This window comes from Arthrobacter sp. yr096 (assembly GCF_900108925.1).
In the GTDB taxonomy this organism is placed as follows: domain Bacteria; phylum Actinomycetota; class Actinomycetes; order Actinomycetales; family Micrococcaceae; genus Arthrobacter.
Genome location: NZ_FNYI01000014.1, coordinates 1 through 90,349 on the forward strand (window position 1 = coordinate 1; position 90,349 = coordinate 90,349).

Genomic DNA, 90,349 nt, shown 5'->3' on the forward strand with positions numbered 1-90,349 from the left:
CCAAAACCGACAACCTCAAAGTCACCACCACCTTCCCCACCACCGCCGGAGACACCTTCCAAGGCGCCACCTCCACCATCGGGTTCTCCTTCACCGGCACCCAACGCACCGAAACCACCAAATAAACACCACCCAAACTTCGCCGGGTCTGATCGGATTCACTACCCCAGCCCGATCAGCCCCGGCGGCACATCTTCAAAGAACCACACCAGGAACCAAGGCAGTAAAGGAGGGCGATCATCATGACCACGCGGAACAGTTTCCTTCGCGCCCTGGTGATCGCCGCCGTCGTGCTTCTTGGCCTCATCGCAGCACCCACCGCAGCGTTGGCCGCATTTACTGACACCGAACGCGCCACCCCGCAGTTCACTGCCGCGAGCCTCGCGGCCCCTGCCGCCGCCAACGTGTCCATGGCCTGCTCGTTCGGCATCCGCGCCACGGTCACCGTCAATTCCTTCAGCACCGTGGCCAACGCCAACTACCACGACATCAAAATCTTCGACCGCTCCGGCAATCTGGAATTCACCGGCGACCTCAGCAAGGCTGCCGGCAAGACGTACACGTCCGGCTACGAGGTCATCGGCACCTGGAGCTACGAAATCCGCGGCTACTACAAGGTTCCCGGCACCTCCAACACCTGGACCGGCAAAGTCCTCAAAGGCACGCTCAGCTGCTGACGTCAGCGGACGGCGGCCAGGGCGTCGTCGTAAATCGCCAGGGCCTGGCGTACTTCTTCGGGGGTCACGACGGCGGGAGGAACCACGTGCACGCGGTTGTCGGCGATGAAGGGCAACAGTCCGCGGTGGAGCAGTTCCGCCTTGAGCTTGCCCATGAACGCGGCAGTGACGGGCGCGCGGGTTTCGCGGTCTTCCACCAGTTCGAGGGCCCAGAAAACGCCACGTCCGCGGACTTCACCGATGGCGTTGTGCTTGGCGCCGAGGGCATTCAAGCCTGGCTCAAGGTGGTCGGCACCGATGCGTGCGGCGTTCTCAACGATGTTCTCTTCCTCGAAGGCTTCGATGGAGGCAACGATGGAGGCTGCAGCCAAGGGATGCCCGGAGTAGGTCAGGCCGCCGGGGAAGACGCGGTCATCGAAAGTCCGGGAGATCTCTTCCGAAATGATGACACCGCCCACGGGAACGTAGCCGGAGTTGACGCCTTTGGCGAAGGTAATGAGGTCCGGGCGGACATTGAAGGCATCCAGGGCGAACCAGTCCCCGGTGCGTCCAAAGCCAGCCATGACTTCGTCCAGGATGAGCACGATTCCATGCTGATCGCAAAGTTCGCGGACTCCTTCCAGGTAGCCCGGCGGCGGCAACAGAATCCCGGCCGTACCTGGGACCGTCTCCAAGAGAACCCCGGCAACGGATTGAGGCCCTTCGAGTTCGATGGTCCGGCGCAGGTGCTGCAACGCGCGCTCGGCTTCCTGCTGCGGGGTCTCCGCCCAGAACTCGGAGCGGTAAAGGTACGGCCCGAAGACATGGACGTGTCCCCGGGAGTACTCGTTGGGGATACGGCGCCAGTCTCCCGTGGCCACGATCGCGGCGCCAGTGTTGCCGTGATACGAGCGGTAGCGGGAGATGATTTTGTCCCGACCGGTGTGGAGCCGGGCCATGCGAATGGCATTCTCGTTGGCGTCCGCACCACCGTTGGTGAAGAACACCTTGTCCATGGTGGACGGAGCGTGGGACAGGATCTTTTCCGCTGCCGTTGCCCTGGTCAGGTTGGCGTGCGCAGGAGCCACTGTGGTGAGGGTATCCAACTGCTGCTTGATGGCTTCGATGAGGCGGGGGTGCTGGTGGCCAATGTTGGTGTTGACCAACTGGCTGGAAAAGTCAAGGTACGTCCTGCCATCGTGATCCCACACTGTGCTGCCGGATCCACCGGCAATCGCCAAAGGTTTCAATGCTTTCTGGGCTGACCATGAGTGGAAAACACTGGCGGTGTCCAGCGAGGCGACGTCGGCGCTGGAAGCAGCCGTGGCGGTCCGGGTGGGAGACATTGGAGGGTCCTCTCGAAAGGGTGGGGCTTTCCTCCATCATGGGATTCACCGCCCACGAACACCTCTCGACATTTGTATAGTTAGCCGGGTGTGGAACTACGTTTTTCCAAGGAGCCCCTGACCATGCCGCCCACCATTAGCGCGATCCTGCACAACAGTTCGCTCAACCTGAGGTTGGTTGAGCCCGGAGCGGCGGATCCCACTCTGCAAGCCCCCGTCTCCTGGGTGCATAGCTCTGATTTGGATGACCCCACGCCCTTCCTGGACCCCGGGCAACTGCTGCTGACGGACGGCACGCAGTTTTCCGTCAGCGACTCCACGGATTCCCAGTACAGCGACTACGTGCAGCGGCTCGTCAACCACGGGATCAGCGGGCTGGGTTTTGCCACCCAGGTAATCCATGGTGTCCTGCCGCAGGGCTTGAAGGACGCGTGCAGCCACCATGGCCTGCCCCTGCTGGAAGTGCCCGACCGGACTCCCTTCATTGCGATCATCCGCTTCGTAGCGGATTGGCTCGCCAAGGAACAGCACGCGCGGTCCGAGTGGTCCCTCCAAGCACAACGGGCCATCGCCAGGGCCGCGCTCAGGCCCGACGGGCTCCGATCGATTCTGGCCGAACTGGAACGCCAGCTGCATGGGTGGGTGGCGTTGTTCGACGCCGCCGGAAACCACATCCTGATGCCCAACAACCGCCCCATACCCTCGGCGTTGATGCCTGGCGTGCAGGAGGCGGTCACCAAGGCGCTGGGTCAGGGTTCGCGGTCGGTAACCCAGTTGACGGTCGACGGCGAACAGGTCACCTTGCAAACGCTGGGGCGGCGGCACTACCTGCGGGGTGTCCTTGTTCTCGGGGCGATTGAGCCCTTGGATCCGGCCCGCACAGACATCATCAACAGCGTTATCGCGTTGGCCAGCCTGGCGCTCGAGCAAACACGCACCCTGGATACCGCCCGCCGCCACCTTCGGGCAGGCGTCTTCGAGCAATTGCTGGCTGGAGGCATCGACGTCGCGGAACGAACCGCCCGCCAGGTCTGGGGAAGGCTGCCGGCAGAGCCCCTGGTAGTGACGGTGGCTCATCAACCGGGACAGGGACAGAACCTGCTCGAAGCCCTTGAATTGTTGTCAGACGATCACCGCGGAGCGGTCTTCTATGCCCAACGGAACCAGAATGTGGTGATCCTGGCGGGCGCCACCCTTCAGGACAAAGTGACCCAGCTCTTGGCGAGGTACGGGGCCACAGCGGGGGCCTCCGGCACCACCACCTTCGCCAATCTGGCCCAGGGGCTGAAGGAAGGGGAACGCTCCCTTCAGCGGGCCGTGGAGTTATCCCGCGCCTTCGTGGCCTTCGACGAGATTTCGGAAGGCGGCATGTTGGGCTTGCTGCGCCGCGACGAAGCCGGCTCCGTGGCAACGCGGCTGATCGAACCACTGGCAAAGCACGACGAATCGGAGCAGACACAGCTTCTACCGACAGTGACCGCCTGGCTGGCAAACAACTGTGTTTGGGACCGCACGGCCAAAGAGCTGGGGATCCACCGGCACACGCTCCGCAACAGGATCGACGCCGCCGGCACCGTCCTGGGCCTCAACCTGGACAGTCTGCGCGACCGGCTGGAACTGTTCGCCGCCGTCGAGTTTTTGGAAAAGCGTTAGCCAAAAACCGACGAAAGGTGAGAGAGCGTCCGGTGGAACCCGACGAAAGGTGAGAGAGCGTCCGGTAGATCCGACGCTCTCTCACCTATCGGCGCCAAACTACCGACGCTCTCTCACCTATCGTTAGTTCTGGGGGAACCCCAGGTTGATGCCGCCGTGGCTGGGGTCGAGCCAGCGTGAGGTGATGGCTTTCTCGCGGGTGAAGAACTGGAAGCCCTGCATCCCGTAGGCCTTGGAACTGCCGAAGATGGAGTCCTTGAAACCGCCGAATGAGTAGTAGGCCACCGGCACAGGGATTGGCACGTTGATGCCCACCATCCCCACTTCAACCTCGGCCTGGAAGCGACGGGCAGCGCCGCCGTCGTTCGTGAAGATCGCTGTCCCGTTGCCGAAGGCGCCGGAGTTGATCAGGTGCAGTCCCTCTTCGTAGCTCTTCACGCGGACCACGGCCAGGACTGGGCCGAAGATCTCCTCGGTGTAGACGCGGGAGGTAACCGGGACGTCGTCGATCAGTGTGGGGCCGAGCCAGAAGCCGTTCTGGTCGCCGTCCACTTCGATGCCGCGGCCATCCACCACAACGTTGGCGCCGTCTTCGATGGCGACGTCGATGTACGAGGCCACTTTGTCTCGGTGCTGCCGGGTGACCAACGGGCCCATATCGCAATTGCGGCGGCCATCGCCGATCTTCAGCGTGGACATGCGGGCGGTGATCTTCTCGATCAGCGCATCGGCAACCGGCTCGACGGCAACCACCACGCTGATGGCCATGCAGCGCTCACCTGCGGAACCGAAACCGGCGTTGATGGCGGCGTCGGCGGTCAGTTCGAGGTCGGCGTCGGGCAGGACCAGCATGTGGTTCTTCGCCCCACCCAGGGCCTGGACGCGCTTGCCCTTGCGGGCCGCGGTCTCGTAGATGTACTGGGCGATCGGTGTGGAGCCGACGAACGAAATCGCCTTCACGTCCGGGTGCTCCAGGAGCCCGTCCACTGCTTCTTTATCGCCGTGCAGGACGTTGAAGACGCCGTCCGGAAGTCCAGCCTCGGTGAAGAGTGCAGCGAGCCAGTTGGCCGCCGTCGGGTCCTTTTCGCTCGGCTTCAGGACAACAGTGTTGCCGGCGGCGATGGCGATCGGCAGGAACCACAGAGGCACCATGGCGGGGAAGTTGAACGGGCTGATGATGCCCACGACGCCCAGCGGCGCCTTGGTGGAGTAAACGTCGACGCCGGTGGAGACGTTCTCTGAATGCTCGCCCTTGATGAGGTGCGGGAAGCCTGTGGCCAGTTCCACGACCTCCTGGCCTCTGGTGATTTCACCGAGGGCATCGGAGACTACCTTGCCGTGCTCCGAGGTGATGATCTCTGCCAGTTCGCCTTTGCGCTGGTTCAGCAGCTCCCGGAAGCGGAAGATGATCTGCTGGCGCTTGGTGATGGACATATCGCGCCAGGCGGGGAACGCCTTGTGCGCGGAGGCGATGGCCGACTCGATATCCTCGGCGTTCCCGAGATTCACAAGTTTTGTTTCCCTGCCCAAGGCGGGATCGAAGACGGGGGCCGTCCGATCCCCGGCCGACGGCGACTCAGCGCCTCCGATCCAGTGCGGGACCACCTGAAGCTGGTTGATTTCAGTCACTGCATTCTCTTTTCTGACGGCGGATCGATGTGCGAAGCATCTGTCCCCACCGTAGGGAAAGGACCGACAGCAGCTGGCACTACATTGAGCGAAAAATGAGTAGCTGAGTAGACATATGTCCACGCCCGCGGAGAGGGTCAGCATCCCTGGCTATACAACTCGGGTGCCAGAATCCCGGCCACCAGGTGCCGCAGGTAGCCACCCCCATCACCAAACGGACAACCTGTCATGACAAGTTGTCCATGGTCCATTTGCCCGTCATTCATCAGGCGTCCCTACATTCTGAGGGTCATCACACCCCTTTGAGTGAAAGGTTCCATCATGTCTTCCCCCAGTCGCCGCTCTGCAATCGCGGCATCCCTCGCAGGACTGGCCACAATCGGCGCCACCGCCGCCGTCGCATCTCCGGCACAGGCCACCGGGAACGGGCACGGCAGCAACCGTCCCTCCGGAAAGGCGACAGTTTTCACCGTTATCAGCGATATCCAGGGAGATTTGGGCGACTTTGACCTGGCGCTCAAGGACATCGAAAAGACCAACCCCAGCAAGCGAAGCGCCGGTTTGGTGGTGAATGGAGACATCACCCCGCGGGGATACGACTTTGAGTACCAGGCCGTGCGCAAAGTACTGGACGCCAATACTCATGCTGCCAACGTCCATTGGGCAATCGGCAACCACGAGTTCTATGTTCCCAAGTACTCCAACCCCGCCACGCTTGCCCAAGCCACCTGGCCCAATGGCACCACCGAAGCGTCCCTCTTCCAGAGCTTCTTCACGTTCACGGGCCGGGACAAGGTGTACACCGAAATCGACCTCGGCGGCGTTCCCGGCCTGATCCTGGGCACTGAAAAGTACATGCATTACCACGACACAACACTCTGGGACGAGGTGTGGCTCAGCGAGGAACAGCTCAGCTGGTTTGAGCAGCGGCTGGCCTACTGGGACCGCAAAGGCCAGCCCGTCATGGTCTTCACCCACCACCCGTTCCCGGACACCGTTTCCGGAACCCGCAACAACCTCTACAAGAAGGATTACCTGCAGGTTGACCGGCTGCTGGGCATTCTTGGCAAGTACAAGAACGTCTTCGTCTTCACCGCCCACACGCATTGGGCACTTCAGCTGGCTGACTGGGAAGTGCGCCGGACAGTTCCCGGCACCGGCAACCTCCAGGGCTTCCAGGTCATCAATACCGGTGCTGTTCAGACGCTTTGGGAGGACAACGGCGCGGGCGGCGAGCGCGCCCTCGACGGCCGTGAAGCCAGCGGACTGCAAGTGGAGGTCTACAACGACTGCGTTGTGATTAAGGCCCGCGACTACCGCCGGGGCGAATGGATCAAGGAAGTCCAGATACCGCTGTTCTAGCTGCTACAGCCCATGGGCGGACACCTGGTTCTACGCCAACCCGGTGTTCATCGACGTCACCGGATGATGCCCAGTTCCTCGAGCCGGGCCGACATCCCGGCACCGTCCGGAGCGTAGATCCAAGGCACGCCGGGGGTGGGCTGGCCCCCGGTCTTGGACCGTCCACCTGCGAGCACGGCTTCTCCGGCGGAGAGTTGGCGGATGGCGATGGCCCTGACGTTTTCCGGGTGGCGCTGGGCAAATTCGGAGTAGATGGCTTCGTCGTGTTGCCCGTCGTCGCCCACCAGCAGCCACTTGATGTGGGGGAACTCCTCCGCGAGGCGTTCCAGCGATTTCCTCTTGTGTTCCTGGCCGCTCCTGAACCAGCGGTCGGGAGTGGGGCCCCAATCAGTGAGCAGCTTGGGACCGGCGGGGTACAGATTGCGGGACAGGAAACGCGACAGGGTTGGGGCTACGTTCCAGGCGCCGGTGGACAGGTACAGCACGGGGGCAGAGGGTGCTGTCCGGGCGATCCGCTCGTACAGCACGGCCATGCCCGGCGTCGGCGTCCTTGCGTGCTCATTGAGCACAAAGGTGTTCCAGGCGGCGAGGAAAGGACGCGGCAGGGCCGTCACCATGACGGTGTCGTCAATATCGGACACCACGCCGAAGTCCGCGTCGTCCGCCACGACCTCCACCGGAGCTTCCACCACGGAGGACTCCCCTGACTGCAGGGTGATGGTGTGCCACCCGGCGTCGAGGGCCACTGGGACCCGAACGTCCACCACGCCTCCGCGGTCGGCAACCACATCATGAACGACGCCGGCAATGGTCACCTTCACGGCTGCATGCGCCACGGGGGCACTGGTGAAGTTGCGCCAACCGCGCATGCTTTCCTGCAGCGGTTTGGCGTGGCCTGCGGCGTCGCGGGGATCGCTGCGGACCACGCGCGCCAGGACCCGGACCCAGGAGGTGGAGCCGTAGCCGGTGTAAGGAATCACGGTCTCCACCCGGCCACGCCGGATGGCCAGGCGGGTCTGGAAACCCAGCCACGCGTCGTCGAGCCTCATGGCGAGGTGGCGGCGTCCGTTGGCCGCGGGTTTGGGGCCGCCACTTTCAACGGCGTCGGACTGGGGGCGCGGTTTCATGGGACGGGGAGACATGGGTCCAGTCTTCCACGGTCAACCCGCTACAGCAGAGCGCCCATCCACTTCATCAGGTACGGCATGGCCTCCAGCGCCACTGTCGCATGGGTGGCGTCAGGCAGGACATGGGATTCGACGGCGGTCCCGCCTTGCGTCTGGGCCGCGACGTACGCGGCGGTAATTTCCGGCCGGACCAGGGTGTCCTTTGCGCCCTGGGCTACAAAGAGCGGGACGGGCACGGGAACCTGGGCCGGAGTGTTCTCCGCCAAGAGTTGGCTCCAGCCGGGTTTCGTGGTGGGATCACCCGTGACGAATGCCCCGATCAGGGGATTCGCCATGGTGTGCAGCTCGCTGTTCTGGCCAAGGAGACAGAGCTCCGCCATCCTGGGAGCAGCCGCAGCGCCGGCCGCCGTGAGGACGGAGGCGAGTGGATTACCCGGCAATCGTGACGCGTAGGCCTCGGCGTACGAGGTAAAGGCGTAAGCACCGATGGTGACTCCTGAAACGTCCCCGATGTCTGCGCTGAGGAGGGCACCCAGGTTGGTGGCGGGGGCGGCCACCGCAACCCCGGCGATGGTCAATTCCGGGGCGTAGCTTGCTGCCCGCTGGGCGGCGAAGAGCGAGGCGTGCCCGCCCTGGGAGTGACCCCACAGCACCACGCGGTCGCTGGCGCCGGCTCCCTCAATCAGCCGGGCTGCGCGGGCAATGTCCAGGACGTTGGCGGCTTCCGTGGCACCGATGAGGAACGACGGCGGACCGGCGATGCCCATCCCGGCATAGTCGGTGGCCACCACCACGTGGCCTGCGGCAAGGAGATCAGACAGGCCCTCAATGAAGACGAACGGCGCTATTCCGCTGGAGGGAGCGCACCTCGGGGCCGTTCCCGTGGTGGGATGCGCCCACGACACCACGGTGCGGGTACCGTCGGCGGCAGGAGCGCTGGGGGCGATGACGAGTCCCGACACCAGGGTGTCCGAGCCGTTGACGTCGGTGGAGTGATACAGGATGCGCCAGGCGGTGGCTCCTTCCGGTGCGCCCACCACCACTTCCTGACGGAGGATCGTCCCGGGAGCAGCCGGGCCCGGAGCGGGGGTCGGTGCGATGTAGAACGGAGCTACCGCGGGTTGAACGGCAGCGCCCTCCCCGACGCGGACACCGAAGTCGATCAAACGTGCGGCTCCCGGCGCCACCCCGATTCCCACAACGATGAGCGCGGCCAGGAGAACCCTCCGGAAGATGGTGCGTCGGCGGGAGCGCTTGTGATGTTCCGGGGATGGTGCCCGCCCTTCAGCCATGGTGGCCCTCAATCCGGTGTAGGGAGCTGTACCGAGAAATATAGAGCTCGGACCAGAGCGAGGCCAGAGGCCGTGTGGCGTCTACGCCTTAGCCGCAGCCTTCCGTCGTTCGCGCGTTGACGTAGCGCGGGTCACGTCCTATGCTTTATGAATCGATTCAAGATGTAACCTTCCTCACGCTGAATGAGCATCACTTTGTTCAGTCTTGGATGGGAAGAGCACTTGTTCCTTGCCAACGACGACATAGGAGTTCAGCCGCAATGACCGTGATGCACGGGAGGGATGTTCCCTCCACCCAGGACGAAGCGACCGGCCACAAGGACCCGAGGAAAGCCGCCATGAGCGGCTGGATCGGCAGCGCGCTGGAATACTACGACTTCGCCTTGTACTCGCTGGCCGCAACACTCCTCTTCCCCACCATCTTCTTCCCCACCGAGAACGCCACTGTTGGCATCATCGCGTCGCTGGCCACGTACGCCGTCGGGTACGTTTCCCGCCCGCTCGGCGCCGTGGTCCTGGGCGCCTACGGTGACCGGCACGGGCGCAAAAAGGTGCTCGTCTTCGCGATGCTCCTCATGGGCTTCGCTACCTTCGCCGTGGGGCTCCTGCCCACCTACGGCCAAGTGGGGCTGCTTGCTCCCGTCCTCCTGGTGATCCTTCGCTTGATCCAGGGTTTCGCCGTCGCAGGCGAACTCGGTGGTGCCAGCGCCATGATCGTGGAGCACTCCCCCGACGCCAAGCGCGGCTTCTTCGCGAGTTTCAGCCTGCAGGGCACGCAGGTGGGCTCTATCCTCGCAACAGCCGTCCTGATTCCGCTGGCGGCACTCCTTCCGGATGAGCAGTTCCACTCGTGGGGATGGCGGTTGCCGTTCCTGCTCAGCGCCGTGGTGATTATTGCCGGCTACGTCATCCGCAGGCGAGTGCAGGAACCGCCCGCGTACCTGGCCCAGTCCGACGTCGCCGGCACCAAACGCCGCTTCCCGCTGGTAGACCTCCTGCGCACCCACCCGTGGGTCCTGGTCCGCTGCGTCGTGATGACCTTCACCAATGTCATCGGCATGGCCACGCTCATTTTCGGCGTATCTTTCGCCACGCAGAAGGGCTACGGGATCGGCTTCTCGAGCAGCGAATTCCTCTGGGTAACCATGGCCGCCAACGTGGCCGCCGTGGTGACCATCCCGGTTTTCGGCGCTTTGTCCGATCGGATCGGAAGGCGCGCGCTCATGGTGGCCGGCGGGATCGCCGGCGGATTGCTGACCATCGGGTACTTGTGGGCCATCGAACAGCGGAGCCTGCCCCTGGTGTTCGTCTGCGTCGTGATCGTGCAGGGCATCCTCTTCCAGATGTGGAACGCCACCTTTGCCACGTTCTTCCAGGAGCAATTCCCCATGCGCATGCGGGTGACTGGTTTCGCGGTCTCCCAGAACATCGGCCTCATGATCGCCTCGTTCTTCCCCAGCCTGTTCACCGCAATCGCCCCGCCGGGTTCAGCGAACATCCCCCTGGTCATCGGCCTGACGACGCTCGGCATCTGCCTCGTCTCGGCAGTAGCCACCCTCCTGTCGTCCGACACCAAAGGCAAATCGCTGGAGGACCTGGAAACCCGCTAGACGCGAACCGGCCCTGCCACATGCGTTTCCCTGAGACTGGCCTGACACGCCGCCGTGCGCGCTTCCACGTCACCGTGAACAACCGCGGCTACGGCCTCGACGACGGCTATTTGCCCGGTGGTGTCCGGAACGCCAGGGAACTGGACCTGCGGCTCTTCGGCCATCACCGCGGGGGACTGCTCCGACGCACGCATCCGCAGGAGTGCGACGGCTGAGATCAGGAACCATGCAATGTTGGTGACCACCGAAGGCCAGGCCTCATGCAGCGCCCCGTTGGCGATGAAGGTGCAGGCGCCAATCAGATTGGCAATCTGGAAGCGTCTTCCTGCTTTAAGCCAGCCCATGGAGACCGCCAGATAGGCACTGAGAATCAGGGCCGCTCCCGTCCAGCCAGCGATTTCCCACAGCAATTCCATGGTGTCCTTTCAAGGCAGCCCCGTCATGCTTTTGCTGTGCGGGATGGTGGATGACCAGAGAATCTTACGTGCCGCTGCGGCGCACGCAAAAGCGGACGACGGCGGGAGGTTTCCGCCGTCGTCCGCTCGCGTTTAAAGGGTCCTCAGGACGCTTGCGTTGCCCGCCTTCGGTGCCACGCTCTGCGCACTTGCTCGCGGAGGGTGCGCTGGCTGCGCCGGCTGACCAGGATCACCGATGCGACGCCGGTGGCAAGGACCACTGCGCCTCCGACGGCCACGGCCCATCGGGCGCCGAACTCCGTGCCGATCCAGCCCATGAGCGGAGCACCAATAGCCGTGCCGCCCTGCAGGATGGCCAGGTACAACGCCAGCACCCGGCCCCGGAACTGAGGTTCAACGGATAGCTGGATGGTGGTGTTGCAGCTGTTCAGGAACGTGATCGAGGCAAGGCCCACCGGGATAAGAACGGCGGCATAGATCCAGAACGTTGGCGAGATGCTGGCGAGGAGGGTAAACGCGCCCAGGCTCAGCGCGCCGCCCAGCATGAAGCGGAGCCTTGGCCCCGAACGGCGGGCAGCAAGCAGGGCGCCGGCAAGCGTGCCCACCGCCATGATGGAGCCCAGAAGACCGAACTCTTCGGGCCCCATGCCAAACTCGGCGGTGGACATCAGCGAGTTGGTGACAGGGAAGTTCATGCCAAAGGCTCCGAGCATTCCCACCATGACCAGGATGAGGACCAGGTCCGGGCGCTGGCGCACGTAACGCAGGCCCTCCGCTACCTGGTGTTTGCCGCGCACCACGGGAGTGGCCGGCTCAAGCTGGGAGATCTTCACCCGGAAGAGGGAAATGATCACGGCTGCAAAGCTCGCAGCGTTCAGGAGAAACACCGGCCCCGTACCGATCCACGCAATAAGTACGCCAGCAATGGCCGGCCCGGTGAGCCGGGCACTGTTGAAGGAAGCGGAGTTGAGGGCCACGGCATTGGAGACTTTGTCCGGTCCCACCAGTTCGGAGACGAATGCCTGCCGTGCCGGACCGTCGATCGCTGCTGCAATTCCGAGTGCAAGAGCCGCGAGGTAGACGTGCCACAGCTGCGCCACACCGGTCACCACCAGGAGGCCAACCAACAGTCCGCAGATCCCCATGGCGGTCTGGGTCCACAGCAGAATCACGCGCTTTCGGTAGCGATCGGCCAGCACACCCGCGTAGGGGCCCAGCAGCAGCATGGGAAGGAATTGAAGTGACGTGGTGATGCCAACGGCCGTACCCGAGTGGTTGGTGAGGACCGTCAGGACCAGCCAGTCCTGGGCTACCCGCTGCATCCAGGTGCCAATGTTGGAGACCAGTGCACCGCCCGCCCAGAGCCGGTAGTTGGGGTTCTCCAACGCACGGAACATGGCACTCATTTGGCGCTCATTTCCTGCATGATGTGCGCGGCGCGGCTGAGCGTCAGTCGGTCCTCCTCGCTGAGTCCTGCAACGCGCTGGGCCAACCAGGCAGTCCGTTGGCTGCGTGCTTCAGCCAGGACTTCCTGGCCTGCTGCTGTGATGCTGATCCGGACCTGGCGCCCGTCTCCGGGATGCGCCTGCCGGTTGGCGAACCCTTGCTCCGTCAAGGCGTTCACTATGCGGGTCATGGAGGGGGCCTGGACGTGCTCACGTTCCGCCAGCTCCCTGAGTGTTTGCGAACCGGCGTTAAGGTGGGCCAGCACCGTGTACTGGCCGGGGGTAATGACATCGCCCGTTGCTTCGATACGCAGCCTGCGCGATGTGCGCATCACGGCTGTTCGAAGATCGATGGCCAGGGCATCCGCCCGGATGGCTTGGGGTTCGTGGTCCGTGGTGTTGAATGCTGCGTTGGTTGCCGTCACTGCGTCTTTTGCCGTCACTGCGAGGCGCCTCCTGGGGGGTAATAGTTAGCAATGCTAATTAGCTCCGCTAACTATTATGCTCCTCGCCAGGTCCGGCTGTCGAATGGCGGCTGTGTTCTATGGCCTGGCGGCTGTGTCCTGCGTCGACGTCCGCAGTCGATACAGGCTGGTAGTGGCAGTGATGTAAAGGTCCCTGCCATCCGGGCCGCCGAAGCAGAGATTGGAGACTCGTTCCGGAACGTCGACGGCGGTCAGCAGCTCACCGTCGGCAGAGTAGACGCGCACGGCCGACCCCGCGGAGGTCCACACGCGCCCCTCCACATCCACGCGGAATCCGTCCGAAACTGCGTCGTCTTCGAGTTCAACGAAGGTCCTGCCTTCCCCACACATGCCGCCCTCTACCGGATAGACGGCGATCCGGAACGGGGATCCCAGGCCCGGACCCGCCGTATCCGCCACGTAGAGAAGCGACTCATCCGGAGAAAACGCCAAGCCGTTGGGATGAATCAGGTCAGTAACCACCGGTGTCAGAACTTCGCCCACGGGGTCGAAGCGAAACACGAAGCAGCCGCCATATTCCTGATCGCCCTCGTACCCCTCAGTTGTCCCCGGCAGGATTCCATACGGCGGATCCGTAAACCAGATGGTGCCATCGCCAGCAACCACAACGTCGTTGGGCGAGTTGAGCCGCCGGCCACCGAACGAGTCCACGATTGCCGTCACCACGCCGTCGTGATCCCGTTCAACGCGCCTGCGGCCGTGGCTGCACTGCACCACGCTCCCGTCGCGGTCGAGGGTCCGCCCGTTGGTGAACTCGACGGCGGTGGCATACTCCCGCGTCTGGCCGGTGGCGGGGTTGAACTCGAGGATCCTGTTGTTGGGGATGTCGCTCCAGCGAACCGTCTGCGACTCCGGAACCCAGAGGGGTCCCTCCGCCCAGACTGTTCCTTCAAACAACTTCTCCAGGGTGCCGGTGATCAGTTCTTCCATGCGTTCGAGACTAGTCGTTAGCAGGTTCCGAGCTGGGCTTCCTGGCCGGTTCGGGGCTGCTGCGCTTGCCCTCCGCCGGCATCGCCAGCACCGCCGCAACGGTCAGGACAGCACTCACAAGAACCGCCAGGAAAACGGCCGTGGACGCCGCCACGGTGGTGCCCTGATCGGGTCCGCCGCCGGGGCCATTCGCATAAATGGCGTTGGCCACCGCCCCGAATACCGCCACGCCAATGGCACTGCCGATGGAGCGGGCAAACAGGTTGGTACCGGTGACGACGCCGCGCTCGTTCCATTCCACACTCGTCTGGGCGGCAATGAGGCTCGGAGTCGCTACCAGTCCCAGTCCGAGACCCACGATGAAGCACGCCATGGCCACCAGGAGAACACTGGGCGACGACGCAGTCAGAGCCAACACGGCGGTGCCGATGACGGTGATCAGGATGCCGATGATTGCTGTTCTGCGGAAGCCGATCCGGAGGTAGAACCGGCCGGCCTGTGATGCACTGATGGGCCAGCCCAGCGTCAAGGCCGCCAAAGCGAGCCCAGCAAGGAGCGGGGATGTGTTCAGGGCTCCCTCCAGGAACGTCGGCACGTAGCTGGTGAGCCCCAGCATCACTGCGCCCACCCCGAAAGCGATCATGGCCGTCGTCGCCAGCAGCCTGCGGGAAACCACCCAAGGCGGCAGGACAGGCTCCGCGGCCTTCCTCTCCACCAGCAAGAACACACCGAACAACAACGCGCCCACTGCGAAGACCGTGATGCTGATGGCCGAGTTCCAGGCCCATGCCTGGCCACCCTCCAGGGCTCCGAGAATAAGCAGACTCAAGGAAATGGTCAGCAGAGTCGCACCCAGGTAGTCGATGCGGTGCTTGGTGCGTTCAATGTTCTCGTGGAACGCACGGAGGAGCATCCACGCGGCCAGGAGACAGAGCGGGATGTTGATGAGGAAGATCCACCGCCAGATTCCCAGCGATGCGAAGAGGCCTCCCAAAGTTGGTCCCACCACCGAAGAAACAGCCCACACACTGGCCAGGTAACCCTGTACTTTCGCCCGCTCTGCAAGCGTATAAATGTCACCCGCAATGGTGATTGCCACCGGTTGGACGGCTCCGGCGCCAAGTCCTTGGAGTACCCGGAAGGCGATGAGTGCCGGCATGCTCCACGCCACTCCGCAGAGGATCGATCCAAGCAGGAAGAGGCCGATGCCGAGGAGGATCACGGGCTTACGGCCCAGGACGTCGGAGAGCTTGGCATAAACGGGAACCGAGACGGCCTGCGCCAACAGGTAGGCGGAAAACAACCAAGGGAAGGAGGCGAAACCGCCAATGTCCTCCACGATCGATGGCACGGCCGTGGCAACAATGGTGGCGTCGATCGCCACCAGGCCCGTCGCTAGCATCAGGGCAATCAGAATCGGCCCGCGCCGGGAGCGGAACCCGACTCCTTCTTCAGTTGCTGTCGTCATGCCTCAGGTCCCGTCGTCATCACCGGTTTCGTTCCACATGGCGTAACCGCGCCCGTTGGTGAATTAGTCCCGCATCGAGGATGCGATCGACTGCGCCGAGTGACATGAGGGCTCACATCGGCCAAACATCAGGCTACAGATTGGCCGGAAATCCGGCTAAGTGGAACAACAACGGCGGGCCGCCTACGGTTCCGTGAGGAACCAGGGCGACCCGCCGTCGTCGTAAATTCAGTCCGCCGCAGTCGCGGCGCCAACAAAGGCTAGTCGTTGATCAGGTCGTGGACGACGATGGTCTGATCGCGGTCCGGGCCGACGCCGATGGCCGAGAAGCGCGTGCCGGAGAGCTTTTCCAGCGCCAGCACGTAGTTGCGCGCATTCTCGGGGAGGTCTTCCAAGGTGCGGGCCGTGGTGATGTCCTCGGTCCAGCCGTCGAAGTACTCGAAGATCGGCACCGCGTGGTGGAACTCGGTCTGCGTCATGGGCATTTCGTCGTGGCGGACGCCGTCAACGTCGTACGCCACGCACACGGGGATCTGCTCAATGCCTGTGAGGACGTCCAGCTTGGTGACGAAGTAGTCCGTGAAGCCGTTGACGCGGGAAGCGTGGCGGGCCAGGACGGCGTCGTACCAACCGCAGCGACGCGGACGGCCGGTGTTCACACCGAACTCGCCACCGGTCTTCTGCAGGTAAACGCCCATGTCGTCGAACAGTTCCGTGGGGAACGGGCCAGCGCCAACACGGGTGGTGTAGGCCTTGATGATGCCGATGGAGCGGGAGATGCGGGTGGGTCCGATGCCCGAGCCAACCGAAGCGCCGCCGGCCGTCGGGTTGGACGAGGTGACGAACGGGTAGGTGCCGTGGTCGACGTCCAGGAAGGTTGCCTGGCCGCCTTCCATGAGCACAACCTTGCCCTCATCCAGCGCGTTGTTGAGCTCCAGGGTGCTGTCGATGACCAGCGGCCGCAGGCGCTCGGCGAAGGACAGGAAGTACTCCACGATCTCATCCGCAATAATGTCGCGGCGGTTGTACACCTTGACCAGGAGTTCGTTCTTCTGGCGCAGCGAGCCTTCCACCTTCTGGCGGAGGATGGACTCATCAAAGACGTCCTGGACGCGGATACCCAAGCGGGCCACCTTGTCCATGTACGCCGGCCCGATGCCGCGGCCCGTGGTGCCGATGGCGCGGCTGCCGAGGAAGCGTTCGGTGACCTTGTCCAGAACCTGGTGGTACGGGGCAACCAGGTGGGCGTTGGCCGAGACGCGCAGGCGGGAAGTGTCCGCGCCGCGGGCTTCAAGGCCATCGATTTCCTGGAACAGTGCCTCGAGGTTTACCACGCAGCCGTTGCCAATAATGGGAATTGCGTTGGGGCTCAGGATGCCCGCGGGAAGGAGCTTCAGCTCATACTTCTCACCGCCAACAACCACGGTGTGCCCGGCGTTGTTGCCGCCGTTGGGCTTGACCACGTAGTCAACGCGGCCACCGAGCAGATCGGTTGCTTTGCCTTTGCCTTCGTCGCCCCACTGGGCTCCGACGATCACGATAGCGGGCATGGGATCCTCCCCCATTCTTTCGGGCTGACCCCAGCGGGATAGCTGGGACCTGTGCGCCGTACATGAGAATGCCCCGACGATACCGGTGCAGCCTGCCACAGGGGCGGGCGTACGCAAGAGTTCGGGGCTCTTACCAGCCAAGTTTAGCCGATGGCACCGCTTTCTCTGGTGTCAAGGTGTGTTGAGAGACGGCCTGATGAAGTTTTCTCCTGCGAAACCAGCACAGCAGGGAACTACGCGGCAGGCAGGTTCCGGCAGTTGCCACCCAAACCGGCGATGAGACCCGCGTTCGTCGCCACGGAGGCCGGCTTGGAGATCCATAGGTTGACCGGGTCCTTGATCACGATGGCCAGCTGGAGTTCAGTGCCGAGACCCAACAGGCCGCCAAGGAGGTTGACCGGAACATCGGTAACGTAGCCGGCAGCGGCCGAGCCTGTGGTGTTGGACGTGATGGAGAAGCCGGTCAGCGGAGCAAGCAAGGATCCCAAACCACTGGTGGACGCCTGCATCTCTGAGTTGGCCAGGGTGTAGCCCGCGGGAGGCTTCCAAAAGATCCTCACGTAAGCGCCCAGACCGATGATGCCCGGGTTATAGGTGCATGCCCCGTTCAACGTGGGCGGTGGGATGGTGATCGTGCCAAAACTCCCCGAAGAATACTCACCGCGCTCCCACGATGCTTCCGTCACTGCCGGCGGATTCGACGCCGGGAACACCAGGGCGAGCGGCAGCGCAACCATCAGGGCCGCACGCTTCCGACGCAGCAACCTCATCTGGCACCACTCCGCAGCCGCGCCATTCCGAACCCGGCCGCGACCGCCAGGAGGCCGAGGAGCGCGAAGCCGCCCAGACGGGCACCGGTATCGGCCAGAAGGCCCGACGACGGCCCTGTGGGGTTCCCGGGGAATGCCCCGCTTCCAGCGTTGCCACCTGGGCCGGCCCCGCCGTCCCCGTCATCCCCTCCGCCGCCGTTTCCTGCTCCGCCGGCACCGTCACCGGAGCCATGGACACCCACCACGATCTGCGTGCGGCTGCCTTGCACTTCGCGGGGCGCATCCACGGCCAAGGTGGCGGTCAGTAACACATGCGCAGTCGTGGCCGACGAGGTGCCGGGCTCCAGCAGGTCCACCCGCACGCCTTCCGCGCTGGCCAGGGCAGTGGGATCCATCAATGTGCGTTGACCGCCGGGGCAGGAACCGCCATTCCACGGTTGGGAGCACGCCCGGAGTTCCACGCTCAGGAAGTCCCGGAGCACCTCCGAGGCCGCCGGCTCTGGCCGCAGCCCCACCTCCAGGGAACTGGCGGGCTCACCGTGGACAGTGACGTCCACTGCCCAATCCGCACTCCCACCGGGGGTGAGCCGATGTACCTCGCCGGCTGGACCGGCGTCGAGCTCCAACCAGCCGGATGGTTCCCCGTCAGCAGCTACCGCCGGAGCTGCTCCCAACGGCAGGACCACCGCGAAGGCCGCCAGCAAGAACCAGCTACGCCGCGGCATGCTGCCCACTCCTGCGTCGTCGCGTGTGCCGGGGCCACAGCACCCACGTCACCAGTCCGGACACAGCCACCGTGGTGGCACCCAGGACCACTGGATTGGCGGCTGCTGCCAGCGGTTGCGCGAGTCCGGGCACGGACCAGAGGACCAGGCGGACCCGCTCCACCACGTAGGGCGCAGGATCAGCGTCGGAGTTGGCATCGCCTTTCATGGTGATGGTCCGGGCCTGCCCTTCGGCTGGAACCACTGTTTGGACACGGTGCGTGATGGGCAGCTTTCCGGGCCTGTCCACAGTCACAACATCGCCAACCTTGATTTCATCCGCAGGAATCTCACGGACCACGGCCAGTGACCCAGCTGGAATGGTGGGTGACATGGACCCGGTCTTGAACATGATCAGGGTGATGTTGAACAGGAGCGCACAGACCACGGCAAGGATGCACACCGCACCCCCAGCGGCAGCGATGTTCAACAGGATTTCCCGCAGCCGGCCGCGGAATGGGCGGCTCATGAGCTGGAGGTGGCAGTGAACTGCCAGGTCGCTGTGGCCGTTTGGCCCTGCAGCGCGGTGTTTGCCCCCGCCGGAAGTGTCACCTCGAAGCAGAATTGCGTGGGCGACCCCGGCAGCGTAGCCGTGGCCGCTGCCAGTGGATTGACGACGCCGGCCGCCTGGCCTGAGGTGAACGGCTTGGCACCGTCGCTGCCCACCACCCAGGTGGGCGATCCTGTGAAGGACGACGCCTGGCAGGTGGCCGAGCGGACCACGCGGTACCGGAGTGCCGCGCCAAGGTCTGCATTTCCGGTGCCGCTGCTGGTTACTACTGGAACTCCCAGAACCACTTCGCCGGCTACTGAGGTTGCCTTGGTCCTGATGGCGAACGGGGCGTAGGCCACCGTACCGGGGCTCATCGCGGCAGCGTTGAACACCAGCGTGCCGCCGGGGGCCACATCATTGGTGCTCCACGCACCTTGAACGTCGTAGGGTTTGGTGACGTTCGATTCGGTCTGGAAGACGCTGGCACCAAAGGATCCCGCTGCAAAGTCGCTGTCAGTCCACGACGCCAGGGTCACGGAGCTGCCGAGTCCCAGCACCAACGCCCCTGCGAGGATCGCACGGGCGCGGAGGAAGGCTGCGCCGGGCTTGGTCTTGGCTTGTCGTCGACCCATGGATCACTGCGATTGCGCGGCGAATTCCCAGGTGGTGCTCCCGGTTTGGGATTGGACGAGGTCATCGTCCGCCGTGATCCGGAAGCAAAGGTTTACTGGAGCGCCAGGATCGGCGCCAGCTCCTTGCGTCAACGCAAAGGTGACACTGCCCGGCGTCGTGCCCAGCTCTTGCCCGGCCGCCACCAAAGTGGCCGTGACTGCTTCGCCGCATCCAAAAGCCGTCGACTGCGTGAGTGAGTAGGTGAGGCCGGTCAGGGCGCCCGTGGATGCTTCAGTGGAGACGGTCACCGTGGCGTCGTTGGTGGACGCGTCGTCCAGCCTGACGGCGAAAGGGGCCGTGACGACGTCGCCGGGTGAAAGGTTGGACGGAGTGGCGGTGAAGCCCAACGTTGCCGGAGCAGTGACGGGGTTTTCTCCGAACGTGGTGCCGTCGGTGCTGCCCTCAAGGTTGAACGCGCCTGCCGTGAAGGTTCCCTGCGCAAATTCGGAATCGTTCCAGGCTGCCAGGGTGATGGCTGCACCTACGCCCAGAACCAGGCCGCCCGCCAGAATGGCCCGGACCTTGGGTGCTTTGCCTTGACGCTGGGGTGTTTCCGGTGAAGCTTCATTGTTTGCAACCATTTTCTCCCCCGAGATGGATGTTGGTTCGCGTGAGGGGACGCCAAATGACTCCCTTCCCACCCATCATCTCCTCGGGTCGCGGGCAGAGACGCAGACCTGCACTTAAGGGTTAATCACTCACCGGCCACAAACTGCAATGCGGCCTCGGCGAACGCTGGCCAGTCCGCATGCGAGGAGAAGGGCACTTCCACCCAGTCCTTGAAGGGGCGCTTCAAGCCCGACGGATCAAACAACACAGCATCCGGAAGGGCAAGTGCCCGGGCGTGCTCCGGGGTGTCCCGGCCGAGTTTGAACACCACTTTGTCGCCGTTCAGACAAGCCAGCGCCTTCTTGTTCAGCATGAGCGAGCTCGCCCCGAACATCTTCCCCATCACCACGCCGGCTTGCGCCAAATCGGCCCCCAGATCCACGAAGGCGGAGATGGCGGCAGCGGACGATTCTTGTTTCTCCATACGCCGCATCATGCCCCACGCTGCGGACCGTCGTCGAGCTTCAGCCGGCCGCCGTCGAGACCCCCGCCACGTTTCCCGGGCAACACGCCGCGTCGCATTCGGGGGCGCGCCGACGCAGCACCCGTTCACCCCCATAGTCCGGTAAGGTTAGTTAGCCCCCAACAGCACCCTTTGAGGTTTCGGCTGCGGCATGCCCGCGGCCCCTTGGAACGGTGCGCTGTAACACCTAGGAGACCTAACCCCTGATGCAAGAACTGGCGACTGAATCACCCGAAGAAATCCTCTGGAACCGCCGCTACGAACCGCACATTGCCGAGGTCAACGAGCTGTGCGACTCCATCAAGGAGCAGAAGCCGGGCAGCGAGGTCCTCTACATCGACCCCGCCCACAGCATGGATGACTGCCGCATCGTCAGCCTTTTCTCCAATCAGCGCACCAACACCGGCGAGGGTTTCATCACCCCGGGCGACGACGAAGCCGCTACCCGCATGCTCGGCATGCAGTGGCAGCTGGGCCTCCGTCCCGAGCTCATGATGCCGTGGAACGCGTACCCGTGGATCGAACCCACCGAGGAACCGGGCAAGCTCACGCCGGCCAACATCACCGAGGGCCTCAAGCCCTTGCTGCGTCTCCTCCAGCTCCTGCCGCGCACCTCGGCCCTGGTGGCACACGGCAACGAGGCACACCGCCTTGCCGATCAGCTCATGAAGGCTGCTCCGGCCAGCATCGCCCGCCGCGGCTTCAAGACCTTCAAGGTCCGCTCGCTCGGTGGCCGCTCCTTCGCCGGAACCCCGGTCCGCCAGCAGGAATACCTGGACGCCATCCACGGCGCCTACGCCGAGGCCATGGCCCGCACGGGTATCCCCCGCAAGGCCTGATTACCCCTGCGCTTACGACGGCGGCCCTCACCTTCTGGTGAGGGCCGCCGTCGTCGTTGGGGCTGCTTGTAGTGGGGTTGAGGCTGTTAGCCGACCAGCATGCTGCGGAGGTCCTTCAGGATCAGCTGCGCACCTGTGGGGCCGAGGCCGAGGAACCAGACGTCGTCGCTGACGGCCTTGGCCTGGCCGGCTTTGACTGCACCAAGCTTGGGCCAGACGGCGCCTTCAACAACCGACTTTTCGCCGGTGGCTGCGGGATCGCCGTAACTGCTGTAGAAGATCCAGTCGGCGTCGCCCTGCTCGATGTTCTCGGCCGAGATCTCAGCTGCGAGTTCATCGATGTTCTGGTTCTCCGGACGGGCCAAGCCAGCGTCCTTGAGGATGACGCCGATCAGCGACTTGTTCGCGTACAGGCGGATCTTGCCAGGCAGGAAGCGGACCAGCGAGATCTTGGGATCGCCCTTGACGTCCGCCTTGAGGGCGTCAGCTTCGGCCTGGTAGTCGTTCAGGGCCTTCACGGCCTTGTCTTCCTCGCCCAAGGTCTTGCCCACCAGGAGGAAGTTCTCCTTCCACGGGAACCCGGGGCGGATGCTGAACACCGTGGGAGCGATGGTGGACAACTGCTTGTACAGCTTGTCGGCGCGGAGCTGGCTGCCAAGGATGAGGTCCGGCTTCAGCGCTGCGATGGCTTCAAGATTGAGATCCTGGATGGTTCCAATCGAAGCCACATCCTTGACTTTGTCAGCCAAATACGAGGGAACAGGGTTGGCACCTTCGGTGGTGGCCATGCCTACCGGCGTGATGCCGAGGCTCACGACGTCGTCCAGCTCGCCGGTGTCGAGCACCACCACGCGGGTGGGCTTCTTCTCCAGGGTGGTCTCGCCGTTGGCGTGCTTGAGGGTGCGAGGGAAGACGCCGGGAGCTGCGTCCGTGCCGAGCTTGGCCGTTTCCTGGTCCGCGGTGGTGAACTTGGATCCGCCCGTGGCAACATCGGCGTTGCCTGCGGTGGAGCCGGAGCCGCCGCTGGTGCCGCAGCCCGCAAGGAGGCCCACCACGACGGCGGCACCGGCCACCTTCATGGCAAGTTTGCGTACTGCAGTCCGGCGCAAGGGGGAAGCCGTGCGCGACGGTACTTCAAAATCGTCATTTTTCACTGGGTAAGGCTAACCTAATTAAGGCACACTTCTGTGACGTTGTGACAACAGTCACGGAATCGCCCCCACGAATGCCCACCTCTCCGGAATGGTCCCCTGCTGTGTCCCACCTGACGGCGCTATGTCCCAAGTAGCCGCTCCCGCCCGATCAGCTGCAAGCGCAGTGGCCAGTTCCGGCGTCGTCAATAAATCCCGCTGGCGGATCGCTTTCCTGGTACTTGCGGCGGCAGTCCTCCTGGGCGCTGCGATCCTCAGTCTCGGCGTGGGAGCCAAATTCATCCCTGCCTCCGCCGTCCTGGAAGCATTCACCAACCCGCAGGACACCGCCGATCACGCGATCATTCTTGAAAGCCGCTTGCCCCGCACCTTGATGGGGATCGCCGTCGGCGTTGCCCTGGGCGTGGCCGGCGCGCTCATCCAGGCCATCACGCGGAACCCGCTGGCCGATCCGGGCATCCTGGGCGTCAACGCCGGCGCATCTTTCGCGATCGTGCTGGCGATTGGCGTCTTTGGCATTGGTTCGCTGAGCGGCTACATCTGGTTTGCGTTCGCGGGCGCCATCCTCACCACCGCGGCCGTGTACCTGATCGGGACCTCCGGCAGGAACGTGGTGAATCCCATCCGGCTGACGCTGGCGGGCGTTGCTTTGGGCGCGGTCCTCACCGGGATCGGCTCCGGGCTCACCCTCTTGAACCCCAAGGCCTTCGACCACCTGCGCTCGTGGAGCATCGGCTCGCTGGACACCCGCAGCATGGAGTCCGTCCTGACCGTGGCACCGTTCATGGGTGTGGGGCTCCTGGTGGCCTTGTTCTGCGTCCGTGGACTCAACGCCGTGGCACTGGGTGATGACCTGGCCACCTCCCTCGGCGCCAACGTCAACCGCACACGCATCCTGGGAATTATCGCCATCACACTCCTCAGCGGCGCAGCCACCGCCGGGGCCGGTGCCATCGGATTCGTGGGGCTCATGATTCCGCATGTGGCCCGGTGGATCGTAGGCCCGGACCAGCGTTGGATCCTGGCCACCACCGTGGTCCTGTCCCCCATCCTGCTGTTGGTCTCCGACGTCGTTGGCAGGGTTGCCGCGCCCGGTGAGCTGCAGGTAGGCGTGGTGACGGCGTTCATTGGCGCGCCGGTGCTCATTGCGCTGGCCCGCCGTCGGAAAGTGAGCGGGCTATGAGTCGCCTGGAACCCGCCCGCTTGGAACCTGGGACCCGCATCGACTTCGGCCGGCCTGTTGCGGTGCTCCGCAACCGTTCGCTGAGCACCCGGTTGGATGTCCGCAGCATCCTCGTCTGCATCCCGCTTGTTCTGGCCGCGCTTGCCGTTGCCGTGGTCTCGCTGGCCACCGGCGACTACGACGTCTCCGTGCCGGAGGTCCTCCAGGCCTTCACCGGCGATGCCCCGGGGCTCGCGCAAACCGTCGTTATGGAGTGGCGTCTCCCCCGTGTACTTGCGGCGCTGGTGCTCGGCGCGGCCTTGGGAATGAGCGGCGGAATTTTCCAGTCCATGACCCGCAACCCGCTGGGCAGCCCTGACATCATCGGGTTCAACACGGGCGCCTACACCGGTGCACTGATCGTGATGCTGACCGTTGGCGGCGGCTACCTCGGCATCGCAGCCGGCGCCCTGGTGGGTGGCATCCTCACCGCTCTGGCCGTTTACTTACTGGCTTACCGCCGCGGCTCCCAGGGCTTCCGGCTCATCATTGTAGGCATCGGCATCAGTGCGATGCTCGCCGCCTTGAACCACTGGCTGATCCTGCAGGCCGAGCTTGAGGCCGCCCTGGCGGCAGCCGTCTGGGGTGCCGGGTCCCTCAACGGCATCACGTGGGAGCAAGCGGCGCCTGCCGCCGTCGTGGTGGTTGTGGTTGGCGTGGCCACGCTGGCAGTGGCGCGTCGGATGCAGCTTCTGGAAATGGGCGACGACGCCGCACGCGCCTTGGGCGTCCGGGCGGAACCCACCCGTTTGCTGCTGCTGATTCTGGGCGTCGCGCTGACGGCGGCCGTGACTGCGGTGGCCGGGCCCATCGCGTTTGTGGCCCTTGCCGCGCCGCAACTCGCCCGCCGCCTGACCCGTAGCGCCGGCATCAGCCTGGTTCCCTCCTCAGTGATGGGCGCCTTCCTGCTGGTTTCCAGCGACCTCGCCGCGCAAAGGCTGTTCGCTCCGATCCAGTTGCCCGTTGGTGTTGTGACGGTGTGCATCGGCGGCATCTACCTCGTCTGGCTGCTGGCCAGGGAAGCAAGGAAATCATGAGCCTGACTACTGTTGCCCCGCAGCTCCACGCTGAAGCGCTGACCATCGGCTACGAGCAACGCATCATCTCCGAGAACCTCAATGTACGCATCCCCGAGGGTAAGTTCACGGTGATCGTTGGGCCCAACGCCTGCGGCAAGTCCACGCTGCTCCGCGCCCTGGCCCGGCTCATCAAGCCACGCAGTGGACAGGTGCTGCTGGACGGGAAGTCCGTCACATCCCTGCCGGCAAAGGAACTCGCCCGGCGCCTGGGACTCCTGCCCCAAGCCTCCATCGCCCCCGACGGCATCACCGTGGCGGACCTCGTGGCGCGGGGCCGGTACCCGCACCAGAAACTCCTGCGGCAGTGGAGCGTGGAGGACGAGTCCGCAGTGGTGGAGGCTATGGAGGCCACGGGCGTCTCGGCCTTGTCCGGGCGGCTGGTGGATGAACTGTCCGGCGGCCAGCGGCAGCGCGTGTGGGTGGCCATGGTCCTGGCCCAGCAAACACCGCTGATGCTCCTGGACGAGCCCACCACCTTCTTGGACATCGCCCACCAGATCGAGTTGCTGGAACTCTTCCGCGAGCTCAACCTGGACAAGGGCCACACGTTGGTTGCGGTGCTGCACGATCTCAACCACGCCAGCCGATACGCGGACCACATCATTGCCATGAAGGACGGCGTGGTGGTGGCCGAAGGTCCTCCGGTTGACGTAATCACCGAATCCTTGGTGGAAGAAGTGTTCGGCATGACCTGCCGGATTATCGATGACCCCGTGACGCACACGCCGCTGGTGGTGCCGCTCGGACGGCCGAGGCACGCAGCGGTCACGGACTAACGTGATTAACGACGACGGCGACCCCCACTTTTTGGTGAGGGTCGCCGTCGTTGTTTGCTGTGATGCCTTAGCGGGCTTCGAGCGCTGCCTTGGCCTTCGGGTCCGAGTCGTTAAGGAACTTCTCAATCCGCTCCGGCTCTTCAGCTTCGCCGATTGCAGAAGCGGCCCGGCCCAATGCGTAGAGCGCACGCAGGAAGCCTTGGTTGGGCTCGTGCTCCCATGGGATGGGTCCCACTCCGCGCCAGCCGTTGCGGCGCAGGGAATCCAGGCCGCGGTGGTAGCCAACGCGGGCGTAGGCGTAGGACTCGATGGTCCGGCCTTCCGCCCAGGCTTCCTCTGCGAGGATGGCCCACAGGAGGGACGACGTGGGGTTCTTCTCCACGAGATCCAGTGCTTCCTTGCCGAGAGCCAGGTGCTGGTAGATCTCGGTTTCAGCGGGCAGGAGCGTGGGCTCCGGCCCCATGAGGTTTCTGCGGAATTCGTCAGACATTAGAAGGTCTTGCCAACCGATCCGAGCTGCTGGGCGGCTTCGACGATGCGCGCTGCCATGCCGGCCTCGGCCGAAGCACCCCAAACGCGGGGGTCATAGGTCTTCTTGTTGCCCATTTCGCCGTCGATCTTCAGGACGCCGTCGTAGTTGGAGAGCATGTGACCGGCCACCGGACGGGTGAACGCGTACTGGGTGTCCGTGTCGATGTTCATCTTGATCACACCATAGGAAACAGCATCAGCGATTTCCTGCTCCGTGGAACCCGAACCACCATGGAAGACCAGATCAAAGGGGTTTTCCTTGCCGATCTTCGCGCCAACCTCGGCCTGGATCTGCTTGAGCAGTTCCGGGCGGAGCTTCACGTTGCCCGGCTTGTACACACCGTGCACGTTCCCGAAGGTCAACGCGGTCAGGTAGCGGCCGTTCTCGCCAGCACCCAACGCCTCGATCGTGGCGAGGGCGTCTTCGGTGGTGGTGTACAGCTTCTCGTTGATCTCGTTCTCAACACCGTCTTCCTCGCCACCCACAGTGCCGATTTCAACTTCCAGGATGATCTTCGCAGCACCAGCACGCTCCAACAGCTCACGGCCGATCCGAAGGTTCTCCGACAGGGTCTCGTGCGAGCCGTCCCACATGTGCGAGTTAAAGATCGGGTCCTTGCCGGCCTTCACCGCTTCCTCGGAAGCGGCCAGCAACGGCAGGACGAAGTCCGCCAGCTTGTCCTGCGGGCAGTGATCCGTGTGCAGGGCGATGTTGACGTTGTAATTCTTGGCGACTTCGCGGGCGAACGCGGCGAAGCCGAGGGAACCGGCCACCATGTCCTTGACCGAAGCGCCGGACCAGTACGCAGCACCACCGGTGGAAACCTGGATGATGCCATCGGATTCTGCCTCGGCGAAACCGCGGATCGCAGCATTCAGAGTCTGCGACGACGTCACGTTGACCGCGGGGAAAGCGAAACCGCCAGCCTTCGCACGGTCGATCATCTCGGAGTAAATCTCTGGGGTTGCAATGGGCATGGTGACTCCTATGCTGAATTCGTCTGTGGGTTGGTAACCCTGGAGTAGACCGCTTACGGCTAGCACCATCCTAGCGATATCCGCCGGGACGCCGTGTTTCGGGTCACTGGGGGTTCTTAACACTTCCGCCGGGAAGGGCTACGGAATCGGCTGCTGGAACACGTGGCGGCGGACCCACGCGTGCATGGCGATGGCCGCGGCAGACGCTGCGTTCATGGACCGTGTGGAGCCGAACTGCTCGATGGACAGCGTTGCGACCGCGGCGTCGTGTACTTCCGGTGTGAGTCCCGGACCTTCCTGGCCAAACACCAGCACGCAGTTCTTCGGGAGATCGTAGGTCTCCAGGGGCACGGAATCCGGGAAGATGTCGATGCCGATCACCGCCAGCCCCTCCCCCTCAGCCCATTGGACAAAGTCCTCAACTGTGGGGTGGTGGCGGACGTGTTGGTAGCGGTCGGTGACCATTGCCCCGCGGCGATTCCACCGGCGTCGACCAATAATGTGGACCTCTTTGGCGAGGAACGCGTTGGCGGTGCGCACCACGGTGCCGATGTTGAGGTCGTGCTGCCAGTTCTCAATGGCAATGTGGAAATCGTGCCGCTTGGAATCCAGGTCCGCCACAATGGCCTCGTGCTTCCAGTACCGGTACTGGTCCACCACGTTGCGGCGGTCACCATCCCTCAACAAGTCCGGATCCCAATGGTCACCCAGCGGCAAGTCACCTTCCCAAGGCCCGACGCCGACCTCGGGTTTCGCTTCTGCCTCGCCCTCCGCTGTGGTTTCGGCAGGGGCGGGCAGGGCTGTGGAGGGGGGAAGGTCAGTCACCCCTCAACTTTAGCCCTGCCCTGTTGCCCGTTTGAGCTGGCCTGGATCAGCCCATCTTCCACTTGTTGATGCGGTACGAGTTGCCCAGTTGCTCAAAAAGCCCGGGGTGGGCATCCCAGTATTCCTTGTGTCCGCTGACGCCCAGCATCTGCGGCGTGCCCCACGGGGTCACGGAAAACAGGTTCACGGCCTGAATCGCTTCGCCGCGGGCGTTGTTGCAGGTGAAGCTGACCACCACGGCCGCGCCGCGACGGAACTCGCGTACTTCCGGCATGCTGGTCTTGAAGTCGGACGTGCACTTGTGGCCCACCAGGTTCTGCGGAAGCTCAGTGGCGGTCATTTCCTTATAGCGCGCCTCAATGTCCTGGATGGCGGCCTTGACCTCGGCGGGGTCCTTGCCAAACTTGCCTTCCTCGGACTCAGCGAAGAAGGCGTAGGCGAGCGCGATCCCGTCGCCGTCGGTCTCCACGGTCCCTTGGGCTTTCTTCTGGATTTCTTCGCCCGTGCTCGGATCCTTGGTGATGCCGAACGATTCGTCGTGGGTCCACTCGGCAAGGTACTGGAAGGACGATTCGCCCGTGACCCATTTGCTGAACAGGGGATCACCGTCGGCCGGGACGTTGGTGGGGCCGGCGAAACCTTCCCATACGGCGGGCAGCGGGATGGCGCCGGCGGGAAGGTCAGTGGATGCCGATGCATCTCCCGACGGCTCGGCAGAAGGCTCGGCGGCTGCATCCGATGCTTCTTCGGAGGACGTCACCGACGGCGTTTCAACGGCCACAGGCTTGGTCATCGCGGGAATGAGCCACGTGAATGCCACCACCAGGGCAATAATCACGACGACGGCCACTCCACCCAGGATGAAGAACAGCGACTTCCTGTTGTGGTCGCCCGGGTTCTGGTTGGGGCCAACAGGGTAGCCGGGCTGGCCTGGTGCGCCGGGGTACCCGGAGCCAGGTGCGCCCGGGTAGCCGGGCTGGCCTGGTGCGCCCGGGTAGCCGGGCTGGTTGGGGTCCGCCTGCGGGTGGCGGTGAACCGTCTCGGCGTACACGCCGTCGGGGTGTACGTGCGGTGACTGGTTCCCCTGTGCAGGAAATGCCTGAGTGGGCGGTTGTTGCGTGGGGAAAGCCTCGGTACGGCCCTCCTGCGGCTGGGCCGGCTGTTGGGCCTCCGGCTGGTACATGGGCTGGGTCTGCCCCGGCTGGTACTGACGGTACTGTTCCTTGCCGGTGTCATATCGCGGCTGTGGCACGCCGTCCGGGTTGTAGGGAGGTTGCGGTGCTCCATTGTTATTGCTCATGACAGGCCCTTTCGAGTGCAGTGCTGGCACCGTGCCTCTGGGGACACTGGTGGACAATCCGGAAAAGGGGACCTGCTGAAGCGTGGCAGGCACTGAGTGTTCACCGTGAAGATCCCCCGACCCACGGCGTGGCCTGTTCCGCGCAGCCACCAGCGTAGTTCAGGCCACCGTGCATCGCACAAGTCATAAGGGCTATTCGCATGGGTAGAACTACCCACATAAGCGCGGACTCAGGATGTTTAGGCAACAGATTGATGGAAGACTGGGTGGCAGTGCATGAACAACCCACGCCGGAGGCAAATATGGCAGAAGAATCCACGCCCCACACGTCCACCTCGGTTTACCGCAATGGCCACGAAATCGAATGCTGGCTCACGGACATGGACGGCGTCCTGGTCCACGAAAACCAGGCGATCCCCGGCGCAGCTGAACTGATCCAGCGCTGGGTGGATACCTCCAAACGCTTCCTGGTGCTGACCAACAACTCCATCTTCACCCCGCGGGACCTCGCCGCCCGCCTGCGTGCATCCGGCCTGGAAGTACCGGAAGAGAACATCTGGACGTCGGCGCTGGCAACGGCACAGTTCCTCAAGGACCAGGTGCAGTCCTCGGACTCAGGCAACCGCGCATACACCATCGGCGAGGCCGGCCTCACCACCGCGCTGCACGAGGCCGGTTTTATTCTCACGGACACGGACCCCGATTTCGTGGTCCTCGGCGAAACCCGCACTTACTCTTTCGAAGCGATCACCATGGCCGTCCGCCACATCCTGGCAGGCGCCCGCTTCATCGCCACCAACCCTGACGCCACCGGCCCCTCCAAGGACGGCCCCATGCCGGCTACCGGCGCCATCGCGGCCATGATCACCAAGGCAACCGGCCGCGAGCCCTATATTGTGGGCAAGCCGAACCCCATGATGTTCCGCTCGGCGATGAACCAGATCGATGCCCACTCCGAGACCACTGCCATGATCGGGGACCGCATGGACACGGACATCGTGGCCGGTATGGAAGCGGGCCTGCACACGGTCCTGGTGCTCAGCGGCATCACACAGCGTGAGGAAATCGTGTCCTTCCCGTTCCGGCCCAACCAGATCCTGAACTCCGTGGCCGACCTCAAGAGCCAGATCTAGGGGACGCACCATGGCTGTGCTCAATCTGCGTGCTTTGGCCGGCGGCCGGATACTCAGGGGGAGCCAGCCGTTCGGTTTGGATGCCGCTGCAACGTCGGGTTTCCTGGCGGAGCACGGCATCCAGGCGATCGTGGATTTACGGAGTGAACTGGAGCGCTCCTTGGTTCCGTGGTTGGTTCACGACGCCGACGCACCTGCCGCCGTCGTCCCGCCCGCCGTCGAACTCATCAACAATCCACTGGACCCCAACGCGGTGGCGGGGTCGCTCCAAGCAGTCGAAACGGCTGAGGACCTCGGGGAGCTGTACCTTGGCTGGATCCGGATCCGGCCCGAGTGGGTGGCGGATGCACTGCGTCCCGTGGCGAGCGGCAAGCGCACGTTGATTCATTGTTCGTTGGGTAAGGACCGGACAGGCGTGGTGTCGGCTGTTGGGCTGCTGGCAGCCGGCGGGACCGAGGACCAAGTGGTGTCGGATTACATTGCAACCACAGCAAACCTGCCGGACGTCCTGAAGGTCATGGCCGAGACGTGGCGCCTCAGCGTTCCCTCAACGCCGGCAGAGTATTTCAGCCCGGACCTCATGATCCTGCAAAGCCCCGAGGCCGCGATCCGGCATTTCCTTGCTGGTTTCGCACAGGAGTTCGGGGACGTACGCGGCTTCCTGCGCGAGGCAGGCCTCACCGCCGTCGAGGTTGAATCGCTGGGGAACGGTACCTGAGAGCTACGCCGGCCGGATGACCTTGCCGTTGGGCTCTTGATACGACGGCTCTACGGGCTCTGGCGGCAGCGGCTGCAGTTCATCCTGGACCCGCTCCAGCAGCGGCCTGTACACGCCACCGTTCCATTGGGGGCTGGCATGCGCGGGGCGGGCGCCGTCGGTACTGAGCGTGGGCAGGGCCATGTTTGCTCCGAACACTTTGCTCCAACCGGCACGAGCCGACTCGTAATTGACGGTCCCGTCCTTGGAATTGCCCAGGAACGCCATCTTGGCCCCACCGATCTTGCCGGCAAAACGCAGGCCATCAAAGTGATAGATGTAGGCCGACTCCGTCTGGATCAGCACACTGGACGGGGCGATCGGCGAGAGTTGCTCCAGGCTCTGGTCAAGGATCTGCCGCCACGTCCGCTCGTCCTTGTGCACCACGCGCTCCCCCAGCTCATAGCTTCCGCGGAGCACCGAAGGGATGCGGAACCCATTCTCGTAGAGGAACACCACGCCGTCGAACCAACTTTGGTCAAGGACGTCGGCGCGGCTGAACGGGCTCGAGTCCAGAACGATTAATTGCGTCTCAACGCCGTGCAGCTCCAGCAGGCGGGCAGCGACCTGTGTGGCGAGCATCCCGCCGAAACTGTGGCCGTAGAAGTACAACTTCTCAAGTTCCAGTTCGCGCACGTGCAGGATGATTTCGCGGACGATCTCGTCCACGTCCAGCCCCAGATTGGAATATCCGACGGCGGCAAGGCGGCCGCGCTGGTGCAGGGCGGGACGCAGTGAGTTGAGAATCCACTGCCCCTCTTCCCAACTGGTCTTGTACCCGGGAAAGAGAATCCAGCTGGCTTTGGGGAAGTACAAGTCCGAGTAGGGATCGGGGACGCGAAGTATCTTGGTGGCCCGACGCTCGGCCTGCACCCGCCGGGTGAAGAGCATGTCCCCGGCCAGCGCCGCGGATGCGCCAGCGGTGATGAGGAAGTTGCGGCGGGACGTCTTTTTGAGCCGGGCAGCGTAAGGCAGGATCCGGGCCCACGAGCCCGGATCCTCGGCCTTCTCCGTTTCCGGAGTCACCGGCGCGGGGAGGTTTTCGTTCACCTCCGGCGGCGCCGGGAGCTTCCCTACTTGAACGTCCACGCAGCAAGCATAGGCTCGCCGGGCACTGCCTTACAGCCCCGGTGGTTCTTAGTCGAGGCCCAGCTCATCCTTACCGAAAGCGAAGAGGTACGGCACGCCGGTTTCGGCTTCGATCTTCTCTTTTGCACCAGTGTTGCGGTCAACGATCACGGCCACAGCCACCACATTGCCGCCGGCCTTGCGGACACCCTCGACGGCGGTCAGTGCGGATCCGCCGGTAGTGGACGTGTCCTCCAGAACCACCACGTTGCGGCCTTCAACCGAGGGGCCTTCAACCTGGCGGCCCATGCCGTAGGACTTCTGGGCCTTGCGCACCACAAAAGCGTCAACGGGGCGGCCGGCGTCGGCGGCAGCGTGCATCACGGCGGTGCCCACGGGATCGGCACCCATGGTGAGCCCGCCGGCGCACTCAACTGACACACCGGCGTCGTCGATCATTGCCAACATGACCTGGCCCACCAGCTTGGAGGCCTCGTGATGCAAGGTGATGCGGCGGAGGTCGATGTAGTAGTCCGCTTCCTTGCCGCTGGAGAGGATCACCTTGCCGCGGACCACCGCCAGTTCTTTGATGAGTTCAAGAAGGCGGGCGCGGGCAGCAGCAGTGTCAGGCGTGGAAGTCATGGCTCCTAGTTTAGTGGGAACGGAGCTTTGTGAAGGGCAGGGGCCGCCGTGGTGGAGCGGACCACCAGGCGGGGGCTGACAATCTGGTCCCCGGTTCCGCCGTCACCGTCAAGCTGCTGCAGCACTGCCTCCATGCACCGGCGGCCGAGCTCTTCGAAGTCCTGCCTGACGGTGGTCAGCGGTGGCATGAAGAATTCCGCTTCGGGTTGATCGTCATATCCCACCACGCTGATCTCGCCCGGCACGCGAAGTCCTGCCTCCTGGACTGCCCGGAGCACGCCGACGGCCATTTGGTCGTTCGCGACGAACACGGCAGTAACGCCATGGTGTTTGAGGAGTTCCAGGCCTGCCCGGTAGCCCGATGCCGCGTCCCAGGCACCTTGGAGCAGGACGTCAGGTTCAAGGCCGGCGCTGCCCAGCGCTTCCTGCCATCCCTTGATGCGCTCTGCGGCATCGATCCAATGCGTCGGTCCGGAAATATGGGCAATGTGACGATGCCCCAGGGCGATCAGATGCTCCACCGCCAGGCGGGCACCCAGCCTTTGATCCAGGGAGGCACCCTGCAACTGGTTTCCCGCGCCCGCACCGACTGCCACGATCGGCACAGGAACCTCGACGTCGCGGAGCGCAGCAAGGACATCCGGATGCGGAACCAAGATCACGATGCCGTCCACGGACTGGTTCCGGAAATGCGCAATGGCATCATTGACGCTCGCGCTGGTCACCTCACGGAGATTGGCGATGCTGACAAAGTAGCCTGCCTCCCGGCCCGCCTGCTCAACGCCCAAGAGGGTGTTTGCAGGCCCGAACTGCCCGGTCTCGCACGCCAGGACACCGATGGTCCGGGACCGCCGGGTGACCAGGCTGCGGGCGGCGGTATTGCGCCGGTACCCCAGGGATGCAATGGCCTCTTCCACGCGCTCCTTGGTCTTGCCGCTGACGTTCGGATGGTTGTTCAGGACGCGCGAGACGGTTTGATGCGAGACGCCGGCCAACTTGGCCACGTCTCCCATCACCGGTGGTCTGAACGCTGTGTCAGTCCTGGCTGCTGTGTCCGACCCGGCCCCAGGCCTTTCCTGGGACCGGGCCGCTCCCCCGGGTGACATCAGCAACTATTTCGCGTCGACGCCGACAGGCTCAGCCTTGACTGCCGGAGCCGCCTCAGTGGCCGGAGGCGTGGTCTTCCACTTGAAGCGGCGTCCCATGGAAGAACCTCCACCTGCGCCCGTCCGGTTTTTGTTGAAGATGTCGAAGCCAACGGCAAGGAGGAGTACCAGGCCCTTGATGAGCTGCTGATAGTCCGTGCCCAGGCCAAGGATGGACATGCCGTTGTTCAGGACGCCCATGATCAGGCCACCGATCATGGCTCCAGCCACGGTGCCAATGCCGCCTTGGACCGCCGCGCCTCCGATGAAGGCCGCGGCAATGGAGTCGAGTTCAAAGCCTGTACCACCGGCGGGTTGGGCGGAGTTAAGACGAGCGGTGAACACGAGGCCGGCCAACGCGGCGAGAACGCCCATGTTGACGAAGAGGCGGAAGGTGACCTTCTTGGTCTTGATGCCGGAGAGCTCGGCCGCGTGGAGGTTGCCACCGATTGCGTACGTGTGCCGGCCGAAGATGCTGTTGTTCATCAGTGCCGAATAAACGATCACCAGGACAGCCAGCACAATCAGGACGATCGGAGTTCCGCGGTAGCTGGCCAGCAGGAAGGTGATGATGAGCATCAGGACAGCGATGAACCCGTTCTTGACGGCAAACCATGCCATCGGTTCGTTCTCCAGGTTGAACTTGCGGCGGACCCGGCGTTCCTTCAGGGCCTGGAAGAGGATGGCCGCCGTACCGCCGACGCCCAGGATGACCGTCAGCCACTCAAGGACGGAGGTGCCACCGGAAATATCCGGCAGGAAGCCGCCACCCAGGGCGCGCAGTTCGTTCGGGAACGGGGTGATCTGCTGATTCTTGAGGGTGATGAGGGTCAGCCCGCGGAAGATCAACATGCCTGCAAGGGTGACGATGAAGGCCGGGATGCCTACATAGGCGATCCAGTAGCCTTGCCACGCTCCCACCAACGCGCCAACCAGGAGGCAGGCGGGGATGGCGAGCCACCAAGCCCAGCCCCAGTGCACAATCATCACGCCGGCCACCGCGCCGATGAAGCCCGCAATGGAGCCCACGGAGAGGTCAATGTGTCCGGCGATGATCACCATCACCATGCCGATGGCCAGGATCAGGATGTAGCTGTTTTGGACCACCAGGTTGGTGACGTTCTGCGGCTCCAGCAGGATGCCGTCTGTCAGGACCTGGAAGAGGATGACGATCAGGATCAGGGCAACAAAGATGCCAACCTGGCGGAGGCGGCTTGTGAGGAAGCCAAGGGATTCTCGTAGGGCGGACATGGTGGTTATTCCTTCTCTTGGGTCATGAAGTGCATGAGGGTTTCCTGGGTGGCTTCGGCGATGGGAACCTCGCCGGTGATGTGGCCTGCTGACAGCGTGTAGATCCTGTCGCAAATGCCCAGGAGTTCCGGGAGCTCAGAGGAGATCACAATGACGGCTTTCCCGGCAGCAGCGAGCTCAGCGATGATCGTATAGATCTCAAACTTGGCACCGACGTCGATTCCGCGGGTGGGTTCATCCAGGATCAGGACGTCAGGATCTGAGAACATCCATTTACTCAGCACCACCTTTTGCTGGTTTCCGCCCGAGAGCTTGCCCGTAATGGCCGCTACCGACGGTGCCTTGATATTCATGCTCTTGCGGTACTGGTTGGCTACGGTGGTCTCTTTGTTGCCGTCCACCCAGCCGCGTTTGGCCAGCTTGTTCAGAGCTGCCATGGAAATGTTCCGCTTGATGTCTTCGATCAGGTTCAGGCCGTAGTGCTTCCGGTCTTCGGTGGCATAGGCGATCCCGTGCTCGATTGCATCGGAGACAGTGGAAGTGTTGATCTCCTGGCCGTATTTGTAGACCTTGCCTGATACGGCACGGCCATACGTCCGGCCGAAAACACTCATGGCCAGTTCTGTCCGGCCAGCGCCCATCAGCCCGGCCAGGCCCACTACCTCGCCCTTGCGCACGTTGAGGCTGGCATTGTTAACCACCGTCCGTGCATGGTCCTGCGGATGCTGCACGGTCCAGTCCTCGATGCGGAGGACTTCTTCGCCGATGTTGGATGTGCGGTCCGGGTAGAGGCTTTCAAGGTCGCGTCCCACCATGCCTCGGATGATGCGTTCCTGGGTGATCTGGCCTTGATCAAGCCGCAGGGTCTCAATGGACTTTCCGTCGCGGATGATGGTGACAGCATCGGCCACTTTACGGATCTCGTTGAGCTTGTGGCTGATGATGATGCTGGTGACGCCTTGGCCCTTGAGGTGCAATATGAGGTCCAGCAAGTGGTCTGAATCTTCATCATTCAGCGCCGCGGTAGGTTCGTCCAGAATCAGGAGTTTCACCTCTTTGGACAGGGCCTTGGCAATCTCCACCAGCTGCTGCTTGCCAACACTGATGTGCTGGATGGGCGTAACAGGGTTTTCGCTGAGTCCCACGCGGGCCAGCAGCTTGGCAGCTTCCAGGTTGGTCTTGCGCCAGTCCACCCAACCTTTATTGGCCAGCTCGTTGCCGAGGTAGATGTTCTCAGCGATGGACAGGTACGGGCTGAGGGCCAGTTCCTGGTGGATGATCACGATGCCACGCTTCTCGCTGTCCGTGATGCTGGAAAATTCGCAGGGTTCGTTCTCGAAGAGAATGTCGCCGTCGAAGGTGTTGTGCGCGTAGACGCCGGAGAGAACCTTCATGAGGGTGGATTTGCCGGCTCCGTTCTCACCGCAAATGGCGTGGACCTCACCGCGGTTGACGTCCAGGGTGACGTCCTGAAGGGCTTTAACCCCGGGGAAGGTCTTGGTGATTCCTCGCATTTGAAGAATGGGTACGTTCATCGTCAATTCCCGCTGACTGGTTGGAACTTCGCCGGACCGAGGACTCGGGGGCTATGAGGGGAGGCTGTGGGCCCACCGCACTGCGGTAAAGAACAGTGCGATGGGGCCACAGGGGGTGCTACTTGACGTCGGATTCCTTGTAGTAACCCGAATCGATGAGTTCCTTCTGGAAGTTGTCCTTGGTGATGATGACGGACTTCAGGAGGAATGCCGGGACAACCTTGACCTTGTTGTTGTAGGTCTTGGTGTCGTTGGTTTCGGGCTCAGTGCCCTTGAGGACGGCGTCCACCATCTTCACGGCCTGCGCGCCCAGCTGGCGGGTGTCCTTGAAGATGGTGGAGTACTGCTCGCCGGCCACGATCGACTTCACGGAGCCCTTCTCTGCGTCCTGGCCGGTGACAACGGGCAGGCTTCCGGTGGAGTAGCCGCCGGTGCTGGTCAGTGCGGAGATGATGCCGATGGAGAGGCCGTCATACGGGGAAAGTACGCCGTCCAGCTTGGTGCCGGAGCTGTAGGCCGAGGTGAGGATATCTTCCATGCGCTTCTGGGCTACGGGCGCCTGCCAGCGCAGGATGGCTGCCTGCTCAAACTTGGTCTGGCCGCTGGGGACCTTCAGGGTGCCCGCGTCCATGTACGGCTTGAGGGTGTCCATGGCGCCGGTCCAGAAGAAGTTGGCGTTGTTGTCGTCCGGGCTGCCCGCGAACAGCTCAACGTTGAAGGGGCCCTTGCCCTCAACCTTCTTGCCGCTTGCGTCCACCAGGCCCAGGCCGGTCAGCAGCGAGGTGGCCTGCTGGACGCCCACGGTGTAGTTGTCGAACGTGGTGTAGTAGTCCACGTTGGGGGTTCCGTTGATGAGGCGGTCGTAGGCGATGACCTTGACGTTTTGTTCCTTGGCTTTGGCCAGGACATCGGTCAACGTAGTGCCATCGATAGCGGCGATGATCAGTGCCTTGGCACCCTTCGTCAGCATGTTCTCGATCTGGGAGACCTGCGTGGGGATGTCATCGTTGGCGAATTGAAGGTCTGTCTTGTAGCCAAGGTCCTTCAGGGACTTCTCAACGTTGGCGCCATCGGCGATCCAACGTTCGGAAGTCTGGGTGGGCATGGAAATGCCTACCAGTGAATCGCTGGGGTTCGCAGTGCTGCTGGATTCGGCAGCTCCACCGCGACTGCCGCAGCCTGTTGCTCCGACGGTCAAGGTTAGGACAACCGCTACGGCGCCCAGGAGTTTCTTCAATCTCACGTTGCTCTCCTTCCGCGGCAGCATTGCCGCGAACTCTGATGCAGCCGGAGCATCTGCGCGTCCGGCACGGTAACGCTTTGCGGGCCTGTGGGCTTAGGGGCGGCACATGCCAACGTCAAGGTGGTGCGAATGCCATTGTGAACGCTAACAATACCGCCGGTCAAGTGCCGTGGATCACGAAAGGGTTGCGGCTGGGAAGCGCCGCGAAACCCCTTGACTTGAAACGTTGTTAGCGTTCACAATTTGCGCCATGCCCCCTCGACCCCGCGGCACGCTGCCCACGGAGCAAGAAAAACCCGGCACCGCCTTGTGGGCGGTGCCGGGTTCCAGTGGTTCGTCCCTGATGGCGGGGAGGAACTCTTTCCCCGTGGGAAGCGGGGAATCAGAGGCGGGTGTCGAACGAATCGCAGAACACGTTCTGGTTGAACGTCCCCTGGAATTCGGACTTGCCCTGGATCTTCTCAACGGTGGCGTGAATGGCCTCGCGCGATCCCGCGTGGGCGTGGATGGCCGTCTTGACCATGGGCACGTCGATCAGGTGGTTGGGCTGGTTCAGGGAAACGAACACGGTGGGAACTTCCGTGGCGTACCAAGGTATTTCAGCGGCCATCGGTGAGGACCATTTGATCCGGATGGCCGCTTCCTGGGCGAATCCCTTCACATTGGCGAACACCAAGGCAGCGTCGTAGCGCTCCGCGTAATCACCGGTAGCTTCCTCCGAAAGGACGCGCATGAAGTTCATGCCGGCCTCCCCCGCGGCTTCGCGTTGCTCGGCGGTTTTGAACACATCCACCACAAAGCCGGCGGCCTCGAGCTCTTCCCGCACAGTGTCCAGGTAGGCCAGCGGATCGGCACGGGTGAAGTCGGCTCCGCCTGAGATCCCGTACAGGCGGATGCGTTTGTGTGTCTCCGGCGTGATGGGCAGGTTGTTGGCCGTGTCCTTCACCAGCGTGACCGTCTTGTCAGCCACCTCGGCGGCGATTGCACGGTGGGCTTCGCTGCCGATGACCGCCAAGGCCTCGGCCGCCGGAACCAACGACTCCCGGGAGGCGAGGTGCAGCCCGAGGCTCGCCTTCAAGCCCAGGATCCGGCGCAGGGCATCATGCAGCCGGGTTTCGGTGATGACGCCGGACTTGTAGCCGTCCAGCATGTACTGGAAGTCCTCCCCGGGGTTTCGGAAGAACAGGAACATGTCACAGCCGGCTGCGATGGTGGCAGGCACCAGATCGCGGCGCTTCATGGCCTGCGTCAGGCCCACCATCAAAGAAGCATCCGTAAGAACCAACCCGTTGAAGCCAAGCTCACCGCGCAACAGGTCCTGCAGCAGCTCCGGAGCCAGCGTCGCCGGGAGCACCTCGGAATCCGCCAGACCGGGACGGAAATGCCGGGACACCTCCGGCGCACCGATGTGCCCCACCATGATCGACTGCACTCCGTGCCCGATCATTTCGCGGTACACGTGCCCGTAGCTCTTGTTCCACTCGTCATACCCCAGCGTGTTGTAGGACGTGACCACATGCTGGTCGCGTTCATCAATGCCGTCTCCGGGGAAGTGCTTCATGGCGCAGACAGTGGGTGATTCGCTGATGCCGTCGAAGTACTCCTTGGCCCGTTCCACCACGATCTCCGGCGTGTTGCCGAAGGACCGCGTGGAGATGACCGTGTTCCGCCAGTTGTAGTGGATGTCCACGATCGGAGCGAAGGCCCAGTTACAGCCAAGGGCTGCGGTTTCGACGCCGGCCACCTGGCCCATCTGCCGGGCGATGTTCTTGTCGGGATGCGAGCCCGCCTGCAGGTGCGTGGACACGAACGTGCCGTCATCGCAGCTGCCGGCGCCACCCATTTCCGGGTTGGAGGCTATGAGCAGCGGAATCCGGGTCTTGGACTGCGCGTACCGGATGTGCTCCTGAACCGCCGCGGACGGACCGGGCCGGTAGCGCATGCCACCCACGTGGAAGTTCTCCAGCACACCATCGAGGTACTCCGGCGAGTAGTCGTTGTTGTGGTTGATGAACAGCTGGCCGATCTTCTCTTCGAGCGTCATGGAGCTGATGGTGGACTCAACCCATTCCACAGCAGCATCGTCCAGGGTGAACGGAGCCGCCTTCAGGTCCACCAGGAACGGCCCGGTGGCAGCCGCGGAAAGGCCCGTCAGCTCGTCATGTACCTCGCCCACAATGTCCTCCACGGAGTGGGCAATGTCCACAACCACCCCGGCTTCGTCGGCCTGCAAAGGTTCCAGTGTTGCCAGTTGCGAGTCCAGCAACGATGCCGGCATGAAGTGTCCCGGCCGCGCGTTCATGCGCTCGTTCAGCAGTTCCCGCGTACCGTGCAGGTGCACGAACACCACCGAGGAATTCCCGCTGCGGATCATGTCCCGGTAGCTGCGCTTGAGCGCGCTGCACGCGATGACAAGAGCAGTGTTCGACGCCGTGAATCGCCTGCCGATTTCGGCCAGCCACGGTGCGCGGTCGTCGTCGTTCAGCGGAGTACCCGAGGCCATCTTGTCGATGTTCGCCTGGGGGTGCAGCGAATCGCCGTCGAGAAATTCAGCGCCGAGACGCTCGGCGAGGGCGGCACCTATGGTGCTTTTGCCGCAGCCGGCCACCCCCATGACCACGATGTGGTGGCCGCTTGCAAGGGACAGAGGTTTACCAATCATGAACAGTGCCGTCCACGAGGCGGTTGTACGGCAGGTACGCCTGCTGGTAGGGGAAGGCCGCGGCGGCTTCCTCGTTGAATTCGACGCCGATGCCGGGCTTGTCGCCGGGGTGCAGGTAGCCGTCCTTGAAGGTCATGGACTGCTGGAAGACCTCGTTGGTCTTGTCCGAGTGCTGCATGTACTCCTGGATGCCGTAGTTGTGGATCGCAAGACCCACGTGGAGCTGGGCGGCGAAGCCCACCGGGGAGATGTCCGTGGGACCGTGGAAGCCGGACTTGATCTGGTACTGGGCGGCGAAATCCATGACCTTTTTCAGCGGCGAAATGCCCCCGAAGTGGGTGGATGCAGCACGGACGTAGTCGATCAACTGCTCCTTGATGAGGGTCTGGAAGTCGAACACCGTGTTGAAGATTTCGCCGATGGCCAGCGGGGTGGTGGTGTGCTGGCGGACCAGGCGCAGGCCCTCCTGGTTCTCGGCCGGGGTGCAGTCCTCCAGCCAGAAGAGGTCGTACGGCTCCAGGGCCTTGCCGAGCTTGGCGGCCTGGATGGGCGTCATGCGGTGGTGACCGTCGTGCAGCAGCGGGATTTCCGGGCCGAATTCGTTCCGCACGGCTTCAAACACGGTGGGCAGGTGGCGCAGGTAGGCGCGGGTGTCCCAGTCCTCTTCCTGCGGGAACGCGCCACGGCCGGCGGGTTCGTAGTCATAACGCTCGCCGGAGGCCTGTGCCTGCGCGGCCACACCGTACACGGCTTTGATGCCGGGGATGGCGGTCTGGATGCGGATGGACTTGTAGCCCAGTTCCAGGTGCTCACGGACGGAGTCGAACAAGGACGGAATGTCCGCACCCGAGGCGTGGCCGTAAGCCCGCAAACCGTTGCGCGAGGCACCGCCCAGCAGTTGGTACACCGGCATCCCGGCGATCTTGCCCTTGATGTCCCACAACGCCATGTCGACGGCGGCAATCGCGGCCATGGTCACGGGGCCGCGGCGCCAGTAGGAGCTGCGGTAAAGGAACTGCCACGTGTCCTCGATCCGGTGCGGATCCTTGCCGATGAGCAACTGGGCGACGTGTTCCTTCAGGTACGCAGCCACGGCGAGTTCACGGCCGTTGAGCGTCGCGTCACCAATACCCGTCACACCATCCTCCGTGGTGATGCGCAGGGTGACGAAGTTACGGGACGGGCTGGTCACGAAGACTTCAGCGGCAATGATTTTCACAGCTTTTCCTTTCGGGATTCTGCTGGTTGGGGCATGTGCACTCGCTTCGATGCGATGGGCACCACAAGTGGATAGATTTGATTTTAGGTTGGATTGCCATGCTTGGCAACCGGTTGCCGCCGTGTGGATACGCCGGTCGGGTTCTGTGTGCCGGAGTCCCCCGCAGAGCGGCGGGCCTTGATCTCGCCCACAATCTGCGCGTGCAAAACATCCGTGAGCTTGTACTTGGCCATCACCCCGATGGCCAGGATGGTCATGATGGCCGGCAGCGCTCCGGCGGCAAATTGAATGCCCTGCAAAGCATCGGCACTCTGGGCGACGCCGGACTTGTACCCGCCGACGGCGAGGCAATAGGCGGCCAGTGCGCCACCAACGGCCTGGCCGGTCTTCCGGGTGAAGGAGAACAACGCGTACGTGATTCCTTCGGTCCGCACGCCCGTCTTCCATTCGCCATACTCCACCGTGTCAGCCTCCAGGGCCCACACCACGATGTTCACGGCCATGACGCCCATCAGGCTGACAACAAGACCGGAGAATCCAACCCAGACCATGGAGGAAGGCGCCAGGCAAACGATGATTCCGCCCACCATGGACAGGGCTCCCGCCACGATATAGACGTTCTTTTTACCCAGCTTGCGGACCAACCGCGGCATCAGGGGCGCCAAGGCCAACGTCATGACCAGCTGGACGATTGCCAGCACGGGATAGAGGTCCAAGCGGCCCAATACGTCGCGCAGGTAGTACAGCTGCACGGAGGACAATGCCATGTAGCCGGTCAGGAAGAGGAAGCTGCTCAAGCACAGCATGAGCAAAGGGCGGTTGGTTTTCAGCGTATCCATGCTCTGCTTGAAGGAAACATTGGGCACCGATCGGTGTACGCGCTCCTTTGCGGTCAGAACCGTAAAGAAGTACAGCGCCGCGCCGATCACCACAAAGGCCAAAGTGATGGTGGTGAAGGTGGACTGGAGGTCCGCACCCGGCTTGATCAGGGGAGCCACGAAGATTCCCAAGGCAGAACCAACCAGCAACGCTCCCACCATGCGGGCCGAGCCAAGCTTGGCACGGTCCCCCGGATCCTGGGTCATCGCTCCAGCCAGGGAACCATAGGGAATGTTGACCAAAGAGTAAGCCAAACCCAGGGCCGCGTAGGTCACGTAGGCGTAGAGCAGAGTCCCGGTTTCGCCCAGTTGCGGCACGGAGAACGTGGCCACACTGAGGAGCAACAACGGGATGGAGCCGAACATGATGAAGGGCCGGAACTTGCCGAAGCGCTTGCTGTACGTGCGGTCCACCAGGCGTCCGGCAAAAACGTCGGCAAAGGCATCGAAGATCCTGACCACCAAGAGCAAGGTGCCGGCCGCGGCGGCTGAGATTCCTGCGACATCCGTGTAGTAGACCAACAGGAACATGGTGGCTGTTGTGAAGGCCAAATTGTTGGCGGCGTCGCCGGCACCATAGCCGGCGATGCTGAGTTTGCTGAGCTTTTTCAATGCGGGCTCCTTTACCCTTCGCGTCATTGCGGTCCGGTCCGGCTCGACAGTGTGTGGATCACTGGAATCCGGTACCGGCTGTGCAGCTGTTGTAATTCTAGTCACTTTGGCAAACGATTGGCAATCGGTTGCCGAAAGATTTCCTTGAAAGTTTGTCCAACTGCTTCCACGTTGTGAGGCCCGGTTTGCGCCCTAAAATCACGCCAGGGCACGCACACCGGGCCCCACAACGCAGGGGAACCCCGCCTTAAACGCCGGCGGCCCAGGTTGCCTGCCAATCCGGGCAGCCTGGGCCAACAACGGGGCGGTGAATCAGGAAGGAGCCCTACGCGGCAGTACCTGAGTTCGCCGGAACCGCGGGAACAAAGTCCGCGCTGAGCTCATGGACAAGCTCCACCGCTGCCGGTTCTCCGGCAAGTTCCGAATCAAGCAACGCCATAAGCGCAGCAGTTCGCTCCAGCCCGGAAAGCCGGTTTGCCTCACCCACGGCCTTGGACTGAGGATCCTGCAGCCCGGGATTCGATGCCACGAAGGCGGACCACACCGCAATCATCCGCGCTGCTCCTTGGCCTTGCAGCCCTTCCGCACGCTCAGCCCGGAGGACAGGTATGGCCCGCATCCTCAGTTTGGTGCTGGCGTCCATGGCGATCTGGGCCAAGTGGTGTGCGATCCGTGAGTTGCCAAAGCGCTCCAGCAACGCAGCCCGGTATTCGGGAATCCCCAGCTCGTTGCCCTGGAGGTGGCGGGACGCTTCATCCCAGAACTCCTCCACAGCACCCCGGCACACGGGATCCGAGAGCGCCTCCGCAACAGTTGCGTGCCCCCGCAACTGGCCGGCATAGGCCAGAATCGAGTGCGCGCCGTTCAGGAGCCACAGCTTGCGGTTCTCGTAGGGCTCGATGTGGTCCACAAAGACCGCACCTGCGTCTTCCCAGCGCGGACGGCCTGCAGGGAAATCGCCACTCAGGACCCAGTTGCGGAAAGGCTCGGTGACCACCGGCGCAAGATCCCGGTATCCGCACGAGGCCGCAACGGCGTCGAGGTCTAAGTCCGTGGTGCGGGGCGTAATCCGGTCCACGGAGGTACTGACAAAGCTGACGTTCGCCTCAATCCAGGCTGCAAGCCCAGCGTCGTATGCGCCGGCGATACCCACCACGGCGTTGCGGGCGACGTTCCCGTTGTCCGAAAGATTGTCACAGGAGACGACGGCGAGTGGACCGCCGTCGGCGTCCCTGCGTGCGGCGAGTCCAAGGACCAGGCGGCCCAACGGCGTCGTGGGTGTCCCGCCGGAAGCCAGCAGCGGTACGTCGTCTGCACCGAATCCGTAGGCCGCTTCGGTGATGGTCAGGGTAACCACAGCGGTTTGGGGCGCCGCTACCAGTTCAACCAAACGCTGCACATCGGCGCCATCCACGGCTTCCACAATGCTGCCCACAACTTCAAAGGAATCGCCCGCATCCGAGCGCTCCACCACAGTGAACAGACCGTCCTGCGCGGCGAGAACCACGGCGGCGTCCGGGCGACGACCGGTGAACGAGGCGATGCCCCACTCCCCCGCGTCGCCGGCGTGCTGCGTGTACCAGGCTTGATGAGAACGGTGGAAGGCGCCCAGGCCAAGGTGCACCATCCGGATGGGCGCTTTGGCCGCGGGCGCAATCGAACGGCCCAGACGCGGAAGATTCCCGGCGGTCACAGCTTGAACACCCTGCGGGGCGAGGAATCGACGACGTCGAGGATTAACTCGTGCGCGCGGTCTTCCGTGACGCGGTGCTCGGCAACAAGACGCGCGAGGAAGGACGCTTCGATCCTTCGCGAGGCGTCGTGCCGTGCGGGGATGGAGCAGAACGCGCGGGTGTCGTCAATGAAGCCGGAGGACCGCGAGAAACCGGCAGTCTCAGTCACGGCGGAGCGGAAGCGCAGCATGGCATCCGGCGCATCGAGGAACCACCAGGGTGCGCCGATGTACACGGACGGGTAGAAGCCTGCAAGCGGCGCCAGTTCGCGGGAGAAGACTGTCTCGTCCAGCGTGAAAAGCACCAGGTGGAAGTCCTTGGCCGTACCGAAATCCTGCAGCAGCGGGCGGATGGCCTCCGTGTAGTTCACCGCGAAGGGAATGTCGTGACCAGTGTCGGCACCAAAGGACTCGAATGTGGGGCCGTGGTGGTTGCGGTACGAACCCGGGTGGATGGTCATGACCAGCCCGTCCTGCACGGACATGCGGGCCATCTGGTACATCATGTGGGCCTCGAACGCGTCGCGGTCGGCAGCCGTGGCTTTGCCCGCCCGAGCCTTTTCGAAGAGGGCTTGCGCATCCGCGGCATCCAGTTTGAGGGTGGCCGGCGTGCGAACGCCATGGTCCGCCGATACCGCACCATGCTCCACAAAATAACGACGGCGGTTCTCAAGCGCCGCAATATAGCCCGCGTAGCCTGTGGCACCGTCAGCAGCCGTCTCCACCAAGCGGTCAACATTGTTGCTCCACTGCGGATGCGCCACGTTCAGGTAGGCGTCGGGACGGAATGTTGGAAGGACACGGCCGTTGAAGCTCGGGTCTTCGGTCAGGGCCTTGTGGCTGGCCAGGTTGTCCAGGGGATCGTCCGTGGTGGCCAGAACTTCGATATTGAAGTCCTTGAAGAGCTGCCGCGGACGGAAGTCGGGCTCCACCAACTTTGCGGCGATCGCGTCATAGCTGGCATCGGAAGCCATCTCGCTGAGGTCAGCGCCAAGTTTGAAGACGTCATCAAACTGGGTGCGCAGCCAATACCCGGAGGCTGTGCCCTCGAACAGCGGCCAGGCTTCAACGAATTGCCGCCAGATCTCCCGGGATTCGGGCGCGGAGGCTGCGCCGGCCAGCAACTGGTCCATCGGAACACCATTGGCGTGGATCAGGCGGGTGACGTAGTGGTCCGGACTGACCAGGAGGGCCGCGGGATCGGGGAACGGAGTGTTCTGCTCAATGACGGCTGCGTCAACGTGACCGTGCGGAGAAATGATGGGCAGGTCCTGGACGCGCTCCAGCAAGGACCGCGCGATGCTGCGCGTCCCGGGATCTGCGGGCAGGAGCCTGTCAGGGTGTGCGGCAATGGACTGTGACATAGGTCAATCTTGCGGCCCACTTGCCACCCTTGTCAACCGGTTGCCAAAAATTGCCAACTAGTTGCTGCCAGTACTTCCTGGAGCTCCAGGCTAGGCCAGAAGCCTGCCACTGGAGCCGCGCACCACAAGTTCGGTTTCCACGCTCACGGCTTCATCCGGAGCATCGTGGCCCTGCAGCACGTCCAACAGGATGGTCACGGCGCGGGTTCCGCACTCCCCCAAGGGTGAACGCACGGTGGTCAGGGCTGGAGTGGTGAAGTCTGCCCCGAAGATGTCGTCGAAACCAACAATGCTGATCTGGTCCGGAACGCGCATCCCGCCGGCCTGCAATTCCTGCATCAAGCCGATGGCCAGGAGGTCGTTGTAGGTGATGACGGCCGTCGCCCCGCTGTCCAGGACATCGCGCGCAACCTGCCGGCCGCCGTCGACCGTTGGCTTGGACGATTCCAGCCGGACGGCGCCCAACTTGGACCACTCACAAGCAGCTTTGACACCTTCCCAACGGCGGCCTGTCATCCACGACTGCGCAGGTCCGGCGACATACGCGAGGTTGGTGTGGCCGTTGGCGGCCAAGCTGCGGACAGCCTCACTGATGCCCTTGTTGACGTCGGGCACAACGCACGGCACGCCATCGATTTGCCGGTTGATGACCACCACTGGCTTGTCTGCTGAAAGAGCGCGGATATGGTCGTCATCCACACGGGGACTGGCCAGAATGAGGCCATCAACAGTGCTCAGCAGGCGTCGCGCGGCCGTGACCTCAGTCTCCGGTGACTCGGCGGATTCAGCCAGGACCAGAGTGTAGTCACGGGCTGAGCCCGTGGTTTCCGCGCCGCGGATGATGTCGAAGAAGGTGGGGTTGGTGATGTCCGCGACGATCAATCCGATGGTTTGCGTGCGTCCGGTGGGGAGAGCGCGTGCGAACGGGTTCACCTGGTAGTTCAGTTGCTCCGCCGCGTCCTCGATGATTTTCTGCGTCTTGGCGCTGACCCTGCCCGGCTTGCTCAGGGCGCGTGAAACCGTGGATGGGTTCACGCCGGCGAGCCTGGCGATGTCGTAGATGGTGGCAGAGGACTTCTCCCCCCGGCCACGCTTGCTGGGGGCGGTTGCTGCTCCGGGGCTGGTCACGTCAGTCACCGCTCCATCGTAGACCTCATGGCAACAAAACAAGCCGGTTGCCAAAGAATGGTGACAACCGGCCTGTTCCGAAAGGGCTAAGAGCGCTCGGGGAACTTCCCTTCCCCTGCGATGCGTTTGTTCAACTCCTGCAGGAATTCATCTTCATCAAAGTCCAGGGAGACTTCCTTGCCCGTCCAGCTGGAGAGGTGGATCGCGTTGGCCAGACGGACGCCGTTGATTCCGTCGGAGCCGGGGGCAAGGAGCGGCGTCCCATCCAGGATGTTGGCGGCAAAGTTTTCCAGGACACCCGCGTGCTGACCTCCCCAGACGGACTCGAACTCGATGACCTCGGTGGAGTAGAACTCGTCCCGGTTCAGCTGGCCCATGAAAAGCTTGCGGACATCGTCCATGTCCATGGAATCGCTGAGCTCACGCTCGGGTTTAACCAGGCGGGTGACGGTTGCAACCTTGCTGTCCTCCACCACGATCTTGCCTTGGTCGCCCAGGATTTCGAACCTGTCCGTTCCCACGATGTCGTGGGTGGCCGTCACGAAAACGCCAGTGGCGCCGTCGCCATAATCCACCACTGCCGTGACCTCATCCTCGACGGCGATATCGCGGCGGAAGCCGTAGGCCACCTTCGAATACACGGACTTGGGTGCGCCACAGATCCACTGCCACAGGTCCAACTGGTGCGGTGCCTGGTTCACCAGGACGCCGCCGCCTTCACCGCCCCACGTGGCGCGCCATTCGCTGGAATTGTAGTAACCCTGCGGACGCCACCAGTTGGTGATGATCCAGTTGGTGCGGCGGATGCTGCCAATGTCCCCGTTGTCTACGATTTCCTTGAGCTTCTTGTACAGGGGGTTGTTGCGCTGATTGAACATGATGCCGAAGGAGAGCTCAGGCTTGGAGGCCGCAAACTCATTGAGTTCCTTGACCTGCTTGGTGTAAACGCCGGCCGGCTTCTCCACCAGCGCGTGGATGTTCCGTTTGAGGGATTCGATGCCCATTTCCGGGTGCAGGAAGTGCGGAACGCAAGTGACGATCGCGTCCACGGAGCCGCTCTCCAGCATGGCGATGTAATTGTCATGGAACGGGACACCGGGGTACAGGGAGCTGGCGAGCTTCTTCTTGGTGGGATCGACGTCGCAGATAGCTCCGATCTCCATGTTCGGGACCAGCCCGTCCTTGATGAACTTGGCATAGGCGCCGCCCTGCTGGCCCAGGCCGATGATGCCGAGGCGTACTTTGTTGCTCATGAATGTGATCTCCTGTCGAAAATTCTAGAAAAGGTCGCCGTGGCCCATGGCCATCAGGTTGTCGTATGAGGTCTGCAGCGCATCCCAAACAGTTCGTCCGTAGAGTTCGTCCTGTTCCACCAGCAGGTACTGGGCTCCGGCGGCCACAGCTGCGGGCACGATTGATGGGAAGTCCAGGTTTCCCTCGCCCACCTCGGCGAACTGGACAACATTCTTGAACTCGGCCATGAACCCCGGGAAGTCGCCCTTCTCCAGGAGCCCGAAGGACGCTTCCGGCATCTGTCCGATCCTGTAGTCCTTCAGATGCACCATGGCGGTCCTGCCCGCGTATTTTTCCAAGGTGCGCACAGGATCCAGTCCGCCGCGCTGTACCCAGTGCACGTCTATTTCCATGCCCATTGCCGGGGAGTTGTCCGCGATGATGTCCAGCATGTACTTGCCATCGAACTTGGCGAACTCGATGTGGTGGTTGTGATAGTAAAGTCCAATGCCGTGCTCCTGGAGCCGCTCGGCGTAGCCGTTGGCCTGCTTGGCAAACTCCACCACGGCGTCCAGCGACTTCATGGCCGGGAACGGCAGCATACCGATGCGCAGCAGAGAAGCATCGAGGCGCTTGGCATCATCAACAATCTTGTCGAAATTGTCCGCGAGTGATTCCACGGGCATTCCCTTGCGGCCTTCCACATTGACGGAGAGAGCCGCAATATCCATGCCCAACTCGGTGCGGGAGCGGTCCAGCTCGTCAACGTTTTCCGGTGTCATGGGGATCTGGGAAATCTCCACCGCGTTGTACCCGATTGCGTTGACTTTCCGCAGGGTTTCAAACGCTCCAACTTCGGCGAAGCTGTCCTTCAACATCATCGCCTGTACGCCTATTGTGGCCACTTTTTCCTCCGAAAGTTCCGGCCACAATTAAGGGGCCGCATGGGTTCTGCTGGGTGCCGCCGGCCGTCAGGCAACGGCACCCGCTTGTTCAATCTGGTTGCGTTGGTTGGCCATCAGCCGGTGCCTGTCCGCCCGGCGTTGTTCCTGCCGGTCAGGATCGGGCACGGGTGAGGCGAGAAGAAGCCGCTGCGTGTAGGGGTGCTCGGGATCGCGGGTGACGATCTCCGCAGGGCCCTGCTCCACGATTTCGCCGTGATACATGACGGCGACGCGGTGGCTGATGTGCCGCACGACGTCGAGGTCGTGGGACACGAACAGGTAGGAAACACCGGTGTCCTTCTGGATCTGCAGGAACAGGTCCAGCACGCGCGCCTGGGTGGAAAGGTCCAGGGCGCTGACGGGTTCGTCGCACACGATCAGCTTGGGGGACAACGCCAGGGCCCGTGCAATGGCAACGCGCTGGCGTTGTCCGCCGCTGAACTCGCGGGGCAGGCGGTGGATAGCGTCGGAGGGAAGTCCAACCTGGTCCAGCAACTCCTGGACCCGTTTCTTGGCTGCGGCGGGTTCCATGCCCTGGACACCCAGCGGTTCTGCAAGGATGTCGCCGATTTCAAGGGCTGGGTTCAGTGAGGTGTAGGGGTCCTGGAAGACCACTTGCAGGTCCCGGCTCAGTGTCCGCCGCTCCTTGCGGGAAGCGTTGCTGATGTCGTTGCCCTCGAAGATGACCTTCCCTGCGGTGACCGGCGCGAGTCCCAACACGGCGCGGCCCAGGGTGGTTTTGCCCGAGCCGGACTCCCCCACCAGCCCCAGGGTTTCTCCTTGGCCAATAGTGATGTTGATATCAGTCAGCGCTCGGAACGGCTTGGCCCGGAACCGCTTGCTCGGGTACTCCACCACCAGGTTCTCCACCGCCAGGAGCGGGGACTTCTGCGATGAGTCAAGAGAGACGCTCATGCCACCGGCTCCTTCTGTGCTGCTGACCCAGGCCTCGATACAAGCATGGTCATGGGAGTCTTTCCTTCAAGCATGGACCCCAGCAGGGTCTGCGTGTACTGCTCTTTCGGGTTCCGGAGAATGTCCCGGACGGTGCCTTCTTCCACGAGCCTGCCGTTCTGCATGACGGCCACGCGGTCGCACAGGTCGGCAACGACGCCGAAGTTGTGGGTCACCAGGATGACGCCGATGTTCAGGCGCTGCTGGAGCTCACGCAGCAGGTCCAACACATCCGCTTGGACGGTGACATCCAGGGCGGTGGTAGGTTCGTCAGCGATCACCAGGTCAGGTTCGCAGCTGATGGCGCCCGCGATCAGCACGCGCTGTGCCATGCCACCGGAAACCTCGTGCGGGTAAGCCTCGAACGTGCGTTCCGGGTTGACGATTCCGACGTCGGTGAGCAGCTTGAGTGCCCGCTTCCGGGCTTCTGCCTTGGAAATTCCAAGGACACGCACCATGGGGGTCACCAGTTGGTATCCGATGGTGAAGGCCGGGTCCAGGTTGCTCATGGGTTCCTGCGGAATGTAGGAGATCCGTTTGCCGCGCAGCTTGGACAACCGCTCCTGGCTGACGCGGTCATCACCGGGGGCAACGGTGTAGTTCCCGTCGAACTGGATGGAACCGCCCACGATCCTGGCGTTGTCCGGCAGCAGGCCGAGAATGGAGAATGCGGTCTGGGACTTGCCCGAACCCGATTCGCCCACGATCCCCAGGATCTCGCCGCGGTCCACATGGAACGAGACGTCGTCCACCACCTTCTTGACCGAACCGTCAGCCTGCGGATATCCAACGCCCAGGTTGGTCACCTTGATGAGGTGGTGCTCGGTTCCAACCTCGACGGCGGCCACGGACTTCCGTGACTGGCCCGCCTTGGCGGGGTCCGTCGTCGTGCTTTCCGCCGGAACGGTCTTCTTTTTACGGTGCTTGATCTTCTCGCCGTCTTCCAAGGCATCGCGGATGGCGTTGCCCAGCAGGACCAGGCCGCCGATGGTGAGCGCCATGGCCAATGCCGGCCACAGCAGCAACGTTGGCGTCATGTAGACGTTCTTGAAACCTTCGGAGAGCATGACGCCCCATGTTGCCTTGGTGGGATCGCCCAGGCCCAGGAACTCAAGCCCCGACTGGATGGCGATGGCAACTCCCGCGATGGCCGCGGTCTGGATGATGATGGGTGCGCGGACCACGGAGAAGATGTGGCGGGCGATGATGCTCAGGTCAGACAGGCCTGAGACGCGCGCTGCATCGACGTAGAGCTCGTTGCGGACCGACTGGACAGCGGTCCGGGTCAGGCGGAAGTAGGACGGGCTGATCAGGACGCCGAAAGCAATCATCGAAATCCAGACTGAGGGCCCAAAAGCCGCGCGGATGGTGAGGAGCACAATCAGGCCGGGCAGGCTCATGAGGATGCTGACCACCCAGTTGGAGACGGCCTCGAACTTCCCGGCGTAGTATCCCGCAATCAGGCCCGCGGGTAGGCCGATTGCGATGGCAACCCCTGCACAGAGCAGGGCGGACAACAGGGTGAGCTGCGCACCGAAGAGCAGGCGGCTCCAGGTGTCGCGGCCTGCGCTGTCGGTGCCAAGGATGTTCACGGAATCTGCCGGTGCCAGGGTCTTGGTGATGTTCGCGAAGTTTTCCTCGAACGGCGCCAGGACAGGGGCGAAGATGGCCAGCAGGGCGATGGATCCCAGGATCACCAAGGAGGCGATGCCCAATGGGTTCCTGAGGAGTCGACGCATCACGGTGGAACGGACCACGGTGCCGCTTTGGCCTGTAGGGACGGGGGCGGCGACAGCCGCTGTATCTATGGAGTCACTCATGAGACACGCACTTTCGGGTTGAGCCAACCATTGAGGATGTCCACCAGGAGGTTCACCACGATGACCACCACCACGGTGTACATGACCACTCCCATCACCACGGGAAGGTCGGACTGGCCGGTGGCGGTAACCGCGAGGGGTCCCATTCCCGGCAGGGCGAAGATCTGCTCGATGATCACCACGCCGCCCAGCATGCCGATCAACTGCAGGCTCAACACCGTCAAGCCTGCGGGAGCGGCGCTGCGCAACACGTGCTTGAAGAGGATTTCGCGCTCCCCAACGCCGCGGCTGCGCAGCGTCCGGACGTAGTCACGCTCCAGCTGCTTGATCACTGCGCTGCGGATCTGCTGGGCCCCGCCGGTCACACCGTTGATGAGCAGTGCGATCACGGGGAGGGTCATGGAGTAGACCCAGGCCTCCGGCCCCACCTCGGGAGAGATGGTGCTGGTGGCCGGGAAGAGGCCCAGCTGGATGGCCAGGATGGTTACCAGGAACACGCCGATCACATACCCGGGGATGGAGTCCCCAACGATCGCGCCAATCTGGACCACCCTGTCCACCCAGCCGCGCTTGACGGCCGCGGCGACACCGATCAGTGCTGCGCAGATGGCGATCAGGATCATTGCGGTGAACACCATGGTCATGGTGACGGGGATACGGGTGGCCAGGGAGTTGGCCACCGGCTCCGAGGTGAACCAGGAAGCACCGAGGTTTCCGCTGACGGCATCGCCCAGCCAGGCGAAGTAACGGGTCACCAAGGGCTGGTCCAGGCCCAGCTCCTGTTCCTTCAACGCAACCTGCTCTGGTGTGGCCTGGTCTCCCAGGATGTTCCGGGCAATGCTGCCGCTGGAGGTGTACAGCAGGGTGAAGGTGAGCGCTGAGACGACGAACAGCACCACCAACCCGCTGCCCAGCCTTTTCGCAATGAACTTGATCATGGGTTCCTACTTGGCGGGCGAGTAGTTGTAGATGGACGGAACGGCCTGCTGTGCCTGCGGGGTGACGTTCACTTTGTCGTTGTGGTAATACATCTGGTTCACGCGGAACAACGGGGCGAACCACGCCTGTTCCACCACATATTTGTTGACTTCCTGGGCCAGGGTGCCAGCGTCCTGGCCACCGCCACGTACGGCCGCAATCTTGGCTTCGAGCTCAGGAGTGGTGTTTTTGAACGGGTTGTACAGCGCCTTGGTTGAAACGATCTGATCGATCGCAACCGTGGGCTCACCTTGGAAGAGATTGAAGAACAGTGCGTGATACTTCTGCGCCGCAACATCGGCGGTGAAGGTGTTGGTGATCGCTGCACCGGGCTTCAGCGTGATTCCGACGTCGGCCAGTTGCTGCTGGAGCACCGAAATGAGTGTTTCGGCTCCCGGAAGGGTGGGAACGTCAATGGTCACTTTGCCTTCGAAACCGGATTCTTTCAGGAGCTGCTTGGCCTTGGTGGGATCGTAGCTGTAGTAGTTCTCCAGCTCTTCGGTCCATGCACCGCTGTCCTTGCCGAAAGGCTGCGAAGTGGGGGTGCCTTGGCCGAGCATGACCTGTTCCAGGATGGTCTTGCGGTCGAAGGCGTAGTTGATGGCCTGGCGGACCTTGACGTTGGCCAACGCCGGGTTCTTGGCACCGTCGCGGTCCAGCAGAAGCAAACCGGACCAGTCAACCTGGTTGGTTTCAAGCTTCATCTTGGCGCCTTCGGCCTGCTTGCCGTTCTTGGGATCCAGGAGCGTGGCGTCGATCTGCCCGGAAACCAAGGCGTTGGTGCGCGCTGTGGGGTCGATGAGAATCTTGAGGGTCAGCTTCTTGTACTTCTGGAGGTCCTTGTTCCAGTAGCCTTCGCGGGCGGTGAAAACCGTCTGCGAATCCTTCACTGAGGCAGCCTTATCCATGACGTACGGCCCCGAACCCACGGGTACAGTCTTGATTCCGTCTGTGCCCAAAGCTGCCGGGCTACCCATCAGGCCGGCCGCCTGGCTCAGGAAGTACTCCAGGGCAGGCTCAGCGGCGCTGAGGTTGATGTCGATAGTGTCCTCATCCACCACTGCAATGTCCGATACCGAGCTCAGCTGGGCCATCTGCGGACCGTTCGCCTTCTTGAAGTGGTCCAGGTTGGCCTTGGCCGCCGTAGCGTCGAACTTGGCGCCATCGCTGAACGTGACGTCGGTCCGGAGGTCCACCGTGAGCTTGGTGTTGGTCTCGTTGTACTTCCACGCGGTGGCCAGCATGGGGCTGAGCTTGCCATCCGGCTCCCGCAGGATCAGGGAATCATAGGCCGCCTGGTAGGGCTGGAGCGCGTGGCCGACGTGGGCTTGGGCGGGATCCCAGGACGTGATGTCCCGGAGGGTGCCCAGCGTCAGGGCCGTGACGGCTGTTCCGCCGCCGGCGTTGGAGCCTGCTCCGGCGCCGCCACCACATGCGGTGAGCGCCAGGGAGGCGCTAAGTACGATGGCGGCTGCTGCCGCCTTGGGACCTAACTTCATTGTCGGCTCCTACTGAGTCTTTTGCCTGATGCGAGTCAGAACGAAGGGGTGTGGCCTGGACCACATATTTCCGGGTGTGGGATTTACAGTACGGACTTTGGAGACGCTTGGCAACCGATTGTCAAAAGTTTCTCATGTTGTTGCCAAGTTGCCGCGCAGAGCGGGCAGATCCTGCGGATTGAACACGAAAATGGCCGGAAACACCCCCTGGTTTCCGGCCCCGTCGTCAAGCGGTTGCACAACGCGTTCAGCCCACGCGGCCCACCATGTCCGGGTAGCTCTGCGCGTAGATATCCTTGACGATGGCCAGCGACTTCCCCGCCTCGGCAGGGTTGATCCAGAACGGTCCCGGCTCGCCAAGGCTTGCATGGAAGTCCGCGATGAGCAGCTCATGGGAAACACCCCAGTAGGATCTGCCGCCAGATTCCGCCACCCGTTCCGGAACCACTTCCACAGAGCCATCGGCATAGGTGATGGTGAGGTCCCCCCGGAGGCTCAGCGTCGCCTTTTCCGTGACGATGTCCAGAGTGACGGGAGCGTTCACCGCGTTGGCCAAGGTGGCATAGAAAACGCTCCGCGCACCACCTACATGCTCGGCCACGAACTCCGCGGTGTCCTCCACCTCAATCACGCCAGCCAGGGAACGCGTCGACGCCCGGCCCTCCACCTTGGCAACATCGCCCACCAACCACTGCAGCAGGTCCACGGTGTGGATGGCCTGGTTCATCATCAGGCCCCCGCCACCTTCAGCCCAGGTGCCGCGCCACGGCCGGCTCCGATAGTAGTCGCCGTCCCGGTGCCACATGACCGTGGCCGACGCGCCAATCACCTGGCCCAGCCCGCCGTCGTCGAGCATTTTCCGCATGGCCCGCGACGTCGCGTTGTAGCGGTTCTGGAAGCAGACGGCGATCTTGGCCGGGCTCCGCTCAGCCACCTCAATGAGCCGCTTACCCTCGGCCAGGGTGTGCGCCAGGGGCTTTTCCACAATGACGTTGACACCGCGTTCAAGGCAATCGGCGGCCACGGAGGCGTGGAGGTGGTGCGGCGTACAGACGTGCACGACGTCGGGACTCACCTCCCTGAGCATGTCCAGGAAATCCGCGTACCCCGGGACGCCGTGGGCGGCTGCTGCCGCCCCCAACCGACCTGGGTCGGTATCGCAAACCGCCACCAGCTCGACGTCGCCCAATGTGGCGATTGCCGAAAAATGGACCGTGGAGATGTCACCGCAACCGATGATTGCCGCTCTAGTCATTCCTGCTCCTTCGAAGGATGATGCCGTCTGGTGATAGTGCTGTTCCGGTGATAGTGGTGCCGTCCGGGATGCGGTTCAAGCCAGCACAGTTCAAGCCAGCACAGTTCAGGCCAGGGTGACGCCACTCTTGTGGGCCAGGCCGGCGAACGCGCGGGCAGCGATGCCAAAAGCTACCGGCCCCGAGTAGCCGCCCAGCTCGTGGGCGCTGGCCAGGTGCGGCTCGAGCGAGGCGAAGCCCGTGTATCCATCAGCCGCGAGGGCAGCGATGGTTGCTTCCAGTTCTCCATCGCCTTCGCCGGAAGGGACCACCTCACCCGTGGTGGCGATGGCATCCTTGACCTGCAGGTATTCGAGGTAGGGGCGAAGAATGGCGTATCCCTCGGTGTAGGGCTTGACGCCTACCTGGACAAAGTTGGCGTTGTCCCAGGCGACCCGAAGTGCCGGCGAGTTGACCGTCTCCATGATGTCCAGAACGCGCTCCGGGGTGTCGCCGTAGATGCCCTTCTCGTTTTCGTGCAACAAAACGATGCCGTTTGCTGCGGCTTCCCCAGCCAGCGCAGCCATGCGTTCCATGACCGCCCCGCGGACTTCTTCCTGGCTCTGCCCTTCAGCCCTGTAGAAGGAGAAGATGCGGACATACTTGGTGTCCAGCGCCTTGGCAACCGACATGATCCGGCGAAGCCGGGCCACCTCGTGCTCTACCGGCAGACTGACATCCACCTTTCCGATGGGGCTGGCAACGGCGGAAACCTTGAGGCCTTTCTCCTCGAGGATGGACTTGAGCCGCTCCACTGCATCCGGCTCCAATTCGGAAACATTGGTGCCCCAGGCGCTGCGGACTTCAATGTGGCTGGCACCGAGGGCCAGCAGTACGGCAGCCTGCACGGCGGGATCCGGATCTACTTCGTCGCCGAATCCGGACAGGTTCCACACAGCATGGGGTTGAGTCACAAAATCTCCTAGGTAGTCCTGGTACGGCACCGACCGGGGCCCGGTGACGCAGTTCACAGGCACGTCTTGTTCCCATGAGTTTAGCCAGCTTGGCACGTAATTGACAACCGATTGCCATAGTCCGCCAACGTGTGGCACTCTTGATCAACGGTGTGGCAGTGGTCACAGCCGGATGATCTGACGTTCAGAGAGGAACGCCCATGGCGACGCAGCCTGTGGCTGCAGGCAGGCCTGCAACCATCCATGACATTGCCGCCCTATGCGGCGTCGCGGCTTCCACAGTGTCCAGGGCCCTTGCCAATCCGGACCGCGTCAATATCCGCACCCGCGAGCGGATCCAGGCCGCCGCCGTCGAACTCAATTACACCCCCAACTCCCAGGCGAAGGCCCTGAGTTCGGGCCGGACCGGAGCCGTGGGCGTGCTGGTGCCGGATATCACCAACCCGTTCTACTTCGACCTCATCCGGGGTACGCAACTCCAGCTGAAAGCGGCCGGCTATACGCAGCTGCTGGTGGACACCGAAGAATCAGATGAAGTGGAAGCAAGCACTCTGGAGCAATTGCGCAAGAGTGCCGACGGCGTGATCGTCGCTGCGTCGCGACTCAACGACGACGCCCTCGCCGCTGCTGCCGCACGGATGCCCATGGTTACCGTCAACCGCGACGTCGACGGCGTCCCGGCAGTCATCATCGACACCCCCTCGGCAATGCCGCAAGCGCTGGACCACCTCATTTCCCTGGGCCACACGTCCGTCGCCTATGTTTCCGGCCCTGCCGTTTCGCAGTCCAGCGCGAGACGCTGGGGCGCCTTGTCTGCGGCTGCCGAAAGCCGGGGCGTCGAGGTTCGCAGCCTGGGTCCGTTTGCGCCGAAAACCCAATCCGGCGCCGCAGCCGCTGATGCCGCAGTCCACAGTGGCGTCACCGCGTGCATCGTGTTCAACGACCTCATCGCGATCGGCATGTTGCAGAGGCTCCGGGAGCGGGGTCTGCGCGTGCCGGAGGACATGAGCATTGTGGGCTGCGACGACATCTTCGGCGCCGACTTCTGCAACCCACCCTTGACCACCATGAGCTCCCCCATCGAACAGGCGGGTCGCGTGGCCGTCTCCATGCTTCTGGCCCAGCTGAACCCATTGGCCGGCGGCGGAAACCGCAGCCGGTCCGTCATGCCCACCCACCTCACCGTCCGCGGTTCCACGGGACCCGTCTCCCCCAACTAACGGCGCAACATGGTTGAGGCTTTGCGACCGTGCTGACTAGTGTGGAACACATGCGCGAACTCCAGGCCAAGATCATTGAGGAAATGGGCGTACAGCCCCGGATCAACCCTGCAGAGGAGGTCCGCAAACGCGTTTCATTCCTGAAGGATTACCTGAAGGCGACGCACACCAAGGGATTCGTTCTTGGCATCTCCGGCGGCATAGATTCCTCGCTGGCCGGCCGCCTCGCCCAGTTGGCCGTTGAGGAATTGGAAGCCGAGGGCGTGGACGCGAACTTTGTTGCCGTGCGCCTCCCCTACGGCATCCAGCACGACGAAGACGATGCCCAGGCAGCCCTCGACTTCATCAAGGCCAAGACCGAGTGGACCTACAACATTTCCCAAGCCGTGGACGGCTTCGAGGACGAGTTTGAGAAGACCACCGGCGCCCCGATCTCCGACTTCCACAAGGGCAATACCAAAGCACGCGCACGCATGATCGCCCAGTACGCACTGGCCGGCGAACACAACTACCTGGTGATCGGCACGGACCACGGCGCCGAGTCCGTGACGGGCTTCTTCACGAAGTTCGGCGACGGCGGCGCGGACATCCTGCCGCTGTTCGGCCTGAACAAGCGCCAGAACCGGGCACTTCTTGGCGAACTTGGGGCCCCTTCACGGGTCTGGGAAAAGGTTCCCACCGCCGACCTCCTGGATGATAAGCCGGGCCGCACCGACGAAGACGAGCTCGGCATCACCTACGACCAGATCGACGATTACCTCGAGGGCCGCGACGTTGCCGACGACGTTGCAGAGCTCCTGGAACAGAAGTACCTGCGCACACGGCACAAGCGCACCGTTCCGGTCACCATCTTTGATACCTGGTGGAAATAGCCTGAGCTAGCGTAAAGCACCTCGACGGCGGGTGCGGACTTTTGATAAGTCCGCACCCGCCGTCGTGCTTTAACCCTCTCTCACCTAACGACCGTTCCCCACCAACCCTCTCTCACCTAACACCCGGTTCCCACCAACCCTCTCTCACCTAACACCCGGTTCCCACCAACCCTCTCTCACCTCCATCGCTGAGGTGAGAGAGCGTTCGGGAAAAGCGGCCTAAAGGTGAGAGAGCGTCGGTCTTGACGTTGCGATAGTTACCGATATATCGTTAACTATCGCCGATACTCCTTCGCCGTAACACAACCGAAAGGACGATGCTGTTATGAAAGGCATCAACGAACACGACAACAATTTCCCGGAACACGGCCACGAGCACCCCGAGCACGGAGACGGCCGGGGACGCTTTAGCCGAGGCAAGGGTCGCCGCGGCCCCGGCGGCCACGGCGGAGGCGGATTTGGCCCTGGCGGCTTCGGCCCAGGCTTTGGTCCCGGCGGCTTTGGCCCCGGCTTCGGTCCGCGCGGCTTTGGCCCCGGCGGCTCACGCCGAGCCAACCGCGGCGACGTCCGCGCAGCGATTCTCTCGCTGTTGGCCGAGGCGCCATCCAATGGCTATGGCCTGATCAAGACCATCGCAGAGAAGACCTCCGGCGCATGGCGCCCCAGCCCTGGCTCGGTGTACCCAACACTGCAGCAGTTGGTCGACGAAGAGCTGATCGTCGCCGTCGGCGAAGGCCGCCGGACCGAGTTCACGCTCACTGATGATGGCAGGGCCTACATCGCCGAGCATGAAGAAGAACTGGCCAACGCCTGGAACACCGAGGCTGATGGCACTGGAGCCGCATTCCACCAAAGCGTGGGCAAGCTCATGGGCGTCATCCACCAGTTCCGCTCAGCAGCCACTGACGAACAACGTCAGGCTGCCATTGAGAAGCTCGACGAAACCCGCCGGGCGCTCTACCTCATCCTGGCTGACTAGTGGTCACCGAAGTCCCCTTGACCTTGACGTAGCGTCAACCTCTACAGTCGAAGAACAGGGCAAGGACGGAGGACGGATGGACTGGTCAATCCAGGAAATCGCCAAGATCGCAGGCACCACCAGCCGCACGCTGCGTCACTACGACGACGTCGGGCTGCTGAAACCAAGCCGGACCGGTCATAACGGCTACCGCTACTATGACGGTCCGGCGCTGGTGCAGCTCCAGCGCATCCTGCTGTTACGGGAACTTGGGCTTGGCTTGCCGGCCATCGCCGAGGTGCTCAACCGTGAGACGGACACCGTCAAAGCGTTGAGCAGCCATCTGGAATGGCTGGCCCGGGAGCAGGACAGACTGGCCCGGCAGATCGCCTCCGTTCGGCAAACCATCGACACTATGAAAGGGGATGGGAAGTACATGGCACAGGACATGTTTGACGGCTTCGACCACACTCAGTACAAGGACGAGGTGGAGGAGCGCTGGGGTAAAGACGCCTACGCCGCCAGTGATTCCTGGTGGCGCGGCATGAGCGCCGAAGAGAAACAGCAATGGAAGGACCGTTCCCAAAAATTGGGCGCGGACTGGATTACCGCCGCCGCATCCGGGGTTTCGCCCGACAGTGCCGAGGCGCAGGATCTGGCGCAACGTCACGTCGCATGGCTCCGCGGCATCCCGGGAACCCCGACGGCGGCACCTGGCGGAGACGTCAAGGGTTACGTCACGGGACTCGGCGAAATGTACGTTGCTGATCCGAGGTTCGCGGCCAACTACGGCGGCGAATCAGGGGCTACGTTCGTCCGCGATGCCCTGCGGGTTTACGCGGAGAAGCACCTGTAGCAGCCCAGGATGCGCCGATCAGGGTTAGGCAATAGTCTGGCCGGATGGGTACAAGCACCGTGAAATCCGGCGAACAGGTTGACAGGCAGAAACGTATTCTCGACGCGGCCCTGGAACTGCTGTCCCGCCACGGCATTTCAGGTATCAACATGCGGGCTGTGGCGCGTGAAGCCGGCGTCGCGCTGGGGCTTGTGAACTACTACTTCGAAGACAAATCGAGCCTGATCCGCGCGGTGCTTCACCAGATTGAAGAACACGACCTCCTGCTGGTGGAGCTGAGGGCCACGTCAACCCCGGACGAACAACTCCGGGAGTCCCTGCGGCGCGTTGCGGATCCGGGACTCCTGACCACACCATACCTATCGCTCCGCCTGCATTTGTGGGCCCTCGCCCAGGCGGACGAGGAATTTGCACAGATCAACGCCGCGGCCTTTGATCGATATCTCCAGGGGCTTGCGGCCTTGATCGGCAACGCCGTTCCCGGGCTGTCACCTGAGGAATGCCGGGATCGGGCCGCCGACGTTGTGGTGGTGCAGAACGGCATGTGGCTCACCACACTCCTGGGAATTGACAAGGCGGCCATCCAGCGCGGCATCGCCCGCACGGAAGAGATCGCCTTCGCCCCTCGCTGAGCACAACACGTGGGTAGTTCACCCCATAGCGCCAAGGGCGGGATGTGGCCGAATATCAGATGACCACTCATCAGACTCGGGGGATATTCATGAAGCTCACCACCAAACTGTTCGGCGGCCTCGCCGCGTGCGCTCTGGCACTCTCCGGGGCCGCACCGGCGAGCGCCGCCACGGCCTACCCCACCCCGACGCCGACGCCCGCCGACTGTTTCGGTGGCTTGCTGAGCATGGAACCGAACGGGAATCTCGGTGCCGTCTTCCTCAGCGGCGGCAAGCTCCGCTGGGAGAACAGCAGCTGGTCCTCGCCCGTACCGTTCGATGCGACGTACCTGACGCAGACCGGCGGATTAGGGGACGAGACCTTCGGCAAGTTCTCCTACTTCGGCACCTCCTCGGACGGCAAAGCGAAGTTCTACAACCAGCGGCAGGACCTCCAGGCGGACGGCACCTGGAAGCACTCCATCGACGGACCGATCACCACCATTGGTAACGGGTGGTTCCAGAAGTCCATCACCACTGCTTACAGCGGCACAGCGGACGTCCGGGGCCAGCAGTTCATCTTCCGGCTCACCAACGGCGGCGAACTCTACCGCTACACCTTGGACACCAACGCCCGGACCATCACCGGCACGGTCAAGGTGTTCGGCGGAGGCGCCTCCATTACAGCCATCGGCTCGGCGCCTTCAATCGCCATCAACGGCAAGCCTGTCGCCGTGTTGATGGCCACACTCACCACCGGCGAACTGCGCCAGTACATCATCCCGGATGCCACACCCACCCAGTGGAGCTCCAAGACCATCCGCCCAGCTGCGGGGAATGGCTGGCAGAACTTCACGGCCATCACCGCCAGGAACTGCGATAGCAAGGGGCAGATAGTGCTGGGCTACATCAAGCAGCGCTTGGTCGCCGCCTACTACGACCCCACCGGCCTGACCGCCAATGACAAGGACCTCGGTGGTGGAGCCTCCTCCATGCCCGCGATGCCTGAAGGCACCCGGGTGTTCGGCTAACGCCACTCACTGACGGGATTAGAAAGCCGACGACGGCGGCAGCACCCGCCGTCGTCGGCATTGAGCCGTGTTGCGATCGGCAGCATGCCTGGCAAGATCGACTCTCCCAGAGTGACCTTGAAAGTTGGCCAGCAGGCGTTCGATGCCGCGGAGCTGTCCTTAAAGGGATGGGCTTGCGGATATTCGAGCGCTTTTATCCAGGAGTGCCTGCCGAATGCTTAGGTGGCAAGGCACGGGGATGCAGGCGGTCGACTGTCCTGGAAGAAGCGGTTAGCGGTAGGGTTTCCGCAACCGAGTGCGGCAGCCACCGGATGAGGAGCTAAGACACATTGGGGACGACATGTTATTGATGCAATCCGGATCCGAAAATGCCAATCCGATCATTCCGCCGGCGTGGGAAGCCACAACCCTGCTGGCGGGCCTGGCAATTGCGATACTCTTCATCGCTGCGCTGATCAGCATCATACGGAACAAACATCAGACCCCGGTCGGCACCGCGCTGTGGATCCTAGTCGTGTTGGCAGTCCCTGTTCTCGGCCCGCTTGTCTGGTTCCTTGCCGGAAACAGGTCATCCCGAACCTCACCCACCGCATCCTGACCAAGCGCCTCTCCGAATAGTCATCGGCGGTGCCCGGTAAAAGATCCCTTACCGGACGTTCCTCACCTAACTCGGTGCATGAGGTCTAACCCATGCATGAGTGAGCCATTCGGTCAGGCTTTTGCATGACTCGTCATAGCCGGGATCGTCACGGTTTTGGGGTTTTCTCCAACGTCTGAAAAAATACGCTTGACCCCGAGATTTCCGGGCGTCGCTCTGCCCTGTTCAGGGCTTGTTATTGGGGAAGCCTTGGCACGAAAGCTGTTCTGCGAAATATCGCCTTTGACCTACCGTCTCTCGGTTCAGCGCATGATCATCACGCGCAAGGCCAAGGACTTCTTCTCTTCCACCGCCTTTGCCAGGCAACGCCCTCACGAGGTGTTGCCGGAGGTGGTTTATCGCCACAATTCACTGATCAGACGGAAGCTGGGCAATGTCGACCTGCACCTGCAGGAAAACAAAGCCGTCAGCCTTGGGATCGCGGCACCTCTGGTCAACTCCGTGGTCATCCGGCCGGGAGAGACTTTTTCATTCTGGAAACTGGTGGGCAGCTGCACGGAAGCCAAGGGCTACCGTGAGGGACTGGTCATCAACCACGGCCGGGCGGACTCGGGCATCGGCGGAGGGCTGTGCCAGTTCACCAATCTGCTGCATTGGATGGTCCTACATAGCGAACTGACAGTGGTCGAACACCACCACCACGGGGATCTGGACTTGTTCCCGGACTTCAACCGACAGATCCCGTTCGGGTCGGGGACCTCGATCATTTACAACTACCTGGACTACAGGGTGCGCAACGATACGGACCAGGCCTACCAATTCCTTGTCACCACCACCGAAGAGCACTTGTGTGGTGAACTGCGCGCCGAACGCGTTCCCACAGTGAAGTTTCACATCCGCGAAGAAGACGCCTACTTCCACGAAGCAGACGGCAACGTCTACCGCCACAACAAGGTGGTTCGCCATACTCGCGACAAGCGGACGGGACTCGTAACGTCCAAAGCGCAAATCATCGAGAACAACGCCCTCGTTGTCTACGACCGGTCCCTGATCAACGCCCCCATCCTCCCAGAGCGTCCGAGTCCGGAAACGGACGAACTCCTCACAGCGGCAACCGTCTAAAGACAAACGCCAATGCCTCACCCCGATTGAAGGATGGTGGGCATGACAGATGAGCTGTGGGCGTGCACTGAATTGTTGGGCAGGCCGTTGGTTGCGGCCGCCGCGTCCATTCTTGTCATCACAGCCCTGGGAGGCTGCGCCACCGGCGCCGCTGTTCCAGCCAAGAATCCCGGCACGGCCGCTACAAGCTCCACGCCCCCACCTCAGGCTGAGTCAACCGCCGGAACTGCCGGCGCCGGGGGGCTCGACCCCGCCACTGAATCTCTCACGTGGGAGAACGGCAACAGAATCCTGGGTGATGAAAATGGTGGACACACCCCTGACATTGCCAGCTCTTTAACAGATCCCAGCGCCGTATGGCAGGCCGACTACAGCCGCATGGCGACGGACGGGATGATGACCTTCAGCTCGGATACCACGCAATGCAAGGTCCGAACCATCCAGGTGCGCAACCAACCCTCCGAGTTGGTGGCCGGTGACGACCACGCATCTACGTTGAAGGTCCTCGCCATCCTCATCCCCGGCAAGCCGGACCTCGCCGCCAACGTCAAGGAGACAACCCTGGGCTACGGCATGGCCGGTAATCGCGGAGTGGACATGTTGTCTCTCACCTACCCATCGGGCGACTCCTACGGGTACACCGCGGTGAGAACCTTCAGCAAGCCGGCAGTCACAGTCAAGGTGGAGGCGCTCTGCCCTAATGTCGAGACACTCAAAACCACCATCGCGGAGATGCGCCACAACATCAGTATTAACGCACACTAAGGCTAATTGAACATCTGTTCATTATTTTCCTTGAACGGATGTTCAAGATGGACTAGCCTGCTTCGTATGACCCAAGCCACATTTTCCGATTCTGCCTCCACGCTTTTCATCAACGGCTCGTGGGAGCCGGCTGCGTCCGGTGCTGTAAGAAAAATCCACAACCCGGCCGACGGCGAGCCTGTCGCCACGGTGTCCGAAGCCGGCCGCGAGGACGCCGAGCGAGCCATTTCCGCAGCCCGCGCAGCCTTCGATTCCGGCGTTTGGGCAAACGTCCCCGCTCCCGAGCGCGGCGCCTTCCTGCTCAAGGTCGCGGCGGAACTGCGCGAACGCCGGGAAAAGTTCGCCCGCGCCGAATCCCTGGACACCGGCAAAAGAATCATCGAAAGCCGCATCGACATCGATGACATCGCCGCCTGCTTCGAATACTTCGGAAGGCTCGCCGGACAGTCGGCGGGCCGCGTAGTGGACGCCGGGGACCCCGCCGTCGTGAGCAAAATCGTCTACGAGCCCGTGGGCGTCTGCGGCTTGATCACGCCGTGGAACTACCCGCTGCTGCAGGCTGCGTGGAAGATCGCGCCGGCGCTTGCCGCCGGTTGCACATTCGTCCTCAAGCCGGCCGAACTGACCCCGTCCACCGCAATCCTCACCATGCAGTTGCTGAAGGACCTGGGTCTGCCGGACGGCGTCGCCAACCTGGTCACTGGTCCCGGAGTCAAAGCGGGCGCACCACTTTCGGAGCACCCCGACGTGGACCTGGTTTCCTTCACTGGGGGCTTGGAAACCGGCAAGCGCATTGCCGCAGCCGCAGCCGGCACCGTGAAAAAGGTGGCGCTGGAGCTGGGCGGCAAGAACCCCAATGTCGTGTTCGCTGACGCTGACTTTGACGCCGCCGTCGACAATGCGCTGAACGGCGCCTTTGTGCACTCGGGCCAGGTCTGCTCCGCCGGGGCGCGGCTGGTGGTGGAGGAATCCATTGCCGAACGCTTCGTGGACGAGTTGGTCCGGAAGGCAAAGAACATCCGCATCGGCGGCCCGTTCGACGAGGACGCCGAAACCGGCCCGCTCATCTCCGCCGAACACCGCGACAAGGTGGACGCTTACGTTCAGCGTGGCGTGGCCGAAGGCGCGCGGCTGCGGTGTGGCGGCGCGGCCCCTGAAGGTGAAAAGTTCGACGCCGGCTTCTACTACCAGCCCACCGTCCTGGACCGCGTGACCCGGGGAATGTCGGTAGTGATCGACGAAGCCTTTGGCCCGGTAGTAACAGTGGAAACGTTCCGCACGGAGGACGAAGCCGTAGCCACTGCCAACGACACCATCTACGGACTCGCGGGCGCGGTCTGGACGCAGGATGCAGGCAAGGCCCAGCGGGTTGCGGGCCGTTTGCGCCACGGCACGGTATGGATCAACGACTACCACCCCTATCTTCCGCAGGCCGAGTGGGGCGGCTTTGGCCAGTCCGGCGTCGGCCGCGAGCTCGGCCCCACCGGCCTCGGGGAATACCAGGAAGCCAAGCACATCTACCAGAACACCAGCCCCCAGGTGACCGGCTGGTTCGCAGACCACGGCAAGGAGAACTAGATGCACGTCGACAATATTGAGAACCTCAGCGAACGCGGGTTCGATTACGTCGTCATTGGCGGCGGGTCTGCCGGCGCTGCCGTCGCCGCCAGGTTAAGCGAGGACCCTGACGTCACGGTGGCGCTGGTGGAAGCCGGCCCGGATGACCGCAACCTGCCCGAAATCCTGCAACTGGACCGCTGGATGGAACTGCTGGAATCCGGGTACGACTGGGACTACCCGGTGGAACCGCAGGAAAACGGGAACTCCTTCATGCGCCACGCCCGTGCCAAAGTCATGGGTGGCTGCTCCAGCCACAACTCCTGTATCGCGTTCTGGGCTCCCCGCGAAGACCTGGACGAGTGGGAGTCAAAGTACGGCGCCACCGGCTGGAACGCTGCCGCCGCCTGGCCTTTGTATCAGCGGCTGGAAAGCAACGAGGACGCCGGAGCGGACGCTCCGCATCACGGCCATGATGGTCCGGTGCACCTGATGAACGTACCCCCGAACGATCCCGCCGGGGTTGCACTCCTTGATGCCTGTGAGCAGACCGGGATCCCCCGGGCAAAGTTCAATGACGGCACCACCGTGATCAACGGCGCCAACTTTTTCCAGATCAACCGCCGCTCGGACGGGACGCGTTCTTCCAGTTCGGTCTCCTATATCCACCCCATCATCGACCGCGAAAACTTCACGCTGCTGACCGGCCTGCGGGCCCGCCAACTGGTGTTCGACGCGGACAAGAGCTGCACCGGCGTCGACGTTGTTGACTCGGCTTTCGGCCGGACGCACAGGTTGAACGCGCATCGCGAGGTCATCCTGTCCACGGGCGCCATCGATTCCCCCAAGCTGCTCATGCTCTCCGGCATCGGCCCGGCGGCGCACCTTGAGCAGCACGGCATCGAGGTCCTGGTGGACTCCCCCGGCGTCGGGGAGCACCTGCAGGACCATCCGGAAGGCGTGGTGCAGTTCGAGGCCAAGCAGCCCATGGTGCAGACCTCCACCCAGTGGTGGGAGATCGGCATCTTCACTCCCACCGAAGAGGGCCTGGACCGCCCGGACCTCATGATGCATTACGGTTCCGTGCCCTTCGATATGAACACCCTGCGCTACGGTTACCCCACCACGGAGAACGGCTTTAGCCTGACTCCGAACGTCACGCACGCGCGCTCCCGCGGGACTGTTCGACTGCGTAGCCGGGACTTCCGCGACAAGCCCATGGTGGACCCCCGCTATTTCACCGATCCGGAGGGGCACGACATGCGCGTCATGGTGGCCGGTATCCGCAAGGCCCGGGAAATCGCGGCGCAGCCCGCCATGGCCGAATGGACCGGCCGGGAACTATCACCTGGTATCGAGGCACAAACCGACGAGGAGTTGCAGGACTACATCCGTAAAACACACAACACCGTCTACCACCCCGTCGGCACAGTCCGGATGGGACCCGTGGAGGACCCCATGTCACCCCTGGATCCTGAGCTAAGGGTCAAGGGCGTTACCGGGCTGCGCGTGGCCGATGCCTCCGTCATGCCGGAACACGTCACGGTGAACCCCAACATCACCGTCATGATGATCGGCGAGCGCTGTGCCGATCTCATTAAGGCCAACCTGGCTGCCGGCCGGACGGACGATACAACGACAGCGGAGGCCGACTTCAGCCTGTCTCTCGCCTGATCAGGAAACTTGCTTTAGACCAACGCAACACCAATGGGGGAACAGCCCGAGGCACACCGTGGTGCCCGGACTTTGATATCCACTGCGTCCAAAGGCGGCCGCAGGTTATCACCAACCGTGCATGTCTGAATGAGGAGTTCGAATGTCAGAACCCAGCAAATTAGGACCCTGCAAGAGCGATGCAAGCGGAATGGACGAGTTTGGCTATGCCCAAACCCTTGACCGCAGCATCGGTAAGTTCGCCAGCTTCGCCGCCGGCGTCAGCTACATCTCCATCCTCACCGGCGTTTTTCAACTGTTTTACTTCGGATTTTCGACGGCGGGACCGGCCTATGCGTGGTCGTGGCCCATCGTCTTCGTCGGCCAACTTATGGTCGCTCTGTGCTTTGCAGAACTCGCCGGCCGCTACCCGGTGGCCGGCTCGGTCTATAACTGGGCCAAGAGGCTTTCAACCGGAACGTGGGCCTGGCTGGCCGGCTGGTTGTTGCTGCTCTCTTCCATCATGGCCCTGGGTTCCGTTGCCTTGGCTCTCCAAATCACCCTGCCGCAGATCTGGAGTGGCTTCCAGCTGGTGGGCGATGGAACCGGCCCTTACGACTTTGCGGTCAACGGGGTCATCCTGGCCAGCATCATGATCGGCATTTCCACCCTCATTAACGCGTTCGGCGTGAAACTCATGACCATGATCAACAGCGTGGGCGTGTTCGTGGAACTGGTTGCTGCTGTCCTGCTCATTGCTGCGCTCATTTGGCATTCCGTGCGCGGACCCGAAGTCCTCCTGGATACCGCTGGCTTTGGCGAAGAGCATCCGCTGGGCTTCTTTGGAGTGTTCCTCATTGCCGCCATGGCTTCCGGTTACGTCATGTACGGATTCGATACCGCCAGTTCCTTGGGTGAAGAAACCAAGGACCCCAAGAAAACGGCTCCCAGGGCAATCCTGCGCGCTGTCACGGCATCCTTCCTTCTGGGAGGGCTGCTCCTGCTGGGCGGAATCCTGGCCGCACCCGACCTTTCCGATCCCAAGCTCGGAGCCGCTGATGGCGGGCTGCAGTACATTGTGCTGTCGGTGTTGGGTGGCCCGTTCGGCAAAGCGTTCCTGGCCTGCATCGTCGTGGCCGTTGTGGTCTGCACTCTGGCCGTCCACGCAGCAGCCATCCGGATGATGTTCGCCATGGCCAGGGACAACAACCTTCCCTTCAGCCGTCAGCTCAGCAAAGTGCACCCCACCCGCAAAACCCCCACGGTTGCTGCGATCGTCATCGGTGTTGTGGCTGTGATTCCGTTGATCGTCAACATCTCTCAGCCGGCCATCTTCACCATCCTCTCCAGCATCAGCATCGTCCTGATCTACCTGTCCTACCTGCTGGTGACCGTGCCCATGCTGCGGCGCCGGTTCCTGAAGAAGTGGCCCCTGAAGGACGATGGATCAGAACCCGGATTCAGCCTCGGCAAGTGGGGGCTGCCCGTCAACATCGTGGCAGTGCTCTGGGGCGGAGCCATGACATTGAACCTTGTGTGGCCTCGGCCGGAGATTTACAACTCAGTACCGCCCTTCGAGTGGTACCTGCAATGGGGCGGCGTCATGTTCGTTGCGGCAGTAGTCATTGGTGGAACGCTCCTCTACCGTCTCCGCATCAGGCACCGGACTGGAGTCCTGGCCGAGCACGCGGTCCTTGCACCGTCACCGGACCCTGCCCAAGAAGACCCCGCCCTAACAGTCAAGGCCTAAACAAACGCGGATTTCCCTGTCACCGCACGGGCCACGATCATGGAGTTGATCTCGTAGCTGCCCTCGTAGGTGTAGAGGATCTCAGCATCCCCAAAGAGCTTGCCCATCTCGTAGTCCGTGGTGATTCCGTTCCCGCCCAACAAGGAACGGCCCATCGCCACGGACGAACGGGCGAGCCGGGTGGTGGTGGCTTTGCACATGGCAGCCTGGACCATTTCGAGTTTCCCGGCCTGCTGGATGCGGGCAAGCTCCACCATCATGGACAGTGAAGCGTTGGCATTGCCCAGAATGTCGGCGAGCTGCTGCTGGACGAGCTGGAAGCGTGCCAGTTCCTTGCCAAACTGCTTGCGTTCCAAGGCGTAGGCCCGGGCAATATCGAAGGCCGCCAACTGAATCCCCGCGGCCTGCCACCCCACCCAGGCCCGGGAATCGCGCAGCAGGTCATTGGCACGGGAAAACTCCGTGGCACCGGGCAGCAGGTTCTCAAGGGGAATCCGCACCTCGTCCAACACGATGTCCGCATTCTGCATGATGCGGAGGCCGATCTTGTTCGAAATCTTGGTGGCCGTGTACCCGGGGCGGTCGGTCTCCACAATGAAGCCCTTGATCTGACCGTCTGACTCATCGCGGGCCCATACCAGGGCGAAATCGGCAATCGTGCCGGCCCCGATCCACCGCTTGGCACCGTTGATGACCCATTCGCCGCCGTCGCGTCGCGCCGTCGTCGAGAGTCCTCCGGCGATGTCGGAACCGTGGTCCGGTTCGGTGAGCGCAAAGGCTCCCAGCTGGGTAAAAGCCTCCAACCCGGGCAGCCATGTGCGCTTCTGCTCCGGGGAGCCGAGCTCATCAATCATGCCCACGATGAGCTCGTTATGGATGCCCACCAAGGCAGAAAGCGATACGTCTGCCCGGGCGATCTCGGTGTACATCAGGCCCTTGAAGAGCTTGGTGGACCCGTCAGTCTGAAGGCCGCCAAGCCCGAATTTGGCCATGTCTGCCAGCAGCCCGAACGGGAATTCCTCCCGGTTCCAATACTCGATGCTGGCCGCCCGGATGCGTGTTTGCAGGAATTCCCGGATCTCCAGGTACCGGGCACGCTCTCCGTCGGGCAGCAGGTCAATGACGTGCATCAGGTCCGCCTCCGGATAAGGAGGGAGGACGCGTTCTGGTGCCGAACCGTTGGTAACGGTGCCGGCAGCTTTTTCGTCGAGCATTAGACCCCTTCGTCATGTCCCGCGCGGGCTCTTCCAAACCCTTGGATGTCCTAGTATATTGCAAGGTGATGTGGATCACTAGGCGGGATGTTGCGGCGATGACGCCCGGCAACCCAACGAAAGGCGGACTATGACAGTCACAGAAGACTTCCGTGCGGCCCGCGACCGGCTGCTGGAACTGCGCGAAGACTACAAACTGGCGCACGCCGAATTCGAGTGGCCTCGCTTTGAGCACTTCAACTTCGCCCTGGACTGGTTCGACCAGATCGCGGCGGATGAGGACAGGGGCGCCAAGCCCGCGCTGGTGATCGTGGAACAGGACGGCAGCTCAACCCGCCGCAGCTACAGGGACTTGTCGGAGCGTTCGTCGCAGGTGGCCAATTGGCTCCGCAACCAGGGCGTCAAACGCGGCGACCATATGATCATCATGCTCGGCAACCAAGTGGAGCTGTGGGAGCTCATGTTGGCCGGCATCAAACTCGGCATTGTCATGATCCCCACCACCACGCTGATGGGCGCCCGCGATCTTCAGGACAGGGTGGAGCGGGGCGGGGCAGGCTGGGTGGCCGTAGGAAGTGCCAACATCGGCAAGTTCGCGGCGGTGGAGGGGGACTACACGCTGGTTGAGGTAGGCGCGGAACGCGCCGACGCGGAGGCAAAACAGTACGCAGATTCTTACGACGCCGGCGCAGACTTCACGCCGGACGCCGCCACCACAGCGGACGAAACTCTTCTGCTGTACTTCACGTCCGGCACCACCTCGCGAGCCAAGCTGGTGGAGCACACCCATACCTCGTACCCGGTGGGCCACTTGTCCACCATGTACTGGATCGGACTGGAACCCGGCGATGTCCACCTCAACGTCGCCTCCCCGGGCTGGGCCAAGCATGCGTGGTCCAACGTTTTCACTCCCTGGATCGCCGAGGCCTGCGTCTTCATCTACAACTACGAACGCTTCGACGCCTCCGCGCTGATGGACCAGATGGGCCGCGAAGGCGTCACGAGTTTCTGTGCTCCCCCAACGGTATGGAGGATGCTCATCCAGGCTGATCTCACGCAGCTCAGCAGCCCACCCCGCAAGGTGGTCTCGGCCGGTGAACCCCTGAACGCGGAGGTGATCGGCCAGGTGGAGAAAGCCTGGGGCGTCACCATCCGCGATGGTTTCGGCCAGACCGAATCCACGGTCCAGATCGCCAACACACCTACCCAGGCAGTGAAGATCGGCTCCATGGGACGGCCGCTGCCCGGGTACGACGTCGTTCTGGTGAATCCCGTCACCGGGCAGGAAGCCGACGACGGCGAACTCTGCTTGCGCTTGGACCCCCGGCCCGTGGGGCTCATGAAGAGCTACTTCGGCGACGAAGCCAAGACGGCCGAGGCCTTCCGCGATGGCTACTATCACACCGGCGACATGGCCAGCCGGGACGCCGACGGTGTCATCACCTATGTTGGCCGGGACGACGACGTCTTCAAATCCTCCGACTACCGGTTGTCTCCCTTCGAGCTTGAAAGCGTGCTGATCGAGCACCCCGCAGTGGCGGAGGCCGCCGTCGTTCCTTCGCCTGATGCCGTGAAGCTGTCGGTACCCAAGGCGTTCGTGGTGCTGGCTGCCGGCTACCAACCCGGGCCAGAGGTCGCGGAGGACATCCTTCGCTACTGCCGGGAGCACCTCGCGCCGTTCAAGCGCATCCGCCGGCTCGAATTTGGCGAACTCCCCAAGACGATTTCCGGCAAGATCCGGCGCGTCGAACTGCGCGGGACAGAAGTCGCCCGGCATGGCGACGGTCCGTTGCCAGCAGGATTAGGCGTCGAATACACCGAGGAAGAGTTCCCGAATCTGAAAGACTAGCCAACCAAGGCAACAGGCCAACCACGGAACCGAAGGAGGCTCATGGGCACCCCACTCCCCCGCGACCCCATTGCCGACGCCCAGCGCAACTGGGAACGGCATGGTTGGGGTGATGTCGCCGCGCCCATGGCTGCCATCACCGCGATCATGCGCACCCAGCAGATCCTGTTGGCGCGCATCGAAACCGTCCTCAAACCTTTCGGGCTGACCTTCGCACGCTACGAACTGCTGGCATTGCTGAGTTTCGCCCGCAGCGGCGCACTTCCCATGAACAAAGCCAGCGCGCTCCTGCAGGTGCATCCAACATCGGTGACCAACGCCGTCGACCGTCTTGAAAAGGCCGCGTTGGTGGTCCGTTCACCGCACCCGACGGATGGCCGCACCACCCTGATCGAGCTCACCGCCGATGGCCGCACCTTGGCCAAGAAGGCGACGGCGGCGCTCAACGCCGAGGTATTCGGCAAGTCCGGTTTCGGAGACGACGACGTCGATCACCTCATCCGCGTACTGGGAACCTTCCGCAGGGATGCCGGAGACTTCACGGAGGAATAAGCTCCCTACGTTCTGGAGGGGCTGTGTCCTGGCAGGGGTGAGGCTTTGGATTGGTAGGTGTGCCCTGTGGGGGTGGTGATTTCCAGGGTGTGTACGCCGCGCGTGCCGCCGTGCAGGGCCCGGGTGGTCCAGCCGGGGTGTTCTTTGGTGTGGTTGCAGGCTTCGCACAGTCCTGCGCCGTAGGTGAGGTTCGTTTTTCCGCCGGACTGCCAGGAAACCACGTGGTCGATATGCCGGATGGGCGCGTCGCAATACGGCGTGCGGCAAGTGTCGTCACGGGTCTCAATGAAACGCCGCAGCCGGCCGCTAAAAAGCCGGGCCTTGGAGTCCGTGCCGAGGAGTTCTCCCGTGCCCGGCGCTGTGTAGAGCCGGCGTACCCAGACGGTGAGCTCCGCATCCGGCGTTGCTGGCCTTGAGTCCGTGGCTTGGCCCAATCCCAGGAGTTCCCTTCCCCATTCGGCTGGGACGATTCCGTAACCCGTTCCACCAAAGTGTCGGCCATGATCTGGCCACGCGTCGGGACAACACCACCAGAACCGGAAGCATCACCTGAACCGGCGTCACCGCTGGAGCGGGCCGAGTCACCGGCAATAGCGCGGTCAGGTACGTCATGGTGTCTGGCGCCGGTCGCAGGCTCACGGTCCGTTCCGCGGCAGCACGGCTGGCACGACCCGCCACCGGGCGTGGATCACGACGATACGCAGCAGCCTTCACCGCAGCAACAATCGCCTTGTCGCCCTTCCCCTCAAACGTCCCGGCATCGGGTGCAAGTTCCTCGTCCACCGCAGCTCGGTCCTCAACGGACAAGCACGCGGTCTCCCTCACCAGCAGCGTGGCGCGCCACTCATTCAAAAGCCCTGACTGCAACGCAGTGATAGCCGATTTCATCTCCTCCCACACCCGCAGCTGCTCGATCAACTCACCACTGACGGTGCTGGACGGAGCAGCGAGCAGAACGTTTGCATGGGAGACCGGAACAAGGACACGAGACATCCCTGCCGCCACTCGATTTTCCCCAATCTGCTCCATGAACCAACCATGTCAGCAGGCACCGACAATATAAGGTCAGTGCTCCTTAAGGTCAGTGGTCAAGCGAGCCCTACGCCACCTCGGTTGTGACGCGGCGGCGTGAGACCAGCACAGGACTGTGGGCGTGGTGAAGGACGGCGTGCGCGGTGGAGCCAATGGTGCCCTTGATGACTCCGTGCCCTTTGGTCCCCACTACCGTGATGCGCGCACCCTGGGAGGCTTTGACCACGGCCTTGGAAAAGGAAGCATCGAACAGCAGCTCCCCGGCAACTGTTACCCCGGGCGCTTTGTGGCGCGCTTGGCTCAAAACTGAATCAAGGAGGGCTTCGGCATCCGGATAGGCTTCCACGGGCTCACGCAACAAGCGGTACCCCGCTGGCTCGTGCAGCACGTGGACGATCATGAGGTCCGCACCCGTTGCCGCAGCAAAGCGGCACGCATCGTCAAGGGCTGCCGGTGATCCCGAGTCATCAACGGCCAGCAGCACCGGCCCCTCCGGATGGTCATCAGCTCGGATCACTGCCACAGGGCATTCTGCAGTGGCGGCCATCTCCAGGCTCACGGAACCAACCAGCAGGCCCATGAATCCTCCCAGGCCCCGGCTTCCCAGCACCAACATCTCCGCTCCAAGGGACACCCGGGCAAGGTGGTCGCGGGGCGTCCCATGCAGCAACGTGGTGCGGACTTCCAGATCGGGGACGGTCTCCTGGGCGAGCGCCAAACCTTCCTCCAGTACTTTCTGGGCGGCACGTTCCAAGCCGCTATCGGCAACACCAGGCACGGGACCCCTGTTGTTGGACAGCAGGACCCACAGGGAACAGTGGACTACGTGGAGCGAACACTCCCGGACCACGGCATATTTGGCAGCCCATTGGACGGCGCGCTTTGCTTCCTCTGATCCGTCAAAGCCAACCACGATGGTGCGCTGGTTCGTCATGGCCAGAGCCTACGCCGGCGCCCGGGGCGGCACCAGAGCGTCATCCCCGGGCTTCCTGCGCAACACACTGCTAGGCTCCCAAGCTGATACCTCAGGAGGAAATACCGTGGGCTTTGCCGAAGAACTCAGGAATAACTGCGCCCAGGATTGGGATGCCGCCGTCAACCATCCGTTCGTGGACCAACTCCTGGACGGCTCCCTGGGCGATGACCACCTGCGCGGCTACCTCGTGCAGGACTACCAATTCTGCGATGCTTTCACAGCCCTCCTGGGCCAGGCCGTTGCCTCCGCACCGACGCTGCCTTCCCGCTTGGTGTTCGCCAGGGTACTCGGGGCTTTCGCGTCTGATGAGAATACATACTTCCAGGATTGCTTCGAGGAACTGGGGGTGCCGGAAGCAGACAGGACAGCGCCCGCTCTCGGCGCAGCCACGAGCGATTTCGACGCCCTCATGCGGTCTGCCCTCGCCACCCGTTCCTACCCGGAGGTGCTGGCAGTTCTCCTGGTTGCCGAGTGGCTGTACGGCGACTGGGCTGCCCGTGCCGGCGATCCTGCCGCATGGCCGGCCCAGTCGAAGCATGCCGAGTGGATCCGTCTCCACAACAACCCCGAGTACAACGGGTGGGTGGCATGGCTGCGCGACGAGTTTGACGCCGTCGAGCCTTCCTCGCCGCAGCAGCGGCAACGGGTGGCTGTTACGTTCGCCGACGCCGTGCGGCTGGAACGCGCCTTCTTCGACGCTGCGCTTGTCCCGGCCGCGGCCGTTTAGCGCAATGACCTATTGGGTAGCCGACGTGACGGCGAAGATCAGCGCCGAGCCGAGGGACAGGATGCCGATTCCGTAGCCAACCGCCAAGGCTGCAATGGCAAAACCGCGTCCGCGTTCGCCGCGCTGCTGTATCTGGTTCAAGGCAACGTGTCCTGCACCGACCACGAAAACCGCGATGACAGCCATGCCGGCAAAGAAGAGGCCAACCACCGCCAGAACCGCCATCGCGGCGGCCACGATGGCTTGACGGTTGACCGGCTGCAAAGACGTATCAGTTTGCCCGGTGTGAACGATCTCCGTTGACATGTTCTCTCCCCATTCGTCAGTGCACCGAGTCTATCTACGCAGCACTCAAAACCCCGGCTGCCCCGCCTGTGGCGTCCTTCCTGCGAATTACCGGTGTTTGAACTCGGGTTGGCGCTTCTCGCTGAACGCGGCCATGCCTTCCTTCTGATCCTCGGTGGCGAAGAGCGAGTGGAACACCCGCCGCTCGAACAGCACTCCCTGCGCCAAGCCCATCTCGAAGGCGGCGTTGACGGCTTCCTTGGCCACCATAGCTGCGGGTTTGGACTTGGAGGCGATGACTTCGGCGGCCTTGATAGCCTCCTCGATCACCTCGGCCGCAGGAACCACGCGGGACACCAGTCCCGAGCGCTCGGCTTCCTCAGCATCCATGAAACGGCCCGTCAGCACCATGTCCATCGCCTTGGCCTTGCCCACGGCGCGCGTGAGCCGTTGGGAACCGCCCATTCCGGGGATCACTCCCAGGTTGATCTCGGGCTGGCCGAACTTGGCGTTGTCCCCCGCGATAATGAAGTCCGCCATCATGGCCAGCTCGCAGCCACCGCCCAGAGCGAACCCGGACACGGCAGCAACAACAGGGATGCGCAGGCGCGTGAGGTCCTCCCAGCGCCGGAACCAGTCCGCCGCGTACATGTCCATGTAGCTGTTGGAGGACATTTCCTTGATGTCAGCGCCGGCAGCAAACGCCTTGGCCGATCCCGTGATCACTACCGCTCCAACGTCCGGGTCAGTGTCCATCGCAGAAACAGCGTCCACGAGTTCATTCATGAGTGCAGTGTTCAGCGCATTCAAGGCAGCGGGCCGGTTCAATGTCACCAGGCCAACGCGGCCCCGACGTTCAACCACAATGTTCTGGTACTGCTCCGTCATGCTCTCCCTCTCGTCAAAATCCCTCATGTACACAGCTCAAACTCTCACACAGACTTATCGCGGATCTCCGTGATGATCCCCGAGAAGTCCCTTCCGGCCCCATCCCCGGCGGCAAAGGCGTCGTAGATACGTGAAGCCAGGGGACCCATTTCCGCAGCAACCCCCGTGCTTTCCAGCGCGTTCAGGGCCAGACGCAGATCCTTGGCCATCAACGCACCAGCAAAGCCCGGCTGATAGTCGCGGTTAGCGGGGCTGGTGGGCACCGGTCCCGGTACCGGACAGTTGGTGGTCAGCGCCCAGCACTGCCCGGACGCGTTGGAGGCGACATCGAACAGGGCCTGGTGCGTGAGGCCCAGTTTCTCGCCGAGCACAAAGGCTTCGGCAACGGCAATCATGGACACACCCAGGATCATGTTGTTGCAGACCTTCGCGGCTTGCCCGGCACCGTGGTCACCGCAGTGGACAATCCTTTTGCCCATGAGCTCCAGAACGGGCTTCACCGTCTCGAAGTCGTCCGGCAAAGCACCCACCATGAAGGTCAAGGTGCCCGCTTCAGCTCCCACCACGCCACCGGACACAGGAGCGTCCACGGATCGGTGACCCGCCGCCACAGCCAGAGCTGCAGCCTCACGGGCCTCGTCCACGTTGATGGTGGAACAGTCCAGGAACAGCGTGTCCGGATTGGCAATGGACAGCAGGCCCGCCCCATCCACACCCCGGTAAGCGTCCAGAACATGCTTGCCGCTGGGCAGCATGGTCAACACCACGGCCGCCTCCGCTGCCGCCTCGTGAGCAGTGGAAGCCATGGGAATACCGTGGGCCAGCGCTGCCTCCACAGCCGCTGGAACGGGGTCATATCCAATAACGTCGTGGCCGGCCTTGATCAGGTTGGCCGCCATCGGCCCACCCATATGGCCCAGGCCAAGGAAAGCGATGAGGCCGGTTGCCGCTGCGTTCTCTGTCATGATCGTCTCCTTTAGTTCGACTGGACTGGAGTGGCTGAAAGTCCCAGCTCGCGTTCGCCGAGCGGCGCAAAGTAGCCCTCGACGTCGGACTCCCGGACTTCGGCGAGGATCGGTGGCTTCCATTGCGGGTTGCGGTCCTTGTCCACCACTTGCGCGCGGATGCCCTCACGGAAATCGGGCCCGGCCAGGCATCGCAGGCCCACGCGGTACTCCTGGTCCAGCGCCTCCTCCAAGGAGAGACCGCGGACGCGTCGCAGCGATTCCAACGTGACCTTGACCGACGTCGGTGATTTCGCCTCGATGGTGTCGGCCGCAGCAGTTGCATCGTTGCCCAAGGTGCGAAGGCTCCGGACGATCTCCTCCGCATCCTCCCGCGCATACGCGGCATCGATCCACTCGAGTTGCGCCGCCAGGACCGAGTCCGGCGCGGTGTGGACGAAGCGTTCGACGGCGGCCTCCGCCGTCGAGCTTTCCAGCGCTTCCGCCAGAACGGGGAGGCTTGCGGACGGAACGAAGTGGTCCGCGAGCCCCAGGAACAGGGCGTCCGCGCCGGATAAGTGCGCCCCGGTCAGGGCTGCGTGCGTGCCTGCCTCCCCCGGTGAGCGGGAAAGAAGGAGCGTGCCACCGACGTCGGGCACGAAGCCGATGGTGGTTTCCGGCATGCCGGTCCGCGTCCGCTCAGTCACTATGCGGACGGAACCGTGCGCCGAAACGCCCACGCCACCACCCAGGACCAGTCCGTCCATGAATGCGACGTAGGGCTTGGGATAGTGCGAGATCAGCGCGTTGAGCCGGTATTCGTCAGCCCAGAATTCGGCTGTCTCAGTGCCGCCGTGAAGCATGTCTTTGTAGATGGCCACGATGTCGCCACCGGCACACAGCCCACGGTCGCCCGCGCCGCGCACCAACACGGTGGCAACGGCGTCGTCGTCGGCCCAGGCCGTCAGCTGCCGGAGCATGGCTTGAACCATTCCGTGGTTCAGCGCATTGACTGCTTTCGGCCGGTTGAGCGTCACGATTCCGAGGGGGCCCCGACGCTCAAAGAGAACTTCGTCTTCTGTCTCCGGAGCCCCCATCAGCTGCCTGCCGGCATGATGAAGCTGGCGCCCTGGCGAATGCCGGAGGGCCACCGCGACGTCACGGTCTTGGTCTTGGTGTAGAAGCGGAAGGCGTCGGCGCCGTGTTGGTTGAGGTCGCCAAAGCCGGAGGCCTTCCAGCCGCCGAAGGTGTAGTACGCGATCGGCACGGGAATGGGCACGTTGATGCCCACCATGCCCACTTCGACGCGGCTGGCGAAGTCGCGGGCAGAGTCGCCGTCGCGGGTGAAAATGGCGACGCCGTTGCCGAACTCGTGCTCGCTGCAGAGCCTGAGCGCTTCATCATAGTCAGCCGCGCGCAGCACGCTGAGGACCGGCCCGAAGATCTCTTCCTTATAGATCTTCATGTCCTTGGTGACGTTGTCGAAGAGCGTGGGGCCAACCCAGAACCCGCCGTCGTAACCGTCCACGGTGAGGCCACGACCATCCGTGACCAGGGTTGCGCCCTCGTCCACGCCGGACTGGATGTAACCCTCGATCCTCTCCTTGGCAGAAGCGGCCACCACGGGGCCGAAGTCCGAGTCCTTGTCCAGGCTGTGGCCTACTTTGAGGTCCTTGACGCGTTCGGTCAGTTTGGCCACCAGGGCGTCAGCAGTTTCCTGTCCCACCGGCACGGCAACGGAAATCGCCATGCAGCGTTCGCCGGCGGAACCGTACCCGGCACCCATCAGGGCGTCGGCTGCCATGTCCAGATCGGCGTCGGGCATGATCACCATGTGGTTCTTCGCGCCGCCGAAGCACTGCGCGCGCTTGCCGTGCGCCGCGGCCGTTGCGTAGATGTACTGGGCGATGGGCGTGGAGCCCACAAAGCCGATGGCCTTCACCCGCGGATCTTCGAGCAGCGCATCCACGGCTTCCTTGTCCCCGTTGATCACGTTGAACACGCCGTTGGGCACGCCGGCTTCGCTGTACAGCTCCGCCAGGCGCAGCGGAACGGAAGGATCCCGCTCGGAGGGCTTGAGGATAAACGCGTTACCTGCCGCGAGGGCCGGTCCGGACTTCCACAGCGGAATCATGGCCGGGAAGTTGAACGGCGTGATGCCTGCGACGACGCCCAGTGGCTGGCGCAGCGAGTGGACATCGATGCCCTGGCCGGCGTTGTCCGAAAACTCGCCCTTGAGCAGGTGTGGCGCGCCTGCGGAGAACTCCACTACCTCGATGCCGCGCTGGATGTCGCCCTTGGCGTCGGCGAAGGTCTTGCCATGCTCGGAGGACAGGAGCGTGGCCAGTTCATCCATGTTCTCGTTGACCAGATCCACAAACTTCAGGAGGATGCGTCCCCGGCGCTGCGGGTTCATGGCCGCCCATTCGAGCTGGCCCTTTTCTGCATTTGCGACGGCGTTGCGGACCTCGTCCGCGCTGGCCAGCGGAAGCCGGGCCTGCACTTCGCCCGTGCAGGGATCGTAGACATCGCTGAACCGGCCGGAGGTGCCGTCGATCCTCTGGCCGTCTACGTAGTGGGAAAGCTCGCGCACCATGGTGGAATGCTCCTTTGCATCGTGAATGACTGCCGTGCCGCCGGGTGCTGGGACCGCTGCGGGGAACACGTGACCAACTGTGATCCAGGTCATCTCTGAACCCGAATATACTCGGACTTCCTACTAATTTCCAGAGGCTGTTTCCGCGGACGTGGCCGGAGCTAGTGGACTTCCTTCATTCCCTTGTACGCCTCCAGCGCCTCGGCCCGGGTGGTCTTGAGGTCCACAATCTCTTCCGGGTAGTCGGGAGTCCCAAACTCAGGTATCCAGTGGGCAATGTACTTCCCCTGGGGATCAAACTTCACCCGCTGGGCCTCCGGGTTGAAGATCCGGAAGAACGGCGAAGCATCCGCCCCGGAGCCTGCCACCCACTGCCAGTTGGCCGGGTTGGACGCAGGATCGGCATCAACCAAGGTGTCCCAGAACCACTGTTCACCCAGCTGCCAATGGATCCCGAGGTTCTTCACCAGGAAGCTGGCGGCAACCATGCGGACGCGGTTGTGCATCCACCCCGTATGCCAGAGCTGCCGCTGCCCGGCGTCAACCATCGGGAAGCCGGTGCGCCCCCTTTGCCAGGCGTGGAACTCTTCAGGGGCGCTCTCGTGGCCAGGGTGCCGGCCATTACTGCCGTCACTGCCTGGCCAAGCCCACGGGAAGCGGTCAAACTCCGTGCGCAGGTTGGCTGTGGCCAAGCGCGGGTTGTGGAAGTACTGGTGCCAGCAGAACTCACGCCATCCCAGCTCGGAGGCGTAAATGCTGGCGCTTTCGGAGCGTTTGGACCCCAGGGCGTGCCACACCTCGAACGGGCTCAGCTCACCCCAGCGCAGATAAGGCGACAGGCAACTGCTGCCATCGGTATCAGGACGGTTGCGGCCCTCGCTGTAATGGGAGAGCCCTTTGTTGACGAACCCGGCGAGGCGCTGATGTCCGGCCGCTGACCCCGGCGTCCACATCTCCGCCAATCCCCCGGACCAGTCAGGCTTGCTCGGCAGGAGCTTCCAGGAATCCAGGCGGTCATAGGCCGGCAACTCACCCGTGTAACCATGGCCTGTTGCGGGCACAGCCAAAGGCTCGCGGAAGTCCTGCGCGGACACCGTCCGCCAGAACGGTGTGAAGACCTTGTACTGACCGCCCGTTTTGGTGGTAACTTCCCACGGCTCATGGAGGAGCGACGCCTGAAAGCTGGCCACGTGCATTCCGGCCCCGCCCGCCCACGCCTTGATTCCGGCGTCGACCGTTCGCTCGGCCGAACCGTACCGTCGGTTCCAGTACAGCGCGCCGGCACCTAGCGCCGTCGCAGTCTTCTGGACGATGTCCGAGGCGGGACCGCGGCGAAGCAACAACGCGATGCCGAGCTTTTCCAGATCATCACGGAGCGCCGTCAGCGAATGATGGAGCCACCACTTGGCGGCGCCGCCGTGCGGACGAATGCCCGGTGACTCTTCGTCGAGGACGTAGAGGGCCACCGCCGCACCGTCGTCCACCGCGGCACGCAGGGCCGGGTTGTCAGCGACCCGCAGGTCATCACGGAACCACACGATGGACGGTTTCACTTATTTCCTCTCGACGGCCAGCAGGAAATGGGAACAGCCCATGCCCCATAAGAAATCCTAGGGGCATGGGCTGCACGAATGCTGTCCGTGGGGTCAGGCGATGGACGGAACAGCTTCCTGGCGTATCTCCACCACGGGGATGTCCGTAGCAGTCTCAGTCCAGATGGGAACGCTGTTCATGACGTAGTCCCTGGCGGCCGGTCCCACCATGCCCATGCCGGGATAGATACGCCGGCCCTTGTCTTTGATGGGCTTGAGGCCTTCAACGGCGAGTGCCGTCTTGAAAGCGGAGTCGGGGATAGGGATTTTGCGGCCGAGAACGCACCAACTGATGTACAGGCCGTAGAAGGTGTCAAAATCCAGGCCCTTTTCAGTGTCGTCCTCGGACACCACGCACTCGCGTAGAAAGCTGCTGATTTGGGTGTCGGTCATTACGGGGCCTCCGGCGTCGGAAGAGAAAAGCGGGCCGCCGGGCTGCATCAGCGAATGTCCTGTCTCCTCACTATAGACCCCTGCCGGGCTGACCGTACCCGGAAGTAGGTTAACTTTGGGTTGCTGAACCGTGATGCCGCCCGTGCCAAGGCGGGCAGACGGACTCCGCGCGGAACCGCCCCGAGGCTCTGGTGACATCCCACAGTTGGGCGTAGCTTCAGATAAAGCCACACACCCCGGAACCCCGAGCGGGACGAACAGTCCCGGCGTGATGATTGGAGGCACCAAGTGGCTGGATGGAACGCAGACACCGCCGCGGGACCACTCGGCTCCGGCACTGTAACCCTCGTGGAAGGCTCCACGTTCTGCATTTCTGCGGCCAATGGGGACATCAGGCCGGACCTTCCGCAAGGGGTATTCCACCTGGATACCCGCATCCTGTCCCGTTGGGAATTGACCGTCAACGGCCAGCCGGTGGAACCGCTGGCGGCAGAGACCCGGGAACCGTACCGGGCCTTGTTCGCAGGCCGCGTGCCGGGCTCCAGCGGTTATGCCGACAGCCCGCTTCTGGTGGAGCGGCTCCGCGAGGTCGGAGCCGGCATCCTTGAGGACATCACCATCCGGAATTACTCCAAACAGCCGGTCGAGTGCAGTATCACGCTGGCCGCGGAGGCTGACTTTGCCGATCTTTTTGAAGTGAAGGACGCCCGGATCACCAGGGAGTGGATGGAAACGCGTCGCTTGGAAGGTGACTCGTTGGAAATCCGCGGCCAGTGGGAAGGGCTGAAGAAGGGCGTGGTGATCCGGGCAGAAGGAGCCGGCGCAGGAGCCAAGGCCCTGGGATTCAGGACGAGTATTCCTGCTTTCGGGCAGTGGAGTACGCGTATCAGCGTGATGCCCTCCCTCGGCGGGACGACTGCTCCTTTCACGCATCCCGGGCGGGGAGAAATGTCACCCAGCGACAGGCGGAGGCAGGAGTGGGTGGCCAAGATCCCGGTTCTGCAAATCGCCAATCGGGCCATTGAAAAGACACTGCGCCGGAGCTATGAGGACTTGGGCGCACTCCGCATCCAGGACCCGGACCACCCGGAGCGCGTGGTTGTGGCCGCCGGAGCGCCGTGGTTCATGACCCTGTTCGGCCGCGACTCCTTGTGGGCCTCAGAGATGGCGCTTCCCGTTGATCCCTCCCTGGCGTTGGGCACGCTGCGCACCCTGGCCGAACGCCAGGGCAGCATGGTGAACACAGCTACGGAGGAAGAACCCGGAAAAATCCTGCACGAGGTGAGGCTCGATGTCGGCTCCGGCCAGGCTTTGGGCGGCAAGTCCGCCTACTACGGCAGTGTGGATGCCACGCCGTTGTTTGTTGTGGTCCTCGGCTCGGTGAGTCGCTGGGGTTTCGGCAAGGACACCATTGCAGCGCTCCTGCCCAATGCCGACCGCGCGCTTGCCTGGATCCGCGACTACGGAGATCGTGACGGAGACGGCTTCGTGGAATACGGCCGCCCCAACCAGCACGGGCTCATCAACCAAGGGTGGAAAGACTCGTGGGACGGCATCAATTTTGCCGATGGCACCCTCGCGCAACCGCCGTTGGCGCTGTGCGAGGTCCAGGCCTACGTGCATGGCGCCTACGTGGCACGGGCGTGGATGGCTTACGACGACGGCGACCTCGCCTTGGCGTCCGAGCTCCGGGAGCGCGCGGATCGCCTCAAGCAAAAGTTCAACGAAGAGTTTTGGCTCCCGGACAAGGGCTACTACGCCATCGCTTTGGACCGCGACAAACGGCCCGTGGATGCCTGCGCGTCCAATATGGGCCACTGCCTATGGTTCGGCCTGATTGATGAAGATAAAGCCCCGTCCGTGGTGGAGCACCTCATGTCTCCGGAAATGTTCAGCGGCTGGGGAGTCAGGACGCTGGCCAGCACCATGGGCGCCTACAACCCGGCCAGCTACCACAACGGATCGGTGTGGCCACATGACAACGCCCTGATCATGTCAGGGCTCCTGCGCTATGGATTTGTTGAAGAAGCCCAGCGCATTGGCACGGCGCTGCTCGAGGCGGCCGAGCACTCCGGCGGACGGCTCCCCGAACTCTTCTGCGGCTTCGACCGCGAACAGTTCAGGGAGCCCGTTCCCTACCCCACTGCCTGCTCCCCGCAAGCGTGGGCTGCCACTACTCCCATCCACGTGGTCACCAGCCTGATGCGCTACGACACACACATCTCCCTGGGCGGAATCTGGCTGGACCCGGTGCTCCCGGCATCCTTCGGTGCCCTGCACATCAGCAACGCCCCCATGGGCGACGCCCGGATCACCATCGACGCGTCCGGAGGGGAATCCAGTGTCCGTGGCATACCCGAAGGCCTCACTGTCCATCGCGGGCAACGGCCATGGATGTCCGAGCTTGTAGAACGCGCGCACCACCAAACGCCCGAGGACTAGGGCCGTTATTGGACGACGGCTGTTAGTTCCTAAGCGTCGATCACCATGTCGGTCTTCGCCGTAGAGCAGCAGGGAAGGAACTTGCCTGCATCGATTTCACGGGCCCGGATGCCGCCCTGATGGTTCATGTCCACCTCCCCTGCAAGTTTGACCACCTTGCAGGAACCGCACATGCCTTCCTTGCAGTTGGCGCCGATCCGGACGCCCGCACGCTGCGCTGGCCCGAGGATATGTTCGTCGGGGTCGATGCGCACATTGATGCCGGTACGCAGGAAGGACAGGGTGAGGCTTCCCGTTCCCACTGTTTCGAAGCTTGACGCGTCAGGTGTGGCAGCTTCCTGTTCCACGTCCGCACCTGCACCGGACGCTTCCGGATCCGACACGTCCGGCTCGGCGGATTCCAGCTCCAGACCGGTCGCCTTCAGGGTTCCCTCGGCGTCGTAACCGGGCTCGTAGAGCCCGAACGCCGCGGGCTGGCTTTCGTAGTAGTCCTCGGCTGACTCCGCTATTTCCTCGGCGATCTCCTCCGCGATGTCCGCTGCATGCGCAAGCTCCGCCTGATATTCAAGGATCGTCTGGCGGTCGCCCGTAAAGAACTCCATGTGGATGGAGGTGTCATCGACGCCCACCTTCCCCAAGAGCTCGGTGGCGGTATTCAGATAGCCTTCGGGGCCACAGGCATAGACCTGCCGGCCGTTGGCATCAGGGGCCACTTCCTCCAACATGGCCGCCGTCAGCCTCCCACTGAGACCTTCCCAGTCCTCAGGTTTGCCGCGGTCACCCAGGGAATAGAACACCTTGATCCGCGAGTCCACGGAAGCTATGTAGGCGAGCTCTTTGTTAAAGGCAAAGCCCGCGTCCGCCGCTCCGTGGTACAGCACCACCACATCGGCCTGTCCGGGCAGGGAGTGGATGGTCCGCACCATTGACATGATGGGGGTGATCCCTGCACCGGCGGCCAGCAGGAGGTACCGTGCCCGGCGGTCGGCATCGGGCAGGTGGAATGCCCCCACCGGCCCGAGCATCTCCAAAACGGTGCCGGGCTTGATGTTCTCATGCACCCACGGTGACACCAGGCCCGTCGGATCGCGCTTAACAGTGATGTCGAAGGTCCACGGTTTGGTGGGTGCGCTGGACAGCGAATAACTGCGGTCGGCCGGATCCTGGTCCTCGCCGTTCACAGGGAAGGCAACATTCACGTACTGGCCGGCACGGAACGCCAGCGGCGCGCCATCGGAGCGACGGAACACGAAGGTCATCATGCCGCCCACTTCGGGAACGATCTCCACACATTCGGCCATGAACTCCTGCGGATGCCACGGACCCAAGGCACGGGCTGCACTGGCTGGCCCTTCGGTGCTGCCCATCACCCTGTTCCACGGCATTTCAAGGCCGCGGATGCGATGTGGTTCCTGGACTACCGTCTCAATGAGGAGTTCCGTCATGCCAAGTGCTCCTGCACCCGCTGCACGTACCAGTTGATGAACGCCTCCACCTGGTATTCACTCTTCATGTAGGGGCCGGGCTCGTAAGCGGGGCTGCCGGCGCCCTTCTGGCACAGCTCCACAAACGCCTTGTCCTGCAGGTTGGTCTGCTCCCAGGTGTAGGTGAGTTTGGCGAGATCGTAATCCACGCCTTCCACGGCGTCGTCAGCAACCAACCACGTGGTGCGTACCAATGTCTGGTGTTCGTTGATGGGGAAGACGCCAAACGTGATGACGTGGTCGCTCTGGAAATGGAACCAGCTGTTGGGCTGCAGGTGCATCGAGCAGCGGCCCAAGCGGAAGTCGCGCAGATCGCCCAGCAACTTCTTGGAAAGCCTGCGACCATCGGCCGAGAACGACTCGCCCTCGCCGTCGAGCGATTCACGTGAGATGCGAATCCCCGCAATGCGGGTATCAAGCTCTTCCACCACCTCATAGGGAAGGCCGTAGCGGCGGCAGCGCTCCTCCAGCGAGGCCTGTGCTTCCTTGTTGCGGTCCCACACTTCTTCCAGGTGCGCCGGAATCAGGCCCTCCGTCAGTCCCCAGGTGGGGAAAAGAGAACAGGCAAGCTCAGGGTGGCCGTCGCAGTGGTAGCACTCACGGTTGTTCTCCATGACGAGCTTCCAGTTGCCCTCCTCCACGATGTTCTGCTGGTACGCGATCTTCGTCTTCGCCAGATCGTGGGGCGCGAGGTACGGCTCGAAGATCTTGGCGGTTTCGTCGAAATCCGCCGGCGGTTCGTCAGCAATGCAGACAAAGATGAGTCCAGCCACTTCACGGCTGTGCGCCCGCTTGAGGCCGAAGCAGCCCTTGTCGAACTTTGTCTCTCCCGGTGCCGAGGCGTGGATCAGGTTGCCTTCCGGGGAGTAGGTCCAGGAGTGGTAGCCGCACACCAGGTTTCCGGTTGACCCCGTGGATTCGGTCAGGACCCGGGCGCCGCGGTGGCGGCAGACGTTGTGCAGGACGTTCACGCCGCCGTCGTCGTTGCGCAGCACGATCAGGGAGTAAGGACCGTAATCGACGGTGATGTAGTCCCCCGGCTCCGGCAGCTCGGCGATGCTGCCGGCAAAGATCCAGTGCTGGCCAAAGATGGCCTGCATGTCGACGCTGAAGATTGTGGCGTCGGTGTAAAAGGGCGCATCGAGGGAGTATCCCTTGCGCCGGAACTCGAACAAGCTGCTGATTTCTTCCAGCTGCTCTGCAGGCAAGGATGAAGCGAGTTTTCCGCGTGAGTTGAGGGGCAAGACCGGAACAGACATGTATTTCCTCCCAGGAGGCGTGGGTGTAAGTGTGTGGTTCATTGGGGAGCGCGGTGCATCATCGCAACCGGCGTTATCGAAGTCTTCGTAGTACGAGATTAGGGATCAATGCCCTGCAACAAAAGCGCAATATTTTGGAGATAACCGTGCACATTCGGTGCATGATGGGTGCATGATCGATCCAAGGCTCATTACGCTTCGGGTATTTGCCCGCTGCGGCACCGTCGGAGCAACCGCCGAGCTAACGGGCTACTCCCCTTCCGCCGTCTCCGCTCAGCTGCGCGAACTCCAGCGCATGCTGGGAATGCAGCTGCTGACCAAGGACGGCCGGGGCGTCCGGCTCACCGCCACCGGGAGGTTTCTGGTGTCCGGCTCAGACGCACTGATTGCCGAATGGGAGCGACTGCGCGCGGCTGCCATGGAGGCCGGCGACCAGGTGCAATCGCGTTTTGGTCTCGGCGGATTCTCGACGGCGGCCGCCCAGTTGCTCGCGCCGCTTGCCGCCGCCCTGCGGTCAACCCGACCCCTGCTGGAGGTGCAGGTACTGGAGGCCAACCCGGCCCGCTGCTTTGACCTGCTGGTTGCCGAGCGCATCGACCTTGCGGTGATTGTTGCCATGCAGTCCGATACCTACGTTGAGGACGATCCCCGCTTTGAACAGATGGTTCTGCTGGACGATCCCCTGGATGTGATCATTCCCGGTGACCATCCGCTGGCATCCCGGGAATCGGTGACACTCGAAGAGCTCGCTGGAGAACCATGGATCACGGAGGCGGCCGGCTCCACTTACCACTCGCTCTTCACTGCGGCATTCACGGCGGTGGGTGTGACCCCGCGCATTGCGCACGAGGCCGTGGAATGGGAGACCCAAATCGCCTTTGTGGGCGCTGGGCTTGGCGTGGGCCTGCTGCCGCGACTGGCGCCCCTGCATAGTGCCGAAAACGTGGTTCGGCTCCGCATTACGGGCAAAGGGAGGCCTTCGCGCCGCATTGTTGCTGCGGTGCGGAGGGGCAGCATCGCTTCACCGTTGGTCCAGGAGTCGCTTGGCATCCTTCAGAGCAGCGCCCAGAGGATCCTTACGGCCCGGCCCGAGGACGAGCGCTGAGCAGGCGTCGCTCACGCCCAGATCTGGTAGCCCGTGGACCTGTCAAAAAGCCTTCGCGTGAAGGGGCCTGAGGCCGCAATCCACAACACGGAGTTATCATCGGCGGCCTGCTCCACCACTCCGGTGGTGACGTGTGCGCCCAAGTGCCACACCTCTACCGTGTGCCCGGTCAGCTGGGCCCAATCGTTCCGCAGGCCACGGCCGTTAACGGTTTTGACGAGCGCGAGATCCGTCATTGGCTGATACCCACCATGGCTTCGCCCAGGCCGCGGGAGACCTTGGCGATCACGTCGGGATCGTCGTAGAAGGTGGTGGCCTTGACGACGGCGGCGGCACGCTGGGCGGGGTTGCCGGACTTGAAGATACCGGAGCCAACGAACACGCCGTCGGCGCCGAGCTGCATCATCATCGCAGCATCAGCCGGGGTAGCAATACCGCCGGCGGTGAACAGGACCACGGGGAGCTTGCCCGTGGCGGCAACTTCCTTGACCAGCTCGTACGGGGCCTGCAGTTCCTTGGCCGCAACATACAGCTCGTCCTCGGGCAGGGCAGACAGCTTGGCGATCTCGGCACG

Annotated in this window: 80 protein-coding genes and 2 pseudogenes; 27 read left to right on the top strand and 55 right to left on the bottom strand. The window is 63.1% G+C overall.

The window, feature by feature from the left end; genetic code table 11:
• Positions 1–242 precede the first annotated feature (242 nt).
• Complete coding sequence (locus BMY91_RS21975; protein ID WP_090826011.1) at positions 243–677, top strand: SipW-dependent-type signal peptide-containing protein; 435 nt, start codon at positions 243–245, stop codon at positions 675–677.
• A gap of 2 nt (positions 678–679) precedes the next feature.
• Here BMY91_RS21975 and BMY91_RS21980 read toward each other — a convergent pair whose 3' ends face one another.
• Positions 680–2,002: an aspartate aminotransferase family protein gene (locus tag BMY91_RS21980; protein WP_090826014.1), complete on the bottom strand. Its 1,323-nt coding sequence runs from the start codon at positions 2,000–2,002 to the stop codon at positions 680–682.
• A 123-nt stretch (positions 2,003–2,125) separates the two neighbouring features.
• Here BMY91_RS21980 and BMY91_RS21985 point away from each other — a divergent pair, with 123 nt between their 5' ends.
• Positions 2,126–3,655, top strand: coding sequence for a PucR family transcriptional regulator (locus tag BMY91_RS21985; RefSeq protein ID WP_090826017.1), 1,530 nt, complete (start codon positions 2,126–2,128; stop codon positions 3,653–3,655).
• A gap of 123 nt (positions 3,656–3,778) precedes the next feature.
• On the opposite strand, the gene BMY91_RS21990 is transcribed toward BMY91_RS21985, so the two are convergent.
• The gene (locus tag BMY91_RS21990) at positions 3,779–5,284 is read right to left on the bottom strand and encodes a CoA-acylating methylmalonate-semialdehyde dehydrogenase (protein ID WP_090826018.1); all 1,506 of its coding nucleotides are present in this window, start codon (positions 5,282–5,284) and stop codon (positions 3,779–3,781) included.
• A 321-nt stretch (positions 5,285–5,605) separates the two neighbouring features.
• On the opposite strand from BMY91_RS21990, the gene BMY91_RS21995 reads away from it, so the two are divergent.
• Positions 5,606–6,646 carry a metallophosphoesterase family protein gene (locus BMY91_RS21995; protein ID WP_090826219.1) on the top strand — a complete coding sequence of 347 codons (1,041 nt, stop codon included), beginning with the start codon at positions 5,606–5,608 and terminating at the stop codon, positions 6,644–6,646.
• A 56-nt stretch (positions 6,647–6,702) separates the two neighbouring features.
• On the opposite strand, the gene BMY91_RS22000 is transcribed toward BMY91_RS21995, so the two are convergent.
• A complete protein-coding gene (locus tag BMY91_RS22000) occupies positions 6,703–7,788 on the bottom strand; it encodes an App1 family protein (RefSeq protein WP_090826020.1) in 1,086 nt (361 codons plus the stop codon).
• 26 nt (positions 7,789–7,814) lie between these two features.
• Entirely contained in the window at positions 7,815–9,065 is a 1,251-nt protein-coding gene (locus BMY91_RS22005) for an alpha/beta fold hydrolase (protein WP_090826022.1), read from the bottom strand.
• Between the two features lie 260 nt (positions 9,066–9,325).
• On the opposite strand from BMY91_RS22005, the gene BMY91_RS22010 reads away from it, so the two are divergent.
• Positions 9,326–10,675, top strand: coding sequence for an MFS transporter (locus BMY91_RS22010; RefSeq protein ID WP_090826033.1), 1,350 nt, complete (start codon positions 9,326–9,328; stop codon positions 10,673–10,675).
• Here the strand turns inward: BMY91_RS22010 and BMY91_RS22015 are convergent.
• From BMY91_RS22015 to BMY91_RS22070, 12 genes are all read right to left on the bottom strand, one after another.
• Complete coding sequence (locus tag BMY91_RS22015; RefSeq protein ID WP_090826035.1) at positions 10,672–11,091, bottom strand: CBU_0592 family membrane protein; 420 nt, start codon at positions 11,089–11,091, stop codon at positions 10,672–10,674. The genes BMY91_RS22010 and BMY91_RS22015 overlap by 4 nt on opposite strands.
• Before the next feature lie 143 nt (positions 11,092–11,234).
• The gene (locus BMY91_RS22020; RefSeq protein WP_090826037.1) at positions 11,235–12,497 is read right to left on the bottom strand and encodes an MFS transporter; all 1,263 of its coding nucleotides are present in this window, start codon (positions 12,495–12,497) and stop codon (positions 11,235–11,237) included.
• Entirely contained in the window at positions 12,494–12,868 is a 375-nt protein-coding gene (locus BMY91_RS22025; RefSeq protein ID WP_090826221.1) for a MarR family transcriptional regulator, read from the bottom strand. The genes BMY91_RS22020 and BMY91_RS22025 overlap by 4 nt, the downstream gene beginning before the upstream one ends.
• Positions 12,869–13,078: 210 nt before the next feature.
• A complete protein-coding gene (locus BMY91_RS22030; RefSeq protein WP_090826039.1) occupies positions 13,079–13,951 on the bottom strand; it encodes an SMP-30/gluconolactonase/LRE family protein in 873 nt (290 codons plus the stop codon).
• Positions 13,952–13,961: 10 nt separating this feature from the next.
• Positions 13,962–15,419 carry an MFS transporter gene (locus BMY91_RS22035; RefSeq protein WP_090826041.1) on the bottom strand — a complete coding sequence of 486 codons (1,458 nt, stop codon included), beginning with the start codon at positions 15,417–15,419 and terminating at the stop codon, positions 13,962–13,964.
• A gap of 260 nt (positions 15,420–15,679) precedes the next feature.
• Positions 15,680–16,969 (bottom strand): adenylosuccinate synthase, encoded by a 1,290-nt coding sequence (locus BMY91_RS22040; RefSeq protein WP_090826043.1) that lies wholly within the window; start codon positions 16,967–16,969, stop codon positions 15,680–15,682.
• A gap of 233 nt (positions 16,970–17,202) precedes the next feature.
• The gene (locus tag BMY91_RS22045) at positions 17,203–17,739 is read right to left on the bottom strand and encodes a hypothetical protein (RefSeq protein ID WP_090826045.1); all 537 of its coding nucleotides are present in this window, start codon (positions 17,737–17,739) and stop codon (positions 17,203–17,205) included.
• Complete coding sequence (locus BMY91_RS22050) at positions 17,736–18,464, bottom strand: hypothetical protein (protein WP_090826047.1); 729 nt, start codon at positions 18,462–18,464, stop codon at positions 17,736–17,738. The genes BMY91_RS22045 and BMY91_RS22050 overlap by 4 nt, the downstream gene beginning before the upstream one ends.
• Positions 18,451–18,972, bottom strand: coding sequence for a signal peptidase I (locus BMY91_RS22055; protein ID WP_090826049.1), 522 nt, complete (start codon positions 18,970–18,972; stop codon positions 18,451–18,453). Before BMY91_RS22055 ends, BMY91_RS22050 begins: the two co-directional genes overlap by 14 nt.
• Positions 18,969–19,628, bottom strand: coding sequence for a SipW-dependent-type signal peptide-containing protein (locus BMY91_RS22060; RefSeq protein WP_090826051.1), 660 nt, complete (start codon positions 19,626–19,628; stop codon positions 18,969–18,971). Before BMY91_RS22060 ends, BMY91_RS22055 begins: the two co-directional genes overlap by 4 nt.
• A gap of 3 nt (positions 19,629–19,631) precedes the next feature.
• Entirely contained in the window at positions 19,632–20,249 is a 618-nt protein-coding gene (locus BMY91_RS22065) for a SipW-dependent-type signal peptide-containing protein (RefSeq protein WP_090826053.1), read from the bottom strand.
• Positions 20,250–20,362: 113 nt separating this feature from the next.
• The gene (locus BMY91_RS22070; RefSeq protein WP_090826056.1) at positions 20,363–20,701 is read right to left on the bottom strand and encodes a hypothetical protein; all 339 of its coding nucleotides are present in this window, start codon (positions 20,699–20,701) and stop codon (positions 20,363–20,365) included.
• A 245-nt stretch (positions 20,702–20,946) separates the two neighbouring features.
• On the opposite strand from BMY91_RS22070, the gene BMY91_RS22075 reads away from it, so the two are divergent.
• A complete protein-coding gene (locus BMY91_RS22075; RefSeq protein ID WP_090826059.1) occupies positions 20,947–21,579 on the top strand; it encodes a uracil-DNA glycosylase family protein in 633 nt (210 codons plus the stop codon).
• 86 nt (positions 21,580–21,665) lie between these two features.
• Here the strand turns inward: BMY91_RS22075 and BMY91_RS22080 are convergent, their stop codons facing one another.
• Positions 21,666–22,658, bottom strand: a complete 993-nt coding sequence (locus tag BMY91_RS22080) for an ABC transporter substrate-binding protein (protein ID WP_090826224.1) — start codon at positions 22,656–22,658, stop codon at positions 21,666–21,668.
• A 196-nt stretch (positions 22,659–22,854) separates the two neighbouring features.
• Here BMY91_RS22080 and BMY91_RS22085 point away from each other — a divergent pair, with 196 nt between their 5' ends.
• From BMY91_RS22085 to BMY91_RS22095, 3 genes are read left to right on the top strand one after another with little or no spacing between them, the layout of a single operon-like run.
• The gene (locus tag BMY91_RS22085; RefSeq protein WP_256212874.1) at positions 22,855–23,913 is read left to right on the top strand and encodes an iron chelate uptake ABC transporter family permease subunit; all 1,059 of its coding nucleotides are present in this window, start codon (positions 22,855–22,857) and stop codon (positions 23,911–23,913) included.
• Positions 23,910–24,989 (top strand): iron-enterobactin ABC transporter permease, encoded by a 1,080-nt coding sequence (gene fepG / locus BMY91_RS22090; RefSeq protein ID WP_090826067.1) that lies wholly within the window; start codon positions 23,910–23,912, stop codon positions 24,987–24,989. Before BMY91_RS22085 ends, fepG begins: the two co-directional genes overlap by 4 nt.
• A complete protein-coding gene (locus BMY91_RS22095) occupies positions 24,986–25,807 on the top strand; it encodes an ABC transporter ATP-binding protein (protein ID WP_090826070.1) in 822 nt (273 codons plus the stop codon). Before fepG ends, BMY91_RS22095 begins: the two co-directional genes overlap by 4 nt.
• Positions 25,808–25,874: 67 nt before the next feature.
• On the opposite strand, the gene BMY91_RS22100 is transcribed toward BMY91_RS22095, so the two are convergent.
• From BMY91_RS22100 to BMY91_RS22115, 4 genes are all read right to left on the bottom strand, one after another.
• A complete protein-coding gene (locus BMY91_RS22100) occupies positions 25,875–26,297 on the bottom strand; it encodes a DUF3151 domain-containing protein (protein ID WP_062069828.1) in 423 nt (140 codons plus the stop codon).
• Complete coding sequence (gene fbaA / locus BMY91_RS22105) at positions 26,297–27,316, bottom strand: class II fructose-bisphosphate aldolase (protein WP_090826072.1); 1,020 nt, start codon at positions 27,314–27,316, stop codon at positions 26,297–26,299. Before fbaA ends, BMY91_RS22100 begins: the two co-directional genes overlap by 1 nt.
• A 138-nt stretch (positions 27,317–27,454) precedes the next feature.
• Positions 27,455–28,141, bottom strand: coding sequence for a TrmH family RNA methyltransferase (locus BMY91_RS22110; RefSeq protein WP_090826074.1), 687 nt, complete (start codon positions 28,139–28,141; stop codon positions 27,455–27,457).
• Between the two features lie 46 nt (positions 28,142–28,187).
• Positions 28,188–29,441 (bottom strand): chromosomal replication initiator protein DnaA, encoded by a 1,254-nt coding sequence (locus BMY91_RS22115; protein WP_090826077.1) that lies wholly within the window; start codon positions 29,439–29,441, stop codon positions 28,188–28,190.
• Positions 29,442–29,743: 302 nt separating this feature from the next.
• Between BMY91_RS22115 and BMY91_RS22120 the strand changes: the two genes are divergently transcribed.
• On the top strand, positions 29,744–30,574 hold the full coding sequence (locus tag BMY91_RS22120; protein ID WP_090826227.1) for an HAD-IIA family hydrolase: 831 nt from the start codon (positions 29,744–29,746) through the stop codon (positions 30,572–30,574).
• Positions 30,575–30,584: 10 nt separating this feature from the next.
• A complete protein-coding gene (locus BMY91_RS22125; protein ID WP_090826080.1) occupies positions 30,585–31,292 on the top strand; it encodes a tyrosine-protein phosphatase in 708 nt (235 codons plus the stop codon).
• Positions 31,293–31,295: 3 nt separating this feature from the next.
• Here the strand turns inward: BMY91_RS22125 and BMY91_RS22130 are convergent, their stop codons facing one another.
• The 20 genes from BMY91_RS22130 to BMY91_RS22225 all read right to left on the bottom strand — a co-directional run bounded on the left by BMY91_RS22130 (position 31,296) and on the right by BMY91_RS22225 (position 57,444).
• Positions 31,296–32,420, bottom strand: a complete 1,125-nt coding sequence (locus BMY91_RS22130) for a thioesterase domain-containing protein (RefSeq protein ID WP_090826084.1) — start codon at positions 32,418–32,420, stop codon at positions 31,296–31,298.
• Positions 32,421–32,468: 48 nt separating this feature from the next.
• Complete coding sequence (pyrE, locus tag BMY91_RS22135; protein WP_090826087.1) at positions 32,469–33,041, bottom strand: orotate phosphoribosyltransferase; 573 nt, start codon at positions 33,039–33,041, stop codon at positions 32,469–32,471.
• Between the two features lie 5 nt (positions 33,042–33,046).
• The gene (locus BMY91_RS22140) at positions 33,047–34,054 is read right to left on the bottom strand and encodes a LacI family DNA-binding transcriptional regulator (RefSeq protein ID WP_090826090.1); all 1,008 of its coding nucleotides are present in this window, start codon (positions 34,052–34,054) and stop codon (positions 33,047–33,049) included.
• A 99-nt stretch (positions 34,055–34,153) separates the two neighbouring features.
• Positions 34,154–35,437, bottom strand: coding sequence for a multiple monosaccharide ABC transporter permease (mmsB, locus tag BMY91_RS22145; protein ID WP_090826093.1), 1,284 nt, complete (start codon positions 35,435–35,437; stop codon positions 34,154–34,156).
• A 5-nt stretch (positions 35,438–35,442) separates the two neighbouring features.
• Positions 35,443–36,972, bottom strand: a complete 1,530-nt coding sequence (gene mmsA, locus BMY91_RS22150; RefSeq protein ID WP_090826096.1) for a multiple monosaccharide ABC transporter ATP-binding protein — start codon at positions 36,970–36,972, stop codon at positions 35,443–35,445.
• Between the two features lie 118 nt (positions 36,973–37,090).
• Entirely contained in the window at positions 37,091–38,215 is a 1,125-nt protein-coding gene (gene chvE / locus BMY91_RS22155) for a multiple monosaccharide ABC transporter substrate-binding protein (protein WP_368086906.1), read from the bottom strand.
• A gap of 382 nt (positions 38,216–38,597) precedes the next feature.
• Entirely contained in the window at positions 38,598–40,877 is a 2,280-nt protein-coding gene (locus tag BMY91_RS22160; RefSeq protein ID WP_090826101.1) for a gluconokinase, GntK/IdnK-type, read from the bottom strand.
• The gene (gene manD, locus BMY91_RS22165) at positions 40,867–42,096 is read right to left on the bottom strand and encodes a D-mannonate dehydratase ManD (RefSeq protein WP_090826104.1); all 1,230 of its coding nucleotides are present in this window, start codon (positions 42,094–42,096) and stop codon (positions 40,867–40,869) included. Before manD ends, BMY91_RS22160 begins: the two co-directional genes overlap by 11 nt.
• A gap of 83 nt (positions 42,097–42,179) precedes the next feature.
• A complete protein-coding gene (gene uidB, locus BMY91_RS22170) occupies positions 42,180–43,586 on the bottom strand; it encodes a glucuronide transporter (RefSeq protein WP_090826106.1) in 1,407 nt (468 codons plus the stop codon).
• A gap of 325 nt (positions 43,587–43,911) precedes the next feature.
• Complete coding sequence (locus BMY91_RS22175) at positions 43,912–45,279, bottom strand: mannitol dehydrogenase family protein (protein ID WP_371261072.1); 1,368 nt, start codon at positions 45,277–45,279, stop codon at positions 43,912–43,914.
• Positions 45,276–46,682, bottom strand: coding sequence for a glucuronate isomerase (gene uxaC / locus BMY91_RS22180; RefSeq protein WP_090826109.1), 1,407 nt, complete (start codon positions 46,680–46,682; stop codon positions 45,276–45,278). Before uxaC ends, BMY91_RS22175 begins: the two co-directional genes overlap by 4 nt.
• Positions 46,683–46,772: 90 nt before the next feature.
• On the bottom strand, positions 46,773–47,819 hold the full coding sequence (locus tag BMY91_RS22185) for a LacI family DNA-binding transcriptional regulator (protein ID WP_090826112.1): 1,047 nt from the start codon (positions 47,817–47,819) through the stop codon (positions 46,773–46,775).
• Between the two features lie 77 nt (positions 47,820–47,896).
• On the bottom strand, positions 47,897–49,063 hold the full coding sequence (locus BMY91_RS22190) for a Gfo/Idh/MocA family protein (protein WP_090826115.1): 1,167 nt from the start codon (positions 49,061–49,063) through the stop codon (positions 47,897–47,899).
• A gap of 24 nt (positions 49,064–49,087) precedes the next feature.
• Positions 49,088–49,948, bottom strand: a complete 861-nt coding sequence (locus tag BMY91_RS22195; protein WP_256212875.1) for a sugar phosphate isomerase/epimerase family protein — start codon at positions 49,946–49,948, stop codon at positions 49,088–49,090.
• Positions 49,949–50,014: 66 nt separating this feature from the next.
• On the bottom strand, positions 50,015–50,902 hold the full coding sequence (locus BMY91_RS22200) for an ATP-binding cassette domain-containing protein (protein ID WP_090826122.1): 888 nt from the start codon (positions 50,900–50,902) through the stop codon (positions 50,015–50,017).
• Positions 50,899–52,761, bottom strand: a complete 1,863-nt coding sequence (locus tag BMY91_RS22205) for a dipeptide/oligopeptide/nickel ABC transporter permease/ATP-binding protein (RefSeq protein ID WP_090826125.1) — start codon at positions 52,759–52,761, stop codon at positions 50,899–50,901. Before BMY91_RS22205 ends, BMY91_RS22200 begins: the two co-directional genes overlap by 4 nt.
• Positions 52,758–53,699 (bottom strand): ABC transporter permease, encoded by a 942-nt coding sequence (locus BMY91_RS22210; protein ID WP_090826128.1) that lies wholly within the window; start codon positions 53,697–53,699, stop codon positions 52,758–52,760. Before BMY91_RS22210 ends, BMY91_RS22205 begins: the two co-directional genes overlap by 4 nt.
• Before the next feature lie 6 nt (positions 53,700–53,705).
• Positions 53,706–55,238 (bottom strand): ABC transporter substrate-binding protein, encoded by a 1,533-nt coding sequence (locus BMY91_RS22215; protein WP_090826131.1) that lies wholly within the window; start codon positions 55,236–55,238, stop codon positions 53,706–53,708.
• Between the two features lie 247 nt (positions 55,239–55,485).
• Entirely contained in the window at positions 55,486–56,493 is a 1,008-nt protein-coding gene (locus BMY91_RS22220; protein ID WP_090826134.1) for a Gfo/Idh/MocA family protein, read from the bottom strand.
• Positions 56,494–56,598: 105 nt separating this feature from the next.
• Positions 56,599–57,444: a sugar phosphate isomerase/epimerase family protein gene (locus BMY91_RS22225; protein WP_090826137.1), complete on the bottom strand. Its 846-nt coding sequence runs from the start codon at positions 57,442–57,444 to the stop codon at positions 56,599–56,601.
• Between the two features lie 200 nt (positions 57,445–57,644).
• Here BMY91_RS22225 and BMY91_RS22230 point away from each other — a divergent pair, with 200 nt between their 5' ends.
• The 12 genes from BMY91_RS22230 (at position 57,645) to BMY91_RS22285 (ending at position 70,437) form a co-directional block, all read left to right on the top strand.
• The gene (locus BMY91_RS22230; RefSeq protein ID WP_090826140.1) at positions 57,645–58,664 is read left to right on the top strand and encodes a LacI family DNA-binding transcriptional regulator; all 1,020 of its coding nucleotides are present in this window, start codon (positions 57,645–57,647) and stop codon (positions 58,662–58,664) included.
• A 50-nt stretch (positions 58,665–58,714) separates the two neighbouring features.
• Positions 58,715–59,536: an ammonia-dependent NAD(+) synthetase gene (gene nadE / locus BMY91_RS22235; RefSeq protein ID WP_090826143.1), complete on the top strand. Its 822-nt coding sequence runs from the start codon at positions 58,715–58,717 to the stop codon at positions 59,534–59,536.
• A gap of 325 nt (positions 59,537–59,861) precedes the next feature.
• Entirely contained in the window at positions 59,862–60,515 is a 654-nt protein-coding gene (locus tag BMY91_RS22240) for a PadR family transcriptional regulator (RefSeq protein WP_090826147.1), read from the top strand.
• A 76-nt stretch (positions 60,516–60,591) separates the two neighbouring features.
• The gene (locus BMY91_RS22245) at positions 60,592–61,350 is read left to right on the top strand and encodes a MerR family transcriptional regulator (RefSeq protein WP_090826150.1); all 759 of its coding nucleotides are present in this window, start codon (positions 60,592–60,594) and stop codon (positions 61,348–61,350) included.
• Positions 61,351–61,394: 44 nt separating this feature from the next.
• On the top strand, positions 61,395–61,982 hold the full coding sequence (locus tag BMY91_RS22250) for a TetR/AcrR family transcriptional regulator (RefSeq protein WP_090826153.1): 588 nt from the start codon (positions 61,395–61,397) through the stop codon (positions 61,980–61,982).
• Between the two features lie 89 nt (positions 61,983–62,071).
• A complete protein-coding gene (locus BMY91_RS22255; protein ID WP_090826156.1) occupies positions 62,072–62,992 on the top strand; it encodes a hypothetical protein in 921 nt (306 codons plus the stop codon).
• A gap of 349 nt (positions 62,993–63,341) precedes the next feature.
• Entirely contained in the window at positions 63,342–63,590 is a 249-nt protein-coding gene (locus BMY91_RS23670) for a PLD nuclease N-terminal domain-containing protein (RefSeq protein ID WP_371261073.1), read from the top strand.
• 309 nt (positions 63,591–63,899) lie between these two features.
• Positions 63,900–64,712: a VanW family protein gene (locus BMY91_RS22265; RefSeq protein ID WP_254780006.1), complete on the top strand. Its 813-nt coding sequence runs from the start codon at positions 63,900–63,902 to the stop codon at positions 64,710–64,712.
• 42 nt (positions 64,713–64,754) lie between these two features.
• The gene (locus BMY91_RS22270; RefSeq protein WP_090826164.1) at positions 64,755–65,477 is read left to right on the top strand and encodes a hypothetical protein; all 723 of its coding nucleotides are present in this window, start codon (positions 64,755–64,757) and stop codon (positions 65,475–65,477) included.
• Between the two features lie 66 nt (positions 65,478–65,543).
• Positions 65,544–67,055, top strand: a complete 1,512-nt coding sequence (locus BMY91_RS22275; protein ID WP_090826167.1) for an aldehyde dehydrogenase family protein — start codon at positions 65,544–65,546, stop codon at positions 67,053–67,055.
• Positions 67,056–68,708 (top strand): GMC family oxidoreductase, encoded by a 1,653-nt coding sequence (locus BMY91_RS22280; RefSeq protein ID WP_090826169.1) that lies wholly within the window; start codon positions 67,056–67,058, stop codon positions 68,706–68,708.
• 142 nt (positions 68,709–68,850) lie between these two features.
• Complete coding sequence (locus BMY91_RS22285) at positions 68,851–70,437, top strand: APC family permease (RefSeq protein ID WP_090826172.1); 1,587 nt, start codon at positions 68,851–68,853, stop codon at positions 70,435–70,437.
• On the opposite strand, the gene BMY91_RS22290 is transcribed toward BMY91_RS22285, so the two are convergent.
• A complete protein-coding gene (locus BMY91_RS22290; RefSeq protein WP_090826175.1) occupies positions 70,434–71,651 on the bottom strand; it encodes an acyl-CoA dehydrogenase family protein in 1,218 nt (405 codons plus the stop codon). The genes BMY91_RS22285 and BMY91_RS22290 overlap by 4 nt on opposite strands.
• Before the next feature lie 130 nt (positions 71,652–71,781).
• Between BMY91_RS22290 and BMY91_RS22295 the strand changes: the two genes are divergently transcribed.
• Together BMY91_RS22295 and BMY91_RS22300 are read left to right on the top strand one after the other, a co-directional pair.
• Entirely contained in the window at positions 71,782–73,500 is a 1,719-nt protein-coding gene (locus tag BMY91_RS22295) for an AMP-binding protein (RefSeq protein WP_090826178.1), read from the top strand.
• Between the two features lie 42 nt (positions 73,501–73,542).
• Complete coding sequence (locus BMY91_RS22300; protein WP_090826181.1) at positions 73,543–74,052, top strand: MarR family winged helix-turn-helix transcriptional regulator; 510 nt, start codon at positions 73,543–73,545, stop codon at positions 74,050–74,052.
• A 5-nt stretch (positions 74,053–74,057) separates the two neighbouring features.
• Here BMY91_RS22300 and BMY91_RS22305 read toward each other — a convergent pair.
• Positions 74,058–74,943, bottom strand: a pseudogene (locus BMY91_RS22305) (HNH endonuclease); the annotation flags it as partial.
• A gap of 208 nt (positions 74,944–75,151) precedes the next feature.
• Positions 75,152–76,018, bottom strand: a complete 867-nt coding sequence (locus BMY91_RS22310) for a universal stress protein (RefSeq protein ID WP_090826184.1) — start codon at positions 76,016–76,018, stop codon at positions 75,152–75,154.
• A gap of 106 nt (positions 76,019–76,124) precedes the next feature.
• Between BMY91_RS22310 and BMY91_RS22315 the strand changes: the two genes are divergently transcribed.
• Positions 76,125–76,787: a TenA family protein gene (locus BMY91_RS22315; protein WP_090826187.1), complete on the top strand. Its 663-nt coding sequence runs from the start codon at positions 76,125–76,127 to the stop codon at positions 76,785–76,787.
• Positions 76,788–76,796: 9 nt separating this feature from the next.
• Here BMY91_RS22315 and BMY91_RS22320 read toward each other — a convergent pair whose 3' ends face one another.
• The 7 genes from BMY91_RS22320 to BMY91_RS22350 form a co-directional block, all read right to left on the bottom strand.
• Positions 76,797–77,093, bottom strand: a complete 297-nt coding sequence (locus BMY91_RS22320; RefSeq protein WP_090826190.1) for a DUF4190 domain-containing protein — start codon at positions 77,091–77,093, stop codon at positions 76,797–76,799.
• An 87-nt stretch (positions 77,094–77,180) separates the two neighbouring features.
• On the bottom strand, positions 77,181–77,960 hold the full coding sequence (locus tag BMY91_RS22325) for an enoyl-CoA hydratase (protein WP_090826193.1): 780 nt from the start codon (positions 77,958–77,960) through the stop codon (positions 77,181–77,183).
• 44 nt (positions 77,961–78,004) lie between these two features.
• Positions 78,005–78,925, bottom strand: a complete 921-nt coding sequence (mmsB, locus tag BMY91_RS22330) for a 3-hydroxyisobutyrate dehydrogenase (protein ID WP_090826196.1) — start codon at positions 78,923–78,925, stop codon at positions 78,005–78,007.
• An 11-nt stretch (positions 78,926–78,936) separates the two neighbouring features.
• A complete protein-coding gene (locus BMY91_RS22335; RefSeq protein ID WP_090826198.1) occupies positions 78,937–80,001 on the bottom strand; it encodes an enoyl-CoA hydratase/isomerase family protein in 1,065 nt (354 codons plus the stop codon).
• Positions 80,001–81,500, bottom strand: a complete 1,500-nt coding sequence (locus BMY91_RS22340; protein ID WP_090826233.1) for a CoA-acylating methylmalonate-semialdehyde dehydrogenase — start codon at positions 81,498–81,500, stop codon at positions 80,001–80,003. Before BMY91_RS22340 ends, BMY91_RS22335 begins: the two co-directional genes overlap by 1 nt.
• Positions 81,501–81,661: 161 nt before the next feature.
• Complete coding sequence (locus BMY91_RS22345; protein WP_090826201.1) at positions 81,662–83,053, bottom strand: cryptochrome/photolyase family protein; 1,392 nt, start codon at positions 83,051–83,053, stop codon at positions 81,662–81,664.
• Positions 83,054–83,146: 93 nt separating this feature from the next.
• Positions 83,147–83,485, bottom strand: a complete 339-nt coding sequence (locus BMY91_RS22350; RefSeq protein ID WP_090826237.1) for a hypothetical protein — start codon at positions 83,483–83,485, stop codon at positions 83,147–83,149.
• Positions 83,486–83,773: 288 nt separating this feature from the next.
• Here BMY91_RS22350 and BMY91_RS22355 point away from each other — a divergent pair, with 288 nt between their 5' ends.
• On the top strand, positions 83,774–85,927 hold the full coding sequence (locus tag BMY91_RS22355) for an amylo-alpha-1,6-glucosidase (RefSeq protein WP_090826204.1): 2,154 nt from the start codon (positions 83,774–83,776) through the stop codon (positions 85,925–85,927).
• A 29-nt stretch (positions 85,928–85,956) separates the two neighbouring features.
• Here the strand turns inward: BMY91_RS22355 and BMY91_RS22360 are convergent, their stop codons facing one another.
• The gene (locus tag BMY91_RS22360; RefSeq protein ID WP_090826206.1) at positions 85,957–87,372 is read right to left on the bottom strand and encodes a ferredoxin reductase; all 1,416 of its coding nucleotides are present in this window, start codon (positions 87,370–87,372) and stop codon (positions 85,957–85,959) included.
• The gene (locus tag BMY91_RS22365; RefSeq protein WP_090826209.1) at positions 87,369–88,670 is read right to left on the bottom strand and encodes an aromatic ring-hydroxylating oxygenase subunit alpha; all 1,302 of its coding nucleotides are present in this window, start codon (positions 88,668–88,670) and stop codon (positions 87,369–87,371) included. Before BMY91_RS22365 ends, BMY91_RS22360 begins: the two co-directional genes overlap by 4 nt.
• Before the next feature lie 172 nt (positions 88,671–88,842).
• On the opposite strand from BMY91_RS22365, the gene BMY91_RS22370 reads away from it, so the two are divergent.
• Positions 88,843–89,775: a LysR family transcriptional regulator gene (locus BMY91_RS22370; protein WP_090826212.1), complete on the top strand. Its 933-nt coding sequence runs from the start codon at positions 88,843–88,845 to the stop codon at positions 89,773–89,775.
• An 11-nt stretch (positions 89,776–89,786) separates the two neighbouring features.
• Here BMY91_RS22370 and BMY91_RS22375 read toward each other — a convergent pair whose 3' ends face one another.
• Positions 89,787–90,011 carry a hypothetical protein gene (locus tag BMY91_RS22375; protein WP_090826216.1) on the bottom strand — a complete coding sequence of 75 codons (225 nt, stop codon included), beginning with the start codon at positions 90,009–90,011 and terminating at the stop codon, positions 89,787–89,789.
• Positions 90,008–90,349, bottom strand: a pseudogene (locus tag BMY91_RS22380) (pyridoxal 5'-phosphate synthase lyase subunit PdxS); the annotation flags it as partial. The gene BMY91_RS22375 and the pseudogene BMY91_RS22380, both read right to left, overlap by 4 nt.

What these genes read in the sequence shown, in the direction of transcription:
- BMY91_RS22015 (WP_090826035.1), bottom strand. Translation starts at nt 11,091, where the DNA reads ATGGAATTGCTGTGGGAAATCGCTGGCTGGACGGGAGCGGCCCTGATT.
- BMY91_RS22140 (WP_090826090.1), bottom strand. Translation starts at nt 34,054, where the DNA reads ATGGGAGACGTGGCCAAGTTGGCCGGCGTCTCGCATCAAACCGTCTCG.
- BMY91_RS22340 (WP_090826233.1), bottom strand. Translation starts at nt 81,500, where the DNA reads ATGGTGCGCGAGCTTTCCCACTACGTAGACGGCCAGAGGATCGACGGC.
- BMY91_RS22200 (WP_090826122.1), bottom strand. Translation starts at nt 50,902, where the DNA reads ATGAGCGTCTCTCTTGACTCATCGCAGAAGTCCCCGCTCCTGGCGGTG.
- pyrE (WP_090826087.1), bottom strand. Translation starts at nt 33,041, where the DNA reads ATGACTTCCACGCCTGACACTGCTGCTGCCCGCGCCCGCCTTCTTGAA.
- BMY91_RS22025 (WP_090826221.1), bottom strand. Translation starts at nt 12,868, where the DNA reads ATGCGCACATCGCGCAGGCTGCGTATCGAAGCAACGGGCGATGTCATT.
- BMY91_RS22205 (WP_090826125.1), bottom strand. Translation starts at nt 52,761, where the DNA reads ATGAGTGACTCCATAGATACAGCGGCTGTCGCCGCCCCCGTCCCTACA.
- mmsB (WP_090826093.1), bottom strand. Translation starts at nt 35,437, where the DNA reads ATGTCCGCCCTACGAGAATCCCTTGGCTTCCTCACAAGCCGCCTCCGC.
- BMY91_RS22020 (WP_090826037.1), bottom strand. Translation starts at nt 12,497, where the DNA reads ATGAGTGCCATGTTCCGTGCGTTGGAGAACCCCAACTACCGGCTCTGG.
- BMY91_RS22300 (WP_090826181.1), top strand. Translation starts at nt 73,543, where the DNA reads ATGGGCACCCCACTCCCCCGCGACCCCATTGCCGACGCCCAGCGCAAC.
- BMY91_RS22125 (WP_090826080.1), top strand. Translation starts at nt 30,585, where the DNA reads ATGGCTGTGCTCAATCTGCGTGCTTTGGCCGGCGGCCGGATACTCAGG.
- BMY91_RS21980 (WP_090826014.1), bottom strand. Translation starts at nt 2,002, where the DNA reads ATGTCTCCCACCCGGACCGCCACGGCTGCTTCCAGCGCCGACGTCGCC.
- BMY91_RS22070 (WP_090826056.1), bottom strand. Translation starts at nt 20,701, where the DNA reads ATGGAGAAACAAGAATCGTCCGCTGCCGCCATCTCCGCCTTCGTGGAT.
- BMY91_RS22075 (WP_090826059.1), top strand. Translation starts at nt 20,947, where the DNA reads ATGCAAGAACTGGCGACTGAATCACCCGAAGAAATCCTCTGGAACCGC.
- BMY91_RS22055 (WP_090826049.1), bottom strand. Translation starts at nt 18,972, where the DNA reads ATGAGCCGCCCATTCCGCGGCCGGCTGCGGGAAATCCTGTTGAACATC.
- BMY91_RS23670 (WP_371261073.1), top strand. Translation starts at nt 63,342, where the DNA reads ATGCAATCCGGATCCGAAAATGCCAATCCGATCATTCCGCCGGCGTGG.
- BMY91_RS22365 (WP_090826209.1), bottom strand. Translation starts at nt 88,670, where the DNA reads ATGTCTGTTCCGGTCTTGCCCCTCAACTCACGCGGAAAACTCGCTTCA.
- BMY91_RS22375 (WP_090826216.1), bottom strand. Translation starts at nt 90,011, where the DNA reads ATGACGGATCTCGCGCTCGTCAAAACCGTTAACGGCCGTGGCCTGCGG.
- BMY91_RS22250 (WP_090826153.1), top strand. Translation starts at nt 61,395, where the DNA reads ATGGGTACAAGCACCGTGAAATCCGGCGAACAGGTTGACAGGCAGAAA.
- BMY91_RS22350 (WP_090826237.1), bottom strand. Translation starts at nt 83,485, where the DNA reads ATGACCGACACCCAAATCAGCAGCTTTCTACGCGAGTGCGTGGTGTCC.
- BMY91_RS22050 (WP_090826047.1), bottom strand. Translation starts at nt 18,464, where the DNA reads ATGCCGCGGCGTAGCTGGTTCTTGCTGGCGGCCTTCGCGGTGGTCCTG.
- BMY91_RS22370 (WP_090826212.1), top strand. Translation starts at nt 88,843, where the DNA reads ATGATCGATCCAAGGCTCATTACGCTTCGGGTATTTGCCCGCTGCGGC.
- BMY91_RS21985 (WP_090826017.1), top strand. Translation starts at nt 2,126, where the DNA reads ATGCCGCCCACCATTAGCGCGATCCTGCACAACAGTTCGCTCAACCTG.
- BMY91_RS22295 (WP_090826178.1), top strand. Translation starts at nt 71,782, where the DNA reads ATGACAGTCACAGAAGACTTCCGTGCGGCCCGCGACCGGCTGCTGGAA.
- BMY91_RS22040 (WP_090826043.1), bottom strand. Translation starts at nt 16,969, where the DNA reads ATGCCCGCTATCGTGATCGTCGGAGCCCAGTGGGGCGACGAAGGCAAA.
- BMY91_RS22080 (WP_090826224.1), bottom strand. Translation starts at nt 22,658, where the DNA reads ATGAAGGTGGCCGGTGCCGCCGTCGTGGTGGGCCTCCTTGCGGGCTGC.
- BMY91_RS22005 (WP_090826022.1), bottom strand. Translation starts at nt 9,065, where the DNA reads ATGGCTGAAGGGCGGGCACCATCCCCGGAACATCACAAGCGCTCCCGC.
- BMY91_RS22210 (WP_090826128.1), bottom strand. Translation starts at nt 53,699, where the DNA reads ATGATCAAGTTCATTGCGAAAAGGCTGGGCAGCGGGTTGGTGGTGCTG.
- BMY91_RS22290 (WP_090826175.1), bottom strand. Translation starts at nt 71,651, where the DNA reads ATGCTCGACGAAAAAGCTGCCGGCACCGTTACCAACGGTTCGGCACCA.
- BMY91_RS22310 (WP_090826184.1), bottom strand. Translation starts at nt 76,018, where the DNA reads ATGACGAACCAGCGCACCATCGTGGTTGGCTTTGACGGATCAGAGGAA.
- BMY91_RS22085 (WP_256212874.1), top strand. Translation starts at nt 22,855, where the DNA reads ATGTCCCAAGTAGCCGCTCCCGCCCGATCAGCTGCAAGCGCAGTGGCC.
- BMY91_RS22240 (WP_090826147.1), top strand. Translation starts at nt 59,862, where the DNA reads ATGAAAGGCATCAACGAACACGACAACAATTTCCCGGAACACGGCCAC.
- BMY91_RS22095 (WP_090826070.1), top strand. Translation starts at nt 24,986, where the DNA reads ATGAGCCTGACTACTGTTGCCCCGCAGCTCCACGCTGAAGCGCTGACC.
- BMY91_RS22270 (WP_090826164.1), top strand. Translation starts at nt 64,755, where the DNA reads ATGACAGATGAGCTGTGGGCGTGCACTGAATTGTTGGGCAGGCCGTTG.
- BMY91_RS22035 (WP_090826041.1), bottom strand. Translation starts at nt 15,419, where the DNA reads ATGACGACAGCAACTGAAGAAGGAGTCGGGTTCCGCTCCCGGCGCGGG.
- BMY91_RS22360 (WP_090826206.1), bottom strand. Translation starts at nt 87,372, where the DNA reads ATGACGGAACTCCTCATTGAGACGGTAGTCCAGGAACCACATCGCATC.
- BMY91_RS22320 (WP_090826190.1), bottom strand. Translation starts at nt 77,093, where the DNA reads ATGTCAACGGAGATCGTTCACACCGGGCAAACTGATACGTCTTTGCAG.
- fbaA (WP_090826072.1), bottom strand. Translation starts at nt 27,316, where the DNA reads ATGCCCATTGCAACCCCAGAGATTTACTCCGAGATGATCGACCGTGCG.
- BMY91_RS22010 (WP_090826033.1), top strand. Translation starts at nt 9,326, where the DNA reads ATGACCGTGATGCACGGGAGGGATGTTCCCTCCACCCAGGACGAAGCG.
- BMY91_RS22255 (WP_090826156.1), top strand. Translation starts at nt 62,072, where the DNA reads ATGAAGCTCACCACCAAACTGTTCGGCGGCCTCGCCGCGTGCGCTCTG.
- mmsB (WP_090826196.1), bottom strand. Translation starts at nt 78,925, where the DNA reads ATGACAGAGAACGCAGCGGCAACCGGCCTCATCGCTTTCCTTGGCCTG.
- BMY91_RS22190 (WP_090826115.1), bottom strand. Translation starts at nt 49,063, where the DNA reads ATGAGCAACAAAGTACGCCTCGGCATCATCGGCCTGGGCCAGCAGGGC.
- BMY91_RS22280 (WP_090826169.1), top strand. Translation starts at nt 67,056, where the DNA reads ATGCACGTCGACAATATTGAGAACCTCAGCGAACGCGGGTTCGATTAC.
- BMY91_RS22230 (WP_090826140.1), top strand. Translation starts at nt 57,645, where the DNA reads ATGGCGACGCAGCCTGTGGCTGCAGGCAGGCCTGCAACCATCCATGAC.
- BMY91_RS22285 (WP_090826172.1), top strand. Translation starts at nt 68,851, where the DNA reads ATGTCAGAACCCAGCAAATTAGGACCCTGCAAGAGCGATGCAAGCGGA.
- BMY91_RS22115 (WP_090826077.1), bottom strand. Translation starts at nt 29,441, where the DNA reads ATGAGCAATAACAATGGAGCACCGCAACCTCCCTACAACCCGGACGGC.
- BMY91_RS21975 (WP_090826011.1), top strand. Translation starts at nt 243, where the DNA reads ATGACCACGCGGAACAGTTTCCTTCGCGCCCTGGTGATCGCCGCCGTC.
- BMY91_RS22335 (WP_090826198.1), bottom strand. Translation starts at nt 80,001, where the DNA reads ATGGGGGCTCCGGAGACAGAAGACGAAGTTCTCTTTGAGCGTCGGGGC.
- BMY91_RS22000 (WP_090826020.1), bottom strand. Translation starts at nt 7,788, where the DNA reads ATGTCTCCCCGTCCCATGAAACCGCGCCCCCAGTCCGACGCCGTTGAA.
- BMY91_RS22060 (WP_090826051.1), bottom strand. Translation starts at nt 19,628, where the DNA reads ATGGGTCGACGACAAGCCAAGACCAAGCCCGGCGCAGCCTTCCTCCGC.
- BMY91_RS22065 (WP_090826053.1), bottom strand. Translation starts at nt 20,249, where the DNA reads ATGGTTGCAAACAATGAAGCTTCACCGGAAACACCCCAGCGTCAAGGC.
- fepG (WP_090826067.1), top strand. Translation starts at nt 23,910, where the DNA reads ATGAGTCGCCTGGAACCCGCCCGCTTGGAACCTGGGACCCGCATCGAC.
- BMY91_RS22275 (WP_090826167.1), top strand. Translation starts at nt 65,544, where the DNA reads ATGACCCAAGCCACATTTTCCGATTCTGCCTCCACGCTTTTCATCAAC.
- BMY91_RS22325 (WP_090826193.1), bottom strand. Translation starts at nt 77,960, where the DNA reads ATGACGGAGCAGTACCAGAACATTGTGGTTGAACGTCGGGGCCGCGTT.
- BMY91_RS22160 (WP_090826101.1), bottom strand. Translation starts at nt 40,877, where the DNA reads ATGATTGGTAAACCTCTGTCCCTTGCAAGCGGCCACCACATCGTGGTC.
- nadE (WP_090826143.1), top strand. Translation starts at nt 58,715, where the DNA reads ATGCGCGAACTCCAGGCCAAGATCATTGAGGAAATGGGCGTACAGCCC.
- BMY91_RS22220 (WP_090826134.1), bottom strand. Translation starts at nt 56,493, where the DNA reads ATGACTAGAGCGGCAATCATCGGTTGCGGTGACATCTCCACGGTCCAT.
- mmsA (WP_090826096.1), bottom strand. Translation starts at nt 36,972, where the DNA reads ATGAACGTACCCATTCTTCAAATGCGAGGAATCACCAAGACCTTCCCC.
- BMY91_RS22265 (WP_254780006.1), top strand. Translation starts at nt 63,900, where the DNA reads ATGATCATCACGCGCAAGGCCAAGGACTTCTTCTCTTCCACCGCCTTT.
- BMY91_RS22215 (WP_090826131.1), bottom strand. Translation starts at nt 55,238, where the DNA reads ATGAAGTTAGGTCCCAAGGCGGCAGCAGCCGCCATCGTACTTAGCGCC.
- BMY91_RS22100 (WP_062069828.1), bottom strand. Translation starts at nt 26,297, where the DNA reads ATGTCTGACGAATTCCGCAGAAACCTCATGGGGCCGGAGCCCACGCTC.
- BMY91_RS22245 (WP_090826150.1), top strand. Translation starts at nt 60,592, where the DNA reads ATGGACTGGTCAATCCAGGAAATCGCCAAGATCGCAGGCACCACCAGC.
- BMY91_RS21995 (WP_090826219.1), top strand. Translation starts at nt 5,606, where the DNA reads ATGTCTTCCCCCAGTCGCCGCTCTGCAATCGCGGCATCCCTCGCAGGA.
- BMY91_RS22030 (WP_090826039.1), bottom strand. Translation starts at nt 13,951, where the DNA reads ATGGAAGAACTGATCACCGGCACCCTGGAGAAGTTGTTTGAAGGAACA.
- BMY91_RS22045 (WP_090826045.1), bottom strand. Translation starts at nt 17,739, where the DNA reads ATGAGGTTGCTGCGTCGGAAGCGTGCGGCCCTGATGGTTGCGCTGCCG.
- uxaC (WP_090826109.1), bottom strand. Translation starts at nt 46,682, where the DNA reads ATGTCACAGTCCATTGCCGCACACCCTGACAGGCTCCTGCCCGCAGAT.
- BMY91_RS22120 (WP_090826227.1), top strand. Translation starts at nt 29,744, where the DNA reads ATGGCAGAAGAATCCACGCCCCACACGTCCACCTCGGTTTACCGCAAT.